The sequence below is a fragment of the Amycolatopsis tucumanensis genome (genome assembly GCF_021654135.1).
GTDB lineage: Bacteria > Actinomycetota > Actinomycetes > Mycobacteriales > Pseudonocardiaceae > Amycolatopsis_E > Amycolatopsis_E tucumanensis.
This window is the reverse complement of record NZ_JAKGSD010000008.1, coordinates 111,233-201,382: the sequence shown is the minus strand read 5'-3', so window position 1 is coordinate 201,382 and position 90,150 is coordinate 111,233. Positions and strand designations below refer to the sequence as shown.

Below are 90,150 nucleotides of genomic sequence, written 5' to 3'. Positions count from 1 at the left end.
GCCGAGCAGGGTTGTCAAGGCGGGAAAGCGTGCCTTGACAACCCTGGTCGGCGACCAAAGATCGGCTGTGGATCGGGGGCGGGGGAGGTCTGGTTGGGTTGGCCGCTCTCGTTGCGTTTCCGGGCGGCGGTTGGCGCGCGGTGTAAACCGATCGGATGACAGCTTGGCCCCTCAGGAACTCCGGAACCTGAAAGTGCGTCTCATTCACGAACTGCCGTTCCACTGGTGAGCGAGGAGGCCGGATGCGCCTGCGCGGTCTCGCGGTGCTCGTCCTCGTCCTGCTCGTCGCCTGTGAGGCTCCCCAGCGGCCCGCCTCGCCGGATCCTCGCTCCGCCGTCGACGAGGCCCTCACAGCCCTCGCCGGGGAAGCCGCCGTCGCGTATCGGGTTCCTGGTGCGACCCTCACCGTCACCAAGGGTGGGCTCGTCGAGGGGCAGGTTCCGGTCCAGGACGACACCGTGCGGGCCCTCCGGGTGGGTGACTCGCTCTACGTCCGCGCCTCCCCGGCCTACTGGCAGCGGCAGGGCATGTCCGCGCCCCGCGCCGAGCGGTTCGGCTCCCAGTGGACCAGGGCGGACCGCGGGGTGCCGTTCGACCCGGGGCGGCTCATGGCGCCCCAAGTCGTGGCCGCCGCGCTGCGGGCCGCCTTGCCCGTGGGCGTGCTGCCCGTCCAAGTGGGCGGCGCGTTGGACCTGGGCGGTCTGCGCGTCACCGCCACCTCGCCCCACCGCGTGCTCAGCTTCCCGCCCGCTTTCCTCGGGCCCATCGCCGGCCAGTTCGGGCCGCACGAGATCGCCCTCGGCGACGTGCACCTGCCCGGCCTGCGCGAACGCCTCGACGAAGGGGTGGCCGAACTCGGGCAGCCCCTCATCGCCGGACCGGTCGTCGCCGCCAGGGTCACCGACCACGAACTCCGCTGCACGGCCGGCGGCGCCTGCACGGACACCGTCCGCGTCGACAACCGCCTGCTCGGCGCGGCCCCCGGGGCGGCCGCGCGCGTCAGCCTCACCTCGGCTGTCACCTCCGACGCCCTCGGCACCCGCACCTGCGCGCGGGAGGTCGTCCTCCCGCTGGACACCGCCGCCGACGTCTCCTGCTCGGTCAAGTTCACGCTGCCCCGGGCCGACGGCGCGACCAGGCTGCAGGCCGCGCCGTCGGTGACCGCCGAACCCGTCGCCCTCGTCGACCCCGGCGCGCTCAACCGAGACATCGCCGCCGAGCTAGGCCCGTAGCAGCGGGATCACCGGCGCGAACTCCTCCATCGCCATCTCGAACACCGTGAAGTACGTGAACCCGTACCGCTCGCGCATCGCCCGGATCTTCGCCGCGATCTGCTCCGGCGTCCCGGCCAGCATCTGCGGCGCGTCCACCAGCCGGGCGGCCGACCAGCCCAGCTCCGACGGCACCCCGGCCAGCCACTCCTCCAGCGCCGGAACCGGGTCGTCGGCCACCACGACGTTCTGGATCAGCATGTTGTGCTGCACCTGCCGATCGCCGGCCCGCTCGCGGAAGAACCCGACCCGGTCGTCCAGCTCCGCGGCGGAAGCCAGGTCGAACGTCCCCAGCGGGTAGCCGCGCGCGTGCTTCAACCCGGCGAACCCGACGATGTCCGCGTGCTCCGCCGCCAGCCGCAGCACCCCGTCGCTGTTGCCCGCGATCAGCAGCGGCGGCGCGTCGTCCAGGCGGTCCCGCAGCACCTCGATCGTCCGGGCCAGGTGCTTGATCCGCTCGGCAGGCGGCGCGAACGGCAGCCCGGCGTCGTCGAACTCGGACTTCATGTGCCCGGACCCGAGCCCGACGTCCAGCCGTCCGGCGGTGAGCAGCGCGGTCGAGGCGACCTCCCGCGCCAGCAGCACCGGGTTGTAGAAGGGCGCGTTGAGCACCATGTGCCCCACCCGCACCCGCTCGGTGGCTTGCGCGGCGGCGACCAGCGCCGGGAACGGCGCGGGCATGCCCAGGTGGTCGGGGATGGTGATGGTGTCGTAGCCCAGCTCCTCGGCGCGACGGCACTTGGCCGCCCAGTCGTCGCGCCCGGTCAGGAACCGCAGGGAAACACCGAAGCGGTAGTCGTTCATGCCCGTGACGCTAGGCAGGAAAAAGCCCTTCCGCCGCCGGTTTCGCCAGCGGCGGAAGGGCCGGGCGAGAACTCAGGCGTTGCCGTCGAACAGGCTGGTGACCGAGCCGTCCTCGAACACCTGCTGGATCGCCTCCGCCAGCAGCGGCGCGATCGACAGGACCGTCAGGTTCGGGAACCGCTTCTCCGGCGCGATCGGCAGCGAGTTCGTGACGATGACCTCGCGCGCCTTGCAGTTGGACAGCCGCTCGGTGGCCGGGTCGGAGAGGATGCCGTGCGTGGTCGCGATGACGACGTCCGCGGCACCCTCGGCGAGCAGCGCATCGGTGGCCTTCACGATCGTGCCGCCGGTGTCGATCATGTCGTCCACCAGGATGCACAGCTTGCCCTCGACCTGGCCGACGACGCGGTTGGCCACCGCCTGGTTCGGCTTGTCGGGGTCACGCGTCTTGTGGATGAACGCGATCGGCCGGTCGCCCAGCTGGGCGGCCCACTTCTCGGCCAGCCGCACGCGGCCGGAGTCCGGCGAGACCACGGCGATGTCGGCGTCGCCGTAGGTCTTCTTGATGTGATCTGCCAGCAGGGTCTGCGCGAACAGGTGGTCCACCGGTCCGTCGAAGAAGCCCTGGATCTGCGCGGTGTGCAGGTCGACCGTCATGATCCGGTCGGCGCCCGCGGTCTTGAACAGGTCGGCGATCAGCCGGGCCGAGATCGGCTCGCGGCCCTTGTGCTTCTTGTCCTGCCGCGCGTACGGGTAGAACGGCATGACCACGGTGATGCGCTTGGCGCTGGCGCGCTTGAGCGCGTCCACCATGATCAGCTGCTCCATCACCCACTCGTTGATGGGCGTGGTGTGGCTCTGGATGACGAAGGCGTCCGTGCCGCGGACCGACTCCTCGAAACGCACGAACAGCTCGCCGTTGGCGAACGTGTGCGCCGTCTGCGGGGTGATCGTCACGTTGAGGTGCTCAGCGACCTCCTCCGCGAGTTCCCGGTGTGCGCGGCCGGAGAAGAGCATCAGGTTCTTCTTCGGCGTGCCGGACTTAGGACTCATCAGACGACTCCCGCTCGGTCTCTTCCTTGTTTTCCTGCGCGGCGAGCGCAGCCTGAGCCGCCTCCGCCGCTGGAGTACCCGGCCTGCGCCGGGGCACCCAGCCTTCAATATTGCGCTGTGGTCCAGTCGACACCGCCAGCGCCCCCGGCGGGACGTTCCGCCTGATCACAGTGCCAGCGCCCGAGTACGCACCGTCACCAACGGTGACCGGCGCGACGAACATGTTGTCCGATCCGGTCTTGACATGGGAACCGATGGTGGTGTGGTGCTTGCGCACGCCGTCGTAGTTGACGAACACGCTGGACGCGCCGATGTTGCTGTACTCGCCGATCGTCGCGTCCCCGACGTAGGTCAGGTGCGGCACCTTGGTGCCGGTGCCGATGTCGGCGTTCTTGGTCTCGACGAACGTGCCGATCTTGCCCTTGTCGCCCAGCTTGGTGCCCGGCCGCAGGTAGGCGAACGGGCCGACGCTCGCGCCCGCGCCGATCTCGGAGTCGTAGCCGTGCGCGCGGACCACCTGGGCGCCGGCGCCGACGGTGACGCCGGTGAGCGTGGTGTCCGGCCCGATCACCGCGCCCTCGCCGACCTTCGTGCCGCCCTTGAGCTGCACGCCCGGCTCGATCACGACGTCACGGGCCAGTTCGACGTCCACGTCCAGCCACACCGACGCCGGGTCGACCACGGTCACCCCGGCGCGCTGCCAGCGCTGCACGAGGCGGCGGTTCAGCTCCGCGCCGATCGCGGCGAGCTGGACGCGGTCGTTGACGCCCTCGGTCAGCCACGGGTCGTCCACGACGAGCGCGCCGACGCCACGGCCGTCGCCGCGGGCGATCGCCAGCACGTCGGTCAGGTACAGCTCGCCCTGTGCGTTGTCGGTGGACAGCCGGGTCAGCGCGTCGGCCAGCACGGCCGCGTCGAACGCGTAGACGCCGGAGTTGATCTCGTCGATCTCCAGCTGCTCCGGCGACGCGTCCTTCTGCTCGACGATCGCGGTGACCGCGCCGGCCGCGTCGCGCACGATCCGGCCGTAACCGGTCGGGTCGGCGACCACGGACGTCAGAACCGTGACCGCGTGGCCGTTCTCGCGGTGCTCGGCCAGCAGCGCGGCCATGGTCTCGGTGTCCAGCAACGGGACATCGCCGTAGCTGACGAGAACTGTGCCCGAAAGTCCTTCCGGCAGAATGGACAAAGCACACGAAACCGCGTCGCCGGTGCCGTTCTGCTTCTCCTGCACCGCGGTCGCGACGGGCCGCCCGAGCGCCTCGCCGACCTTGCCCAGGTGCTCGGTGACGGCCTCCCGGCCGTGCCCGACGACGACGACCAGGTGGTCCGGCGAAAGCCCGGCTGCGGCCCGCACGGCGTGCTCGACCAGCGGCCTCCCGGCCAGCGGGTGCAGCACCTTCGGGGTGTTCGAACGCATCCGGGTGCCCTCGCCCGCGGCGAGGATGACAGTGCTCAGCGGGCCGGTCACGGCACTCCCAACGAATACGGGACGGGTGGTGGCGGGGCCCGATCCTACGTGTCCTGCCTGGCAGCCGGCTGTGGGTCGCCCTCGGAGCCGGGTTCCGCCTCTGCGATAAGGGACTCGCCCGCCGTCGACTGGGCCGTCGCGACCTGGTTCCCGCCGCCGCGTTTCGCCTGGTACATCGCGGCGTCGGCGCGGGCGAGCACCTGGTCGGCCCGCTCCTGCGGGCGCAGCGACACCAGCCCCACCGAAAGGGTTACCCCGTGCGACAGGTGGTGGGGCAGCGAGTCGACCGCGGTGACCGCCCGGCCCAGCGCCTGCTTGGCCGCCGAGACCGGCGCGCCGGGCAGCAGCGCGACGAACTCGTCCCCGCCGTAGCGGGCCACGATGTCGTCACCGCGCAACGCGTCCCGCAGCGTCGAGGCGACCACGCGCAGCACGTCGTCGCCCTCGGCGTGCGAGTGCTGGTCGTTGACGCCCTTGAAGCCGTCCAGGTCGATCAGCGCGACCGCGAGCGGCTGGGCCGTGGTCGACGCGGACAGCGTGCGCAGGTGCTCGTCCAGCGCGCGCCGGTTGGGCAGGCCGGTCAGCGGGTCCTGCAGCGCCTGCTGGCTGATCGCGCCGTGCTGCGCGGACAGCCGCTCGTGCTCGCGGCGCGTGTCCAGGGTCGCCAGCTGCGACTCCCGCATGTGCCACAGCTCGACCTCCAGCGCGGCCGAGTACTCCGCCAGCGCCCGCGACGACTCGCTGTCGGCGTCGCTGTCCAGCCGCGCGATCTCCCGCATCAGGTGCAGGTTCATCGACGGCATCGAGTTGTCCTCGGCGAGGGTTAGCTTCGTGGCGTGCAGCGCCTTCAGCGCGTCGTCGTGCTGGCCTCCCTGCTCCAGGCAGCGGGCCAGCGCGATCGTGACGATCACCTGCTCGTGCGGGTAGCCCGGCTCGATCAGCAACCGCCGCAGCCGGTCGACGTGCGCCGGCTCCGGCGCGGCCAGCGCGAGGGCGGCCGCCAGCACGCCCACCTGGTCGACCGCGGCCACGCCGATCTTCCGCGGGAACAGCGACTCGGCGAACGGGGCCTCGACCGCGACGGCCATCGAGGCGGCCGTGCTGAACTTCGCGGCCGCCTCCTCGTGCCGCGCGACCCGCTCCAGCCGCAGGCCCCAGCCCAGCAGCATCTTGATGCGGTTCATCAGCTGCAGCGTGATCTCGTGCGGACCGGCGGTCTCCCGGATGGCCTGGTGGGCCCTCGCGATGACCTCCTCGGCCGCCTCGTACACACCCAGCTGGTTGAGCACGATCCAGCAGTCCAGCAGCGCGCTGGACTGGGCCTTGGCCCACTCCCGGCGCGACATGTGCATGTCCGGCGTGTTCGAATCGTCCAGGATCGCCAGCGCCCTGGCGATCTCGGTCAGCGCCGCGTCCTCCTGCTTGGCCAGCACCAGGCGGCGGCCGCGCAGGGCGTGGGCGTCGGCGCGGAACAACGCGAGGCCGTGGCGGCGGGTGTGGGCCAGCATCTCGTCGAGCAGCGGCTCGGCTTCGACGGCGAGACCGCGGGTGACGAGCCTGCCCAGCGACGCCGCGCGGAGGAGCTGGGAGACCAGGACCGGCTCACCCCGGCGCTGGGCCTCGTCGAGGAGCTCGTCCATCGTCCGGACGATCTCGAGCTGCTCGCCGTGCTCCGTGTGCTGCACGGCGGCGATCAGTTCCCGGGCGCGCCCGGCCAGCCAGGCATCGGAGAGCTCGGCCAGTGCCGGCCGCCTGGTCTTCGGTCTGCTCTCGCCTTGCAGCGTGGCGCACCCCCTTCGGGCACGTCGGGGTAGGGCACGGCAGCTCCGCCGCCAGGACTCGAACCTGAACTATCAGAACCAAAATCTGAGGTGCTGCCAATTACACCACGGCGGATCGTGCCTGGTCAGGATAGCGACGTCGAAAAACCGCGCCAGTCCTGGGGTTGTGTCCGAGGTTTGAACGGCTCCCCAGGGGGCAAAACCTCCTGTACCGTAACTTACGGAAACGTAGGTTAGGACGACCTTTCTCAGGGTTTGCCCAGGTAGGAAGAAGTGTTGCGCATGACATCCACTCCGGTAATGGAACCACCTCAGACCAAGGGCCCGAAACCGGTCATCGCCGGTCAGCGAGGCGCCGGTGTTCAGTTCTCGGTCTACCTCGGCGTGATACTCCCGCTGGCCGCGCTCATCGCCGCCGTGCCGTTCGCTTGGGGGTGGGGACTGAGCTGGGTGGACGTCGGGCTGTTCATCGCCTTCTACGTCATCAGCGGGCTCGGGATCACCGTCTCGTACCACCGCTACTTCACGCACGGCTCGTTCAAGGCCAAGCCGTGGCTGCGCGTGGTGCTGGCCATCGCAGGCAGCTTCGCGGTGCAGGGCCCGGTCATCACCTGGGTCGCCGACCACCGCCGCCACCACGCCTTCTCCGACCGCGACGGCGACCCGCACTCGCCGTGGGCGTTCGGCACCTCGCCGCTGGCCATCGCCAAGGGCTTCTGGCACGCGCACATGGGCTGGCTGTTCGAGCGGGACACGAGCAACGCCGAGCGGTTCGCCCCGGACCTGCTCAAGGACCCGGCCATCAAGAAGGTCGACGAGCTGTTCTGGCTGTGGACGCTGCTCACGCTGACGCTGCCGGCCCTTCTCGGCGGCCTGATCACCTGGTCGTTCTGGGGCGCGGTCACCGCGTTCTTCTGGGCCGGGCTGGTCCGGGTGTGCGTGCTGCACCACGTGACGTGGTCGGTCAACTCGGTGTGCCACATGATCGGTGAGCGGCCGTTCGCGGCGCGCGACAAGTCGGCCAACTTCTGGCCGCTGGCGATCCTGTCCTTCGGCGAGTCCTGGCACAACCTGCACCACGCCGACCCGACCTCGGCGCGGCACGGTGTCAAGCGCGGCCAGATCGACATCTCGGCCCGCGTGATCTGGGCGTTCGAGAAGCTCGGGTGGGTGCACAACGTGCGCTGGCCCACCCCGCAGCGCCTGGCGCGTCTGTCGTCGGAATAGTCTCTCCGGGTGGCGGGACGACGTCGAGCGAAGCGTGAGGCCACCGGGGTGCGGCCTCCGGGGCCGGTGCCCCGCGTCCGGATGACGGGCGCGGAACGCCGGCAGCAACTGCTCGACGTCGCCCGCAAGCTCTTCGCCGAGAAGGGCTTCGACGGCACCTCCATCGAGGAGATCGCCCACCGGGCGAACGTCTCCAAACCCGTGGTCTACGAGCACTTCGGCGGCAAGGAAGGCATCTACGCCGTCGTCGTCGACCGCGAGACCCAGTCCCTGCTCGACCGGATGGTGTCCACTTTGCACGGTGGGCACCCCAGGGCGATGCTCGAGCAGGCGGCCGGCGCGCTGCTGGCCTACGTCGAGGAGTCGCACGACGGCTTCCGCATCCTCGTCCGCGACTCGCCGGTGGCCAGCGCCTCCGGCACGTTCTCCACGCTGCTCAACGACATCGCGATGCAGGTGGAGCACATCCTGGCGCAGCAGTTCGACGCACGCGGCTACGACGACAAGCTCGCGCCGCTCTACGCCCAGGCGCTGGTCGGGATGGTCGCCCTGACCGGGCAGTGGTGGCTCGACGCCCGCCGCCCCAAGCGCCACGAGGTGGCCGCGCACCTGGTCAACCTGGCCTGGAACGGGCTGTCGCACCTGGAGCACAAGCCCAAACTGCGCCTGGACTGACCGGATTCCCGCTACACTGCGCCACGAGTCGACAGCACGGCGTTGGGGGCGGTGTGGTGAGTGGGGGCCGGCTCCGGCTGAGTGTGCTCGGCCCGCTCCGGGCCTGGCGCGGCGATCAGCCCCTCGATCTGGGCCCGGTCCGGCAGAAAGCCCTGCTCGCCGCGCTCGTGTTGCGCCCGGACGTGGTGGTCGGCGCCGGTGAGCTCCTCGACGATGTGTGGGGCCTCGAACCGCCGGGCACCGGCCGCCGCGTGGTGCCGGTCTACGTCCACCGGTTGCGCAAGTGCCTGCGCGCGAGTGAAGACGAACCCGCGGACGCCGTGATCGCCCGCGACAGCAGCGGCTACCGGTTCGTGGGGGCGGCCGCCGAGGTGGACACCGCGACCCTGGACCGGATCGCGGCCGAGGCCGCGGCCGCCGAGCGTGCCGGTGATCTCGCCGTCGCGGTGCGCGCCGCCGCGGACGCGCTGGACCTGTTCGACGGTGAGCCGCTCACCGGGCTGCCCGGCCCCTTCCTCGACGGGCACCGGCTCCGGCTCACCGAACGCCGCATCGCGCTGCAGCTCGGGAAGGCCGGGTGGCAGCTGCGCCTGGGACGGCACGGCGAGGTGATCGACGAGCTGTCCGCGCTCGCCGGCGTCCACCCGCACCACGAGGAGCTGGCCGCGCTGCTGATGCGCGCGCTGTACGCGGCGGGACGGCGGGCGGACGCGCTGGCCGTGTTCACCGGGCTGCGCCGCCGCCTCGTGGACGACCTCGGCGTGGAGCCGGGCGCCGAACCGCGCCGGGTGCAGCAGGCGGTGCTGCGGGGTGACGACACCGCGCTCGGCGTCACGCGCAAACGCCCGCCCCGCAACGAGTTGCCCGCGGACGGCGGTGAACTCGCCGGGCGTGCGGACGAGCTGGCGCGGCTCGTCGAGCCGGGCGACCCGGAGCTGGTGACCGTCATCGCGGTCGACGGCGTCGCGGGCGCGGGCAAGAGCGCACTCGCCCTCCGCGCCGCCCACGTGTTGCGTCCGGACTTCCCGGACGGCTGCCTGCACCTGGATCTGCACGGGCACACCGAGGGGCACGAGCCGCTGCGCCCGGCGCACGCGCTGGCCCGGCTGCTGCGGGCGATCGGCGTCGACACCGGGCCGGTCGGGCCGGACGTCGACGAGCTGGCCGCGACCTGGCGGTCGGCGACCGCGTCCTCGCGGCTGCTGCTGGTGCTCGACGACGCGAAGAGCGCCGAGCAGGTGCGGCCGTTGCTGCCCTCCGGCGCGGGCAGCGCGGTGCTGGTGACGAGCAGGCAACGGCTGACCGGGTTGCCCGCCGACCGCCGGGTGTCGCTCGACGTGCTCGATGCCGTTGCCGCGGAAGGACTTCTGCGCCGGGTCGTCGGCGCCGAGCGGGTCGGGCGGGAGTCCGGCGCGGTGCGCGAGCTGGTCCGGTTGTGCGGCGGGTTGCCACTGGCGCTGCGGATCGCGGGCGCCCGGCTGCAGAACCGTCCGATGTGGACCGTCGAGCACCTGGTGGACCGGCTCGCCGACGACTCGCGCAGGCTGGGCGAGCTGACCGCGGAGGACCACGGCGTCGAGGCGGCGCTGCGGCTGTCCTACCGCCAGCTCGCGGCCGCCGAGCAGCGCACGTTCCGGGTGCTCGGGCTGGTGCCGACGGTCGAGTTCGACGCGCGGGCGGTGGCCGCGATGCTCGGGCTCCCCGAACCGGTGGCGGGGGATTCGCTGGAACGCCTGGTGGACGCGAGCCTGCTGCTGCAGCCGGCCCCCGGGCGCTACCGGCTGCACGACCTGGTGGCGGTGTTCGCGCGGCGGCTGGGCGCGGACGAGCCCGCGGCCAGGGGCGGGGTGCTGCGGCTGTACGCGGCCGCCGCGCGGATCGCGAGCGACTGGGGCGTCCACGACCCGTCGAGCGGTCCGCCAGTGGACGACGTGCCATTCACCGGCTGGGCGGACGCGGCGGGCTGGCTCGACTCGGCAGGCGGCGAGCTGCCGGACGTCGTCCGCTACGCGGCGGAGTCCGGGGAAGCGGACTACGCGTGCTGGATCGCCGAGGGGCTCGTCGAGTACCTGGTCCGGCAGGGCCGCTACGACGAGTGCCGCGCGGCGCTGGAGATCGCGCTCCCGCTCGCCGAGCAGTGCGCCGACCGGCGGATGCGGTCCGCGGTGCGGTTCGGGTTCGGGGTCGCGGAGGGCATGCAGGGCCGCTACGAGCGGAGCCGCCCGTGGCTGCACGAGGCGCTGCGGATCAGCAGGCAGGCCGGGGACCGCCGGGAGGAGGCCCGCGCGCTCTGCGGCCTCGGCACGCTCGCGGTGGCGTGCGGCGACACCGGCGAGGCGCTCGCCCTGCTGCACGAGGCCCACGAGCTGGGGCGCAGGCTGGACGACCCGTTCCTGTGCGGGATGGCGGTCGCCAACATCGGCCTGACCCACCTGCGGCTCGGCCGGTTCGACGAGGCCCGCGCCTGCCTGGAGCAGGGGGTCGCGTTCGGCGAGAAGATCGGGCGGCCGCGGGCGGTGGCGATGGCGGTGGGCAGCCTGGGGAAGTTCCACCTGGCGGTCGGACGGCACGCGGAAGCAGTGGGCGCGTTGCGCCGGGCCGCGGGGGCCGCCGAGGAGGCCGGGGACATCGCGCTGACCGCCGACTGCCTGTCGATGTGGGGCGCGGCGGAGTCCGGGCTCGGCAACGCGGAGGCGGCGCTGGAGCTGCAGCGGAGGGCTTTCGCGCTGGTCACCGAGCGGACCCGGCCGCAGCTGGAGCTGGAGATCCGCAACCGGCTGGGCGCGAGCCTGCTCGCGGTCGCGGACGTGTCTGGGGCGCGGGAGCAGTTCGAGGTGGTGCTGGCCCGGACCTCGGGTGACCACGTGGAACGGGTGCGGGCGGGTGCGGGTTTGGCGGCGTGTGAGGGGCCGGGTCGTTGATCAGGCGGTTCGAGGTGCTGGCCCGGACCTCGGGTGACCACGTGGAACGGGTGCGGGCGGGTGCGGGGTTGGCGGCGTGTGAGGGGCCGGGCGGTTGATCGGGTGGCGTGGGTGGGCACCTTCTCCCGCGCCGTTGCGCTCCTTGGCGGCGTGTGAGGTGCCGGGCCGTTGATCAGGCGGCGTGGCCGGGCAGGGCCGTCTCCTTCCGCAGTGCGCGCAGGATGTCCAGCTCGCGCTCGATCTCGCGTCGCTTGGCTTCCAGGCGTTCGGCTTGCTCGGCGAGCAGCTCCTCCAGCACGCCGTTGCGCTCCTCGGGCGGGGCCTCCAGGCAGGGGAGCAGTTCGTTGACCGTGGCGCTGGACAGGCCGGCCGCGAACAGGTGCTGGATCAGGACCACCCGCTCGACCATCGAGCTGTCGAAGTCGCGCCACCCGCCGGGCGTGCGTGACGAGCGGATGAGCCCCTGTTCCTCGTAGTACCGCAGCGACCGCGTGCTGACCCCGGTGGCCTCCGCCAGCTCCCCGATGCGCATGAGCCCTCCTCCAGACCGTCCGCCGCTCCCCATTCTTGCAATTGACACCGGTGTGAAGTTTCACGATGTGCGGTGCACAGCCAAACTCCGTGAAAGGAACCTCCGTGCACTGGTTCTACCTCGGCGTCGCCGTTCTCTTCGAGATCGCGGTCGCCATCTCCGCAGGCAAGGCCCAGGGCTTCACCCGGCCCGCCTGGACCGCCGCCACGCTGGTCAGCGGCGGCATCGCCACCTACCTCCTCAGCCTGGCGCTGCTGACCTTCGACGTGGGCGTCGGCTACGCGATCTGGACCTCCGTCGCCGGCGTCGGGATCGTCGTCCTCGGCGTCGTCCTGTTCGGTCAGCGCCTCGACTGGCGCAAGGCGCTCGGCATCGCCGCCGTCATCGCCGGCGTCGTCGGCCTCCAGCTGAGCGGAGCCGCGTGATGGCGCGCCGCACGTCCACCGCGCCCGCCGCCGCCTGGCCCGTCCTCCTGCTCGCCGGCGCCTTCGAAGTCGGCTACGCCCTGTCCGTCGGCGGCAGCCAGGGCTTCACCGTGCTCTCCTGGTCGCTCGTCGCGGTCGTCTTCTTCCTGCTCACGCTCTTCGCGCTGAGCCTCGCCCTGCGCAGCATCGACGTGGGCATCGGCTACGCGGTCTGGGCCGGCATCGGCGCGGCCGGAGCCGCCGTGCTCGGCCCGGTGTTCTTCGACGAGACCCTCACGCCGGCCAAGGCGCTGTGGCTCACGGTGATCATCGCCGGCGTCGTGTGGCTCAAGCTCGCGGACCGCCCTCGGGCCTGATGCGTGTCAGAGCCGTGTCAGCCGGGTGTCAGCGCCGGCCGTGATGGTGGGTCCCAGCAACCGCCACGAAAGGATCCCCGGTGACTCAGACGGTTCCCATCCCGAACGGACTCCCCACCGACCGCGACGCCGGCCCCTTTGACCCGCCCACCGGGTTCACCCGGCTGCGCGAGTCCCGCCCGGTCTGCCCGCTGGTCTTCCCCGACGGCCACGAGGGCTGGCTGGTCACCGGCTACGACGAGGTCCGGCAGGTGCTGGCCGACACCCGGTTCAGCTCCCGCCTGGACCTCGACATCATCCACGTGCCGTACCCGACCCCGGGCATGCCGGAGCAGACCGAGCCGTCCCCGCAGATGCCCGGCCTGTTCATCTCGATGGACCCGCCGGACCACACCCGGCTGCGGCGCAGGCTCACCGGCGCCTTCACCGTCAAGCGCATGAAACAGCTCGAAGAGCACATCAACGACATCGCCGAGCGGCACCTGGACCAGATGGCGCGGCTCACCCCGCCAGTCGACCTGGTCAAGGAGTTCGCGCTGCCGGTGCCGTCGCTGGTGATCTGCGAGCTGCTCGGCGTCCCGTACGAGGACCGGGAGACGTTCCAGCACAACGCGGCGCGGTTCATGGTCAAGGACATCGAGCTGGAGGAGAAGATCGCCGTCGTCGGCGCGCTCACCGGCTACCTGGCCGAACTTGTCACCCGCAAGCGCGCCGAGCCCGGCGAGGACATCCTGTCCGACCTGGCCCGGCAGGACGACCTCAGCATCGAGGAACTGACCGGCATCGCCTTCCTGCTGCTGCTCGCCGGGCACGAGACGACGGCGAACATGCTGGGCCTGGGCACCTTCGCGCTCCTGGAGCACCCCGCGCAGATGGCCGAACTGCGTGCGAACCCGGAGCTGGTGCAGGGCGCCGTCGAGGAACTCCTGCGGTACCTGTCCGTCGCCGACGTCTTCTACCGCTACGCCACCGAGGACGTCGAAGTCGGCGGCGAGACGATCCCCAAGGGGTCGACCGTCGTCGTCTCGCTGCTGTCCGCCAACCGCGACCCCCGCCGCTTCGACGAACCGGACGAGCTGGACGTGCACCGCAACGCCCGCGGGCACATGGCCTTCGGCCACGGCGTCCACCAGTGCCTCGGCCAGCAGCTGGCCCGGCTGGAGATGCGCGCCGGGTTCGCCGGGCTGCTGCGCCGCTTCCCGGACCTCCGGCTCGCCGTCCCGGCGGACGAGGTGCGGCTGCGGACCGACATGAACATCTATGGCGTGCACGAACTGCCCGTCACCTGGTGAACTCGGCGATCAGCTTCCGGTAGGTGTCGAAGGCGGGCTTGGCCGTGTAGTCGTCCCGCAGCAGGCCGAACTGGTGGAACAGGCCGGGGTTCGCGCTGTCCGCGTCCCGCAGCGCGAAGTGGGTGTAGCAGCTCACGCCCGCGTCGGCGGCAGCGCGGACGACGGCCTCCACCACCTCGGCCTGCCGCTCGGCGGAGCGGCCTGGCCCGGTCGGCCAGCCGTGCTCGGTGATGTGCAGCGGGACGTCCCCGAACCGGCCGGCGCGAGGACGTTCTCGCGGTGGTGGCGCAGCAGGCCCGCCACCGCCGCGGGCAGCTCCGCCGCCGCGACCGGCTGGAAGACGTCCGGGAAGAAGTCCAGGCCCACGTAGTCCACCTGACGCACGAACTCGGCGCCGCCCGCCTTCGCGAGGTCCGCGATGAACGACGCGCCCGGCCCGAACAGCGGGGTGGTGTTGAAGCCGACCCGCAGATCGTGCCCGAGTCCGGCCGCCCGCTCCTTGGCCTCGGCGACCCCGGCGACAATCGCGTCGATCACGCGCGGGTAGTAGCCGTCGAGCACCGGGTTGTCCGGCACGTTCGGCTCCTCGGCGATCTGCAGCGTGCCGGTCACCGCGCCGTACTGCTCGACCAGCCGCCGCACGAACGCGCGGTAGCCGTCCACGTCCCCGCTCGCGGACTGGTACTGCGCGACGAGGTCCAGCACGCGGCCGTCGCCGGTGTACTGCGCCGCGTCCGCCGGGGTCAGCGTCTCGTGTGGACCGTCCGAAGTGGAGTCGTCGAACCCGAGGTAGGCGCGGACGAGGAGCGGGCCTCCGCCCCGCAACGCGGTCAGCGCTTCCCGGATCCGCACGGGGTCGTCGGGCGGACCGCCCGCCAGTTCGCCGGAGTCGGTCCCGGTGACACCGCCGGGGTAGATGCCGAAGAGCATGCTCAGTCCTTTCCGGGCCAGGTCAGGGCGCCGCCGCGGATCTCGGCGACGAGGTTCTCCACCCACGCGATCTCCGCGCGGGTCTGGTGGAGCGCGTACTCGGCTTCGATGACGTGCAGACGCGGCACGCCGCTGTCCAGCACCGCGGCCAGCCGCTCCTGGTCGGCGTCGGCGCGTTCGGACAACCGCTGCGCGCGCTCGGTCAGCGCGGCCGCGGCGCCGTCCGGCCCGAGCGCGCCGACGTAGGCGATCGCGCCGAGGAACTCGGGGAACTCCCGCTTCGGCTCGCGGATCCGGCTGTCCAGCCTGCGGACCAGCTCGTCGCGGCCGGCGCCGGTGAGCGCGTAGACGGTCCGTTCCGGCCGGTTGCCGCTGCGTTCGGTGCCCTGCGGCGTGATCCACTCCGCCGCGGCCATCGCCTCCACGACGTCGTACAGCGTGCCCCGGTTGATGGCGCTCGCGCTGCGGGCACGCAGCTCCGTGAACACCTGGTACGGGTGCATCGGCGACTCCAGCAGGAGGCCGAGTACCGCCAGTACCAGCGGGTTCTCCAGTGCGCGACGTGGCATAGTCGAAAACTACCATCAGATTTCGACCATTACAAATCCACCCAAGCTTCCGCGCCCGAACTCCGTCGTTAGGGTCTGGACCAGCCGTGGACGGGAGGGGTATGAGCGACCAGGGAACCGACGAGGGTTACGCCAGGGGCCTGAAGAACCGCCAGATCAGCATGATGGCGATCGGCGGCGCGATCGGAACCGGCCTGTTCCTCGGGGCGGGTGCGGCGATCGAGACGTCCGGGCCCGCGCTGATCGCCTCATACGCCGTCGCGGGCGTGGTCATCTTCCTGATCATGCGCGCGCTCGGCGAGCTGCTGATGTACCGGCCGGTGTCCCGCAGCTTCGTCGACTACGCCGAGGAGTTCGTCGGCCGCTTCGCCGGGTTCGCCACCGGCTGGGTGTACTGGCTGATGTGGGTGGTCACCGCGATGGCCGAGATCACCGCTGCCGGGATCTACGTGCAGTACTGGTTCCCGGACATCCCGCAGTGGGTCACCGCGGCGGTCGTGCTGGGGCTGTTGTTCCTGGCCAACCTGATCTCGGTCAAGGTGTTCGGCGAGTTCGAGTTCTGGTTCTCGATGATCAAGGTCGTGACGATCGTCGGGGCGATCGTGCTCGGCCTCGCGGTCATCGTGTTCGGGATCGGGCCCGCCGGTGAGCACGCGACGTTCGCGCACCTGGTCAGCGACGGCGGGTTCCTGCCGCACGGCGCGGGCAGCGCGCTGCTGGCGCTGCAGAGCGTCATGTTCGCCTACCTCGGCGTCGAGCTGATCGGGCTGACCGCGGGCGAGGCGGAGAACCCGCGGGTCGTGCTGCCGAAGGCGATCAACAGCGTGATGGTGCGGATCGGGGTGTTCTACGTCGGCGCGCTGGTGGTGCTGCTGTCGCTGGTGCCGTGGACCGAGTTCCACGGCGGCGAGAGCCCGTTCGTGCGGGCCTTCGACGCGGTCGGCATCCACGGCGCGGCGGGGATCATCCAGTTCGTCGTGCTGACGGCGGCACTGTCCTCGTGCAACTCGGGCATCTACTCGACCGGCCGGATGCTGCGCACCCTCGCCGTGCACCGGTCGGCGCCCGCCGCGTTCGGCAAGCTGTCGAAGCGGCAGGTGCCCGCGGCGAGCATCACCGCGTCCGCGATCGTCATGGCGGCCGGCATCCTGATCAACGCGGTCGTGCCGGAGAAGGCGTTCGCCTACATCACCAGCGTCGCCACCGTCGGGGTGTTGTGGACGTGGGGCGTGATCGTGGTGTGCCAGCTGGTCTACCGCCGCCGCAGCGACCGCGGCGAGCTGCCCGCGTCGGAGTTCCGCATGCCGGGCGCGCCGTGGACCGGGTACCTGGCGCTGGCGTTCCTCGCGCTGGTCGTGGTGCTGCTCGGGTTCGGCGAGGACACCCGGGTGGCCCTCTACGTCACGCCGATCGTGGCGGTGGTCATCGGGGCGGGCTACCTGCTGAGCAACCGGCCGTCGCGCGTCAAGCAGCGGGCGTGATGCGCAGGAGCTTGTCGTCGTTGCCGTCCGACGTGGTCACGTACAGCGCGCCGTCGGGGCCGCTGCGCACCGCGCGCAGCCGGCCGTAGGTGTCGTCGAATTCGGCGGGCAGGTAGACCTCGGTGACCGCGCCCGCCGGGTCCACCGTGAACATCAGCATCTTCTGGCCCTTGAGCGCGACCACGGCCAGCCTGCCGTCCAGCGCGCCCCACTGCGGCCCGGACACGAACGCCGCGCCGCAGATCGCCTCGGTGATGTCCCCGGAGGTCCACAGTGGCCGGACGGCGTCCGGGAACCGCTGCAGGTCCGTCATCGGCACGTCCTCGTCGTAGGAGTCGACGGTGCCGCCCTGCGACGGGTCCCAGCCGTAGTTGCCGCCGGCGCGGATCAGGTTGATCTCGTCGTCGAACGTCGGCCCGTGCTCGCCCACGAAGACCTGGCCGGTGCCCGGGCGCACCGCCACGCCCTGGATGTTGCGGTGCCCGAAGCTGTAGATCCGCTGCTCGTTCGGGTCGGCCGAGGAGATGAACGGGTTGTCCGGCAGCGGCGCACCCGTGTTCAGGTCGATGCGCAGCACCTTGCCGCCGAGGCTGTGCCGGTCCTGCGACACGTCCGGCCGCGCGGTGTCGCCGGTGCCGATGAGCAGCGCCCCGTCCGCGGCGATCTCCGGGCGGCACCCGGAGTGGCGGCCGCTCTGGTTGACCGGCAGCCCGGTCAGCAGGTCGCGCACCTTCGTCGCGCTGCGCTCGTCCGCCGACAGCGTCCAGGTCACCAGACGGACGTCGACCGCGCGGCCGCCCTCCTGGTGCGTCTGGCAGGTGGTGAACCGGCGGCTGGCGGCGAAGTCCGGGTGCACGACCATCCCCATCAGACCGCCCTCGCCACGCGCCCACACGTCGGAGAAGTCGGCCTGGACCTGGGTGACCGCGGTGCCGCGCACCAGCGCGAGCCGCCCCGGCCGCTGGGTGACGAGCATCGAACCGCCGGGCAGGAAGCCGACGTCCCAGCCGTGCTGCAGCCCGCCGGTCACGACGTCCACCTTCAGCGCGAGGCTCTGCCCGCTGACCGTGGTGGGCGCGGCGACGGTGGCCGGGGTCGACGGCAGGTCCTGTGCGGGCGAAGACGAGCAAGCCGTGACGGCGAGGACGGCGAGCAGTACGGCCCCGATGCGGCGCATGGGGTCATTGTGCCCGGTGTCCGGTGAAGTCCGGGTCTTGATCGCGGGTTTCGGTGCGGTAGATCGTCAGGCCCCGCCGCTGGTAGTTGGCCAGCGCGGCGGGCTGCCCGTCGAGCGTGCAGGTGTGCACCCACACGCGCCTGGTCGGCTCCGCCCCCGGCCAGCGCTCCGGCAGGTCCCACGCCCGCCGCAGCGCCACCGTCAGCAGGTGCCCGCCGATCCCGCGGCCGGTGAACGCGGGCAGCAGCCCGAAGTAGGCCAGTTCCACCTCGCCCGGCTTGGTGCCGTCCAGTTCGGCGTATCCGGCCGGTGTGCCGCGCAGGTACGCCACCCAGGTCTCGTAACCGGGCTGCGCCAGCAGGTCCAGCCACCGCTGCCGGTCCCAGCCGAGCCGGTCCGTCCACTGCCAGTCGCCGCCGACGGTGGTGTAGAGGAAGCGGTTGAACTCCGGGCTCGGCACCTCGGCCCGGCTGATCGCGACCGGCTCGTCCGGCGCGGCGGACGGCCGGATCGCGGCCGGGTCCGTCTGCTCCAGGTACCAGGTGGTGATCTCCATGTCCCGATCGTCCCACCGCGATCTCCTGCTGGAGGAGGAGAACGTGCGGCCGCGATGCCGAGGTGGCCGGGCGGTGGCGTTCCTAGCGTCGGAGACATGTCCATCACCAGGGAATTCCTCCGTGCCCCCGCGCACACCGGCGCGATCGCGGCCAGCTCACGGCGCCTGGCGGCGGCCATGGTCGCGGGGATCGGCGTGGAGCGCGCGGCGCACGTCGTCGAACTCGGGCCCGGCACCGGGGTGTTCACCGAAGCCCTGCTCGCCCGGCTGGGACCCGGCGCGCGGCTGACGGCCGTCGAGGTCAACCCGCGGCTGGCCGGCGCGCTCGCGCGGCGGCACGCGGGCGTCGAGGTGATCACCGGATCGGCCGAGGACCTGGCCCGGCACGTGCGCACCGCCGACATCGTTGTGTCCGGGCTGCCGTGGGCGCTGTTCCCGCGCGCCCGGCAGGAGCGCGTTCTCGACCAGGTCGGCGAGGTCCTCGCGCCGGGCGGGCGGTTCGCGACCTTCGCCTACCTGCACGCCGCGTGGCTGCCCGCCGCCAGGCGGTTCGAAGCCGCGCTCGCCCGGCGGTTCGGGTTCGTCGGCCGCAGCCGGGTGGTGTGGGGCAACCTGCCGCCCGCCTTCGTGCACCGAGCGGTCGTGACGCCGTGATCGACGCCATCGCCACCCTTCCGCCCGCGCTGGTCTACCTGGTCGCGGCGGCGGTGATCGCCGCGGAAACCGCGCTGCTGCCGGGGATCGTGCTGCCGACGTTGTCGACGCTGCTGCTCGTCGGCTTCCTCGCCGGGCAGGGCACCGTCGACCTGTGGCTGGCGATGGCGGTCGTCGCGGCCGCGGCCGTGTTCGGCGACCAGCTGGCCTACCTGGAGGGGCGCAGGCTGGGCCGGCGGATCACGTCGGCCCGCTGGCGCCGGGTCGAGTCGCGCATCGCGCGGTACGGGGTGGTGGCGGTGTTCGCGGCGCGGTTCCTCGCCGGGGCGCGGACGCTGATGCCGCGGGTGGCCGGCGCCGCGGCGGTGCCGTACCCCCGGTTCCTGCTGGTGAGCATGGCCGCGGCGGTGGTGTGGGTGGTGGCCGCGCTGCTGGTGGGCAAGGCGGGCGGGTCGCTCATCGGGTGAGGATGTGCGCGGTCTCGTCGTCGGCGGGCAGGAACGTCTCCAGGCGCAGCTCCGACACCGTCACGTCGACCGCGGTGGCGAACGTGGTGATCGCGGTGAGCAGCCGCATCTCGCCGCGGGAGGTGCGCAGGACCAGCGGCACGGCGAACCCGAGGTGGTCGGCGTCCAGGTTCGGCGGCCCGGGCAGGTAGCCCTCCAGCTCGGCGAGCAGTTCGGCGTGCCGGGGGTGCGGGGCCTTCGCGTGTTCCTGCCGCGGCCGCTCCAGCACGTGGCGGGCCCAGTCGTCGAAGTTCCCGATGCGCGGCGCCATCCCGCGCGGGTGCAGGGCCAGGCGCAGCACGTTGACCGGCGGTTCGAGCAGCTCCGGCGCGGCGCCCTCGGTGAGAATGTCGGCGGCCTTGTTGGTCGCGACCAGGTCGCCGAACCGGTCCACCACGATCGCCGGGTACGGCTCGTGCCCGTCGAGGAGCCGCTCCAGCGCGTCGAGCACCGGGCGCAGCGCCGGATCGGACAGGTCGGTCTCCGGGTAGGTCGGGGCGTACCCGGCGCTGAGCAGGAGCGCGTTGCGTTCGCGCAGCGGCAGTTGCAGCGACTCGGCCACGCGCACGACCATGCCGCGCCCCGGCACCGACCGGCCGCTCTCCATGAAGCTGACGTGCCGCTGGGTGGTGCCCGCGCGGAGGGCGAGTTCGAGCTGGGACAGGCGCCGCCGGGTGCGCCAGTCCTTGAGGGCACTTCCGAAAGCCGTCGTCACCCCGCATGCTTACTACCGGGAGCGCGTCGCCCGCCATTCCCCGCGGGGAATGACCGACTGGAGGTGTCTGGTGCCCGAGCGGTTCACGGACGAAGAGCTGGCCTTCCTCCGGTTCGCGCGGTTCGGCGAGCTGCCGCCGCGCGTGCTGCCCGACGAGCTGGTGGAGGTCGTGGAGACCGAGCAGCCCGACCTGCCGGTGCGGCAGGCGTTCGAGATCGGGCCGGGCGGGCCCGCCTGATCATTCCCCGGCGGGAATTGTCGCCAGCGCGCCCCGGCGAAAGCGTGAGGGCATGCAGATCGGACTTCTCCTGCCCGCCGGGCAGGCCCAGCTCGCGGCCGGCGGCACGGTCGCCGACATCGTGGACATCGCCGTGCGCGCCGAGCGCCTCGGCTTCGACTCGGTCTGGGCGGGCGACTCGCTGTCGCGCGCCCGGGTCGAGCCGCTGACCCTGCTCACCGCCGTCGCGCAGGCCACCGAAACCGTGCGGCTCGGCACCGCGACCCTCATCCCCGCCTACCGCCACCCCGCGCAGGCCGCCCTCACGCTCTCCTCGCTCGACCTCGTCTCCGGCGGTCGGCTGATCCTCGGCGTCGGCGCCGGGTTCCCCGGCCGCAGCGAGCACGAGTTCGACCTGGTCGGCGTGGACTTCAAGACCCGCTTCTCGTACCTCGACGACACCGTGACGCTGTGGAAGCAGCTGTGGACCGGCCACCCGGAGTCCTTCCACGGCAAGGTCCTGCACTACGACTGGCTGCCCGAGGTGCCGCGCCCCGCCCAGCCGGGCGGCCCGCCGGTGTGGCTCGGCGGCATCACGCCGGCCGCGCTGCGCCGCGCCGGGAAGCTGTACGACGGCTGGCTGCCGTACCCGCCCGACCCGGCCGACTACGCGAGCGGCCTGGCCACCATCCGCGAGCAGGGCCGCGACGTCACGCCCGCCCTCTTCGCGACCGTCCACCTCGGCGGGGGCACGGCGGCGCTGGAGGAGTACTGCCAGGCCACCTACCAGGCGCCACTCGACTGGGTGGGAAAGGTCCAGGTGATGATCACCGGCGGCCCGGACGAGGTGATCGCCCAGCTCAGGCGCTTCGCCGAGGCCGGGGCCCGGCACATCCTGCTGCGCATCGCGGCGCTCGACCCGCGGGACATCGACCACCAGCTCGCGGGACTCGCCGAAATTTTGTCGCCCCTGCGACGTACCCTGGAACACGAGAGCCCCTGATCCCTCCGCCAGCCCGGGCAGGGGTGTGCCCGCGTGCTCCAGGGAGATCGTTTTCGTGTCCGACCCGCAGTTGTCCGGCCTGCTCTCCGCCGTCCTGCCCGATCCCGCCCTGCGCGCGGTGATCGAGCGGGCCGGCGCGCCCCTGCTCGAGCTCTCCGGCGCCACGGCCACCCGCCAGCTGGTGGTCGCCGCGCTGGCGTCCGACGCCGGGGCGGGCCGCCCGGTGCTGGCCGTCACCGCCACCGGCCGCGAGGCGGAGGAGCTGACGGCCGCGCTGGCGAGCCTGATCGGCGCCGACGCGGTGGCCGACTTCCCGTCCTGGGAGACGCTGCCGCACGAGCGCCTCTCGCCGCGCGCGGACACCGTCGGCCGCCGCCTGGACGTGCTGCACCGCCTGCACACCGACCGCGCTCCGCGCGTGGTGGTGGCCACGGTCCGCAGCCTGATCCAGCCGATGGCGCCGGGCCTGGGCAGCCTCGCGCCGGTCGAGCTGCGCGTCGGCGAGGAGGAGGAGTTCGAGCCGCTGCTGGAGCGGCTGGTCGAGCTGGCCTACACCCGCGTGGACATGGTCGAGAAGCGCGGCGAGTTCGCCGTCCGCGGCGGCATCCTGGACGTCTTCCCGCCGACGGCCGACCACCCGTACCGCGTCGAGTTCTGGGGCGACGAGGTCAGCGAGGTGCGGGCGTTCGCGGTGTCGGACCAGCGGTCGCTGCCCGGCGAGCTGTCCTCCGTCTACGCCCCGCCGTGCCGGGAGCTGCTGCTCACGCCGGACGTGAAGGCCCGCGCCGGCGAGCTGGCCGAGCAGTACGAGGCCGACGCGCAGCTGGCCGAGATGCTCACCAAGCTGGCGGGCGGCATCCCGGTCGAGGGCATGGAGGCCATCATCCCGGTGCTGTGCGAGGGCGAGCTGGAGCTGCTCACCGACGCGATGCCGGAGGGCACGCACGTCGTGCTGGCCGACCCGGAGAAGATCCGCGCCCGCGCAGCCGACCTGGTGCGCACCGGCCAGGAGTTCCTCGAGGCGTCGTGGATGTCCGCCGCAGGCGGGGGTCAGGCGCCGATCGACCTGGGGGCGTCGGCGTACCGCAACCTGGAAGAGGTCGCCAAGCACGCCGGCGAGACCGGCCGGGCGTGGTGGACGCTGTCGCAGCTGACCAGCGAGGACGCGGACGTCATCCGGATCGGCGTGGAGGCCTCGCCCGCCTACCGCGGCGACCTGGAGCGCGCGGTCACCGACCTGCGGGCGCACCTGGCCGCGGACGGCACCGCGGTGCTCGTGGTGGCCGGGCACGGCACCGCGGCCCGCGCCGTCGAGCAGCTGTCCACCGCCGGAATCTCCGCGACGCACGCGGCGGACGGCCTCCTCGACCAGCCCGCGCCGGGCTTCGTGACGGTCGCCTGCGGTGGCCTCGCCGAGGGGTTCGTCGCGCCCGAGCTGCGGCTGGTCGTGCTCACCGAGGCCGACCTGACCGGCCGCGGCGCCACCGCCGGCTCGGCGACGCGCGACCTGGGCACGAAGATGCCGTCGCGCCGCCGCAACGCGGTCGACCCGCTGGCCCTCAAGCCCGGCGACTACGTGGTGCACGACCAGCACGGCATCGGCCGGTTCGTGGAGATGGTGCAGCGCACCGTCGGCGGCGCCACCCGCGAGTACCTGGTGCTGGAGTACGCCTCGTCCAAGCGCGGCCACCCCGGCGACCGGCTGTACGTGCCGAGCGACCAGCTCGACGAGGTGTCCCGCTACGTCGGCGGCGAGCTGCCCACGCTGAACAAGCTGGGCGGCTCGGACTGGAAGAACACCAAGGCCAAGGCACGCAAGGCGGTCAAGGAGATCGCGGCCGAGCTGGTGCAGCTCTACGCCGCCCGCCAGGCCTCGCCCGGGCACGCGTTCGGCCAGGACACGCCGTGGCAGCGGGAGCTGGAGGACGCGTTCCCGTTCACCGAGACCAACGACCAGCTCGCCGCGATCGACGAGGTCAAGGCGGACATGGAGCGCGGTGTCCCGATGGACCGCGTCATCTGCGGTGACGTCGGCTACGGCAAGACCGAGATCGCCGTGCGCGCGGCGTTCAAGGCGGTGCAGGACGGCAAGCAGGTCGCGGTGCTGGTGCCGACCACCCTGCTGGCCCAGCAGCACCTGAACACGTTCGCCGGCCGGATGGCGTCGTTCCCGGTGACCATCAAGGGACTGTCCCGGTTCACCGACAAGATCGAGGCGGAGGCGACGCTGGCCGGCCTCGCCGACGGCACGGTCGACATCGTGATCGGCACGCACCGCCTGCTGCAGACCGGCATCCGGTACAAGGACCTGGGCCTGGTCATCGTCGACGAGGAGCAGCGGTTCGGCGTCGAGCACAAGGAGCACATCAAGGCGCTGCGCACGCACGTCGACGTGCTGACCATGTCGGCAACGCCGATCCCGCGCACGCTGGAGATGTCGCTGGCCGGCATCCGCGAGATGTCCACGATCCTGACCCCGCCGGAGGACCGGCACCCGATCCTGACCTACGTCGGCGCGTACGACGACAAGCAGGTCGCCGCCGCCATCCGCCGTGAGCTGCTGCGCGACGGCCAGGTCTTCTACGTGCACAACCGGGTGTCCTCGATCGAGAAGGCGGCGCGCCGGATCCGCGAGCTGGTGCCCGAGGCGCGGGTGGTCACCGCGCACGGCCAGATGAACGAGGAGAAGCTCGAGAAGATCATCCAGGGCTTCTGGGAGCGCGAGTACGACGTGCTGGTCTGCACCACGATCGTGGAGACCGGCCTGGACATCTCGAACGCGAACACGCTGATCGTCGAGCGCGGCGACCTGCTCGGGCTGGCACAGCTGCACCAGCTGCGCGGCCGCGTCGGGCGCGGGCGGGAGCGCGGCTACGCGTACTTCCTGTACCCGCCGGAGAGCCCGCTCACCGAGACCGCGCACGACCGGCTCGCGACGATCGCGCAGAACACCGAGCTGGGCGCGGGCATGGCGGTCGCGATGAAGGACCTGGAGATCCGCGGCGCCGGGAACATCCTCGGCGCCGAGCAGTCCGGGCACATCGCGGGCGTCGGGTTCGACCTGTACGTGCGGCTGGTCGGCGAGGCGGTCGACGTGTTCCGCCGCAGCGCCGGCGAGGCGCCCGCCGAGGAGGAGGAGCTGCGCGAGGTCCGCGTCGACCTGCCGGTGGACGCGCACATCCCGCACGACTACGTCCCCGGCGAGCGGCTGCGCCTGGAGGCCTACCGCAAGATCGCGGCCGCGGTGGACGACGACGAGCTGCGCGCGGTCGAGGAGGAGCTGATCGACCGCTACGGCCAGCCGCCCGCTCCGGTGCAGCGGCTGCTCGCGGTGGCGCGGTTCCGGCACGTGTGCCGCTCCGCGGGCGTCACCGAGGTTTCCGCACAGGGCAACAACATCCGCTTCGCGCCGCTGGAGCTGATGGACTCGCAGATGGTCCGGTTGAAGCGGCTGTACCCGAAGGCGAACTACAAGGCCGCGATGCGGATGGTGACGGTGCCCAAGCCGACCGAAGGCCCGGCGGGCGGGCGGATGGGCGCGCCCGCGCTGCGTGACGAAGCCTTGCTGGACTGGTGCACCAAGCTCCTGATCAACTTGACCAAGAAGCCCGCCCCCGTCGGTTAGGAGACGCCGTGGTCACGCGGAACGAAGAGAAGAGCCGCTACGAGATCTTCGTCGAGGACAAGCTGGGCGGGTTCGCCGAGTACCGCGAGCGCGGCGACAACGTGATCTTCACGCACACTGAGATCGACGACGCGTTCTCCGGCCAGGGCCTCGGCTCGAAGCTCGCCAAGGCGGCCATCGAGGACGCGGTGCAGCGCGGCAAGACGATCGTGCCGCTGTGCCCGTTCATCGCGGCGTACCTGCGCAAGCACCCCGAGCACGACGCGCACGTGCGCTGGCCGCAGGGGCAGTGAAGTTCGCTCGTCCGGGTCCGGTATGAGAGGGTACGCGGTGTGATGCGGATCATGGGTCGCTCCCGGTCGCTGCTCGCCGCGCTCGTCGCCTGCCTGCTGCTCGCCGGGTGCGGGTCCGGGCCGAGCCAGGTGGGCTCCGCCGTGATCTTCAGCGACCGCGAGATCACCGTGGACCAGGTGCAGGACCTGCTGGACAAGGCCGTGCGCGAGCACCCGGCCGCGCAGCAGCTGTCCCAGCAGCACAAGCTGGACCTGCTCGGCCGCGAGATCGTGCGCCAGCTGGTGGTCCACGACGTCCTCACGCGCGCCGCCCAGCGGGAGGGGCTGGCCGTCGACCCGCGGCTGCTCGACCAGTTCCTCGCCGCCGACCCGCTCGCCGACCCGGTCGACACCGCGGGCGCGGATCCGTCGCAGCTGGCGCAGCAGATCGCCAACCGGGTGCGCGACCACCGCGAGGTGATCACCGACAGCCTGCTGCTGCAGGCGCTGGGTCAGAAGTACCTCGACCGCATGTCGGTCACGTTCGACTACACGTCGGTGTCCTCCGACATCGGCGGCGACCAGCCGCTGGACCGGCGGGAGCGCGCGATCGCCAAGGCCGAGGAGATGGCGAAGAGCCCGACGGCCGCCGCCGAGGTCATCCGCGCCGACGCGGCCGCGGGGGAGCGCACGAGCACCGGCGAGGCGGTGCCCGCCGCGCAGGCCCCGGACCTCGCCACGCTGGTCCTGTTCGGGGTGCCGCCGGGCACGGTGGTCGCGTTCCAGCCGAGCCAGGAGCAGGCGGTGTGGATCGTCGCGATCGTGCGGGAGCGGAACCTGAACGCGCCGTCCTCGGGCGAGCAGGTCGCGCAGCCGTCGGCGGCGCAGCTCGCGGCCATCGGGCAGCGGCTGCTCCAGCCGTACGTCGAGGAGGCCGGCGTTCGCATCAACCCGCGCTACGGCGTGTGGGATCCTGTGGCCATGAACCTCGCCCCGAGCAGCGCCGAGACCACCGGCGCCGTCGTGCCGGTGAAGGGTGCCGCACAGCCGTGACGGTCGTGCTCCTGCCCTACCCGGACGCCGGGATCCCGCCGGCCGCCGTGCCGTTCCTGCGTGGCGCGCACGCCGTGTACGCGTCCGGGATCGACGGTGAGCTGGCCGATCTGCTGGGCGCGAAGCCCGCGCCGGACGACCTGGCCGCGGAGCCCGGTCCGGTGGTGCTGTTCGCCGCGGACGCGGCGGATCCCGCGGTGGAGGCTCTGGTGCGGGCCGGTTCGCGGGTGATCACCCAGCCGTCCGGCGCGGGCCTGGTCGAGGCCGCGAAGGTGATGGACCGGCTGCGCTCCCCGGGCGGTTGCCCGTGGGACGCCGAGCAGACCCACGACTCGCTGCGGCAGTACCTGGTCGAGGAGACCTACGAGCTGCTGGACGCGATCGAGCAGGGCGACCGCGCCGCGCTGCGCGAGGAGCTGGGCGACGTGCTGCTCCAGGTGCTCTTCCACGCGCGTGTCGCCGCCGAGGACGCCGAGGACCCGTTCGACGTGGACGCGGTGGCGTCCGCGCTGGTCGCCAAGCTGGTCGGGCGGCACCCGCACGTGTTCACCGACGCCGAGCGCGTGCACACCGCCGCGCACCAGCAGGTGCGCTGGGAGGAGCTGAAGCAGGCCGAGAAGCGTCGCAAGTCCAGTGTGGACGGTGTGGCGCTCGGCCAGCCGGCGGTCGCGCTGGCGGGGAAGCTGGGGCAGCGCACCGGCCGCGCCGGCCTGCCCGCGGACCTGTTCCCCGGTGGCGACTCGTCCGCCGAGCAGCTGTTCCGGCTGGCCGCCTCCGCGCGGCGGTCCGGGGTCGACCCGGAGGGCGAGCTGCGGGCGGTGGCGAAGCGGTTCGCGGCTGACGTGCGGGCGGCCGAGAAGTCGGCCAGGGCGGCCGGCCTGGACCCGGCGGCCATGGACGCCGACGCGTGGCGCGCCCACTGGCCTCAGGCGAACAGCGACTCGCCCCAGTAGCCGGTCCCGGTCACCCCGGGCGGAACCGCGAACAACGCCGAGCCGGTGTGTTCGAGGTACTCCATCATCGAGTCCTTCGCCGACAACGCCTTCTGCATCGGCACGAACTGGGTGCGCGGGTCGCGGTTGAAGCAGATGAAGAACAGGCCCGCTTCGAGGTGCCCGACGCCGTCGGACCCGTCGACGAAGTTGTAGCCGCGGCGCAGGATCCGCGCGCCGTTGAGGTTTTCCGCCGATGCCAGCCGGATGTGGGCGTCCGTGGCGATCAGCGGTTCGCCGTCCGCGCCGCCGACGTGCAGGTCCACCGGGTCGAACTCGGCGGTCTGCCCGAGCGGCGCGCCGGTGCCCTTCGCGCGGCCGACGATCCGCTCCTGCTCGTCCAGCGACGTCCGGTCCCACGTCTCGATGTGCATCCGGATCCGCCGCGCGACCAGGTAGCTGCCGCCGGCCATCCAGTCCGGGCCGTCGCCCGGCGCGACCCACACGTGCTGCGCCAGCGCGGCCGGGTCCTCGGCCTTGAGGTTGTTCGTGCCGTCCTTGAAGCCGAAGAGGTTCCGCGGCGTCACCTGCGACGTCGACGTCGAGGCGCTGCGCCCGAACCCGAGCTGCGACCACCGCACCTCGGTGGTGCCGAACCCGATCCGCACCAGGTTGCGCACGGCGTGCACCGCGACCTGCGGGTCGTTCGCGCAGGCTTGGATGCAGAGGTCACCGCCGCTGCGGGCCGGGTCCAGGTTGTCCTTGGGGAACGCGGGCAGGTCGGCCAGCGCGGCCGGCCGCTTGCCCGCGAGCCCGAAGCGGTCGTCGAACAGCGACGACCCGAACCCGATCGTCAACGTCAGCGCGGCCGCGGGCAGGTCGAGCGCCTCACCGGTGTCGTCCGGCGGCGCGGCGCCCGCGCCGCCCACCGCGCCACCCGGGACCACTTCCTGCCCGGCGGTCATCCGGCGTGCGGCGTCGGTCCACTTGCGCAGCAACGAAACCAGCTTCGCCCGGTCCTTCGTCGTCACGTCGAGCGCGGCGAAGTGCAGGTGTTCCTGCGCCGGCGTGACGATCCCGGCCTGGTGCTCGCCGTGGAACGGCACGACCTCCGGCGCGGCCTGCGCGTCCGGCGCGGAGAGCGCGTGGTCGATCCCGGCGCCGGCTGCCGCGCCGGCCCCGGCGAGAGCGACGCCGGCGCCCGCGATCCCCAGCAGCCGGCGGCGGGACACCTGCGTCATCGCGCGACGACCTCCGCCGTCCTGCTCAGCGGCTCGCTCAGGGCGTCCACGGCCGAGGCGAACTCGCGGATCTGGTCCTGGGACAGTTCGGTGTAGTACTTGAACCCGTCGCCGGCGCGCTGCGCGTCGAGCAGGGTCTGCACGTTCTTGAACTGGGCGTCCACTTCGGACACCAGCGCCGGGTCGCGTTCCTGCAGCACCGGCCGCAGGGCCTGGATCGCGGCCTCGGAGCCGTCCAGGTTGGCCTGGAAGTCCCACAGGTCGGTGTGCGAGAAGGTCTCCTCCTCGCCGGTGATCTTGCCGGTGGCGACCTCGTCCATCAGCTCCTTGGCGCCGTTGGCCAGGTCGAGCGGCGTGAGCTGGATGGCCTTGGCCTGCGTCACCAGCGTGGTCACGTCGGCGACGAGCTTGTCGGCGACCTGCGCGCTGTCGGCCTGCAGCCCGGTGACCCACAGGTCCTTCTCCAGCCGGTGGAAGCCGGTGAACTGCTGGCCTTCTTCGAGGTCGGCCTCGCGCACGTCGATCGCCGGGTCGAGGTCGCCGAACTTCTCCGCGACCGGCTCGATGCGCTCGTAGTAGACGCGGGTCGGCGCGTAACGGGCCTTGGCGTCGTCGACGTTGCCGGACTTGACGGCGTCGGCGAACTTCTGGGTTTCGGTCAACAGCGCGTCGCTCTGGCCGGCCACGTAGGTGGCGTAGCTCTTGGTGGCGTCCCCCAGCCTGGTGTTCGCGTCGGCCTGGCGCGTGGCGCCACCGGTGACCGTGAACGCGCCGCGGATGCCGTCGCCGGTCATGCCCGGTTTGCACGCGGTCTGGTACGCGCCGGCGTCGGGCACCTCGACGGTCAGTTTCCGGGTCAGACCGGGTGCGATGTTCTCGACCTCGCCCATGATCCGGTCGCCCTCGGCGTAGAGGTAGAACTCGGTGACCTTGGTGCCCTTGTTGGTCACCTCGAACGTCACGTTGCCCGCGTTCGCGGTCGTCGCCGACACGGTGCACGCGGTGTCGGTGGCGTCGACGGTGATCGGGCCGCCCGCCGCGGTGTTCTGTTCACCGCCGGAGCAGGCGGACAGCACGAGCAGCGCGCCGAATCCCGCGGCGGCGAGTGGGGTCTTGCGCAAGGTCACTCCTTGGAACCGGCCACCGCGGGGGTGGTCCTGTCTGCGGGCCGCCGCAGGAACAGCGGCAGCACGATCACGACGTAGGCGATCCAGGCGATGGCCTGGAGCACGGTCGTCTGCTGCGAGTAGTTGAAGACGCCCTTGAGCAGCGCCCCGTACCACGAGGTCTCCGGGATGGCGGTGGACGCGTCGAAGGCGAGGGTGTGCAGGCCGGGCAGGAAACCGGCTTCCTGCAGGTCGTGCAGGCCGTAGCCGAGGACACCGGCGGCGACGAACACCAGCAGGACGCCGGTGATCGTGAAGAACCTGCCGAGGTCGAAGCGGATGGCGCCGCGGTAGAGGCCGTAGGCGATCGCGACGGCGATGGCGATGCCGACGGCGAACCCGATCAGCGGCTGGGTGGTGCCGCCCTGCGCGGTCTGCACGGCGGCGTAGAAGAAGACCGCGGTCTCCAGCCCTTCCCGTCCGACGGCGAGGAAGGACAGGAGCAGGACCGCGAGCGGTCCGATCGCGAGTGCCTCGTCCATCTTGCCGCGCAGCTCGGCGGTGATGCTCTTCGACGCCTTGCGCATCCAGAAGATCATGGCGGTGACGAACCCGACGGCCACGATCGACAGGCTGCCGCCCAGCAGTTCCTGTTGCTCGAACGACAACTGGGCGGTGGTGAAGGTCAGGATCGCGCCGACGCCGACCGAGAGGAGCACTGCCGCGGCGATGCCCGGCCAGACCCAGCGCAGCGCCGAGCGCCTGCCGGTCTTCACGAGGAAGGCGACGAGGATGCTCACGACGAGGGCGGCCTCCAGGCCTTCCCGGAGGCCGATGAGCAGGCTCGAGAACAACACGGGTGGCCTCCCTGGGCGCATCGGACGGAATAGGTTTAGGTAAGGCTCACCTGAATGTCCATCCCGATCTTGTTCGCCTGAACGGAGTAACCTCGCAAATCCGACTGTGCGCAGCGTGTTTGCGCAGGTAGGACACATGGGAACGGGTCGATAACGAAGTTGTGTGATCCGCCCGGCAAGGCGACTGGATAACCTGTCCGGGTGGCAGAACCCACTCAGCCGGGGGACGCCCGGATCCGGCGGTTTTCGCTCCGCGTCCTCATCGGGGCCGCGGTGGCCGGGACCGGGCTGGTGCTCATCCTGACCATCGGCGTGACCCGGCCCGGCGGGGACCCGCAGCCGGTCCAGCCCGCGGTGGCCGCGCGGACGTCGGAGCCGCCGGTGGGTGCGACGGCGCCGCCCCTCGCCCGGCTCGCCCCGGAGGACCGCCCGCGGGAGTCGGACCTGAGGGCGCTGGACACGTGGTCGAACGAGGTCGCCGCGGCGACGAAGCTGCCGGCGCGCCTGCTGGCCGGTTACGGCCGGGCGGAGATGTGGATGCGCGCGGAGTGGTCCGGATGCCACCTGTCGTGGGCGACGCTCGCCGCGATCGGCCAGGCGGAGGCGGTCGGCACCGGCCCGCTCCCGGTGCCGGACGAGATCTGGAAGCAGTGGTCGGCCCGCGCGTCGGGCGACGGAAAGCAGCCGGACCCGAAGGACGTCGACGACGCGGCGCTGACGGTGGCGAGGTCCCTGTGCTCGACGGGCGCCGACCTGGCCACCCCGCAGGGCTGGTGGGCCGCGATCACCGGCAGCCCCACCCTGGCCGCCGAGGCGCAGCTGATCTTCGACACCGCCACCACACTCGCCAAGGCAGCACCGCGCTAGCGGCGCGCAGTGCACACAACCCGAGCTGGGTGGTCATCCCGTCGCCTGAAACCGCAACGATCACTTTGAGCCAGGCCCGCAACCCAGGCCGCCAGCGCGCAGCCGACAACGCAACCTTGCGGGCCTGGCTCAAAGTGATACACCCAACCGGAAGGCGACGGGATGACCACCCAGCGACCACCCACCCGAGGCGAGGGGCGCGCCCTCGGCCATCCCGGAGCCTGCCCGTCCGGCGAGGACATCCCTTGATCTTTAGAGCCGCACCGACCCCGGCGACGCGCCCAGCCGGAAGATCAACCCTCCTGAAGACGAACCCGCGCATTCACCTCGGACAACGCGTCCTGGTACTCCGGCACCGGGTTCATCGCCCAGGCCATGCGCAGCTGTCCCAGAGCTTCGACCAGCCGTCCCAACCTCTGGAGCGTGCGTCCCAGCACGAAGCGGGCGTAGTGATCGGACGGGTCGAGCTCGAGGACCCGCGTCAGCGCCTGCTCGGCGCGGTTGAGCTGGGCGGAGTGGAAGTAGGCGCGCCCGGCCAGCAGCTGGACGCTCGGCTTGTCCGGTTCGCTTTCCAGCACCGGCTGCAGCGCCTTCAGCGCGTCCAGTGGACGCCGCTTCTCGACGAGATCCTCCGCCTCGCGAAACGCGTGCAGCGGGTGGCGGCCTGCTGTTCCCCGCGGGGTCTCTGAGTCTTCCATCTTCTGATCGACGTTACCCCCGGAAAGCGCGTTTCGGCAGGGGCGATCAGGGTGGCTCGGGGCGGCATGATGCACTAACCGGTCATGAGCGAAGAACCGCGGTATCTCGGACTCTCGCCCTACCTGTACTACACCGATGCCACGGAGGCGCTCGACTGGCTGGTGCGCGTCTTCGGCTTCACCGAGAAGGTCCGCTACGTGGACGCGTCCGGCCAGGTCTTCCAGGCCGTGGTCGCCGCGGGTGACGCCGAGATCGTGCTCGCCGGGGTCGGCGCCGACTACTGGGAGGCGAAGGGCGTCGACCGCCCGGTCGGGCAGCTCAACGTCGTGTACGTGCCCGACGCCGACGCGCAGCACGAGTACGTCTGCGCGGCGCTCGGGGAGGGCTGCGACGTGCCGCCGCCGCAGGACCAGCCGTACGGGGCGCGGGTGTTCACGGTGCTGGATTGCGGGGGCAACAGCTGGACGTTCTGGCAGCAGATTTCGGACACCGCCGATCTGCCCTCCGGGTGGCAGGAGGTCAGGGCCGGCGAGTGACGCGTGCCTCCACCGGGTGAACGGCGATGGCGGCTACGCTGGTCGCGTCTTCGCTGGACAAACCGATGAGGAGCAGTTGTGGCGGTCATTGAGCAGGTAGGCGCGCGCGAGATCCTGGATTCGCGTGGCAACCCGACCGTTGAGGTGGAGGTGGCTCTCGACGACGGCACGCTGGCGCGGGCCGCTGTCCCGTCGGGCGCGTCCACCGGCGAACACGAGGCCGTCGAGCTGCGCGACGGTGACCCCAAGCGCTACAACGGCAAGGGTGTCGAGCGCGCGGTCGCCGCGGTGCTCGACGAGATCGGCCCCGAGCTGGCCGGTGTGGACGCCGTCGACCAGCGGATCGTGGACCAGAAGCTGGTCGACCTGGACGGCACCCCGGACAAGTCGCGGCTGGGCGCGAACGCGCTGCTGGGTGTTTCGCTCGCCGTCGCGAAGGCCGCCGCGGAGTCGGCCGAGCTGGAGCTGTTCCGCTACCTGGGCGGCCCGAACGCGCACGTGCTGCCGGTGCCGATGATGAACATCCTCAACGGTGGCGCGCACGCCGACACCGACGTGGACATCCAGGAGTTCATGATCGCCCCGATCGGCGCGGAGTCCTTCCGCGAGGCGCTGCGCTGGGGCACCGAGGTGTACCACTCGCTCAAGTCGGTGCTGAAGGGCCGCGGCCTGGCCACCGGTCTCGGCGACGAGGGCGGGTTCGCGCCGAGCCTGTCCAGCAACCGCGAGGCGCTGGACCTGATCACCACGGCCATCGAGAAGGCCGGGTACGCCCCGGGCCGGGACATCGCGCTGGCGCTGGACGTCGCCGCCACCGAGTTCTTCTCCGCGGGCTCCTACACGTTCGAGGGCAGCAAGCGGACGGCCGAGCAGCTGGGCGCCTACTACCAGGAGCTGGTGGACGCCTACCCGCTCGTGTCGATCGAGGACCCGCTGTCCGAGGACGACTGGGACGGCTGGGTCGCGCTGACCCAGCAGATCGGCGACCGCGTCCAGCTGGTCGGCGACGACCTGTTCGTCACCAACCCGGACCGCCTCGAGGACGGCATCAACCGCGGCGCCGCGAACGCGCTGCTGGTGAAGGTGAACCAGATCGGCACGCTGTCGGAGACGCTCGACGCGATCGCGCTGGCCACGTCCAGCGGCTACAAGTCGATGATGAGCCACCGCTCCGGCGAGACCGAGGACACCACGATCGCCGACCTCGCGGTCGCGACCGGGGTGGGCCAGATCAAGACCGGCGCCCCGGCGCGCAGCGAGCGCGTCGCGAAGTACAACCAGCTGCTGCGCATCGAGGAGACCCTCGGCGACGCCGCCCGGTACGCCGGCGAGCTGGCGTTCCCGCGGTTCTCGGCGGAGAGCTGACCGGCGTAGATGACGCAACGCGGATCCCAGCGCGTGAGGCGCCCCCGGCGCACGGAGGGCTCGTCGGCCCGCCGTGCGGAGGGGGCGCCCGCGCGCCGTCCGCAGCTCGCCCGGCGGGTGGCCGCCGGGAAGGCGCGCCTGCGCCGGAGCCAGGGCAAGCCCGGCGCCGGCGCGGCGCGGGTGCTGGGGATGTCTACCACGCGGCGGGCCGCCGTGCTCGCGATCGTGGTGTGCGCGCTGGCCTTCACGGTCGCCGTGCCGCTGCGCACGTACCTCGCGCAGCGCGCCGAGGTGGCCGAGCAGGAGCAGCGGCAGGCGCAGCTGCAGCACGACGTGCAGCTGCTGGAGCAGCGCAAGGCCGCGGTGTCGGACCCGGCGCAGGTCGAGGCGGAGGCGCGGCGGCGGCTGCGGTACGTCATGCCGGGGGAGACGCCCTACATCGTGCAGTTGCCCGGTGAGGGCGCGGTTCCGCCTGCCGGGCAGGCGCCGGACCCGGTGGCTTCCGGGGATGCCGCCTGGTATCAGCAGCTGTGGAGCACCGTCGGCGGCTGACTGCGCGATGGCTGCGACAATGGGTCCGTGAGCAAGACGGACCTGCCCTCGTTCGAACCGGTCACCGAGGCTGACCGGATCATCATCTCCGAGCAGCTCGGCCGGCCCGCGCGTGCGTTGCGGGCGGTGGCCGCGCGCTGCCCGAGCGGGCACCCGTCCGTCGTGCAGACCAACCCGCGGCTGGAGAACGGCACCCCGTTCCCGACGCTGTACTACCTGACCTGCCCGCGGCTGACGTCGCTGGTGGGCAGGCTGGAGGCGTCCGGGATCATGAAGGAGATGACCGACCGGCTCGCGGAGGACGCCGAGCTCGCCGCGGCGTACCAGCGGGCCCACGAGTCGTACCTCGCCCAGCGGGACGCGCTGGAGCCGCTCGGGCACGAGGTCACGGCGGGCGGCATGCCGGGGCGGGTCAAGTGCCTGCACGTGCACCTCGCGCACAGCCTGGCGATGGGCCCGGGGATCAACCCGTTCGGCGACGAGACGCTGGAGCTGCTCAAGGCGGACTGGCCCAGCGGCGACTGCGCGAAGTAGCTTCTGGGCGCTGGGCGCTGGGCGCTGGGCGCTGGGCGCTGGGCGCGACTGAGCCGCCGAGAGCGCGGTGCCTAGCAGGGCGCTGGGGGTGCTGCGCCCCGCTTGACGCTGAGCCCACCGACGCTGGCCGCTCTGGCTGCCCGCGGTCGGTGCTGGGTACCCCGCGACTGAGCTACCGGGAGCGCGGTGCCCCGCAGGGCTCTGCCGGTGCTGCGCCCGGCTGGACGCTGAGCCCACCAGCGTTGGCCGCCCTGCTTGCCGGCGGTGGTTGCTGGGTGCGCCCGCGACCGAGTGGCCGGGAGCGTGGTGTCTCGCGGGGCGCTGCGCCCCTGCTGGATGCTGAGCCCGCTGGCGCTACGCCCGCTGGGCGTCGAGTCCGCCAGCGTGACGCTGATGGGCGTCGAGCCCGCTGGCGCTACGCCCCGCCGGGCGTCGAGTCTGTCGGCGGTACGCCCCCGCTGGATGTCGAGCCCGCCAGCGTGACGCCCCGCCGGGTGTCGAGACCGTCGGCGCTACGCCCCGCTAGGCGTCGAGCCCGCCGACGCTACGCCCGCCGCCGAGTCCACCGGCACTCGCCGCTCTGCTTGCCGGCGCTGGGCGCTGCCGGCTGAGCACGCCTCCGTTGAACGGTCCTTTCAACCGGCGCCACCCCACCACTGCACCGTTCGGCCGCAAGCAATCCGCCAATTCGCCGCACAACCCAACCACGCGAAACCCCACGACATTCCCACTCGCCCACCCACCGATGGCCACTTGGTGCCACAAAAACCCGCACCCGCCGCACAAAAACCCCTACCAACGTCGGAACTTCCGGCTAACACTTCTGGCCGGTTCCGACGATCACCTTCTCGGTAACACGGACTTCACATCCCGCGGTTCAGCATCGGATGTGTCGCCGCTCGGGGAGGGATGAGGATGTGCGCCGGACTCGTGTGAGGGCTGCCCGCCGCAAGGCGCGAAGAATCGGCCTGGCCCACAAGACCACGCTCGCCGCGATGGGCGGCGTGCTCGCCGTCATCCCGGCCGGCCTGGCCGGCGGCGCCACCGAGACCTGGACGGCCACCACCCCGGTCGACCAGAACCGCGCGATCGGCCCGATCCAGGGCGCGCCGCCGGAGATCCTGCGCGTCAGCGTCAACGGTGAGCTGCCGAAACCGCCGGAACCGGTCCCGGCGGAGGAACTGCCCACCGGCCCCCTCGGCATTCCCGGCACCGCCCTCAAGGCCTACCGCAACGCCGCCGACGTCATGACCCTCGAGCGCCCGGAGTGCCACATCGACTGGGCGTTGATCGCGAGCATCGGCCGCATCGAGTCCAACCACGCGCGCGGCGGGTACGTCGACGCGAACGGCACCACCCGCGAGCCCATCCTCGGCCCGCAGCTCAACGGCGTCGGCCCGGTGGCCGCGATCCCGGACAGCGACGGCGGCCGCTGGGACCGCGACACGGTGTGGGACCGCGCCGTCGGCCCCACCCAGTTCATCCCGACCACCTGGAACTTCTACGGCGCCGACGGCAACCACGACGGCGTCGCCGACCCGAACAACATCTACGACGCCACCCTGGCCACCGCGCGCTACCTGTGCTCCGGCGGTCTGGACCTCGCCGACCCGGCCCAGCTGCGCGCCGCCATCTACCGCTACAACAACTCCGACGCCTACGTCGAAACGGTGATCCGCTGGGCCGAGGCCTACCGCAGCGGTGTCGCCCTGCTGCCGGACAGCGACGTGCCGGTCGGCGCGCCGTCCGCGACAGCCGTCCCGACCCCGCCCCCGGTCACCCCGCCGCCGACGATCCTCGCCGCGCCACCGCCGAGCACCCTGCCGTCGCCGTCCGGGCGCACCGACCTGGGCACCACCACCACGACCACGGGCCGCACCACGACGACGACCACCACCACGACCACGACGACCACGACGACCCCGCCCCCGGAAACCACGCCGACCTGCGAAAGCACCACGCCGCCGAGCCCGACGACGACCACCACGGCGCCGCCCACGTCGGAGACGCTGCCGCCGTGCGCGCCACCCGAGACGGGCGCGGAGACCTCGACCACGGGTTCGACGACCGGGCCGACCCCGTAGGGTGGGCGCATGCCCCGTGTTGCCGCGATCGACTGTGGAACGAACTCCATCCGTCTGCTGGTGGCCGAGCTGACCGAGCGTCACGACGGCACCTTCGACCTGCGTGACCTGCATCGGGAGATGCGGATCGTGCGGCTCGGGCAGGGCGTGGACGCGACCGGACGGCTGGCGCCCGAGGCGCTGGAGCGCACGCGCGCCGCGCTGAAGGACTACACCATCGCCGCGCGGCGCAAGGGCGTGGAGAAGGTCCGCATGGTCGCCACCTCGGCGACGCGCGACGCGAGCAACCGCGACGAGTTCTTCGCGATGACGCGCGAGGTCCTCGGCGTGGAGGCCGAGGTGATCTCCGGCGACGAGGAGGCCCGCCTGTCGTTCATGGGCGCGGTCGGCGAGCAGGACCCGGACGACGGGCCGTTCCTGGTGGTCGACGTCGGCGGCGGCTCGACCGAGCTGGTCCTCGGCGAGTGGGACGGCAAGCGCGCCACGGTCACCGCGGCGAAGTCGGTCGACATCGGCTGCGTGCGGATCACCGAGCGCGGGCTGAAATCGGACCCGCCGACGTCCAACGAGATCGTGGCCGCGCGCGAGTTCGCCACCGGCGTGCTCGCCGAGGCGTTCGACGTCGTGGACGTGTCGAAGGCCCGCACCTGGATCGGCGTCGCGGGCACGGTGACCACGCTGTCCGCGGTGGCCCAGGACCTGCCCGAGTACGACTCGGAGCGGACGCACCTGTCGCGCCTGACCCCGGCCGACATCACGCGCGTGTCGGGGCACCTGCTGGAGGCCGACCACGACGCGCGCGCCGCGAACCCGGTGATCCACCCCGGCCGGGTCGACGTCATCGGCGGCGGCGGGCTGATCGTGCAGATCCTCGCCGAGGAGATCGGGCGCCGCGGCGGGCCGGCCGAACTGGTGGTCAGCGAGCACGACATCCTCGACGGGATCGCGCTCTCGCTCGCCTGAGCGGTGCGGCTCCCGCACCCGACGAAGGTAGGGTTTTCGTACCGGATCGGGCGATCCGGAAGGTAGGTTCCTCCTCACCCTGATGAGGAGGAGTTCCTTGAGACGAACCAGGTTGCTCATCGCGGCGCTCGCGGTCCCGCTGATCGGCGGGGCCGTCGTTCTTCCCAGCGCGAGCGCACAACCCGCCGCGCTGTCCGGGCCCGCCACGGAGTTCACCGTGCTGGCCTCCGGCGAACAGAGCGTCGCCGCCGCCGAGCAGGCCATCCGCGAGGCCGGCGGAACCGTGGTGCGGACCAACACGGCGGTCGGCCTGATCACGGCCACCGCCCCGGCGAACGGCTTCGTGCAACGCGTGTCGGCCGACGACGCGGTCTACGGCGCGGCGAAGGCGACGGCCATCGGCCAGGCCCCCACCGGCAAGGTCGCGCCGAAGCGGTCCGACGTGGAGAAGGAAGGCCGCCAGGCGCCCAAGAGCAGCGGTGCGACGACCGGCGCCACCGGCACCGACCCGCTGGACGACCAGCTGTGGGGCCTCAAGTCGGTGCGCTCGGACATGTCGCGCACCGTGCAGCCGGGTGACAAGCGCGTCAAGGTGGGTGTGATCGACACCGGTGTGGACGGCACGCACCCCGACATCGCCCCCAACTTCGACCGCGGCGCGTCCCGCAACTTCACCCGCGACATCCCGACCGACCCGACCGGCGCGGTCGTGGACGGGCCGTGCGAGTTCCGCGGCTGTGTTGACCCCGCCGACCACGACGACAACGGGCACGGCACCCACGTCGCAGGCACGATCGCCGCGGCCGCGGACGGGTTCGGCATCTCCGGGGTCGCCCCGAACGTGACGCTGGTGAACCTGCGCGCGGGCCAGGACTCCGGGTTCTTCTTCCTCCAGCCGGTCGTCGACGCGATCACCTACGCCGGTGACGCGGGCGTCGACGTCGTCAACATGAGCTTCTACGTCGACCCGTGGCTCTACAACTGCGCCTCGAACCCGGCGGACTCGGCCGAGCAGCAGCTGGAGCAGCGCACCGTCACCGAGGCCATGACGCGGGCGATGAACTACGCCTACCGCAAGGGCGTCACCGAGGTCGCAGCGCTGGGCAACCAGCACACCGACCTTGGCGCGCCGCAGCCGGACACGACGAGCCCGGACTACCCGGCGTCGTCGGCCCACCCGCGCACGATCGACAACGCGACCTGCCTGTCGCTGCCGGTCGAGGGCCCGCACACCATCGGGGTCTCCGCGTTCGGCCCGTCCGGTGCGAAGGCGGACTACTCGAACTACGGCCTGGAGCAGATCTCGGTGTCCGCGCCGGGCGGATTCTTCCGCGACGGGTTCGGCACGGACTGGTACCGCACCAACGAGAACATGATCCTGTCCGCGTACCCGCGCAACGTCGGTGTCGCCGAAGGCACGATCGACGCGGACGGCAACGTGACCCCCGACGGTGCGGCCGCGGGCGTGCAGAAGGCGGTCACGAAGGACGGCCGGGCGGCGTACTACCAGTTCCTGCAGGGCACGTCGATGGCCGCCCCGCACGCGAGCGGCGTGGCGGCGCTGATCGTGTCCGAGTACGGCCGGGCGGGCCGCGGCGGGATCACGATGAGCCCGGACACGGTGCAGCGGATCATCGAGGGCACGGCGGCGCCGATCGCGTGCCCGGTCCCCGCGACGGTCGACTACCTGGACGAGGGTCGCGATGACTCGTTCACCGCGACCTGCCAGGGCAGCCCGTCGTTCAACGGTTTCTACGGCCACGGAGCGGTGGACGCCTACGCCGCGGTGACCAGGGGAGCCGCATACCTGCGCGGCTGAGGTGGTGGCGGAAGGGCCGCTCCCGCGCGTGCGGGGGCGGCCCTTCTCACGCTGAGCGGATGTGCGTGTACTGCCACCAGCCGAGGGCGGCGCCGACAGCGAGACCGGCTATGGGAGCCGCAGCCGTGGAGATGCTCACCCAGCCGACGGCGACGGCCAGCACCGCCGCGAGCAGCGCGATCGTCGCCAGAGCCGAGCCGACGCGCAGGCGGCGGCGCATCGAGGCGAGCACCGCCGGGTCCGGCTCCTCCGCCACGGCGGCCGGATTCCCCGCCTGCCGGGAACCAACTGCTCCGAGTGGAGCAAATCGCCACCGTGGTGGCGTTTGTCGAACAGCCGCAGCCGGGGTCCCGCTCTTCCCCGGAACCCCGCGAGTCCCACGCTCCTGCGCGTGAGTTCCACGTTCCCGTGCGCGAGTCCCACCGTCCGGCCGTGCCGCCCCACACACCGAGCGGGGCGGCATGCGCCGTCAGCGGTTGCTGCTCGACCGCACGAACTCGGCCAGGTCCTTCGACTGCTGGACCCGTGACGGCTCGTGCACGTACATCATGTGCCCGGCCGGGTAGTAGGCCGATTCGATGTTGCCGCGCAGGTTCTCCGGGATCTGCAGGTGCGCCAGCACGTGCTCGGCGGCGTAGTAGGGCGTCGCGCCGTCGTAGTAGCCCAGGGCCACGTGCACCTTCAGGTGCGGGTTCGCCCGCATCGCCGCGCTCAGCGCCTCCACCGCCGACACCGCGCGGCCCTCGAACTCCGAGTACGACCAGTTCCGCACCACGTCCATCGACAGGACCTCGTACGGCAGGTCGTTCTCGTAGCCCAGCTCGGACCGGACGTAGTGGTTGAAACCGGCCGAATACGCCCCGATGATCCGCGACACCGACGCGTCGTCGCTCATCAGTTCGCGTCCGCCGTCCGGCTCCCACGTCGTGAAGCGGCCGTCCATCCGGCCCGTGGTCAGCCCGCGCTCCCGCAGCAGCTCGGTGAAGAACCGCACGTGCTCGATCCGCAGGTTGACCCGGTCCACATAGGACTCGTCGAGCCCGGTCAGCGACGCCAGCTTCCGCACCGCCGCGGCCTTCTCCTCCGGCGTCAGCCGCGAACCGCGCGACAGCGCCCACGGCAGCTCGCGCGCGGCGAAGTCCTCGGCCTCGGCCAGCACGTCCGCCAGCTTCCGCTTGCCGTGCTTGCCGTGGTAGTGCGCGATCGCCGCGTACGTCGGCACGAACAGCGGGTACGGCTGGTCGTTGCCCTCGGTGAACCGGATCGTGCCGAAGTCCAGCACGCTCGAGATGAGCATCAGGCCGTTGAGGTAGAACCCGTGCCGCTCCTGCAGGTGCCCGGCCAGCGCCGCCGCCCGCAGCGTGCCGTAGGACTCGCCGGCCAGGTACTTCGGCGACAGCCACCGGCCGTTGCGTGACGTCCACAGCCGGATGATCTCCGCCACCGACTCCACATCGGCGGTGAACCCGTGGTAGTCCTTGACGCTTTCGCCCTTCTTCGGCCGCGAGTAGCCGGTGGACACCGGGTCGATGAACACCAGGTCGCTGTGCGCCAGCAGGGTTTCCGGGTTGTCCAGCACGCGGTACGGCGGCGGCTCGGGCGAGTCGACGTCGCCGGACACCACCCGCCGCGGCCCCAGCACGCCCATGTGCAGCCACACGCTCGCCGAGCCGGGGCCGCCGTTGAAGGCGAACGTCACCGGCCGCGAACCCGGCTCCGCGCCGTCGAGCGTGTAGGAGGTGAGGAACACCTCGGCCTTGGCGGTGTGGCCGTCGAACTTGCCGTCGGTGTGCACTTCCTTGCGCAGCACGACTCGTCCGGTTTGCGCGGTGTACGCGAGTTTGCGCCGCTTGACGGTGAGCGTGTGCTGCGTGGTGACGAGGTCGTCGCTCGGTTCGGGCGCGGCCTCGGTCTTCGTCTCCTCTTCGGGGGTTTCCGGCATGATCGCCAACCTAGCGGAGCACACTGACGATGTGACCCGACGAAAGCCCCGCACCCTCGCCGAACTGGACACGGCGGTCAGCGAGTGCCGCCGCTGCCCGCGTCTCGTCGAGTGGCGCGAGGAGGTCGCCGCGACCAAGCGGGCCGCCTTCGCCGACTGGACGTACTGGGGCCGCCCGGTGCCCGGGTTCGGGCCCGCGGACGCGTCGCTGGCCATCGTCGGGCTCGCCCCGGCCGCGCACGGGGCCAACCGCACCGGCCGCATGTTCACCGGCGACCGCTCGGGCGACTTCCTCTACCGGACGCTTTACGACATCGGGCTGGCGTCGCAGCCGACGTCCACCCACATCGGCGACGGCCTGGAGCTGCGGGGTGTCCGCATCACCGCGCCGGTCAAGTGCGCGCCGCCTGCCAACAAGCCGCTGCCCTCGGAGCGGGACAACTGCCGCCCGTGGCTGGTGCGGGAGTTCGAGCTGTTACTTCCGACACTCCGCGCGGTGGTCGTGCTCGGCGCGTTCGGCTGGCAGGCGCTGCTGCCGGTGCTGGCGCAGACCTGGACGGTGCCGAAACCGGCGCCGAAGTTCGGCCACGGCGCTCACTTCGTCCTGTCCGGGACCCCCGATCTTCACCTTTTTGGGTCATTTCACGTCTCGCAGCAGAACACTTTCACCGGACGCCTCACCCCGGCCATGCTGCGCGACGTGCTGAGCCGTGCGGCGGGCGTGGCCGGGCTCCTCTGAATCGTTTCGCGCAGGTCCGCGACCCTGGTCACAGGTGGGGAGGGTCTACGAGCGCCCAGCCGGTGGGAGTGGGAAGATGTGCCTATGGCCGCAGCGAAGTCGGAACCGACTCGGATCCTCATTCTGGGTGGCGGTTACGTCGGGCTCTACACCGCGTTGGGACTCCAGAAGAAGCTCCGCGCCAACGAAGCCTCCGTGACGATCGTCGACCCTCAGCCGCACATGACCTATCAGCCGTTCCTGCCGGAAGCGGCGGCTGGGGCCATCGAACCGCGCCACGTCGTGGTGCCGCTGCGGCGCGTGCTCAAGCGTTGCCACGTCCTGACGGCGCGGGTCAACAAGATCGAGCACGAGCGCAAGACCGTCACGGTGGAGGCCGCCGACGGGCACATCGAGCAGCTGAACTACGACGTGCTCGTGGTCGCGCTCGGCGCCGTGCCGCGGCTGCTGCCGATCCCCGGTCTGGCCGAAGAGGGCATCGGCATCAAGACCATCGGTGAGGCCATCTACCTGCGCAACCACGTGCTGACCAAGCTCGACGAGGCGGCCAGCACGCTGGACCCCGAGCTGCGCAAGCGCCTGCTCACCTTCACCGTCGTCGGCGGCGGGTTCGCGGGTATCGAGGCGCTGGCCGAGCTCGAGGACATGACCCGGTTCGCGACGCGGTACTACGAGAACATCCAGCCGGAGGACATCCGCTGGGTGCTCGTCGAGGCCGCGGGCCGGATCCTGCCCGAGGTCCGCGAGACGCTCGGCGTGTGGACGGTCGAGCAGCTGGAGAAGCGCGGCATCGAGGTCTACCTGTCGACCGCGGCGAAGTCGTTCGAGAACGGCCGGGTGGTCCTCTCGGACGGCACCGAGTTCGACAGCGACACGATCATCTGGACCGCCGGTGTGAAGGCCAACCCGGTGCTGGCCAACTCGGACCTGCCGATCGACAAGCGCGGCCGGGTCGAGGCGACCGCCGCGCTGCAGGTCGTCGGCCACCCGGACGTCTGGACCGCGGGCGACAACGCCGCGGTGCCGGACCTGTCGCGCACCGAGAGCGACCCGACGGCCACCTGCCCGCCGAACGCGCAGCACGCGGTCCGGCAGGCGCGGCACCTGGCGAAGAACATCATCAAGACGCTGCGCGGCGGCCAGCCGGTGGACTACTTCCACAAGAACCTGGGCGCGGTGGCCGGCCTCGGCCTGCACAAGGGCGTCGCGGACGCGCTGAACCTGAAGATCAAGGGCTTCCCGGCCTGGCTCTTCCACCGCGGCTACCACCTCAAGGCGATGCCCACGTTCAACCGCAAGGTGCGCATCCTGCTGGACTGGATGCTGGGCGGCCTGTTCCGGCGTGAGGTCGTGTCGCTGGGGCAGATCAACAACCCGAAGGAAGAGTTCACGCGGGCTTCGAAGTCCTGACCTGCGCTGGGGCTGCGGGGGCCGTTCGCCTAGGCTGACGGTGCCCCCGTAGCCCAACCGGCAGAGGCAGTCGACTTAAAATCGATTCAGTGCGGGTTCGAACCCCGTCGGGGGCACTGGATCGCAGGTCAGGGCGTTGGGGCTGAGGATCGTGAGATCAGCAGCTCCAGCCGGCTGAGCGCGTGATGAGTGGGCTCCAACGCTGGAGGCCCACGTTCGAGAAGATCGGGGGCTGTCGACCTGCACCTCGATCGAAGCACCGCACGAATCCGCGAGATCGAAACCACCCAAGGCGCGCAAGCGTTCGCGGAAAGCGCGGGCGTCCCGGGGAGGCAACTGCGCGGCGGCGGTCAGCAGTGTTCGGCGAAGTTCGTCGGGGTCGGGGCAGCACTCCGGGATTTCGCAGCGCCGGTCGAGGTCCCACGCCCAGTGAGGCCGCCGCGCGAAGGTGCGCTCCCAGGTCAGCAGCGCTCGGGCGACGTCGATGTGACGGGTGCGTTCGAGGCGAGCCATCCGGGCCTGCCCGCCCGCGGAGATGCCTGGGACGACCGCTTCGTGTGGCCGACGCCGACGGGGAGCGTCAGCGCGGACCTGGCTCGGCGACCTACGCGCCATCGCCCTTTCGGAAGATCGACATCCCGGGATCGTACCTCAGGCGCCGAAACGCTCCCTGCGCAGCGAATACGGCGGCCGTGTCGTCCGCCAGCACCACCGGCCCCGGGCTCCGCACCAGACCTGCGCGGTGGTGGGCAGAGGTGATTTCGCCACGTGGGTCCGGAGTCGCACGTTCTCCAGCATTGCCGGGGCGGATAGTGTTTTCCGGTGGACGAGATCGACTGGCAGCCCGTGCTCCAGGCGGGCGGGCGCGTGCTCGGTCTCGACTGCCAGGGGCGGTGGGTGCTCGGTGACGGGTGGGGGCGCGTCCAGCCGTTGGACTGGCTCGTGCCCCTGCTGCCGATGCTCGAGCTCCACTACGCCGAGGTCGAACGCGCGACCGCCGGGGTGCCTGCTGACCCGCCGTGGGAGGAACTGCTGCGTCTCGCGCTGACCAGTGGCAGCGACTACTGGTCCGCCCGTGCCCTGGACTGGCTCGAAGGCGGTCATCCGGTCTCCGCGTTGCTGGGCGTCCTCGACGAGGTCGGCAGAACCGGCGCGACGCAGCGGATACGGCACCGCGCACGGCGACTCTGGAAGGACGCGAACCAGGGCCTGGAGTCCTCTTCGGCCGAATAAGCACCGTGCTGCGGGTCATCACCGTGCTTGGCCCGCAATCTTGCTGTCCGCCCGGCGGGCGCAGCGTCTGTGGAGGCAATAAGATCGTCTGGCGTCGATGTCGATGTGGCCGAGCGCGGTGTGCGTTTCCGGCAACCGCTGACTGTTGCCGGAGGTAAACCGTGCTCCGCCGGATCGGGCTGCTTGTGCTGGCGGCTCTCCTGTTCGTCCCCGGGGTCGCGTCCGCCGAGGAGGAGTTGCGTCCCGACCTCGGCATGGCGCCGCTCAGCGACGTGAAGGTCACGACGAGCCCGGCAGGCCAGCAGCAGCTCCGGTTCTCGGCGACGATCGTGAACGTGGGGCGGGGGCCGTTCGAGGTCGCGGCGTCCCGCGTGTCCGTGGACGCGCCGTTCCGGGTCGTGCAGCGGGTCTCGCGGGCGGATGGCTCGCGGGCGGACGTGGGCGTTCCGGCCGGGCTCGTGTACGGCGGCGACGGGCACGACCACTGGCACATCCGCGACCTCGAGACCTACCAGCTCGTGCGGCTGGACGGCGGCGTGGTGAGCGTGGCCGCGAAGGCCGGGTTCTGCTTCTACGACACGAACTCCTACCGGCGCTCCCTGCCCGGCGCCCCGCGGTCCAAAGTGTACTCGGAAAGCGGTTGCGGGGACCGCGGTTCGCTCACGGTGACGATGGGGCTGTCCGTCGGGTGGGCGGACCGGTACGCGTCGACGCTGCCGGACCAGTTCGTGGACATCACCGGCCTCCCCGACGGCCACTACCGGCTCATCGCCACGGCCGACGCGCAGGGGCACTTCACCGAGGCGGACCGCACCAACAACGCGACGTGGGTGGACCTCTCGCTGACCAGCCGGAAGGGCCGGCCGTCGGTGCGCGTCCTCGCGCACGGCCCGACCGCCTGAACGGCTCCGGTCTCAGACGCCGAACCGCCCGCGGGCTTCGGCCGCCTCGTCGCCGGTCAACCAGCTGATCGCGAATTCCCGTCCGTAGCAGTCGAAGGTGCCGGAGGACAGTTCGGCCACGGCGTCCTCGGTGTACATCCAGCCGCCGTCGGTGTGGAGCCATTCGCCGTCGGTGAGCACCTCGGCGAACCAGTCGAGCCTCTCGACGCCCGCCGACCAGGTGCGGCGCCACCAAGGCCCGCGCGCCTCGTACCAGACCTGCGTGAGCAACAGCAGGTAGCCCGCCGTCCGGCCCTCCGAGTCGAGCAACCGCGCGACGCGGTCGCGGTAGGGAACCAGCCGATGATCGATGACAGCCGGCGAGTTGGCAATGTGGGTCCGCAGTCGCACCCGACCAGTATGCGGTGGGGGAGGACGTTTTCCGGCCTGGTTTTCGGACGTTGGCTTTCCGGTACCGGCGCCGCCTCCGTGGGAGTGGCCGACGACGGCCACTCGAACCACCGGCTGGTCGACTTCCTCGAGCGGGGCGGTCACGTGGTTCGGCGACTCCACGCCAGCGCGGCGTGCAATTCGGTGAGGGCGGTGCGTACTTCGGCCGCCGAACGGAGAGATCGGGGGTGGTGCGGTCGGATGAAGCCGATGTCCGTTTCCACGGGTGGGCCTGTGCTCGTGATGATCCAGATCGTCCACGCCTCAGCCACGGGTTGGGCCACCACGTATCGGCGGAGTTCGAACCCCACCACGTCGCGCCACGGCTTCGTGCAGGTCCGCGTCAGCGTGCAGTACCGGACGCCCTCCGCGCCCACGTGCACGCCGACCCGGCTCAACCGGAAACCCAGCACGCTCCAGCCGGCGAAGAAGACCATCGCCGCTACCGCGCCGGGCATCGACCCGACCTCACTGCCGCCGAAGAGGAGGACGCCGCCGACCAGCGTTGTCAACCCCGGTCCGATCCACACGAACACCCCGTAGACGACCCTCCAGGGGTGCGGGCAAACCCGCCGCCAGCCCGTCATCTCCGGATTGTCAACCCGGCGCCGCCCGTTGTCGAGTTTCAGCCGTCTGCTGACAGCACCTCGCGCAGTTTCTCCAGCACCGCGGGGTCCTCGATGGTCGACGGCACCGCCTCGTCGCGGCCTTCGGCTATCGCTCGCATCGACTTGCGCAGGATCTTGCCCGATCGCGTCTTCGGCAGCGCATCCACGACCGTCACCGAGCGGAACGCCGCCACCGCGCCGATGTCCCGACGCACCGCGGCCACCAGCTCCTCCTCCAGGCCCTCCGCGGACGCGCCCGCCTTCAGCACGACGAAACCCCGCGGCAGCTGGCCCTTCAACGAATCCGCCACCCCGACCACGGCGCACTCCGCCACCGCCGGATGCGCCGCCAGCACGGCTTCCATCGCGCCCGTCGACAGCCGGTGACCTGCCACGTTGATCACGTCGTCGGTCCGGCCCATCACGAACAGGTAGCCGTCCTGGTCGACGAAACCACCGTCGCCGGTCAGGTAGTACCCGGGATACCGCGACAGGTACGACGACACGTACCGCGAGTCGTCGTTCCACAAACCCAGCAGCGTGCCCGGCGGCAGCGGCAACCGGACGCACACCGCGCCCTCCGCGCCGCGCGGCAACTCCTCGCCGGACTCCGCCAGAATCCGCACGTCGTAACCGGGCATCGGCACGCTCGGCGAGCCCGGCTTCAACTGCAAGGGCTCCAGCCCGCGCGGGTTGGCCGCGATCGCCCACCCCGTCTCGGTCTGCCACCAGTGGTCCACCACCGGCACCCCGAGCCGCGCCGTCGCCCAGTGGTACGTCTCGGGATCCAGCCGCTCGCCCGCCAGGAACAACGTCCGCAGCGTCGGCATGTCCCGCAGCAACTCACCCGACGGATCCACCTTCTTGATCGCCCGCACCGCCGTCGGCGCGGTGAACAGCGCCTTCACCCCGTACGACGAGACCACCCGCCAGAACGCGCCGGCGTCGGGCGTGCCGACCGGTTTTCCTTCGTACAGCACGGTCGTCGCGCCCACCAGCAGCGGTCCGTAGACGATGTAGGAGTGCCCGACGACCCACCCGACGTCGGACGCGGTCCACCACACGTCGCCCGGCCCGATGTCGTAGATGTTCGCCATCGACCAGGCCAGCGCGACCGCGTGCCCGCCGTTGTCCCGCACCACGCCCTTCGGCTTGCCCGTCGTGCCGGACGTGTACAGCACGTACAACGGATCCGTCGCGGCAACCTCCACACAGGACACTGGCGAAGCGTTCGCCACCAGACCGGCCCAGTCGTGCTCGCCCGGCCGCAGCGCAGCCTGCACCTGTTCCCGCTGGAAGACCACCACCTGGGGCGACTCGCCGGACAGCGCGATCGCCTCGTCGACGATCGGCTTGTACTCGATCACCCGCGTCGGCTCGATGCCGCACGAACCGCACACCACCACCTTCGGCCGCGCGTCGGCGATCCGCACGGCCAGCTCCTTCGGCGCGAACCCGCCGAACACCACCGAGTGCACCGCACCCAGCCGCGCGCACGCCAGCATCGCGATCACCGCCTGCGGGATCATCGGCAGGTACAGCACCACCCGGTCGCCGCGCTCGACGCCCAGCCCGCGCAGCGCTCCGGCGAACCGGGATACCTCGTCCAGCAACTCCGTATAGGTGAAGCGGGCCGACGAACCGGTGACCGGCGAGTCGTAGATCAGGGCGACGCAATCACCGTACCCGGCGGCGACGTGCCGGTCCAGCGCGTTGTAGCAGGTGTTCAGCCTGCCGCCGGGGAACCACCGGTACCAGGGCGGGCGCTCGGCGTCCAGCGCGCGATCGGGCTGCCGCGTCCAGCTGATCGCCGATGCGGCGGAGGTCCAGAAACCCTCCGGATCACGCAGACTTTCCTCGTAGACGCCGGCGTACCCGCCCATGCCCCGTCCTCTCAGTCCAGTTCGGACAACTCTTCGTCGGTCAGCAACCGCGACCGGATCAGGAACCGCACACCCTCCGGGGCCTCCAGCGAAAACCCGCTGCCCCGGCCGGGAACCACGTCGATCGTCAGGTGCGTGTGCCGCCAGTACTCGAACTGCGCGGCCGACATCCACACCGGGATCGGGGCCGGCACCCCGGCGACCGCGAGGTCGCCGAGGTGCACGTCGGATCCGCCGGTGCGGAACTCCCCGGCCGGGTAGCACATCGGCGCGCTGCCGTCACAGCACCCACCGGACTGGTGGAACATCAGCGGACCGTGCTGTCCGGTCAGCCGTCGCAGCAGGTCCGCGGCGGCGTCGGTGAGATCCACCCGGCTCATGATCAGAAGAACCCCTGCGCGTTCGGCGAGTACGACACCAGCAGGTTCTTCGTCTGCTGGTAGTGGTCGAGCATCATCTTGTGGGTCTCCCGCCCGATGCCGGACTGCTTGTAGCCGCCGAACGCCGCGTGCGCCGGGTAGGCGTGGTAGCAGTTCGTCCACACGCGACCGGCCTGGATCTCGCGGCCGGCGCGGAACGCGGTGTTGCCGTCGCGCGACCAGACACCCGCGCCCAGCCCGTACAGCGTGTCGTTGGCGATCTTGATGGCGTCGTCGTAGTCGTCGAACTTCGTGACCGACACGACCGGGCCGAAGATCTCCTCCTGGAAGATCCGCATCTTGTTGTCACCGGCGAACACGGTCGGCTGGATGTAGTAGCCGCCGGCCAGCTCGCCGCCGAGGTCGGCCTTGCCGCCACCGGTGAGGACCTCCGCGCCCTCCTGCTTGCCGATGTCGATGTAGGACAGGATCTTCTCGAACTGGTCGTTCGAGGCCTGCGCGCCGATCATCGTGTCGGTGTCCAGCGGGTGGCCCTGCTTGATCTTCTCGACGCGCGCCACGCCGTCGGCGAGGAACCGGTCGTAGATGGACGACTGGATCAGCGCGCGCGACGGGCAGGTGCAGACTTCGCCCTGGTTGAGGGCGAACATCGCGAAGCCCTCCTGGGCCTTGTCGTAGAACGCGTCCTGCTCGGCCGCGACGTCGGCGAAGAAGATGTTCGGGCTCTTGCCGCCCAGCTCCAGCGTGACGGGGATGATGTTCTCGCTGGCGTACTGCATGATCAGGCGGCCGGTGGTGGTCTCACCGGTGAAGGCGACCTTGCGGATGCCCTTGTGCTGGGCCAGCGGCTTGCCGGCCTCGACGCCGAACCCGTTGACGACGTTGATCACGCCGGCCGGGACGACGTCCGCGATCAGGCTCAGCAGCACGTGGATCGACGCCGGGGTCTGCTCGGCGGGTTTGAGGACCACGCAGTTGCCCGCCGCGAGCGCGGGCGCGAGCTTCCAGGTGGCCATCAGGATCGGGAAGTTCCACGGGATGATCTGGGCGACCACGCCGAGCGGCTCGTGGAAGTGGTAGGCCACGGTGTCCGCGTCGACCTGGGAGATGCCGCCCTCCTGGGCGCGGATGGCGCCGGCGAAGTAGCGGAAGTGGTCGATCGCCAGCGGGATGTCGGCGGCCAGGGTCTCCCGGACCGGCTTGCCGTTCTCCCACGACTCGGCGACCGCGAGCTTCTCGAGGTTGGCTTCCATCCGGTCGGCGATCTTGAGCAGCACGGCGGCGCGCTCGGCGGGGGAGGTGCGACCCCACGCGGCGGCGGCGCCGGTGGCGGCGGCGACCGCGCGGTCGACGTCCTCGGCCGTGCCGCGCGCGACCTCGGTGAAGGTCTTGCCGGTGACCGGCGTCGGGTTCTCGAAGTAGTCGCCCTTCGCCGGCGGGACGTATTCGCCGCCGATGAAGTGGTCGTACCGCGGTTCGAACGCGACGACGCTGCCGGTTTCGCCCGGCGCGGCGTACTTCGTCATGAGCCTGCCTCCTGGATCGGTGTTCGGTGCGAACGGCTTCGGCGCACCGGGCGCCAAGCTAGGGAAGGCGACGTTGCAGCGTCGTTGCAACGGTTGCCGAACGCGGCAGGCGCCCGGCATGCTTTCGGTGCCCGTTCCGTCGACGACGCCGGAGTGCTCAATGGACGCCGAAACCGTGACCGACGCCCCGACGGCGCTGCACCTGGCGTCGGACCCGCTGGCGCAGTTCGAGGTGCTGCAACAGGTTCGCGAAGCAACTCTGAGTGGTGACCGCGCGCAGTTTTCACCCCGTCCGGTGATTTCCGAGTCCTGGCAACGCTCACTCGCCGCGCACATCGATCCGGACGATTTCCGTCCGCCGATCGTCTACGCGCCGGACGAGGTGGCCGACGTCCGCGACGCCCACCCGTTGCACGCCGTTCTGCCGACGTTGCGCGAACTGCTGGGCAGCATCGCCGACGAGTCGCGGCACGTCATGATCGTCACCGATGCCGAGGGCACGATCCTGTGGCGGGAGGGGCCCGCCAACCTGTGCAGCCAGGCGGACCCGGTCGGGCTGTGCGAGGGGACCGGCTGGTCCGAGCGGGCGATCGGCACCAACGCGATGGGCACCGCGCTCGCCGTGGACGCCCCGGTGCAGATCTACTCTGCCGAGCACCTGGTGAAGACCTACCACGGCTGGACCTGCGCGGCCGCCCCGATCCACGACCCGGACACCGGCGACCTGCTCGGCGCGATCGACGTCAGCGGGCTGCTGGACACGCTGCACCCGGCGACGGTTTCGCTGGTCAACGCCACCGCGCAGCTCGCCGAGAGCCACCTGCGGCGGCGGATGGAGTGGCTGGACGGCCAGTTGCTGACGAAGAACATGCCGCACCTCGCGCGGCTGCGTGGCGAACCGGGCGCGTTGCTCACCCCGACCGGGCGGGTGATCGCGGCCGACCGGCTGGGGCGGCTGCCGAAGCGGGTCGCGGTGGACGCCGACCGGGTGCTGCTCGACGACGGCCGGGAGGCGCACGTCGAGCCGCTGCCGGAGGGGTACCTGCTGCGGCTCCGGACGACCACGGCCACCCGGCGGCCGACGCTCGAACTGTCGTTCCTCGGCGACAACCCGGCCGCGGTGATGAACGGCCGCGCGCTGCCGCTCACCCTGCGCCGCGCGGAGATCCTCGCGCTGCTCGCGCTGCACCCCGCCGGGTTGACCGCCGAGCAGCTGGCGTTGCAGCTCTACGGCGACGACGGCAACCCGACGACCGTGCGGGCGGAGATCCACCGGTTGCGCGGGCAGCTCGGCGGCGACGTCATGCGGGCCAAGCCCTACCAGCTTCGTGCCGAGGTGGAGGCTGATTTCCTGCGTGCGCGGCGGGCGTTGAACACCGGTGACGTCGCCGCGGCCGTCGCGGCCTGCCCGGCGCCGTTGCTGAACCGGTCGGACGCGCCCGCGATCCGAGCCGAGCGGGAGCAGCTGGTCGCCGCCGTGCGCACCGCGGTGCTCGGCCACGCCGATCCGGACGTGCTGTGGACCTTCGCACAGAGCGAGACCGGCCGGGACGACGTCGAGGTGTTCGAGCACCTCACCCGCCGCCTGCCCGCCGACGACCCCAGGCGGGCCGTGGCGTCGGCCCGCCTGGAGTGGCTACTCGGCGAGGACTAGCCGACGAACTTCTCCTCGGCGACCTGCCGCGCGTGCAGCACGTCGCCGATGAAGAAGTCGTACAGCAGCGCGCCGACGACGGCGCCGACGAGCGGCCCGGCGATCGGCACCCACAGGTAGGGGTCCATCGCCGTGTCGCCCCAGCCGGCGAAGAACGCGAACAGCCGCGGCCCGAAGTCGCGTGCCGGGTTGATCGCGTAGCCGGCGTTCGCGCCGTAGGACAGCCCGATCGCGGCGACCGTGAACCCGATCAGCAGCGGCCCCATCTTCGGGGAGACCGCCTTGTTGCGGGCGTCGATCAGGGCGAGCACCACCACGAGCAGCACGGCCGTGCCGACGACCTGGTCCAGCAGCGGGCCGAACCAGCTGGTGAAGTACGGCGCCGGGACGGTCGCGAAGATCGAGAACGTCGCCTCGCTCTTCGGCGTCCCGGCCGCGGTGTCGAACGCGCTGATCGCCGGGTGGTAGACGGCGTACACGAGCGCGGCACCGGTGAACGCGCCGGCCAGTTGCGCGCCGCAGTAGCCGGGCACCTTGCGCCACGGGAACCGCCGCCGCACGGCCATCGCGAGCGTCACGGCGGGGTTGAGGTGCGCCCCGCTGACGCCACCGGCCACGTAGACCGCGAAGGCCACGGCGAAGGCCCAGCCCCACACGATCAGCAGCCAGTCGCCGGTGCCCTGGAAGATCGTGGTGGCCCCGGCGGTGCGCCCGGAGCCGGGCAGGCCCGCGACGGCCATCGCCACGCAGGCGTCGCCGAGCGCGATGAGCAGGAACGTGCCGAAGAACTCGGCGAGCAGGTCGCCGCGGCCGCCGGTCAACCGGCTCAGGCCGGCGGGCCGGCGCAGGGGTGCCACATCGGTCACTGGGTCCTCCTTGACGCAGTACGGATGCCGGACAGGTTGCGAAGCCGCGGGTTGCACCGACGTTGCGCCGGCCGCAGTTCGCTCGGGTGGCCGGCTCGCTGGGTGGTGGCCAACACGCTGGCGGGGGTGGCCGCCCGCCGCACCTGCCGCAGCCTGCCGCGCCTGTCGGGGGCGGACCGCCCGCCGCCCGGAGCGGCGAGCCCGCCACCGGGAGGGATCGACACGGCCGCCGGTGCGGCTGTTGCCGCCTTCGGGGGGCGGCTCGCCGCCGGGTGGCCGGCTCCTCGCGGGCGCGGGGAACGCTGAGCCGGGGGTGGCCCGCTCGCCGGCGCAGCCATCGCCGCGTGGAGTGGGCGACTTGCCGCTCGGCGTGGCGATCGTCGGGAGTGGGGGGCTTGCCGCTTGGCGTGGCGATCGTCGCGTGGAGTGGGGGGCTTGCCGCTTGGCGTGGCCATCGCCGCGTGGAGTGGGGGACGTGCCGCTCGGCGTGGCCATCGCCGCGTGGAGTGGGGGACGTGCCGCTCGGCGCGGCGATCGCCGCGTGGAGTGGGGGACGTGCCGCTCGGCGTGGCCATCGCCGCCTGGAGTGGGCGGGTCCTCGCCGGTGCGCGGAGCCCTGCGCTCGGTGCCGCCATTGCCGCCCGGGCCGGGCGACTCGCCGCCCGCAGCGGCGAGCCCGCCGCCGAGAGCAGCCGCCACGGTGCCGGGTGTGCCCGCCGCCGGGTGGCGGGGTGCGGTTCCTCCGAGTGGGGTTCGTCGAGCCGAGTGGGGGTTCGCCGAGCCGGGTCGCCGCTCACCTCGGCCCGTGACGTGCAACGTTGATGCAACGTGACGCCGCTTACGGTCCGGCCCGTGACTACTCCGAGCCAGGTGGACCTCGACCCGGGCCGGGACTACCCGCTCGCGGCGCGGCGCCCCGAACTGCTGAAGACCCCGACCGGAAAACGCCTCGACGAGCTCACCATGGCGGCCGTGCTCGCCGGTGAGGTCGCGCCGGAGGACCTGCGCATCGCGCCGGAGACCCTGCGCCTGCAGGCCCAGATCGCCGAGCGTGTCGGCCGCCCGCAGCTCGCCCAGAACTTCCGCCGCGCGGCGGAGCTGACCGCGCTGCCCGACGAGCTGGTGCTGTCGATCTACAACTCGCTCCGGCCGCGCGCCTCCACCAAGGCAAAGCTCGGCGAGATCGCCGACGAGCTGGAGTCCAAGTACTCCGCGACGCTGTGCGCGCAGCTCGTCCGCGAGGCCGCCGACGTCTACGAACGACGCGACATCCTGGCACGGGAGGACGGCCGATGACGGGCGCACGACGGTCGAAGCGGACCGAGGCTCTGGAGCAGCGGCCGGTCAACCTCGACGGGTTCGTCGAGGAGTGGCCCGAGGTCGGCATGGTCGCGATGGACAGCCCGTACGACCCCGAACCGGGCGTGCGCGTCGAGGACGGCGTGATCGTCGAGATGGACGGCAAGCCACGGGCCGAGTTCGACTTCCTCGACCAGTTCATCGCCGACCACGCGATCGACGTCGAGGCCACCGAGCACGCGATGGCCGTGCCCGCAGTGGAGATCGCGCACCTGCTGGTCGACCCGCGCGCCACCCGGCAGGACGTGCTCGCCCTGACCCGCGGGCTCACCCCGGCGAAGCTGCTCGAAGTCGTCAAGACCATGAACGTGGTCGAGATGATGATGGCGCTGCAGAAGATGCGCGCCCGCCGCACGCCGGCGAACCAGGCGCACGCGACCAGCGCGCGGGACAACCCGGTGCAGGTCGCCGCCGACGCCGCGGAAGCCTCGCTGCGCGGCTTCCGGGAGCTGGAGACCACGCTCGGCGTCGTCCGGTACGCGCCGCTGGTGGCGATCGCGCTGCAGGTCGGCGCCCAGGCCGGCACGCCGGGCGTGCTGACCCAGTGCGCGCTGGAGGAGGCCACCGAGCTGGAGCTGGGCATGCGCGGGATCACCGCGTACGCCGAGACGATCTCGGTGTACGGCACCGAGCCGGTGTTCTGCGACGGCGACGACACCCCGTGGTCCAAGGCGTTCCTCGCCTCGGCCTACGCCTCGCGCGGCATCAAGATGCGGTTCACCTCGGGTACCGGGTCGGAGGTGCAGATGGGCAACGCCGAGGGCAAGTCCATGCTGTACCTGGAGATCCGCTGCATCCTGGTGACCAAGGGCGCCGGGGTGCAGGGCCTGCAGAACGGCTCGATCAGCTGCATCGGCGTGCCCGGCGCGGTGCCGGCCGGGATCCGCGCGGTGCTCGCGGAGAACCTGATCGCGAGCATGGTCGACCTGGAGTGCGCATCCGGCAACGACCAGTCGTTCTCGCACTCGGACATGCGCCGCGTCGCCCGGCTGCTGCCGCAGCTGCTGCCCGGCACCGACTTCGTCTGCTCGGGCTACTCGTCGACGCCGAACTACGACAACATGTTCGCGGGGTCCAATGTGGACGCCGAGGACTACGACGACTGGAACGTGCTGCAGCGCGACCTCCAGGTCGACGGCGGCCTGCGGCACGTGCCGGAGGCGGAGATCCTCGCCGCCCGCAACCGCGCCGCCCGCGCCCTGCAGGGCGTGTTCGCCCAGCTGGACCTGCCACCGATCACCGACAAGGAGGTCGAGGCAGTCACCTACGCGCACGGCAGCAAGGACCTGCCGCTGCGGGACGTGCTGGAGGACCTGAAGGCGGCGCAGTCGGTGATGGACCGCGGCGTGACCGGGGTGGACATCGTGAAGGCCCTGGACGGCGCCGGCTTCACCGACATGGCCGAGTCGCTGCTGGCGGTGTTGCGACAGCGCGTGTCCGGGGACCTGCTGCACACCTCGGCCATCCTGACACCCGAGCTGGAGACGTTGTCCGCGATCAACGACGTCAACGACTACGCCGGCCCGGGCAGCGGCTACCGGCCGACCGGGGCGCGCTGGGAAGAGATGAAGCGTCTGCGCCACGTGGTGAGCGCGCAGAACCCGGAGCAGGAAGTCGTCTGAGGAGGAGTGCCATGACGGACACCAGTGTGGGCAGCCGGCGCACGCTCACCCTCGACGAGCGCGGGCCTGCCGGGCCGGGCACGCGCAGCGACGAGGTAGTGATCGGGTTGTCGCCCGCGTTCGGCGACTTCTTCACCAAGACCATCGTGGACATCCCGCACGCCGAGGTGCTGCGCGAGCTGCTCGCCGGCATCGAGGAGCAGGGGGTGCACGCGCGGGTCATCCGGTTCCGCGGCGGCTCGGACCTCGCGGTGATCGCGCACGCGGCGGCGAAGCTGTCCGGGTCGGGCATCGCGGTCGGCGTGCTGTCCCGCGGGACCACCATGATCCACCAGAAGGACCTGGTGCGACTGTCCAACTTGGAGCTGTTTCCGCAGGCGCCACTGATGGACCTGGAGACCTTCCGCAAGGTCGGCCGCAACGCCGCCCGCTACGCGAAGGGCGAGTCACCGGAGCCGGTGCCCGCGCGCAACGACTTCATGGCCCGCCCGCGCTGGCAGGCGAAGGCGGCGCTGCTGCACATCAAGGAGACCGAGTTCGTGGTGCCCGGCGCCGGACCCGTCGAGCTGGACGTGCGGATCCAGCTGGCCGACGCGGGCTGATCGCCATGGCGCTCGTGGTTGGCGTCGACATCGGGAACTCGACCACGGAGGCCTGCGTCGCCGAGATCGGGCCGGGCGGGCGCGTGACGTACCTGTCCGGCGCGCTCACGCCGACGTCCGGGGTGAAGGGCACGACCGACAACGTGCCCGGGGTCGTCGAGGTCGTGCGGCGAGCCCTGTCGTCCGCCGGGCGGCCGGTGCGCGAGCTGAGCGCGGTGCTGGTCAACGAGGCCACGCCGGTGATCAGCGGGCTGGCGATGGAGACGATCACCGAGACGATCGTGACCGAGTCGACGATGATCGGGCACAACCCGGACACGCCCGGCGGTGCGGGACTCGGCGTCGGCGAGACCGTCGCGTTCGGATCGCTGCCGGACTGCGCACCGGGCTCGAAGGTGATCTGCGTGGTCGGGTCCGGAGTGGACTTCGAGGACGCGGCGGCGGGCATCAACAAGGCCGTCGCGCGTGGCGTCGAGGTCACCGGCGCGATCGTGCACGCCGACGACGCGACGTTGATCGCGAACCGGTTGTCCGCGCCGATCCCGGTGGTCGACGAGGTCACGCTGGTGGAGAAGGTGCCGCTCGGCATGCCTGCCGCGGTCGAGGTGGCCGAGCCGGGTCGGACGATCCGGACCCTGTCGAACTCCTACGGCATCGCGACCGTCTTCGACCTCGACGCCGAGCAGACGCGGATGATCGCGCCGGTCGCGCGGGCGCTGGTCGGCAACCGGTCCGCGGTCGTCGTGCGCACGCCGAGCGGGGACGTGACCGGCCGGCGCATCCCGGCCGGGAGCCTGACGTTGATCGGTGAGCAGGTCAAGCGGTCCGTGGAGATCGACGCGGGCGCCGCGGAGATCATGGCGACGTTGCGGCGGGTCCGGCCGCTGACCGACGCCACCGGCGAGGCGGGCACGCACGTCGGCGGCATGCTCGCGCGGGTCCGCGACACGATGTCCGAGCTGACCGGCACCGCGGTCGGCGCGGTGCGGATCCAGGACGTGCTGGCCGTCGACACGTTCGTGCCGCAGGAGGTGACCGGCGCGCTGGCCGGGGAGTTCGCGCTGGAAAACGCCGTCGCGCTGGCCGCGATGGTGCGCACCAGCCGCGGCCCGATGCGGCTGCTCGCCGAGAAGTTGCGTGAGGCGCTGGGTGTCGAGGTGCTGATCGGCGGGGTCGAGGCCGACATGGCGGTGCTCGGCGCGCTGACCACGCCGGGCACCGGGCGGCCGGTCGCGATCCTCGATCTCGGCGGCGGGTCCACCGACGCCGCGGTGGCCGGGGACGGGGTGGTGCGCTCGGTGCACCTGGCCGGGGCAGGCGACCTGGTGACGAAGCTGATCGACTCCGAGCTCGGCCTGGACAACCGCGAGCTGGCCGAGGACATCAAGAAGTACCCGCTGGCCAAGGCCGAGAGCTTCTTCCACGTGCGGATGGAGGACGGCACCGCGCGGTTCTTCGACGAACCGCTGCCCGCGGAGGCGTTCGCGCGGGTGGTCGTGTTGTCCGACGCTGGGATGCGACCGGTGCCGACGCGGCACAACCTGGAGAAGATCCGCCAGGTGCGGCGCTCGGCGAAGCACAAGGTGTTCGTGGTCAACGCGTTGCGCGCGCTGGAGCAGGTCGCGCCGGGCGGCAACCTGCGGCAGATCGGGTTCGTCGTGGTGCTCGGCGGGTCCGCATTGGACTTCGAGATCCCGGACATGATCGCGGAAGCGGTGGCCGGGATGGGGATCGTGTGCGGCACGGGCAACGTGCGCGGCAGCGAGGGGCCGCGCAATGCGGTGGCGACCGGGCTGGTCGCGAGCCACGCGCTGGACGTTTCGCTGGAAACGGCGGGCTGATGCAGGGGCCGGCGGTGGTGGTGCGGTGCCTGGACGTGACTTCGCCCGCGCTGCGCGAGATCCGTGCCGGGATGGAGGAGGAGGGCGTGCCGCTGGTGGTCGAGGAGGTGTCCGAAGGGGACGCTGTTGATCTCGGTTATGCAGCTGCTCGACTGTCCTCTTTGGATGTGGGGATCGGCGTCGCGGACGAGGTGTGCGTCCACCACGCCAAACGCCCGGCCGGTTCCCCCGCGCTGACCGGGTCGCTGTCCAGCGCGCGGGTGCTCGGACACAACGCGGCCCGCATGGTCGTCGGGATTCCGCTCAAGTGAAGGAGAAAACGTGGCACCACGTCTCGCACTGGCCGATGCCCAGCCGGTTCTCGAAGCCGCGCTGGCGAAGGCCGAGGAGATCGGGCAGCCGATGAACGTGGCCGTCGTCGACGACGGTGGGCACCTGATCGCGTTCGCCCGGCAGGACGGCGCGATCCTGGGCAGCATCGACATCGCGATCCGCAAGGCGCGCACGGCCGCGCTGCTGAAGATGACGACGGCTCAGCTGGGCGAGGCGGCGGCGCCCGGCGCGCCCTTGTACGGGATCGAGGTGACCAACGGCGGGCTGGTCATCTTCGGCGGCGGGATCCCGCTGGTGCGGGGCCGGGAGGTGGTCGGGGCCGTCGGGGTCAGTGCGGGCTCGGTCGAGCAGGACACCGAGGTGGCCGAGGCGGGCGTGGCGGCCTTGCCGAAGCGGGGGCGCCGCTGACAGAGTCCGGGGCATGACGGTATGGCCGATCCTGCACTACGACGACACGTCGGCGGCGCTGCGGTTCCTCGTCGACGTCCTGGGGTTCACGGAGGAGGTCGCCGCCCGGGACGACGACGGTGACGTGGTGCACGCCGAGGTGAGCTGGCCCGGCGGCGGGCGGCTGGTGTTCGGCGGGACGAAACACGTGGAGAGCGTGCACGGGCGGATGCGCGCGGGCAGCAACGCGGTGTACGTCGTGACGGACGACGTGGCGGGCGTGTACGAGCGGGCGCGGGCGGCGGGTGCTTCGGTCCTGGAGCCGCCGCAGCACGCCCGGTTCGGTTCCGGGGCCGAGTCGCTGATCTGCACGATCGAGGATCCGGAGGGCAACCTCTGGACCTTCGGCACGTACCGGTGAGCCGGGAGATCCGCTCGCTGGAGGACGTGCTGCGGCTGCTGGACGGGATGGTGGCGCCGGGCGTCCGCGGCGGTGGGTCGGACGGTTTCCACGCGGACCGGGATGTGCCGTTCGGCGCGGACAAGCCGGACGAGAACCTGGTGGCCTGGATCGAGGGCGGCCTGATCGAGCCGGGGCGCGCGCTGGACGTGGGCTGCGGAGCGGGGCGCAATGCCCGGTACCTGGCCGCGCAGGGCTTCGACGTGGACGCGGTCGACATATCGCCAACCGCGATCGAATGGGCGGTTGGGGAGCCCGGTGTGCGGTTCCACTGCGGGAGCATCTTCGAGGTGTCCCTCCGCGGGGCGTACGACCTGGTCTACGACTCCGGGTGCTTCCACCACCTGCCGCCGCACCGCCGGCTGAGCTACGTGGACATGCTGCGGCGGTCGCTGGCGCCTGGCGGCTATTTCGGCCTGGTCAGCTTCGGCGACGGCGGTGCCGCGTTGTCCGACTCGGAGGTGTACGAGCAGGGCAGCACGGGCGGCGGGCTGGCGTATTCGGCGGCGGACCTGCGCGAGATCTTCGGCGAGCTGGACGTGGTCGAGCAGCGGGACATGGCGGAGCAGCCGGAGGACTCGGAGCTGTTCGGGAAGTCCGGCCTGCGGACGGCGCTCTTCCGCGCCCGGGGGCGGCGGGCGCGGGAGGACCGCGCCACGGTGCTGCGCGGGCTGCTGACGATCTACGACCAGCGCCACGACCTGGTCGACGCGCTGTGGGAGGCGACGGACCCGCAGGCGGCGGTGCAGGAGGTTCTCGGCGTCAGCGAGCTACAGGCGCGGGCGATCCTGGACCTGCAGCTGCGCCGCCTGACGTCGTGGCAGCGGGACTTGCTGCGCGAGGACTTGGCGCGGCTGGAGGAGTAGTCAGCACTCGCTCTTCGGGAGGTAGCCCTGCTCGCAGGCGTACTCGCGCTGCAGGTCGCCCGAGGTCTTGCCGCGGCCTGGACCGCCGGGGTCGAGGTAGCCCTGGTACTCGGGGCACTTCGGGTTGAACCGGCCCGCCTTGACAGCCCGCTGGCCGCAGCCGGGTCCGCTGTCCGCACGCGGTGAGCGCCTGGTCGTCGTGTGGGTGGACGAATTCGGCGGTGGTGCCACCGGGGTCGGCGAGGGCGGCGGGGTCGCCACCCGCGGCGAAGTGGTGGACGGCGCGGACATGGACGTCGACGGCGGTGCGGACGTGGCCGGCGGCGCGGCAGGCTTCTCGCCGCAGGCACTCGCGGCGAGGACCACAGCTGCCACCAACCCGGCGACGCGCGCTTTCACACCTGTGAATCGCAACCACCGCGGCCGCCGTTAAGCGAGAGACCATCGCAATTTGAAGACCTGCGGTATCTCATGCTGTGGGCTGAACGGCCACAACGTCGCGTCCATTCAGGTGATTCCAACGCCGATCAGTGACATCGGGAGCCGATGGCGCGATCTCCACTCGCGGTAACACCGTGGCCGCTTGTGGACGCTGGCGAGTAGGGGGCAAAGGGGCTTCCCCGCGCGCAGATCCTCTGGCATTCTGTAGGGCTCGTCGGGGGACGGCGGGCCCTGGAGCCAAGTGCTACCCAGGCCGTAAGCCCGTCTTCGCGAGGGAGATGCAGCGGAATGACCGCGCAGGTGGATACCCGCCGACTGACCGTTGTCGCAAACAAGGTCGGCGAGTGGCGGAAGAGGCTGATCGACCTAAGTCACCGCAATACGTTGCTCTACTTCCGAGACACGAAAACCGCGACCCTCGATTTGAGTCAGGCCGATGCCGAGGCGCTCGCCGCGCTCGAATCCGGCGCCAAGGTGAGGCTGCGTGCGCTCGTGCCCGATGAGGAACTGCATCGGGATGCTTGTCAACGAGCGCGGAACCTGAGCCGCAAGATACGCATCTTCGATGAGGAACAGGGCATCGATGTCGGGCGGGTTGCCTTCGGGCTGGTGCGGGCCTCGGCTCGTCGGAACGGGCAGGGCAGTGTTCCGGCGCTTCGAGCTCCCTTGCTCCTCCGGCCACTCGTGTTGACTTCAAGGACCGCGGCCGACAGTGATTTCACGCTTGCCTTGACCGATGAGGCCGAACTGAACCCCGTCCTGATCCACGCGCTGGATGAGCACTACGGCCTGGAGGTCGAAGGACTCGAGGACGTCCTCGAGTCGGCTGCTGACGGGACCACCGGCGTGGAGCTCGCTGAGAGGCTGCACGCGCGATTAGCCGATGCTGCCGCTGCTCACGGCATTGAGTTCACGTTCGAACGCGCGGTGGTCGTCGGTACCTTCAACTACGTCAAACTTCCGATGGTCGAAGATCTCGCGAACGCCACCGAACTGCTGACCTCGCATGACCTCGTCGCCGCACTTGCCGGGTTCGAGCCGGCGAAGCAAGCGCTGATCGCCGACGCCGGAGAGTTCCACACGCCGGGCGTCGACGAGCTCGATCCCGCTGACGAGTACCTCGTCCAGGACGCCGATTCGTCACAGCACCGCGCGATCATGACCGCACTGGGCGGGCAGCACCTCCTGGTGGAAGGTCCGCCTGGCACTGGCAAGAGCCAGACCATCGCGAACATCATCGCCGGTGCGGCGGCGACAGGGAAGAAGGTGCTGTTCGTAGCGGAGAAGCGGGCCGCCATCGAAGCGGTGCTCAACAGGCTCGCCGACGTCGGGCTGGATGGTCTCGTCTTCGACCTGCACCAGCAGAACGCTTCGAAACGGGAGATCGCGCAGCAACTCGCGCAGAGCCTCGACCGCGTCGCCAAAGAACCGCCCGTCGACACCGAGGAGCTGCATGAACGCCTCGTGGCGTCCCGGCAGCGTCTCCTCGACCACTCCCGTGAGCTGCACCTGCGCCGGGACCCGTGGAACATCAGCGCATACGAGGTCCGCTCCGAATTGCTGGACACACCGGACAACGGCGTGCCTGGTGTGTTCCGCGGCGCCCGCCTGCAGGCGCTGAACGCGGCCACGGTGCGCGAAGTCGAACGAAGGTTGAAGGACTTCGTCGAACTCGATGGTTTGCGGATCCTGCGCGGAGACACCCCCTGGGCAAACGCGGACGTCCGAACCGAGGACGATGTGCGCAAGATCCTGGTCGAGCTCGATCAACTCGCCGACGGGACGTTGCGGCGCGGCCAGGACGGGATGCACCGCCTGCTTCGGCAAACAGGGCTGGCCGCTCCCCAGGACATCGAGAGCTGGGAGCACGTCCTCCGGCTGCTCGACGACGTCTCGAAGAGCGTCGAGGCCTTCGGGCCGGAAATCTTCGGGGCACACCTCGATGCGTTCCACTGTGCTACCGGTGATCGGAAAGTCCGCGATCGGTACGCGCCGCACCTGACCCTGTCCTGGAAGCAACGTCGCGCGCTGGTGAAGCAACTCAGGTCGATGTCCCGCCACGGGCTGGTGAAGCGCCCGGCGTTGCACAGCGCGGTCACCCAGGTCCTCGAGCAGCGCGGCCGCTGGCATCGTCTGGGCGGACAGCACACTGTGCCCGCGCAGGTGGTCGGACTCGACGAAGTCATGCGCGATTATCAAACTCTGCGGACACAGCTGGCAGCGGTCGCGGCTTCCGCTCGACGCCCTGATCTGACTCCCGGTCCGGCGCACGAAGTCGAGCACAAGCTCGATGAGCTACGCGGCGACGGCCAGATGCTGTTCCGGATGCCGGCGTTGAACGCGCACCTGCAATTCTTCCGGCAACTGGCGCTCGATGACCTGTTGGCTCAGATCGCCCAGCGGAACATGACCGCCGAGCAGGCGTGGCAGACCTTCCGACGTGCTTGGCTGAAGTCTCTGGATGACGAGTTCAAGATCCAGTCAAGGGAGCTCGGGCAGTTCGTCCCCGATCGTCAGGACCGAGCCGCCGATGATTTCCGCGCGGCGGACACACGTCACCGGGCGCAGGCCGCTCGTCGGGTGCGGCGGCAGGTCGCGCGCATGGCGAGGCAGGCCGGTGACGCGTATCCGGAGCAGGCACGCGTGCTACGGCAACAGGCGAGCCGGAAGAGCCGGCACATGCCCACCCGCAAACTCGTCCAGCAGGCGTCGGATGTGCTGCTGTCTCTCCGGCCGTGCTGGGCGATGTCGCCGCTGGTCGTGAGCCGGATGCTTCCGGCCGAGCGGCTCTTCGACCTGGTCGTGTTCGACGAGGCGAGCCAAATCCAGCCGCACGACGCGATCACGGCCATCATGCGCGGTGAGCAGTTGGTGGTCGCCGGTGACGAGAAGCAGTTGCCGCCATCCACCTACTTCGAGCGGATCCTCGCCAGCGAGGACGGGGATGATGACGAGGACGACCTCGGTGACTACGAATCTATCCTGACCGCGTTGCGATCCGTCATCCCGACGACCCAGATGCTGAGGTGGCACTACCGGAGTGCTGACGAGCGCTTGATTTCCTTCTCCAACCGCGAGATCTACCGGGATGCGCTGGTGACCTTCCCTGGCCCGGCGAAGGACAATCCCGTCACACTGGAATTGGTGAACGGCGAGGCATCGCCAGGTCAGGACGGCTCTGCGCCTGCCGAGGTGGACCGGGTCGTCGAGCTGATCATGAACCACGCGCGGACGCGGCCTCACGAAAGCCTCGGTGTGATCACACCTGGTGAAAAGCACCAGGCCCGAATCGAACGCCGGCTGGCGCAAGCTCGTCGTGAGAACCCTGAGCTGGAGGAGTTCTTCTCAGAAGAGGTGGAACTCACCCGCCGGTTCTTTGTCAAGAACCTGGAGAGCGTTCAGGGCGACGAGCGCGACGCGATCATCCTCAGCCTGGGCGTGGCGCGCAGCGCTTCGGGGCGGATCAACCGGACGAGCTTCGGTTTGCTGAACCGGAAGGGCAGCGAGCGCCGGGTGAACGTAGCTGTTACGCGGGCGAAGAACCGGATGACCGTGGTCGCCTCATTCTCGTCCGCCGACCTCGACCCTTCGCCCGACGTCACGGGAACCGAACTTCTGCGCCGCTATCTGGACTTCGCTGAGCGGCTCGGGCGGATTGAACAGGTGGGTTCGCTGGGCAATCGGCCGCTGAACGGCTTTGAGCGCTCCATCCACGACGCCTTGATCGAACGTGGCGTGCCGGTCTATCCGCAATGGGGATTCTCGGATTACTGGATCGATTTCGCGCTGGGGCATCGCGACCATCCCGGACGTATGGTGCTTGCTGTCGAAGCCGACGGTGATCGATACCATCGCGCTCCGTCAGCTCGGGACCGGGACCGTCTGCGGCAGGCGCACCTGGAAAAACTCGGCTGGCGCTTCCACAGGTTGTGGTCGTCGGCTTGGTTCGCCGATCCCGCCAAAGAGACTGAGCGAATCATCGCGGCCTGGCAGCAAGCGATGGATGAAGCCGACGCGCCGGTGGAGGAGGAGCCCGTCCCGGACGACGACATCCAGCTCGCCGAGGAGGTTTCGGTCACGCGGGGTCCACGGCCCCGCGTCATTCCGGGGCTGTCGATCCAGCAGTACACGGAACGTCAGCTCGTCGACGTGTGCCGGTGGCTGATGACCGATCGCCTGCATCTCAGCCGTGACGAGCGGTTGACCCAGGCGATGACCGAGCTGGGTTTCCAGCGCCGCGGCCCGCGGATCGTTGAACGACTCACTGCCGCGATCGATGTCGCACAGAGGCTGGCTGACCAGGAGGAGAACTGAGATGGTTCCGTTGGACCCGCGGACGCTCGATCGTCTGGCGAAGATCATCGTCGATATCGGCGGTCCTTATGAACGCAAGGGTTATGAACTCGAGGAGCTGCTGCGGAACGCGCAGTGGGAGGACGTGCCTGATTACGATGGCTCGCCGCGAGTGCCGTGGCTCCGGGAACAACTGGAGAAGCGGCGCGAGAACCTGGCCGAGATCGAACGTCTCCTGTGCCGGCTTTGTGACCCCGTCGAGTATGACGATGGTGAGGTCAGCGCGAATGAGTTCCGTGAGGTTGTCAACGCGAGACTCGAACCGGAAGGTCTTGTCGTCACGCTGGTTGGCGGTCGGCCGGTCGTCGGGCAGGCGGGCTCGGACGGATCTGCACCGACCTTCGCCGAACCACCGGATCTTCGCGGCAGGCTGGAGAAGCTGATCAGTGACCCGGCGACTGTGGAGGTGCTGATGGGCAGGGTCGAGGAGACCCGAATCTGCTTCTCGAACGGCGCCTACCGGATGGCGACGATCGGCATCGGAACGTTCATCGAAGGGTTGCTGCTCTCGGTCCTCCTCGAGCGTGACGATGACCTGCGGACGAACGGTTTTCCGGACGTACGTCAGCGGATCCCTGCGGAAAAGCGCTCGGGAAAGCGCGTTTCTGCGGACTTCGCGTCCATGGAACTGCTGATCGACACCGCGTTCGTCAAGGACTGGGTGCAGCTCGACGCCACGACATTCGCGCACACCGTGCGTGACTTCAGAAACTTCATCCACCCGCGCAAGGAGCTGGCCGAGCAGCCGCGGTTCGACGGAGATACGGTCATGCTCTGCTGGGGTCCCGTCCAGGCGCTGCTCAACGACCTGGAGCACAGCCTGCCTCCGGTGTGAGCCGCGTGCAGCGACATCGCCCCGCTACTCCGGCTTCGTGCCGAGCAAGTGGTGCGCCTCCAGCGTGATTTGCATCTTCAGCCGCTCCTGGGGGTCGCCCAGGCGGGCTCCGAACAACTCCGTCAGCTGCGCCACTCGGTACCGCACCGTTTGCGGGTGGATGTCCAGCAACCGGGCGATCTCCAGGGTGGCTCCGTTGCACTTGAGCCACGCCAGGAGCGTCTCGGCCAGCCGTAGCTGCTGCTTCGCCGTCAGGGATGCGAACGGGGCCAGCACCCGGGCCGACAACTCGTCCAGCAGGAAACGTTCCTGCAGCAACCACAGCGTCGTCAGGTGGTCCGCCGCATGCACCACCTGCGCGGCCGGGATCACGCCACCTCTCATCAACTCCAGCGTGCGTCGCGCCCAGTGGAGGGACGTTGCGGCGTCCGAGAGCCGTACGCGGGGGCCCACGGCTGCCCGCCAGTGGGGCATTTCCGGCAGGTCCCGGGACGGGTCCGGCGTGATCAGGCACGGCTCGGCGCCTTCCAGGTCCAGCAACACGTCGTCGCCGAGGGTGGGAGCGAACTGCTCCTCCGTCAGCGGCTCCAGCGCGACCACGGTGACCCACTCGGGCAACCTCCACTGCGCTGCCTCCGCCATCGACGCCACCGCCGCGGGCGATGACGGTGGCGTCGCAAGGATCAGCTCCAGCAGCCGGCGCCGCCGCCGCTCCAGCGTGCCCGTCGCACGTGCCTGTGCCAGCGTGTAACCCTCCACGGAGTACGACGAAATCTCGTCCACGTAAGCGAAGATCGCTTCCGCGCTCACGCACAGCATCGGCACCGGCAACCGCATCGACTGGCCGAAGTTCGACACGTACCGCCAAGCCGCCTGGCCGCCAGCGCGGTACGCCGCCTGCAACGAGTTCAGGCTCCCGCCGTCGTGGTAGACGCGCTTGCCGACCTCGTGGAACAACTTGCCCCAGCGGTCCGGTGTGGACCGCGTGTCCTCGATGCTGTCCAGGCAGCTCACCACCGCCTGTTCGATGGCCCGCACGATCACCTCGCCGAACTGCCCCTCCAGCGGCTTGGCGTACTCGGGCACCGCGTGCTGGATCTCGTCGAGGATCCTCGTCGCCAGCCGGTCCGCGTGCGGGCGGAACCGCCGGGCGAGCTCCGCGGGCAGCGAGAGCCACAGTCGCCGTGCCTGACCGGTCGCCATGTCCCGAATCAACGCACATCCGCCCACACCACGCAACGCTCGCCCGCCGACACTGTCACGCCTGAACGCACCCGCCGCGGAAAATGTGTCACCGGCAAGCGAAAAACCTCGTCACCCCTGTTCCCGCGCGGACGCCGTTGTTAGCTTGGCGCTCCGGCCAGGTTGGGAGGAGGTGGATGGCAGGACTCGCGTCACGGTGCTTCCGGCACGCGCCCTGGGTGATCGCGTTGTGGTTGCTCGCCCTCGCCGGTCTCGTCCTGGCCGCGCAACACGCCGGCGCCGCGTACCGGGACACGGTCGCGTTGCCTGCCGCGGACAGCACCCGCGCCGCCGAGCTGTTGCCCAAGGGCGACATCGAACGCGTGGTCGTCACCGCCCCGGGCACGATCGACGCGGCCAGGGACCGGATCGAACCGCTGCTCCGCGATCTGTCCGATTTGGACCGCGTCGTCCAGGTGGTTTCCCCCTACGGAGCACCGGAACTGGTGTCGGCCGACCGGCGCACCGCGGTGATCCTCGTCAGCTTCGACGCCCCCGCCGACCGACTCGGACCCGAACTGGCCCGCGAACTCATCGAAACCGTACGAACGGACGACCTGACCGTCGGCGTCTCGGGACAACTCGCCGCGATGACGGTCGGCGCGCCCAACCTCGGCAACGCCGGCATCGGCCTGCTCGCGGCCGCGATCGTCCTGCTGATCACGTTCGGCTCGCTCACCTGCGTGGTGCTGCCGGTCGTCACCGCGGCGGTGTCGGTCGGGTCCGCGCTGGCCGTGGTCGTGCTGCTGTCACACGTGCTGACCGTGCCGAAGATCAGCACCGAGATCGCCGCGCTGCTCGGCCTCGGCGTCGGCGTGGACTACGCGTTGTTCGTGCTCACCCGCTACCGGCAGGGGCTGCGCGAAGGCCTGCCACCGAGAGCGGCGCTGGAACGCGCGGCCGACACCTCGGGCCGCAGCGTGGTCTTCGCCGGGGTCACGGTGTGCGTGTCGCTGGCCGGGATGTTCACCGTCGGCATGGCGTTCCTGGACGGCATCGCCATCACGTCCGCGGTGTCGGTCGGCCTCACCATGCTCGCGGCGCTCACGCTGCTCCCGGCGCTGCTGCGGCTCACCGGCATGCGGAAGCTGCCCCGGCATTCCGCGCCCGGCCGCGGCTGGGCCGGGCTGGCACGCTCGGTCACCCGTCGGCCTGCGCCCTACGCGATCGCCGCGGTGCTGGTCATCGCGGTGCTGGCGGCGCCGGCGCCGGCGCTGGGACTGCGGCTGGGCATGCCCGGGGCAGGCCACGATCCGCCCGGCAGCCCGACGAAGGTCGCCGACGAGCTGCTCGCCGAGGGTTTCGGCCCCGGCGCGAACGGCCAGCTGGTCCTCGTCGCCGAGCGGCCCGATCCGGTGGCCGCCGAGGCCCTCCGCGAGATCGTCGCCACCAGAGCGGACGTCTCGCCGGGACCGGTCCTCACGGTCACGCCCCGCACCGGCCCGGACGACCCGGCCACCGCGGAACTCGTGGGATGGCTGCGGGAGGTCGCGGGTCCCGGCTGGCACGTCGGTGGCGCGGTCGCCGTGCAGACCGACTTCTCCGCCGCGGTGACCAGCAGGTTGCCGCTCTTCCTCGCCGCCGTCGTGGCGATCTCGGTGTTGCTGCTGGCACTGGTGTTCCGCAGCGTGCTGATCCCGCTGACCGCGGCGGTGATGAACCTGCTCACCGCGGGCGCGACGATCGGCGTCGTGGTGGCGGTGTTCGGCGGCCCGATCGAGCCGTACCTGCCGGTGTTCCTGTTCGCGGGCCTGTTCGGGCTGTCGATGGACTACGAGGTCTTCCTGATCTCCCGCATCCAGGAGGAATGGCGCCGCACCGGGCACACGCGCACCGCGATCGTCGACGGGCTCGTCTCGACCGGGCGCACCATCACCGCGGCCGCGTTGATCATGGCGCTGGTGTTCGCGGCGTTCGCGTTCGTGGACAGCCGGGTCGTGCGCGAGGCGGGTGTCGGGCTCACCGTCGCGGTGCTGCTGGACGCGGTCGTGATCCGCTGCCTGCTCGTGCCCGCGGTCATGGTCCGGCTCGGCGCGGCGAACTGGTGGCCATCGCGCCGTCGTGAGCATCCGGTCGCGCCGATCCCTGACGCACGTGACAAAGCCGGGTGGATCCATTGAACGCCAAGGGTTTGATCGTTAGCGTCGGCCCGATGAAACACCGCGTGACCGCCGTCGTTCTCGCGTTGCTGGGGACCGTCCTCCCGGGAGTGTCCACCGCGGCCGGGGGTTTCGGCACGCAGTTCCTGGACATCCACGCGGCCGACGGGGTCGCGCTCGGTTCGATGGTGCTGGAGCCGTCGACCCCGGGGCCGCACCCGCTGGCCGTCCTCATCGGAGCGTGGGGCGGCGGCCGGACGCAGAACATCATTCCGGCGCGGGACCTGGCGAACCGCGGCTACGTGGTGGTTTCCTACGGTGCACGGGGTTTCGGCGAGTCGACCGGTGAGGTCGAGGTCGCCGGGCCGGAGGACATCAGCGACGTCACGACGGTGATCGACTGGGCGCTGCGCAACACCGACGCGGATCCGTCCCGCATCGGCGTCGGCGGCGTCTCCTACGGCGCCGGGATCGCGTTGATCGCCTCCGGTTTCGACCCGCGGATCCGGGCCGTGGCCTCGCTGAGCGGGTGGGCCGACCTGGTCGCCTCGCTGAGCACGAACGACACCCGGCACGGTCTCGCCGGCCTGGTGCTCTACCTGTCGGGCAAGGCCAACGGCACGCTCAGCGCGGAAACCGACGCCATGCTCCGGACCTACCTGGAACCACGCATCTCCGACGCCGACTCGGCGGCCGTGATCGAGTGGTCCCGGCCCCGCTCGCCGGCGACGTACCTGGACCGCATCAACGCGAACCGGCCTGCGGTGCTGGCCATCCAGACGTGGAGCGAGACGATGTTCCCGCCGGGCCAGATGGCCGAGTTCTTCCAGCGCCTGACCGGGCCGAAGCGCGCCGAGTTCGTGCCCGGCGACCATGCGGCCACCGAGTCCGGCGGCCTGCTCGGACTGCCCAGCGACACGTGGACCTCGGTCTACCGCTGGTTCGACGCCCACGTGGCGGGCACCGACACCTCGATCGCAGGCGAACCGCCGGTCGTCACCCGCGCCCGCCCCGGCATGCAGCAACCGGCGTACCACTCCACTTGGGACGAGATGCTGGGCGAGCCGGAGCGCGCCTACCTCGGCGCGGACACCTTGCAGGACCAGCCCGCCGCGTGGAGCCGCAGTGTGACGGCGAACCGCGACACCGTCGCCGACGGCGGCGTGCCGCTCGCGACCTACAGCCTGGAGGCGATGACCGGCAACCCGCCGAACATCTTCCTGCCCCAGGTCGACCCGGGCAGCGGCGCGGTGTGGAGCCAGGCGCCCACGCGCGAACCGGTCGAGATCCGCGGCTCGATGCACGCACACCTGACCGTGATTCCGCCCGCCGCGACCGGCACCGCTGTCGCCTACGTCTACGACGTCGACCCGTTCGGCATGGGCAGCCTGATCAGCTACTTGCCCTACAGCTGGAAGACCGCGACGCCGGGGCAGCCGCTGCCTGCCGACTTCGTGTTCACCCCCACCGCCTACACCGTCGCCGCGGGGCACCACCTCGCGCTCGTCATCGACTCCAAGGACCCGCTGTTCCTGGACTGGAACTCCGGCGGCGGGCGGCTTGGTTTCGCCTCCACCACCGCCGATCCGGCCTGGCTCGACGTACCTGTGCAACCCGGGAGGGCTTGAGTGACCACCACTATCCGCGAGGAGTTCACCGCGCTGCGCGCCGGCGGCCTCAACTGGGACGTCCTGCCGTTGCGCCTGTTCGCCAAGGGCAACGCGAAGTTCTGGAACCCCGCCGACATCGACTTCGGCCAGGACGCGCGGGACTGGGCGGCGCTGTCGGACGCGCAGCGGTTCGCCGCGACGATGCTGTGCGCGCAGTTCGCCGGCGGCGAGGAGGCCGTCACGCACGACATCCAGCCGTTCCTGTCCGCGATGGCCGCGGAAGGCCGGTTCGCCGACGAGATGTACCTGACCCAGTTCTGCTTCGAGGAGGCCAAGCACACCCAGGTCTTCCGGTTGTGGCTGGACGCCGTCGGAGTCACCGGGAACCTGCACGAGCACGTCGAGGACAACCCTGGCTACCGGGCAATCTTCTACGACGCCCTGCCCACGGCACTGGAGCGGCTCAAGCACGATCCCAGCCCGGCGAACCAGATCCGCGCCTCGGTGGTCTACAACCACGTCGTCGAGGGCGTGCTCGCGCTGACCGGGTACTTCGTGTGGAACCGGGCCTGCCGCGCGCACGGCATCCTGCCCGGGATGCAGGAGCTGATCCGCCGTATCGGCGACGACGAACGGCGGCACATGGCGTGGGGCACGTTCACCTGCCGCCGCCACGTCGCGGCCGACGACGCGAACTGGCAGGTCGTGCAGGACGAGATGCAGGCGCTGCTGCCGCACGCCATCGCGCAGATCGAGTGGACCACGAAGAAGCTCGACGGCGACCCGTTCGACCTGCGGCTGGACGGTGTCATGGAGTACGCCGCCGACCACGCGATGCGCCGCCTCAAAGCGATCGAGTCGGCACGCGGGATGCCGGTGCACCAGATCGACCTGGACTACAGCCCGGAGCAGCTGGAAGAGGACTTCCACGACGAAGACGCGGCGCGGTGAGCGGCCGTGAACCCGGGCCGCACGCTGCTGGTCGTCGCGCTCGGCGCGTTCGTGACGACCCTGGACAACACGATCGTCGCCGCCGGGGTGCCCTCGATCGGGCACGACCTCTCGTTGGACCTCGCGACGCTGCAGTGGGTCAGCATCGGCTACATGCTGCCGTTCGCGGGCCTGCTGCTGGTCGCCGGGACGTTGGTGGACCGGTGGGGGCAGCGGGGCACGCTGGGCGGCGGGCTCGTCGCGTTCGGGCTCGGGGCGGTGGCCGGCGGCTTCGCGACCACCGGTGCGCTGCTGATCGCGGCACGCGTGGTGCAGGGCCTGGCCGCCGCGTTCCTGGTGCCCGCCCTGCTCAGCCTGCTGCGCACCAACCTGGACAGCAGGCAGCGGGCCGTCGGCGCGACGCTCTGGACGGCGTGCCTCGCGGTGGCGCTCGCGCTCGGCCCGACGCTGGGCGGGCTGCTGTCCGAGTACCTCGGCTGGAGCTGGATCTTCTTCAGCAACGTGCCGTTCGTGCTGGTCATGCTCGTGTTGCTGCCGGCGACCGCGGGCACCGGACGGGTGCGGGACGCGCGGCGGCCCGCTCTCGGCGCGATGGTGCTGGTGACGGCTGGGCTCGTGCTGGTCGCGGCCGCGATGGTCGGACTCGGCGACGACGCCCGGCTGGCCGAGGCGGCGCCGCTGCTGGGCGGGCTGGCCCTGATCGCCTGGTTCGCGGTGCGGGAACGCCGCGCGCGGGAGCCGCTCGTGCCGCGCGATCTGGTGCGGGAACGGGTGTTCACCGGGGCGCTGGCCGTGCAACTGCTGTGGGGACTCGGGGTGTCCGGGATCTTCTTCTTCACCCCGTTGCTGCACCAGGACTCGCTGGGCCTGAGCCCGGTGGGCGCGGGCCTGCCGCTGGTGCTGGTCGCGGTCGCCATCATGGCGGTGACCCCGGCGGTGCCGCGGATCATGGCGCGGCTCGGTCCACATCGGACGGTCTGTGCCGGGCTGCTGGTGGTGGCGCTCGGTCTGCTCGCCGTGGCCGTGATCAACCACATCCCCGAGGTGCCGCCGCGGATACCCGGCCTGCTCCTGATCGGCGCCGGCTCGGCGCTGACCACGCCGCTGACTTCGTACTTCCTGGAAATCATCGACGAACGGCACGCGGGCACCGCATCGGGACTGCTGACGGCGTCCCGTGAGCTGTCCAGCGCCATGGGTGTCGCGCTGATCGGCGCGGTACTCACGGCGGTGCGCGCCGCCCGGTTGGACGAGGGCGCGCTGGGCGGGCCCGCGCTCGCCACCGGTTACACCGCCGGGCTCATCGTCGCGGCGGCTTTGGAAATAGCCGGTGCGGTGCTCGCCCTGTGGGTGTTCCGCGCGCCCGCCCGCAAAGTTCTGCCTGTCGTGACAACGGAGTCGGCCGGATCCTCGTCCCGCGGTGAGTAAGCCGGACACGATCGATTGACACCCCATTCAGCCCGAAAATAACCTCCGGCGCACGGATTTTTCGGGCACGGAATTCCCCGAGGGACTCGATGACTGAGAACTCTTCGTTCGCGACCATGCTCGGACACTGGGCCCGCGTGCAGGGCGACGAGATCGCCGTGACGTTCCTGGACTACCGCACCAGCGCGGACGGCAACGCGATTTCCCTGACCTGGCGCGAACTCGACGACCGCGTGAGCGCGGTGGCGGAGCGCGCCCGCGAGCTGGCCCTGCCGGGCGACCGCGCGGCCGTGCTGGTGAACCAGTCCGCCGACTACGTGGTGGCGTTCCTCGCGGCGATCCGCGCCGGCCTGGTCGCCGTCCCGTTGTTCGCGCCGTCCCTGCCCGGGCACGGCGACCGGCTCACCGCGGTGCTCGACGACTGCTCGCCGGCGCTCGTGCTGACCACCGACGACGAGCGCGACGACGTCAAGGGACTGGTGACCGGACCGGAAATCCTGGTGTTGGACGCGGTTCCGGCCGAGCCGGGCAGGCGGGAGTGGCCGGCGCCGGACCCGGACGACCTCGCCTACCTGCAGTACACCTCGGGTTCGACGCGCAGCCCGGCGGGCGTCATGCTGACGCACCGCAACGTGGTCACCAACGCGCAGCAGGCGTTGCGGGCCTACGGCGCGCGGCGCGGCGCCACGTCGACGGTGAGCTGGCTGCCGCTGTTCCACGACATGGGCCTGATCCTCGGCACCGGCGCGCCCGTGGTCGGCGGCCTGACCTCGGTGCTGATGGACCCGCTGGCGTTCCTGGAGCGGCCGGAGCGGTGGCTGCGCGCGTTGTCGGCGAGCCCGGGCGCGATCAGCGCCGCGCCGAACTTCGCCTACGCCTACAGCGCGTCCCGGGTGTCCGAGCGGGAGAAGAGCTACCTGGAGCTGAGCCGGGTGGTGTCGCTGATCAACGGCAGCGAACCGGTTCTGCCGTCGACGATCGCGAAGTTCCAGGACGCGTTCGCCGAGTGCGGGCTGCGGCCCGAGGTGCACCGCGCGTCCTACGGCCTCGCGGAGGCGACCGTGCTGGTGTCGGTGACCGACGCCGGATCGCCGTCGCGGCAGGTCACCTTCGACCGGGACCGGCTCGCGGCCGGCACCGCGACACCCGCCTCCGGCGGCGCCACCACGACCCTGGTGTCCTGCGGGCGGCCGGTGGACCAGCGGATCCGGATCGTCGACCCGGACGGGGTCCCGGTCCCGGACGGCACGGTGGGCGAGATCTGGGTCAGTGGCCCGAACATCGGCCGGGGCTACTGGAACCGTCCGGACGCCACCTTCGGCCGCCGCGTGCCCGGCGAACCCGGCGACTGGCTGGCGACCGGTGACCTCGGGGTCCTGTTCGAGGGCGAGCTGTTCATGACGGGCCGGATGAAGGACCTGATCATCGTCGATGGCCGCAACCACTACCCGCAGGACGTCGAGCAGACCGTCGAGGCGCACCCGGTGGTCCGGCCGCACTCCGCCGCCGCCTTCTCGGTGCCGGGCGAGGACGGCGAAGCGGCGGTGGTCGTGCTGGAACGCGCTCGCGACACCGAGGCGGACTACGGCGAAGTGGCGGCCTGGCTGCGGTCCGAGGTGTCCGCGGTGCACGGCCTGCGGTTGCGCGACGTCGTGTTCACCGAACCCGGCGAGGTGCCGAGAACGTCGAGCGGCAAGATCAGCCGGGCGCTGACCCGGCAGCGCTACCTCGACGGCTCGCTCGACGCGCGGCGGCTCGCATGACCGGCCTGCGGGCCTGGCTGGTGGACCGGGTGGCCACCACGCTGGGCGTTCCCGCCGTCGAGGTCGACCCGGCGAAGCCGTTACAGGAGACCGGGTTGTCCTCCCGCGACGCGATGGCGCTGACCGGCGACCTCGGCCGGTTCCTCGGCCGGTCGCTGCCCGCGACCCTGGTCTGGGAGCACCCGACGATCAACGACCTCGTCGCCGCACTGTCCGATGTGGAGCGCGAGACGACGGCGCAGTGGACCCCGGATCCGGGCGAGCCGGTCGCGGTCGTCGGGATCGGGTGCCGCCTGCCCGGCGGCATCACCTCACCCGACGGGTTCTGGCGGTTCCTCGAGTCCGGCGGCGACGGGATCGGCGACCTGCCCGAGGGCCGCTGGGAGTCCTTCGCCGACGCCGCCGAGCTGGCCGCGCTGCCGCGCCGGGGCGGCTTCCTCGACGACGCGCTGCGGTTCGACGCCGCCTTCTTCGGCATCACCCCGCGTGAGGCCGAGGCGATGGACCCGCAGCAACGGCTGCTGCTCGAAGTCGCCTGGGAGGCGCTGGAGCACGCGGGCATCCCGCCGTCCTCGCTGCGCGGCACGCGCACCGGCGTGTTCGTCGGGCTGTCGGCCGCCGAGTACGGCTACCTGACGATGACCGACGTGTCCGCGATCGACGCGTGGTCCGGCACCGGCGCCGCCGCGAGCATCGCCGCGAACCGGCTGTCCTACCTGCTCGACCTGCGCGGCCCGAGCCTCACGATCGACACCGCGTGCTCGTCCTCGCTGGTCGCCGTCCACCAGGCGGTGCAGAGTCTGCAGCGCGGCGAGATCGGCACCGCGCTGGTCGGCGGCGTGAACCTGCTGCTCACCCCGGGGATCACCGCGAACTTCACCGAGGCCGGGGTGCTCGCCGCGGACGGCCGGTGCAAACCGTTCGACGCGCACGCCGACGGGATCGCCCGTGGCGAAGGCTGCGGGGTCGTCGTGCTGAAGCCGCTGCGCGCGGCGCGCCGCGACGGCGACCGGGTGCTGGCGGTGATCCGCGGCAGCGCGGTCAACTCCGACGGCCGCTCCAACGGCATCACCGCGCCCAACCCGGAGGCGCAGGCGGCGCTGCTGCGGGACGCCTACGCGGCGGCCGGGCTGGATCCGTCCGTCGTGGACTACGTCGAGGCGCACGGCACCGGGACGCTGCTCGGCGACCCGATCGAAGCCGGGGCGCTCAAGCGGGTGCTGGGCCGCGACGCGGACCGGCCGCTGCTCCTCGGCTCGGTGAAGAGCAACCTCGGCCACCTCGAGGGCGCGGCCGGCATCACCGGCCTCATCAAGACCGTGCTCGCGTTGTCCCGGCGGCGGGTGCCGCCGAGCCTGCACTACCGCGAGCCGAACCCGCACATCGACTTCGACGGCCTGCGGGTGGTCACCGAGCCGGCGCCCTGGCCGCGGTACTCCGGTGTGGCCAGGGCGGGCGTGTCGGCGTTCGGGTTCGGCGGCACCAACGCGCACGTCGTGCTGGAGGAGTGGCCGGCGAACCCGCGGTTCGCGGACGACGGCGGGCCGCACGTGTTCGCCGTGTCCGACCGGTCCGCCGACGGGCTGCGGGATCGGGCTGCCGAGCTGGCCCGCTGGGTCGAGTCGTCCGACGTGCCGATGAGCGCGGTGGCCTCGACGCTGGCCCACGGCCGCGACAACCTGCCGGTGCGCGCCGCCGTCGTCGCCTCCACCCGGGAGGAGCTGGCAGCCGCGCTCCGGGACGTGACGCCGGCGCAGGGCGGCCTCGACGGGGTCGTCTTCGTGTTCTCCGGCTACGGCTCGCAGTGGACCGGCATGGGGCGGCGGCTGCTGGAGACCGAACCCGCGTTCGCCGCCGAGGTGGACCGGCTCGACCCGGTGTTCCGCGCCGAGGCCGGGTTCTCGCTGCGGGAGGTGCTGGCCGGCGAACCGCCGGACCTGGCCGCGACGCAGCTGGCGCTGTTCGGGATGCAGGTCGCCCTCGCCGGGTTGTGGCGGGCGCACGGCGTGACTCCCGCCGCGGTGCTCGGGCAGTCCATGGGCGAGGTCGCCGCCGCCGTGGTCGCCGGGGCGCTGGACGTCGCCGACGGTCTGCGGGTGATGACGACGCGGGCGCGGCTGCTGGGGGAGATCGACTCGGCGGGCACGGGCGCGATGGCCGTGGTCGAGGCGCCGGCCGCGGAGATCGCCGAGTTCGCCGGGGTCGAGGTCGCGGTGTACGCGTCGGCGTCGCAGTGCACGGTCACCGGCGACGCCGAAGCGGTCGCGTCGCTGGTGTCGCATGTGGAGGGTCAGGGCCGGTTCGCGAAGCTGCTGCCGGTGAGCGGGGCCGGGCACTCACCCGCAGTCGACGCGATCCTGGACCGGTTCCGCGCCGGGCTCGCGATCGAGCCGGGCAGCCCGGAGGTGCCCTGCTACACCAGCGTCCTCGACGACCCGCGGGACAAGCCGCTGTTCGACGTGGACTACTGGGCGGCGAACCTGCGCCGCCCGGTGCGGTTCGCGCAGGCACTGGCGGCGGCGGTGGAGGACGGCCACGGCACGTTCGTGGAGATCGCCCCGCACCCGGTGGCACTCGCGGCGGTCGAGCAGGCCGGGGCGACCGGGTTGCCGACGACGAACCGCAAGACCGACGAGCAGCTCGCGTTCCTGACCAGCCTCGCCCGCCTGCACGTGCTCGGCCACCCCGCCGTGTTGACCACGCGGGAGCCGAAACAACCGGTCGCCGACCTGCCCGGCGCGGTGTGGCGGCACGAGCGGTTCTGGGCTCACCGGCGGGCGCGTGCGGCCGGTCACCCGCTGCTGGGCACGCACGCCGAGGTGCCGGGCAGCAGCCAGCGCGTGTGGCGCGGGGAGATCGGCACGGACCGGCACCCGTGGCTCGCCGACCACGCGGCCTTCGGCACGCCGATCTTCCCGGCGACCGGGTTCGTCGAGCTGGCGCTGTCCGCGGCCGGACCACGCGTCACCGACGTCGAGCTGCGTCAGATCCTGCCGCTCGGCCCCGAGCAGGAGGTCACGACGTCGCTGGCGGAGGGCGTGATCAGCGTGCACACCAAGTCGGGCGACTGGGTCTGCCACGCCACGGCCCGGGTCGGCGAGGAGGTGCCGCTGGAGCCGCTCGGCCCGGTCGACGGCGAGCCGGTCGACCTCTACGCGGCGCTGGACGCGATGGGCATGAGCTACGGGCCGGCGTTTCGGCTGCTGCGCGACGTCACCGCGATCGCGGGACGTGCGTCGGCGGCCGTCGACCTGCCGAAGCCGGCCGGGCACGTGCTGCACCCCGCCCTGGCCGACGCCTGCCTGCACGCCCTGGCCGCCGCGACCGGTCCGGCGCTGCGTGAGGCCGACGGGCTGTTCCTGCCGATGTCGATCGGCGCGGTCACGGTCGCCGGTGACCCGCGGTCCGGGGTGCGGGTCGACGCCGTCGTGGACTCGCTGTCCGGCGACGACCTGCGTGGCACGGTGCAGCTCGTCGCCGCCGACGGCGCGGTGCTGGCCGAGTTCCGCGACGTGCACGCCCGCCGGTTCCGTCGGTCCGCGCTGCCGGTTCCGTTGTCCGGCAAGCTGTTCGAGGCGACCTGGACGCGGGCCGGCCTGCCCGGCGCGGCCGAGGAGGACCGGACCTGGGTTCTGCTGCACCACGGCGAGCCGGGCCTGCGGTTCGGCGACGACCGCGTGGTCGTGGTCCCGCCGGACGACCCGCAGGCCCTGCGTGCCGCGTTGGCGACCCGGCCGGACGGCGTGGTGTGGTTCGCCCGAGAGGCGGACGGCCCGGAGCTCGTGCACGAGGTCACGCGGGTGGTCGCGGAGCTGGCCGAATCGCCCGCCCGGCTGTGGCTGGTAACCGGTTCGGCGGCCGCGGTCGACCCCGGCGAGGCGGGCCGCCCGGACCTGGCGTGCCTGCGGGCGCTGGTGCGGGTGCTCGCGTTCGAGCACCCCGAGCTGCACGCGAGCCTGGTCGACGTCGACCCGGAGTCGCTCGACCAGCTGCCCGCCGAGCTGCGCGCGGACGGCCCGGACGACGAGATCGCCTGGCGCCGCGGCGTCCGGCACACCCGGGAGCTGACCCGGCCCCGGCTCGGGACGGCCGAGCGGCCGGTGGTGCGCGACGGCGCCTACGTGATCACCGGCGGGCTCGGCGGGCTGGGCCTGGTCGCGGCGCGCTGGCTGGCCGAGAGGGGCGCGACGCGGATCGTCCTGTCGTCCCGGAGCGTGCGTGCGGTCGACGTGCCCGGCGCGGTCGTGGTGGCGGGGGACATCGCCGAACCCGGGGTCGCCGAGCGGCTCGTCGAGGCGGCGACCAGCGGTGGGATGCCGCTGCGCGGTGTCCTGCACGCGGCCGGAGTGCTCGCCGACGGCGCGGCCGTGTCGCTGACCCCGGGGCAGCTGGCGACGGCGTGGCGGCCGAAGGCGACGGGCGCCTGGCGCCTGCACGAGGCCACGCTCGGCCACGACCTGGACTGGTGGCTGGTCTACTCCTCGGCGGCCGCGTTGTTCGGCTCGCCCGGCCAGACCGCCTACGCGATGGCCAACGCCTACGCCGACGCGCTCGTGGAGTGGCGCCGCGCCCACGGCCTGCCCGCCGCGACGATCAACTGGGGCGCGTGGGGCGAGGCGGGCGCCGTGGTCGGCACGACGAACCCGGTGCTCGAACCGCTCGGCACCGCCGAGGCGCTGGAAGCGCTGGAGGCCGTCCTGGCCCGCGACCGGGCGGCCACCGGCGTGGCCCGGCTCGACGCGGACGCTGTGCTCGAACTGTTCCCGCGCCTCGCCGACCGGCCGTTCTTCGACCTGCTCGTGCCGCGGCGCACGGCGGCGTCGGCGTGGCCGGGCATGGCGGCGCTGGAACCGGCGACCGCGCACGCGGCCATCGCCGACCACCTGACGTCGCTGGTCGCCGGACTGATGGGCTTCGCGCCGGAACAGGTCGACCGGCACGTGCCGCTCACCCAGCTCGGCCTGGACTCGCTGCTCGCGATGCGGGCGCGCGGCGCGGTCGAGCGGGACTTCGGCCTCCCGCTGCCGGTGCCGATGCTGCTGCGCGGCGCGAGCCTCGCCGAGCTGGCGGCGCACCTCGCGGAGCAGGCCGGGTTCGACGCCGGTACCAGTGCGGTCACCGAGGTCGTCGTCGGGCCGCGCGATCCCGCCGAGCGCTGGGTCGCCCGGCACTGGCACGACGTGCTCGGCCGCTTCTCCGGGGTGCACGAGGACTTCCCCGGCGATCCGGCCGAGCTGCGCGCGGCGATGTCGGCCGAACTGGCGGACCTGCCCACGAACCTGTTCGACCGGCCGACGATCGCCGCGATGGCCGACCTGCTGCGCGACCGGATCGAGGGCTCCGGGCCGGTGCGCTGCCTGCGTGCGGGCACCGGGACCCCGGTGTTCCTGTTCCACCCGGCAGGCGGACCGGCGAGTGTCTACACGCGACTGGTGCGTGACCTGCCTGGCGAGTTCCCGGTGTACGGGTTCGAGCGGCTGGACGACCTGGACACCGTCGAGGCGAAGGCGGCCCGCTACCTGGAGATGATCCGCGAGATCCAGCCGCGCGGGCCGTACCGGCTCGGCGGGTGGTCGTTCGGCGGCTGCCTCGCCTACGAGTGCGCGCGGCAGCTGGACGAGCCGGTGGAGCTGGTGTTCCTGATCGACACCATCCTCCCGCTGCCTGCCGACGCGCCGGCCGAGGACCTGCTGCTGGACCGGTTCGACCGGTTCGCCACGCACATCGAGCAGACCTACGGCGTCGCGCTGGACATCCCGCGCGACGAACTGGCCCGGCTCGGCGAGGGTGACCAGATCGGGCTCGTGATGCGGCAGCTGGCGGAGAAGGTGCCCGGGCTGGGCGAGGGCGTGCTGCACCACCAGTACACGTCCTATGTGGACGCCCGGGTTGCGGAGCGGTACGCGCCGCAGCGGTACGACGGACCGGTGGTGCTGCTCCGCGCGCAGGAGCCGCATCCGCTGACCACCGCGCTCGACCCGCGCTACCTGCGTGCCGACGAGGCGCTGGGCTGGGACGAGTTCTGCCCGGACCTGGAGATCGTGCGGGTGCCCGGCGACCACGTGTCGATGATCGACCCTCCGCACGTGTCCGTCATCGCGGCCGCGCTCGGCGACCGGATCACACGGAAGTGAGGACCGCAGTGGACGTCCCGTTCGCCCCGACGACCGCCTACCGGATCGCCGACCTGGCCGCCCGTCAGGACGAGGCAGTGCGCATCGCCGAGAAGCGCGCGATCGACCGGCAGCACGCGAAGGGCAAGCTGACCGCCCGCGAGCGCATCGACCTGCTCGTCGACGACGGGTCGTTCGTCGAGCTGGACCAGTTCGCGCGGCACCGCTGCACCGAGTTCGGCATGGACGGCAACCGCCCCTACGGCGACGGCGTGGTCACCGGCCATGCCACTGTGGACGGTCGTCCGGTGTGCCTGTTCTCGCAGGACTTCAGCGTGTTCGGCGGCAGCATGGGGGAGGTCTTCGGCGAGAAGGTCCTCAAGGTGATGGACCTGGCGATGTCGATCGGCTGCCCGGTCATCGGCATCAACGACTCCGGCGGCGCGCGCATCCAGGAAGGCGTGGTGTCGCTGGCCTACTACGCCGAGCTGGGGCGGCGCAACGCGCACGCGTCCGGGGTGATCCCGCAGATCTCCGTGATCATGGGCCCGTGCGCGGGCGGCGCGGTGTACTCGCCCGCGATCACCGACTTCACCGTGATGGTCGAGGACACCTCGCACATGTTCGTCACCGGACCGGACGTCGTGCACGCCGTGACCGGCGAGCGGGTCACCGCCCAGCAGCTCGGCGGCGCCGCGGTCAACAGCGAGATCTCCGGCAACGCCCACCACCGCGCGACCGACGAGCGGGACGCGATCGACTGGGTGCAGACCCTGCTCGGCTACCTGCCGCTGAACAACCTGGACGCCGCGCCGGAGTACGCGGATGAAACGTCCCGCGAGATCACCCCGGCGGACCTCGAACTGGACCGGATCGTCCCGGACTCGCTCAACCAGGCCTATGACATGACCGAGGTGATCCGGCGCCTGGTCGACGACGGCGAGTTCACCGAGATCCACGGAGCGTTCGCGCCCAACATGATCTGCGCGTTCGGCCGCGTCGAGGGCCGCTCGGTCGGGATAGTGGCGAACCAGCCGCTCCGGCAGGCGGGGGTGATCGACATCGACGCCTCCGAGAAGGCCGCCCGGTTCGTGCGGTTCTGCGACGCGTTCGGCATCCCGATCGTCACCCTGGCCGACGTGCCCGGCTACCTGCCCGGCACCGAGCAGGAACGGCAGGGCATCATCCGGCGCGGCGCGAAGCTGATCTACGCCTACTCCGAGGCGACCGTGCCGAAGGTGACCGTGGTGACCCGCAAGGCCTACGGCGGCGGGTACGCGGTGATGGGTTCCAAGCACCTCGGGGCGGACGTCAACCTGGCCTGGCCCACCGCCGAGATCGCGGTGATGGGCGCCGAGGGCGCGGTCGAGGTGCTGCACCGGCACGAGCTCGCTCGGTTGTCCACAGAGGACCGGGTGGTGGCTGTCCGGCGGCTGACCGAGGAGTACCGCAAGCACCACGCGAGCCCGTACCTGGCCGCGGAGCGCGGATACGTGGACATGGTCGTGCCGCCGTCGCAGACCCGGCTCCAGGTGGCTCGCGCGCTGCGCACGCTCCGCACGAAACGGCAGACGCTGCCGGCGAAGAAGCACGGCAACATCCCGCTGTGAAACCACCCGAGGAGAACCGATGAGAACCGACCGGGCCGGGCGCCGCCGTCGCCGCTGGGCCTTGCTGGTGTTACCCGTCGTCGCCGTGATCGCCGGTGCCGCCCTGGCCGCGCCGGTGTCGGCCGCCACGGTCAGCGCCGACGATGGAGCGAAAGTGGTCAAGGAGACCTGGATCGACGACCGCACGGTCGACCTGGAGATCGACTCGCCCGCGCTGGGCGAGACCGGCATGGTGCGGCTGATCGTGCCGGTGAAGTGGCGCGCCGAACCCGCCCGGACCTGGCCGACGTTGTGGCTGCTGCACGGGTGCTGCGAACCGGCGGAATACCAGTCCTGGGACCGGTTCACCGACGTGAAGGCGTTCACCGCGGACAAGGACGCGATCGTCGTCATGCCCTCCGACGGCGAGGCAGGCATGTACACGAAGTGGTGGAACTTCGGGCTGAAGTCCACACCGGACTGGGACCGGTTCCACACTGAGGAGGTCCGCCAGATCGTCGAGCGCGGCTACCGCGGCGGCACGAAACGCGCGGTGGCCGGGGTGTCCATCGGCGGCTACGGCGCGCTCGCGTACGCGTTCCTGCACAAGGGGATGTTCGGCGCGGCCGCCTCCTACAGCGGGATCCCCAACACGTTGTTCCCCGGCACGCCCGAGGTGATCCAGGGCATCCTGATCCGCGCCGGGCACTACAACTTCTTCGACCTGTGGGGCGACGAGAAGGCGAGCTGGCCGATCTGGTGGTCCCGCAACCCGTACGACCACATCGACGACCTGCGCGGCACCGCGCTCTACATCTCGTGCGGCGATGGCCGGACCGGCCCGCTGGATCCGCCGGGGCAGTCCGATCCGCTGGAACCGGCGGCGCTGCTCACGTCCAAGAGCTTCACCGAAAAGCTGAAGCGAATGGGCGTTCCGGCCACTGTGGACTACTACGGCGCAGGCACCCACAGCTGGCCGTACTGGGAACGGGCACTGCACAACTCGTGGCCGGTGCTCGCTCCGGCTCTTGGTCTGTGAAGGAGAAAATGTGAAGAACCGCAATTTCCGCCGACGGCTGCTGGCCGCGCTGGTGGGTTTCGTGCTGCTCGCGGGCGGCGCGGTGGCCATGTCGGCGCCGTCCGCGGTGGCGGCTCCAGTTCTGCCGGGCCCGTTCGACGACTCGTTCTACACCCCGCCGTCGCCGCTCCCGGCGGGCAACGCCGGTGACGTGATCCGCTGGCGGCCCGCGGTGCCGCTGATGAACGCGGCGAACGCGGACGCCTGGGAGGTCATGTACCTGTCGACGAACGCGCTGGGCGCGCGCAACGCGGTGACCGGCACGGTGCTGGTGCCGAAGGGCGTGGACCCGGCGAAGGCGCCGATCGTCGGGTTCGCCGTCGGGACGCAGGGCCCGGCGTTCAAGTGCACCCCGTCGAAAGCCATCGAGCGCGGCACGCTCTACGACCAGCCCGCCATCAACGACTCGCTGGCCAGCGGCTACGCGGTCGCGGTCACCGACTACGAGGGCTACTCGCCGAACACGGTGCCGACCTACATCACCGGGCAGTCCATGGGCCCCGCGGTGATCGACTCCGTGCGCGCGGCGCAGCGGCTTTCGCAGGCCGGGCTGTCCGACGACGCCAAGGTGATCTTCCAGGGCTACTCGCAGGGCGGCGGGGGCGCGCTGTGGGCGGCGGAGAAGCAGCCGGCGTACGCGCCGGAGATGAACCTGGTGGGCGTGGTGGCCGGCGGGGTGCCCGCGGACCTGACCGACGTCGCGAAGGGCCTGGACGGCTACCTGGGCTTCGGCTTCCTGGCGTTCGCCGCGGTCGGCCTGGACACCGCGTACCCGGAGCTCGACCTGGACTCCTACCTCAACGACACGGGACGGCAGCAGATCGCCGAGGCCAAGCAGAACGCGTGCGTGGTGGAGCTGCTGACCAACTACGCGTTCAAGAAGATCTCCGACTACACGACGTCGAACCCGCTGGAAACCCCGGCGTGGCAGGCGCGCCTGGCGGAGAACAAGCTCGGGGCGGCGCCGCCGCGGGTCCCGGTGTTCCAGTACCACGCCGCGACGGACGAAATCGTGAACACGCCCCAGGCGGACGCGCTGCACAAGCATTATTGCGCGGCGGGCGTGACGGAGCAGTGGAACACCTACGTGTCCGACCACTTGAGCGGCATCTTCGCCGGCAACGCCGACGCCCACCGGTGGATCGTGGACCGGTTCGCCGGCAAGGAGGCCCCGACAAACTGCTGACGGCGGCTGGCGGTCTCTTAGCTTCGAGGAGGCTGCTGCTGGCGGTCCTTGGCTTTGACTCCACAGGTTTGCCCCGCCAAACGTGAGGGTTGGGCGGCCCGGCTTCCCACCGGACCGCCCAACCCTCACACTCGTTTGCCGCCCAGTGCCGCCGATGAAGGGCCCATTCATGCGGATACGACTGGCCCACTCGCCCGGCCCACTCGCTCGGCCTGGTCGCTCGGCCTACTCGCTCGGCCTGGTCGCCCGGCCTACGCCCAGCCCACTCGCCCGGCCCATTCCCGGCCTACTCGCCCGGCCCGGTCGCCCGGCCCACTCGCTCGGCCCGGTCGCCCCGCGCCGGGCTCTGCCGCGCGGACTTCACTCACCTCCCGGCCCGTGTCGCGCCGATGAACGGTCCATTCATCACTTCGCGAGTGGTCCATTCACGCGGCCCAGATGACCCACCCCGGGATGCGATTCCCCGTCCCAGCCCTCGGCGGCGCGTGAACGGTCCATTCATCGCTTCGCGACTGGCCCACTCGCGCGGCCCGGGCGCCCCGCCGCAGCCTGGCGCCCCGCCGCAGGCTCCGCCGCCCAGTCCGCACGCACCTCGCTGCCGGTGCCGCCGATGAACGGTCCATTCATCCCACATGACTGGTCCATTCACGCGGCCCAGGCGACCCACCTCGGGTTGAGATTCCCCGTCCCGCCCCTCGGCTGCGCATGAATGGTCCATTCATCGCAGCGCGACTGGCCCACTCGCGCCAGCACGAAGTGTCCACCCGCGCCACCGCCGGACATCTCAGGCGCAACCACCGGGCATCTCAGCGCAACCGCCGGGCATTTCAGCGCAGGTGCCGCTCGAAGAACCGTCCCGTGCTCTCCAGTTCGAAGCGCGGCACGTCGGCGTGCCGGCCGGGGTTGGCGTGCAGGCTCTTCTCCTCCGATGCGAACGCGTCGAACAGCGCCAAGCCCGCCTCGCGCGGGATGAGTTCGTCGTCCCACTGGAGCAGGAACTCGATCGGGATCCGCACCCGCCGCGCGGCCTCCACCAGCAGATCTCCGGCGAGCCCGAACACCGCCGCGGCTATCCGCCGGTCCGCGGCGGCCAACGGGATCCCGGTCGCACTGCCCATCGACACACCCCAGAACCCGACCGGCCCGACCCCCGGCAGCGCGTCCAGCACCCGCTGCCACTCGGGCACAGCCTGCGTCGCCCGGGAGACGTTGTCCCGCGCGATCTCGTCGAGGACCGGCTCGCCCGCCGCCATCCGCTGCCGGATCAGCGCGCGGATCCGCTCGTCCTGCTCGGTGCGTGGCCGGTCACCGTGCCCCGGCGCGTCAATGGCCACGACCGACAAACCGCAGGCCCGCACGAAGTGGTGGGCTCGTGCCACCATGCCCGGGGCCTTCTTGTGCTGCCCGCCGCCGTGTGCCAGGAGCACCAGCGGACCGCCGACGGCGCCGACCGGTGACCAGAACACACCGGTGACGTCGCCGAGCGAGAACGAACGTTCCGAGACGCCGTCAGCAGCCGTCTCCGAGATGAAGCGCATGAGTGATGCCTTTCGGGAGGAGAACCCAACCGGATACCGCGAAAATGGGTCTCACCTCCTCAGGCCGTCACGAACGCCGCGACGTTACCCATCCGCTCGCCTGTGATCAACATGGTTTTCCGGTTTTTCCAGTGCCCGTGTGCCAAGGTGGCCTCATGAAGGTGTTCGTCACCGGAGGCACCGGCGCGATCGGTGGGCACACTGTTCCCGCGTTGGTCCGATCGGGTCACGAGGTCACCGCGTTGTCCCGGAGCGCAGAAAAGGACGCCGTGCTCGAACGGCAGGGCGCGACGCCCGTGCGGGCGGACCTGTTCGACCGCGCGGCACTGGCGGAGGCGATGGCCGGGCAGGATGCCGTGATCAACCTGGCCACCGCGATCCCGCCGACGTCCAAGTTCCTGGTGCCGGGGGCGTGGCGGGCCAACGAGCGGATCCGGACAGTCGGCTCGGCGACGGTCGTGGACGCGGCGCTGGACGCCGGCGTCGGGCGGGTCGTGCAGGAGTCGGTCAGCATGTTGTACCGGGACCGGGGCGCCGAGTGGGTCGACGAGGACTCCCCGGTCGACCACTTCCCGATGACCCGCGGCAACTACGCGGCCGAAGCCAACGCGAGCCGCTTCACCGCGGCCGGGGGCGCCGGCGTCGTGCTGCGGTTCGGCTGGTTCTACGGCCCCGGCGCGGCACATGCCGAGGAGATGCTGGCCGCGGCACGGCGGCACATCGGCATGATGCTGGGTCCGCCGGAGGGCTACCTCTCGCCGATCCACCTGGCCGACGCGGCCTCCGCGGTGGTCGAGGCGCTGGCGGCGCCGTCCGGCACGTACAACGTCGTGGACGACGAGCCGCTGACGAAGCGCGCGTTCACCGAGGCACTGGCACGCGCCGCCGGAGCACGGCTGTGGGTACGCGGCCCGGGCCGGGCGGCGCTGCTCCTCGGCGAGCGGCTGACCTCGCTGACTCGCTCACTGAGGGTGAGCAACGCCCGCTTCCGCACGGCGACCGGCTGGGCGCCGCGATACCCGAGCGCGCGGGAGGGCTGGCTCGCGACGGCTGCGGCGCTGTCCCGCTGAGGGCAAGGTGCCCTTCCGAGGGGAGGGACGCGGCTTGGACTGCGCGATTGGATGCCGCGGTAGCCGAGTGCGCGGGAGGGCTCGCTCGCGACGGCTGCGGCGCTGTCCCGCTGAGGGCAGGGTGCCCTTCGAGGGGAGGAGCGCGGCTTGGACTCCGCGACTGCATGCCGCGGTAGCCGAGTGCGCGGGATGGCTCGCTCGCGACGGCTGCGGCGCCCCTGCCTTGACGCCCACAAGAAGGGGTTCACAGGCCGGCGAGCCCCGGTCTGAGCGAACTTCATGCCGACCGGGCCGCGCCGTCCTGGTGAGCGCGCCGAAAAATCACCGCCGCCAAAACCCCCTCCTCGGGTGAGGCCGAACGGACGCCCGCCCCGGGCGCCGGCCCTCGCGCCCCGGACGCCCGCCCCGGGCGCCAGGCACGCCGCCCCGGGCGCCCGGCCCCACGCCCCGGGGCGCCAGCCCTCACGCCCCGGGGGCGCCAGGCATCACCGCCCCGGGGCGCCAGGCACGCCGCCCGCGGCGCCAGGCATCACCGCCCGCGGCGTCAGGCATCACCGCCCGCGGCGTCAGGCATCACCGCCCGCGGCGTCAGGCATCACCGCCCCGGGGCGTCAGGCATCACCGCCCGCGGCGCCAGGCATCACCGTCCCGGGCGGCCGGCCCGCCTCACGGCTCCGGTTCGTCGTGCCGGTGGTGCCGCCCGCTGGGCGACAGGTGGTGCCGCCACCGCGCCGGCCGGTCGGTCTCGTGCCGGTTGCCCGATCTCGAGCCGTTGCCCAGCACGTCCGAGGCGGCCACCCACCGCTGCGCGCCGTCTTCGTCGGTCATCGGCACGCGCAGGCCGTCCTCGCCTGCCCGGCACTCCCCGGACACGACACCCACGCGCACGGTCACCTTGTCCGGCCCGTCGTCGTCGCGGTCGAGGTACATCAGCCGTTCGCCGACCGGGAAGGCGTCCGCTTGCAGTTCGTGGTCGTGGGACGTCGTCGTCATCCGGTGCTCCCCTCGCATTGTCAATTCCAACAGCGGGTACCGCCGGGGTCCGGAGCGGATTCCTCGTCCGCCGTCTGCCTGCCTCCTGGCGACGGCGGAACCCGATGCTAACCGGCGATTGTCCGGAACACGACCCTTCGTCCTTCAGAAATCGTTCGAGCGCACCGGGTCGCGACCGTCGACGATGGCCCGCGCGAGGTCCGCGACCCGCTGGTTGTGGTCGCGCGCGTACCGCCGCAGGCCCTCGAACGCCGTGTCCACACCGATCTTGTGCCGTTCCGCCAGCATGCCCTTGGCCTGCTCGATCACGACCCGGCTGTCCAGCGCGGTCTGCAGGTGCCGCAACCGCACGCCGAGCTGGTGCAGATCCCGTTGGTGGGCCAGGCGAAGCGCGGCCGCGTGCGCCAGGCGCGGCCCAGCGGGGTGGGTATTTCCGCCGACGTCGAACAGGCACAGCGCGCCGAAGACCTCACCGTCGGCGTCGATCGGCAACGTGTGTACCGAGGAGTAACCGGCTTCCTTGCAGGCCGGGGAAAACCGCGGCCACGGGCCGTCGCCCGATGATCCACTGTGGAGGCATTCCGGGGCAGGCCCCTCGCCGAGTTCGAGCTGGAGGCGCACCAGATCACGCGCGGCCCCGGTGCCGGCGGCGATTTCCACCGGCTCGGCCGGGAACGACACCAGCACCCCGGCGTCGC

At 71.5% G+C, this 90,150-nt stretch carries 77 protein-coding genes and 2 tRNA genes (1 of these 79 running past the window's edge); 50 read left to right on the top strand and 29 right to left on the bottom strand.

Going from position 1 to position 90,150, the window contains the following annotated elements:
• The first annotated feature begins 242 nt into the window (after positions 1-242).
• Positions 243-1,232 carry a hypothetical protein gene (locus L2C96_RS11720; RefSeq protein ID WP_237336153.1) on the top strand — a complete coding sequence of 330 codons (990 nt, stop codon included), beginning with the start codon at positions 243-245 and terminating at the stop codon, positions 1,230-1,232.
• Here L2C96_RS11720 and L2C96_RS11715 read toward each other — a convergent pair.
• From L2C96_RS11715 to L2C96_RS11695, 5 genes are all read right to left on the bottom strand, one after another.
• Entirely contained in the window at positions 1,221-2,075 is an 855-nt protein-coding gene (locus L2C96_RS11715) for a TIGR03621 family F420-dependent LLM class oxidoreductase (RefSeq protein WP_237336152.1), read from the bottom strand. The two genes, L2C96_RS11720 and L2C96_RS11715, sit on opposite strands and share 12 nt — an antisense overlap.
• A gap of 72 nt (positions 2,076-2,147) precedes the next feature.
• Positions 2,148-3,128 (bottom strand): ribose-phosphate diphosphokinase, encoded by a 981-nt coding sequence (locus L2C96_RS11710; RefSeq protein ID WP_027936077.1) that lies wholly within the window; start codon positions 3,126-3,128, stop codon positions 2,148-2,150.
• Entirely contained in the window at positions 3,118-4,599 is a 1,482-nt protein-coding gene (glmU, locus tag L2C96_RS11705; protein WP_237336151.1) for a bifunctional UDP-N-acetylglucosamine diphosphorylase/glucosamine-1-phosphate N-acetyltransferase GlmU, read from the bottom strand. Before glmU ends, L2C96_RS11710 begins: the two co-directional genes overlap by 11 nt.
• Positions 4,600-4,643: 44 nt before the next feature.
• Complete coding sequence (locus L2C96_RS11700; protein WP_237336150.1) at positions 4,644-6,284, bottom strand: GGDEF domain-containing protein; 1,641 nt, start codon at positions 6,282-6,284, stop codon at positions 4,644-4,646.
• Between the two features lie 139 nt (positions 6,285-6,423).
• Positions 6,424-6,495: transfer RNA gene (locus tag L2C96_RS11695), tRNA-Gln, on the bottom strand.
• Positions 6,496-6,680: 185 nt separating this feature from the next.
• Between L2C96_RS11695 and L2C96_RS11690 the strand changes: the two genes are divergently transcribed.
• From L2C96_RS11690 to L2C96_RS11680, 3 genes are all read left to right on the top strand, one after another.
• On the top strand, positions 6,681-7,607 hold the full coding sequence (locus L2C96_RS11690) for an acyl-CoA desaturase (protein ID WP_237336149.1): 927 nt from the start codon (positions 6,681-6,683) through the stop codon (positions 7,605-7,607).
• A gap of 81 nt (positions 7,608-7,688) precedes the next feature.
• Complete coding sequence (locus L2C96_RS11685; RefSeq protein WP_020419421.1) at positions 7,689-8,282, top strand: TetR/AcrR family transcriptional regulator; 594 nt, start codon at positions 7,689-7,691, stop codon at positions 8,280-8,282.
• A gap of 56 nt (positions 8,283-8,338) precedes the next feature.
• On the top strand, positions 8,339-11,203 hold the full coding sequence (locus L2C96_RS11680) for an AfsR/SARP family transcriptional regulator (protein WP_237336148.1): 2,865 nt from the start codon (positions 8,339-8,341) through the stop codon (positions 11,201-11,203).
• Positions 11,204-11,375: 172 nt separating this feature from the next.
• On the opposite strand, the gene L2C96_RS11675 is transcribed toward L2C96_RS11680, so the two are convergent.
• Positions 11,376-11,735, bottom strand: coding sequence for a MerR family transcriptional regulator (locus L2C96_RS11675; RefSeq protein WP_237336147.1), 360 nt, complete (start codon positions 11,733-11,735; stop codon positions 11,376-11,378).
• A gap of 104 nt (positions 11,736-11,839) precedes the next feature.
• Between L2C96_RS11675 and L2C96_RS11670 the strand changes: the two genes are divergently transcribed.
• The 3 genes from L2C96_RS11670 (at position 11,840) to L2C96_RS11660 (ending at position 13,808) form a co-directional block, all read left to right on the top strand.
• A complete protein-coding gene (locus tag L2C96_RS11670; protein ID WP_237336146.1) occupies positions 11,840-12,160 on the top strand; it encodes a DMT family transporter in 321 nt (106 codons plus the stop codon).
• Positions 12,160-12,516 (top strand): DMT family transporter, encoded by a 357-nt coding sequence (locus tag L2C96_RS11665; RefSeq protein ID WP_237336145.1) that lies wholly within the window; start codon positions 12,160-12,162, stop codon positions 12,514-12,516. Before L2C96_RS11670 ends, L2C96_RS11665 begins: the two co-directional genes overlap by 1 nt.
• Positions 12,517-12,596: 80 nt before the next feature.
• The gene (locus tag L2C96_RS11660; RefSeq protein ID WP_237336144.1) at positions 12,597-13,808 is read left to right on the top strand and encodes a cytochrome P450; all 1,212 of its coding nucleotides are present in this window, start codon (positions 12,597-12,599) and stop codon (positions 13,806-13,808) included.
• Here the strand turns inward: L2C96_RS11660 and L2C96_RS11655 are convergent.
• Genes L2C96_RS11655 through L2C96_RS11645 form a run of 3 tightly spaced genes read right to left on the bottom strand, consistent with a single transcriptional unit; the run spans position 13,798 to position 15,307 of the window.
• Entirely contained in the window at positions 13,798-13,944 is a 147-nt protein-coding gene (locus L2C96_RS11655; protein WP_237336143.1) for a hypothetical protein, read from the bottom strand. The genes L2C96_RS11660 and L2C96_RS11655 overlap by 11 nt on opposite strands.
• Positions 13,941-14,738, bottom strand: coding sequence for a hypothetical protein (locus L2C96_RS11650; RefSeq protein WP_237336142.1), 798 nt, complete (start codon positions 14,736-14,738; stop codon positions 13,941-13,943). The genes L2C96_RS11655 and L2C96_RS11650 overlap by 4 nt, the downstream gene beginning before the upstream one ends.
• A 2-nt stretch (positions 14,739-14,740) precedes the next feature.
• Positions 14,741-15,307, bottom strand: a complete 567-nt coding sequence (locus L2C96_RS11645; RefSeq protein WP_237336141.1) for a PadR family transcriptional regulator — start codon at positions 15,305-15,307, stop codon at positions 14,741-14,743.
• Positions 15,308-15,408: 101 nt separating this feature from the next.
• Here L2C96_RS11645 and L2C96_RS11640 point away from each other — a divergent pair, with 101 nt between their 5' ends.
• Positions 15,409-16,788 carry an amino acid permease gene (locus L2C96_RS11640; protein ID WP_020419413.1) on the top strand — a complete coding sequence of 460 codons (1,380 nt, stop codon included), beginning with the start codon at positions 15,409-15,411 and terminating at the stop codon, positions 16,786-16,788.
• Here the strand turns inward: L2C96_RS11640 and L2C96_RS11635 are convergent.
• Both L2C96_RS11635 and L2C96_RS11630 read right to left on the bottom strand, forming a co-directional pair.
• The gene (locus L2C96_RS11635) at positions 16,772-17,965 is read right to left on the bottom strand and encodes a PQQ-dependent sugar dehydrogenase (protein ID WP_237336140.1); all 1,194 of its coding nucleotides are present in this window, start codon (positions 17,963-17,965) and stop codon (positions 16,772-16,774) included. The two genes, L2C96_RS11640 and L2C96_RS11635, sit on opposite strands and share 17 nt — an antisense overlap.
• A 4-nt stretch (positions 17,966-17,969) precedes the next feature.
• Positions 17,970-18,521 carry a GNAT family N-acetyltransferase gene (locus L2C96_RS11630; protein ID WP_237336139.1) on the bottom strand — a complete coding sequence of 184 codons (552 nt, stop codon included), beginning with the start codon at positions 18,519-18,521 and terminating at the stop codon, positions 17,970-17,972.
• Positions 18,522-18,617: 96 nt separating this feature from the next.
• Between L2C96_RS11630 and L2C96_RS11625 the strand changes: the two genes are divergently transcribed.
• Both L2C96_RS11625 and L2C96_RS11620 read left to right on the top strand, forming a co-directional pair.
• On the top strand, positions 18,618-19,175 hold the full coding sequence (locus tag L2C96_RS11625; RefSeq protein ID WP_237336138.1) for a class I SAM-dependent methyltransferase: 558 nt from the start codon (positions 18,618-18,620) through the stop codon (positions 19,173-19,175).
• Complete coding sequence (locus L2C96_RS11620; protein WP_020419409.1) at positions 19,172-19,642, top strand: DedA family protein; 471 nt, start codon at positions 19,172-19,174, stop codon at positions 19,640-19,642. Before L2C96_RS11625 ends, L2C96_RS11620 begins: the two co-directional genes overlap by 4 nt.
• On the opposite strand, the gene L2C96_RS11615 is transcribed toward L2C96_RS11620, so the two are convergent.
• Positions 19,632-20,396 carry a helix-turn-helix transcriptional regulator gene (locus L2C96_RS11615; RefSeq protein WP_237336137.1) on the bottom strand — a complete coding sequence of 255 codons (765 nt, stop codon included), beginning with the start codon at positions 20,394-20,396 and terminating at the stop codon, positions 19,632-19,634. The genes L2C96_RS11620 and L2C96_RS11615 overlap by 11 nt on opposite strands.
• Positions 20,397-20,466: 70 nt before the next feature.
• On the opposite strand from L2C96_RS11615, the gene L2C96_RS11610 reads away from it, so the two are divergent.
• The 6 genes from L2C96_RS11610 to L2C96_RS11585 are packed head-to-tail and all read left to right on the top strand — an operon-like array spanning position 20,467 to position 27,519.
• On the top strand, positions 20,467-20,634 hold the full coding sequence (locus tag L2C96_RS11610) for a hypothetical protein (protein WP_020419407.1): 168 nt from the start codon (positions 20,467-20,469) through the stop codon (positions 20,632-20,634).
• A gap of 52 nt (positions 20,635-20,686) precedes the next feature.
• On the top strand, positions 20,687-21,616 hold the full coding sequence (locus tag L2C96_RS11605) for an LLM class flavin-dependent oxidoreductase (RefSeq protein WP_237336136.1): 930 nt from the start codon (positions 20,687-20,689) through the stop codon (positions 21,614-21,616).
• A gap of 55 nt (positions 21,617-21,671) precedes the next feature.
• The gene (gene mfd, locus L2C96_RS11600; protein ID WP_372491199.1) at positions 21,672-25,241 is read left to right on the top strand and encodes a transcription-repair coupling factor; all 3,570 of its coding nucleotides are present in this window, start codon (positions 21,672-21,674) and stop codon (positions 25,239-25,241) included.
• Between the two features lie 8 nt (positions 25,242-25,249).
• Positions 25,250-25,534: a GNAT family N-acetyltransferase gene (locus L2C96_RS11595; RefSeq protein WP_237336135.1), complete on the top strand. Its 285-nt coding sequence runs from the start codon at positions 25,250-25,252 to the stop codon at positions 25,532-25,534.
• Positions 25,535-25,585: 51 nt separating this feature from the next.
• A complete protein-coding gene (locus L2C96_RS11590; protein WP_237336134.1) occupies positions 25,586-26,566 on the top strand; it encodes a hypothetical protein in 981 nt (326 codons plus the stop codon).
• Complete coding sequence (locus L2C96_RS11585) at positions 26,563-27,519, top strand: nucleoside triphosphate pyrophosphohydrolase (protein WP_237336133.1); 957 nt, start codon at positions 26,563-26,565, stop codon at positions 27,517-27,519. The genes L2C96_RS11590 and L2C96_RS11585 overlap by 4 nt, the downstream gene beginning before the upstream one ends.
• Here L2C96_RS11585 and efeB read toward each other — a convergent pair.
• Genes efeB through efeU form a run of 3 tightly spaced genes read right to left on the bottom strand, consistent with a single transcriptional unit; the run spans position 27,492 to position 30,702 of the window.
• On the bottom strand, positions 27,492-28,739 hold the full coding sequence (efeB, locus tag L2C96_RS11580) for an iron uptake transporter deferrochelatase/peroxidase subunit (protein ID WP_237336132.1): 1,248 nt from the start codon (positions 28,737-28,739) through the stop codon (positions 27,492-27,494). The two genes, L2C96_RS11585 and efeB, sit on opposite strands and share 28 nt — an antisense overlap.
• The gene (gene efeO, locus L2C96_RS11575; protein WP_020419400.1) at positions 28,736-29,866 is read right to left on the bottom strand and encodes an iron uptake system protein EfeO; all 1,131 of its coding nucleotides are present in this window, start codon (positions 29,864-29,866) and stop codon (positions 28,736-28,738) included. The genes efeB and efeO overlap by 4 nt, the downstream gene beginning before the upstream one ends.
• Entirely contained in the window at positions 29,863-30,702 is an 840-nt protein-coding gene (gene efeU, locus L2C96_RS11570) for an iron uptake transporter permease EfeU (protein WP_020419399.1), read from the bottom strand. Before efeU ends, efeO begins: the two co-directional genes overlap by 4 nt.
• Positions 30,703-30,903: 201 nt before the next feature.
• Here efeU and L2C96_RS11565 point away from each other — a divergent pair, with 201 nt between their 5' ends.
• A complete protein-coding gene (locus L2C96_RS11565) occupies positions 30,904-31,569 on the top strand; it encodes a hypothetical protein (RefSeq protein WP_020419398.1) in 666 nt (221 codons plus the stop codon).
• Positions 31,570-31,862: 293 nt separating this feature from the next.
• Here L2C96_RS11565 and L2C96_RS11560 read toward each other — a convergent pair whose 3' ends face one another.
• Complete coding sequence (locus tag L2C96_RS11560) at positions 31,863-32,267, bottom strand: tetratricopeptide repeat protein (RefSeq protein WP_020419397.1); 405 nt, start codon at positions 32,265-32,267, stop codon at positions 31,863-31,865.
• An 84-nt stretch (positions 32,268-32,351) separates the two neighbouring features.
• Between L2C96_RS11560 and L2C96_RS11555 the strand changes: the two genes are divergently transcribed.
• The 7 genes from L2C96_RS11555 to L2C96_RS11525 all read left to right on the top strand — a co-directional run bounded on the left by L2C96_RS11555 (position 32,352) and on the right by L2C96_RS11525 (position 40,121).
• Positions 32,352-32,804, top strand: a complete 453-nt coding sequence (locus L2C96_RS11555) for a VOC family protein (RefSeq protein WP_020419396.1) — start codon at positions 32,352-32,354, stop codon at positions 32,802-32,804.
• Positions 32,805-32,882: 78 nt separating this feature from the next.
• Positions 32,883-34,169, top strand: coding sequence for a phosphopyruvate hydratase (eno, locus tag L2C96_RS11550; RefSeq protein WP_020419395.1), 1,287 nt, complete (start codon positions 32,883-32,885; stop codon positions 34,167-34,169).
• 33 nt (positions 34,170-34,202) lie between these two features.
• Positions 34,203-34,721, top strand: a complete 519-nt coding sequence (locus L2C96_RS11545) for an FtsB family cell division protein (protein WP_020419394.1) — start codon at positions 34,203-34,205, stop codon at positions 34,719-34,721.
• Positions 34,722-34,748: 27 nt separating this feature from the next.
• The gene (locus L2C96_RS11540) at positions 34,749-35,255 is read left to right on the top strand and encodes a DUF501 domain-containing protein (RefSeq protein ID WP_020419393.1); all 507 of its coding nucleotides are present in this window, start codon (positions 34,749-34,751) and stop codon (positions 35,253-35,255) included.
• 932 nt (positions 35,256-36,187) lie between these two features.
• Positions 36,188-37,339 carry a lytic transglycosylase domain-containing protein gene (locus L2C96_RS11535; protein ID WP_237336131.1) on the top strand — a complete coding sequence of 384 codons (1,152 nt, stop codon included), beginning with the start codon at positions 36,188-36,190 and terminating at the stop codon, positions 37,337-37,339.
• A 9-nt stretch (positions 37,340-37,348) separates the two neighbouring features.
• Complete coding sequence (locus tag L2C96_RS11530; protein WP_237336130.1) at positions 37,349-38,302, top strand: Ppx/GppA phosphatase family protein; 954 nt, start codon at positions 37,349-37,351, stop codon at positions 38,300-38,302.
• Between the two features lie 97 nt (positions 38,303-38,399).
• Positions 38,400-40,121, top strand: coding sequence for a S8 family serine peptidase (locus L2C96_RS11525; protein WP_425550240.1), 1,722 nt, complete (start codon positions 38,400-38,402; stop codon positions 40,119-40,121).
• A gap of 46 nt (positions 40,122-40,167) precedes the next feature.
• On the opposite strand, the gene L2C96_RS11520 is transcribed toward L2C96_RS11525, so the two are convergent.
• Positions 40,168-40,377: a hypothetical protein gene (locus L2C96_RS11520; protein ID WP_237336128.1), complete on the bottom strand. Its 210-nt coding sequence runs from the start codon at positions 40,375-40,377 to the stop codon at positions 40,168-40,170.
• 213 nt (positions 40,378-40,590) lie between these two features.
• Positions 40,591-42,063: a S10 family peptidase gene (locus L2C96_RS11515; RefSeq protein ID WP_020419387.1), complete on the bottom strand. Its 1,473-nt coding sequence runs from the start codon at positions 42,061-42,063 to the stop codon at positions 40,591-40,593.
• Between L2C96_RS11515 and L2C96_RS11510 the strand changes: the two genes are divergently transcribed.
• From L2C96_RS11510 to L2C96_RS11490, 5 genes are all read left to right on the top strand, one after another.
• Positions 42,062-42,802 carry a uracil-DNA glycosylase gene (locus tag L2C96_RS11510; protein WP_020419386.1) on the top strand — a complete coding sequence of 247 codons (741 nt, stop codon included), beginning with the start codon at positions 42,062-42,064 and terminating at the stop codon, positions 42,800-42,802. The genes L2C96_RS11515 and L2C96_RS11510 overlap by 2 nt on opposite strands.
• A gap of 84 nt (positions 42,803-42,886) precedes the next feature.
• On the top strand, positions 42,887-44,212 hold the full coding sequence (locus L2C96_RS11505) for an NAD(P)/FAD-dependent oxidoreductase (protein WP_020419385.1): 1,326 nt from the start codon (positions 42,887-42,889) through the stop codon (positions 44,210-44,212).
• 42 nt (positions 44,213-44,254) lie between these two features.
• A tRNA-Leu gene (locus L2C96_RS11500) sits at positions 44,255-44,328 on the top strand.
• 706 nt (positions 44,329-45,034) lie between these two features.
• A complete protein-coding gene (locus tag L2C96_RS11495; RefSeq protein ID WP_237336127.1) occupies positions 45,035-45,445 on the top strand; it encodes a hypothetical protein in 411 nt (136 codons plus the stop codon).
• 161 nt (positions 45,446-45,606) lie between these two features.
• On the top strand, positions 45,607-46,347 hold the full coding sequence (locus L2C96_RS11490; protein WP_237336126.1) for a lysyl oxidase family protein: 741 nt from the start codon (positions 45,607-45,609) through the stop codon (positions 46,345-46,347).
• A 12-nt stretch (positions 46,348-46,359) separates the two neighbouring features.
• On the opposite strand, the gene L2C96_RS11485 is transcribed toward L2C96_RS11490, so the two are convergent.
• The 5 genes from L2C96_RS11485 to adh all read right to left on the bottom strand — a co-directional run bounded on the left by L2C96_RS11485 (position 46,360) and on the right by adh (position 51,173).
• Positions 46,360-46,737: a hypothetical protein gene (locus tag L2C96_RS11485; RefSeq protein WP_237336125.1), complete on the bottom strand. Its 378-nt coding sequence runs from the start codon at positions 46,735-46,737 to the stop codon at positions 46,360-46,362.
• A 140-nt stretch (positions 46,738-46,877) separates the two neighbouring features.
• Positions 46,878-47,363: a hypothetical protein gene (locus L2C96_RS11480; protein ID WP_237336124.1), complete on the bottom strand. Its 486-nt coding sequence runs from the start codon at positions 47,361-47,363 to the stop codon at positions 46,878-46,880.
• Between the two features lie 38 nt (positions 47,364-47,401).
• On the bottom strand, positions 47,402-49,267 hold the full coding sequence (locus tag L2C96_RS11475) for a propionyl-CoA synthetase (protein WP_237336123.1): 1,866 nt from the start codon (positions 49,265-49,267) through the stop codon (positions 47,402-47,404).
• Between the two features lie 11 nt (positions 49,268-49,278).
• Positions 49,279-49,647, bottom strand: a complete 369-nt coding sequence (locus L2C96_RS11470) for a DUF779 domain-containing protein (RefSeq protein WP_027936068.1) — start codon at positions 49,645-49,647, stop codon at positions 49,279-49,281.
• A gap of 2 nt (positions 49,648-49,649) precedes the next feature.
• Complete coding sequence (gene adh, locus L2C96_RS11465) at positions 49,650-51,173, bottom strand: aldehyde dehydrogenase (protein ID WP_237336122.1); 1,524 nt, start codon at positions 51,171-51,173, stop codon at positions 49,650-49,652.
• A 160-nt stretch (positions 51,174-51,333) separates the two neighbouring features.
• Here adh and L2C96_RS11460 point away from each other — a divergent pair, with 160 nt between their 5' ends.
• Positions 51,334-52,827: a GAF domain-containing protein gene (locus L2C96_RS11460; protein ID WP_237336121.1), complete on the top strand. Its 1,494-nt coding sequence runs from the start codon at positions 51,334-51,336 to the stop codon at positions 52,825-52,827.
• Here the strand turns inward: L2C96_RS11460 and L2C96_RS11455 are convergent.
• Positions 52,824-53,693 carry an MIP/aquaporin family protein gene (locus L2C96_RS11455; protein ID WP_237336120.1) on the bottom strand — a complete coding sequence of 290 codons (870 nt, stop codon included), beginning with the start codon at positions 53,691-53,693 and terminating at the stop codon, positions 52,824-52,826. The two genes, L2C96_RS11460 and L2C96_RS11455, sit on opposite strands and share 4 nt — an antisense overlap.
• An 852-nt stretch (positions 53,694-54,545) precedes the next feature.
• Between L2C96_RS11455 and L2C96_RS11450 the strand changes: the two genes are divergently transcribed.
• The 8 genes from L2C96_RS11450 to L2C96_RS11415 are packed head-to-tail and all read left to right on the top strand — an operon-like array spanning position 54,546 to position 61,163.
• Complete coding sequence (locus L2C96_RS11450) at positions 54,546-54,989, top strand: diol dehydratase small subunit (protein ID WP_235716175.1); 444 nt, start codon at positions 54,546-54,548, stop codon at positions 54,987-54,989.
• Positions 54,986-56,674 (top strand): propanediol/glycerol family dehydratase large subunit, encoded by a 1,689-nt coding sequence (locus L2C96_RS11445; protein WP_020419374.1) that lies wholly within the window; start codon positions 54,986-54,988, stop codon positions 56,672-56,674. The genes L2C96_RS11450 and L2C96_RS11445 overlap by 4 nt, the downstream gene beginning before the upstream one ends.
• 11 nt (positions 56,675-56,685) lie before the next feature.
• On the top strand, positions 56,686-57,276 hold the full coding sequence (locus L2C96_RS11440) for a propanediol/glycerol family dehydratase medium subunit (protein ID WP_020419373.1): 591 nt from the start codon (positions 56,686-56,688) through the stop codon (positions 57,274-57,276).
• A gap of 5 nt (positions 57,277-57,281) precedes the next feature.
• Positions 57,282-59,117, top strand: coding sequence for a diol dehydratase reactivase subunit alpha (locus L2C96_RS11435; protein ID WP_020419372.1), 1,836 nt, complete (start codon positions 57,282-57,284; stop codon positions 59,115-59,117).
• Entirely contained in the window at positions 59,117-59,428 is a 312-nt protein-coding gene (locus tag L2C96_RS11430; protein ID WP_020419371.1) for a glycerol dehydratase reactivase beta/small subunit family protein, read from the top strand. Before L2C96_RS11435 ends, L2C96_RS11430 begins: the two co-directional genes overlap by 1 nt.
• 10 nt (positions 59,429-59,438) lie before the next feature.
• A complete protein-coding gene (locus L2C96_RS11425) occupies positions 59,439-59,858 on the top strand; it encodes a GlcG/HbpS family heme-binding protein (protein ID WP_020419370.1) in 420 nt (139 codons plus the stop codon).
• A gap of 13 nt (positions 59,859-59,871) precedes the next feature.
• On the top strand, positions 59,872-60,258 hold the full coding sequence (locus L2C96_RS11420) for a VOC family protein (protein WP_020419369.1): 387 nt from the start codon (positions 59,872-59,874) through the stop codon (positions 60,256-60,258).
• Positions 60,255-61,163, top strand: coding sequence for a class I SAM-dependent methyltransferase (locus L2C96_RS11415; protein WP_237336119.1), 909 nt, complete (start codon positions 60,255-60,257; stop codon positions 61,161-61,163). Before L2C96_RS11420 ends, L2C96_RS11415 begins: the two co-directional genes overlap by 4 nt.
• Here L2C96_RS11415 and L2C96_RS11410 read toward each other — a convergent pair whose 3' ends face one another.
• Positions 61,164-61,529: a hypothetical protein gene (locus tag L2C96_RS11410; protein WP_237336118.1), complete on the bottom strand. Its 366-nt coding sequence runs from the start codon at positions 61,527-61,529 to the stop codon at positions 61,164-61,166. It lies immediately after the preceding gene.
• A 363-nt stretch (positions 61,530-61,892) separates the two neighbouring features.
• Between L2C96_RS11410 and L2C96_RS11405 the strand changes: the two genes are divergently transcribed.
• On the top strand, positions 61,893-65,918 hold the full coding sequence (locus L2C96_RS11405; protein WP_237336117.1) for a PDDEXK-like endonuclease domain-containing protein: 4,026 nt from the start codon (positions 61,893-61,895) through the stop codon (positions 65,916-65,918).
• A gap of 1 nt (position 65,919) precedes the next feature.
• A complete protein-coding gene (locus L2C96_RS11400; protein WP_020419365.1) occupies positions 65,920-66,792 on the top strand; it encodes a hypothetical protein in 873 nt (290 codons plus the stop codon).
• A 24-nt stretch (positions 66,793-66,816) separates the two neighbouring features.
• Here L2C96_RS11400 and L2C96_RS11395 read toward each other — a convergent pair whose 3' ends face one another.
• A complete protein-coding gene (locus L2C96_RS11395) occupies positions 66,817-67,995 on the bottom strand; it encodes a PucR family transcriptional regulator (RefSeq protein WP_237336116.1) in 1,179 nt (392 codons plus the stop codon).
• 176 nt (positions 67,996-68,171) lie between these two features.
• On the opposite strand from L2C96_RS11395, the gene L2C96_RS11390 reads away from it, so the two are divergent.
• The 9 genes from L2C96_RS11390 to L2C96_RS11350 all read left to right on the top strand — a co-directional run bounded on the left by L2C96_RS11390 (position 68,172) and on the right by L2C96_RS11350 (position 85,851).
• Complete coding sequence (locus tag L2C96_RS11390; protein ID WP_237336115.1) at positions 68,172-70,154, top strand: MMPL family transporter; 1,983 nt, start codon at positions 68,172-68,174, stop codon at positions 70,152-70,154.
• 32 nt (positions 70,155-70,186) lie between these two features.
• Complete coding sequence (locus L2C96_RS11385) at positions 70,187-71,761, top strand: CocE/NonD family hydrolase (protein WP_237336114.1); 1,575 nt, start codon at positions 70,187-70,189, stop codon at positions 71,759-71,761.
• Positions 71,762-72,694 (top strand): R2-like ligand-binding oxidase, encoded by a 933-nt coding sequence (locus L2C96_RS11380; protein WP_237336113.1) that lies wholly within the window; start codon positions 71,762-71,764, stop codon positions 72,692-72,694.
• Positions 72,695-72,700: 6 nt separating this feature from the next.
• The gene (locus L2C96_RS11375) at positions 72,701-74,122 is read left to right on the top strand and encodes an MFS transporter (RefSeq protein WP_237336112.1); all 1,422 of its coding nucleotides are present in this window, start codon (positions 72,701-72,703) and stop codon (positions 74,120-74,122) included.
• 89 nt (positions 74,123-74,211) lie between these two features.
• On the top strand, positions 74,212-75,885 hold the full coding sequence (locus L2C96_RS11370) for a fatty acyl-AMP ligase (protein WP_237336111.1): 1,674 nt from the start codon (positions 74,212-74,214) through the stop codon (positions 75,883-75,885).
• Positions 75,882-82,019, top strand: a complete 6,138-nt coding sequence (locus L2C96_RS11365; protein WP_237336110.1) for a type I polyketide synthase — start codon at positions 75,882-75,884, stop codon at positions 82,017-82,019. The genes L2C96_RS11370 and L2C96_RS11365 overlap by 4 nt, the downstream gene beginning before the upstream one ends.
• Complete coding sequence (locus tag L2C96_RS11360) at positions 82,016-83,608, top strand: acyl-CoA carboxylase subunit beta (RefSeq protein WP_237336109.1); 1,593 nt, start codon at positions 82,016-82,018, stop codon at positions 83,606-83,608. The genes L2C96_RS11365 and L2C96_RS11360 overlap by 4 nt, the downstream gene beginning before the upstream one ends.
• A 19-nt stretch (positions 83,609-83,627) precedes the next feature.
• Positions 83,628-84,626 (top strand): alpha/beta hydrolase, encoded by a 999-nt coding sequence (locus L2C96_RS11355; RefSeq protein WP_237336108.1) that lies wholly within the window; start codon positions 83,628-83,630, stop codon positions 84,624-84,626.
• A 10-nt stretch (positions 84,627-84,636) separates the two neighbouring features.
• The gene (locus L2C96_RS11350; RefSeq protein WP_237336107.1) at positions 84,637-85,851 is read left to right on the top strand and encodes a lipase family protein; all 1,215 of its coding nucleotides are present in this window, start codon (positions 84,637-84,639) and stop codon (positions 85,849-85,851) included.
• A gap of 827 nt (positions 85,852-86,678) precedes the next feature.
• On the opposite strand, the gene L2C96_RS11345 is transcribed toward L2C96_RS11350, so the two are convergent.
• A complete protein-coding gene (locus tag L2C96_RS11345; protein ID WP_237336106.1) occupies positions 86,679-87,389 on the bottom strand; it encodes an alpha/beta hydrolase family protein in 711 nt (236 codons plus the stop codon).
• A 155-nt stretch (positions 87,390-87,544) separates the two neighbouring features.
• Between L2C96_RS11345 and L2C96_RS11340 the strand changes: the two genes are divergently transcribed.
• Positions 87,545-88,459 carry an NAD-dependent epimerase/dehydratase family protein gene (locus tag L2C96_RS11340; RefSeq protein WP_237336105.1) on the top strand — a complete coding sequence of 305 codons (915 nt, stop codon included), beginning with the start codon at positions 87,545-87,547 and terminating at the stop codon, positions 88,457-88,459.
• Between the two features lie 666 nt (positions 88,460-89,125).
• Here the strand turns inward: L2C96_RS11340 and L2C96_RS11335 are convergent.
• Entirely contained in the window at positions 89,126-89,452 is a 327-nt protein-coding gene (locus tag L2C96_RS11335) for a hypothetical protein (protein WP_020421512.1), read from the bottom strand.
• A gap of 144 nt (positions 89,453-89,596) precedes the next feature.
• Positions 89,597-90,150, bottom strand: partial view of an ANTAR domain-containing protein gene (locus tag L2C96_RS11330; protein WP_020421511.1) — the 3' portion only. 118 nt of this gene lie beyond the right edge of the window; the window shows 554 of its 672 coding nt (coding positions 119-672); its start codon lies off the right edge, out of view; its stop codon occupies positions 89,597-89,599.

What these genes read in the sequence shown, in the direction of transcription:
- L2C96_RS11690 (WP_237336149.1), top strand. Translation starts at nt 6,681, where the DNA reads ATGGAACCACCTCAGACCAAGGGCCCGAAACCGGTCATCGCCGGTCAG.
- L2C96_RS11560 (WP_020419397.1), bottom strand. Translation starts at nt 32,267, where the DNA reads ATGGAAGACTCAGAGACCCCGCGGGGAACAGCAGGCCGCCACCCGCTG.
- L2C96_RS11530 (WP_237336130.1), top strand. Translation starts at nt 37,349, where the DNA reads ATGCCCCGTGTTGCCGCGATCGACTGTGGAACGAACTCCATCCGTCTG.
- L2C96_RS11645 (WP_237336141.1), bottom strand. Translation starts at nt 15,307, where the DNA reads ATGCCACGTCGCGCACTGGAGAACCCGCTGGTACTGGCGGTACTCGGC.
- L2C96_RS11390 (WP_237336115.1), top strand. Translation starts at nt 68,172, where the DNA reads ATGGCAGGACTCGCGTCACGGTGCTTCCGGCACGCGCCCTGGGTGATC.
- L2C96_RS11400 (WP_020419365.1), top strand. Translation starts at nt 65,920, where the DNA reads ATGGTTCCGTTGGACCCGCGGACGCTCGATCGTCTGGCGAAGATCATC.
- L2C96_RS11720 (WP_237336153.1), top strand. Translation starts at nt 243, where the DNA reads ATGCGCCTGCGCGGTCTCGCGGTGCTCGTCCTCGTCCTGCTCGTCGCC.
- efeB (WP_237336132.1), bottom strand. Translation starts at nt 28,739, where the DNA reads ATGACGCAGGTGTCCCGCCGCCGGCTGCTGGGGATCGCGGGCGCCGGC.
- L2C96_RS11445 (WP_020419374.1), top strand. Translation starts at nt 54,986, where the DNA reads ATGACGGGCGCACGACGGTCGAAGCGGACCGAGGCTCTGGAGCAGCGG.
- L2C96_RS11395 (WP_237336116.1), bottom strand. Translation starts at nt 67,995, where the DNA reads ATGGCGACCGGTCAGGCACGGCGACTGTGGCTCTCGCTGCCCGCGGAG.
- L2C96_RS11335 (WP_020421512.1), bottom strand. Translation starts at nt 89,452, where the DNA reads ATGACGACGACGTCCCACGACCACGAACTGCAAGCGGACGCCTTCCCG.
- L2C96_RS11555 (WP_020419396.1), top strand. Translation starts at nt 32,352, where the DNA reads ATGAGCGAAGAACCGCGGTATCTCGGACTCTCGCCCTACCTGTACTAC.
- L2C96_RS11665 (WP_237336145.1), top strand. Translation starts at nt 12,160, where the DNA reads ATGGCGCGCCGCACGTCCACCGCGCCCGCCGCCGCCTGGCCCGTCCTC.
- L2C96_RS11475 (WP_237336123.1), bottom strand. Translation starts at nt 49,267, where the DNA reads ATGGGCGGGTACGCCGGCGTCTACGAGGAAAGTCTGCGTGATCCGGAG.
- L2C96_RS11405 (WP_237336117.1), top strand. Translation starts at nt 61,893, where the DNA reads ATGACCGCGCAGGTGGATACCCGCCGACTGACCGTTGTCGCAAACAAG.
- L2C96_RS11625 (WP_237336138.1), top strand. Translation starts at nt 18,618, where the DNA reads ATGTCCATCACCAGGGAATTCCTCCGTGCCCCCGCGCACACCGGCGCG.
- L2C96_RS11435 (WP_020419372.1), top strand. Translation starts at nt 57,282, where the DNA reads ATGGCGCTCGTGGTTGGCGTCGACATCGGGAACTCGACCACGGAGGCC.
- L2C96_RS11370 (WP_237336111.1), top strand. Translation starts at nt 74,212, where the DNA reads ATGACTGAGAACTCTTCGTTCGCGACCATGCTCGGACACTGGGCCCGC.
- L2C96_RS11420 (WP_020419369.1), top strand. Translation starts at nt 59,872, where the DNA reads ATGACGGTATGGCCGATCCTGCACTACGACGACACGTCGGCGGCGCTG.
- L2C96_RS11640 (WP_020419413.1), top strand. Translation starts at nt 15,409, where the DNA reads ATGAGCGACCAGGGAACCGACGAGGGTTACGCCAGGGGCCTGAAGAAC.
- L2C96_RS11440 (WP_020419373.1), top strand. Translation starts at nt 56,686, where the DNA reads ATGACGGACACCAGTGTGGGCAGCCGGCGCACGCTCACCCTCGACGAG.
- adh (WP_237336122.1), bottom strand. Translation starts at nt 51,173, where the DNA reads ATGACGAAGTACGCCGCGCCGGGCGAAACCGGCAGCGTCGTCGCGTTC.
- L2C96_RS11635 (WP_237336140.1), bottom strand. Translation starts at nt 17,965, where the DNA reads ATGCGCCGCATCGGGGCCGTACTGCTCGCCGTCCTCGCCGTCACGGCT.
- L2C96_RS11470 (WP_027936068.1), bottom strand. Translation starts at nt 49,647, where the DNA reads ATGAGCCGGGTGGATCTCACCGACGCCGCCGCGGACCTGCTGCGACGG.
- L2C96_RS11710 (WP_027936077.1), bottom strand. Translation starts at nt 3,128, where the DNA reads ATGAGTCCTAAGTCCGGCACGCCGAAGAAGAACCTGATGCTCTTCTCC.
- L2C96_RS11605 (WP_237336136.1), top strand. Translation starts at nt 20,687, where the DNA reads ATGCAGATCGGACTTCTCCTGCCCGCCGGGCAGGCCCAGCTCGCGGCC.
- L2C96_RS11650 (WP_237336142.1), bottom strand. Translation starts at nt 14,738, where the DNA reads ATGCTCTTCGGCATCTACCCCGGCGGTGTCACCGGGACCGACTCCGGC.
- L2C96_RS11345 (WP_237336106.1), bottom strand. Translation starts at nt 87,389, where the DNA reads ATGCGCTTCATCTCGGAGACGGCTGCTGACGGCGTCTCGGAACGTTCG.
- L2C96_RS11430 (WP_020419371.1), top strand. Translation starts at nt 59,117, where the DNA reads ATGCAGGGGCCGGCGGTGGTGGTGCGGTGCCTGGACGTGACTTCGCCC.
- L2C96_RS11480 (WP_237336124.1), bottom strand. Translation starts at nt 47,363, where the DNA reads ATGACGGGCTGGCGGCGGGTTTGCCCGCACCCCTGGAGGGTCGTCTAC.
- L2C96_RS11590 (WP_237336134.1), top strand. Translation starts at nt 25,586, where the DNA reads ATGGGTCGCTCCCGGTCGCTGCTCGCCGCGCTCGTCGCCTGCCTGCTG.
- L2C96_RS11355 (WP_237336108.1), top strand. Translation starts at nt 83,628, where the DNA reads ATGAGAACCGACCGGGCCGGGCGCCGCCGTCGCCGCTGGGCCTTGCTG.
- L2C96_RS11505 (WP_020419385.1), top strand. Translation starts at nt 42,887, where the DNA reads ATGGCCGCAGCGAAGTCGGAACCGACTCGGATCCTCATTCTGGGTGGC.
- L2C96_RS11365 (WP_237336110.1), top strand. Translation starts at nt 75,882, where the DNA reads ATGACCGGCCTGCGGGCCTGGCTGGTGGACCGGGTGGCCACCACGCTG.
- L2C96_RS11715 (WP_237336152.1), bottom strand. Translation starts at nt 2,075, where the DNA reads ATGAACGACTACCGCTTCGGTGTTTCCCTGCGGTTCCTGACCGGGCGC.
- L2C96_RS11630 (WP_237336139.1), bottom strand. Translation starts at nt 18,521, where the DNA reads ATGGAGATCACCACCTGGTACCTGGAGCAGACGGACCCGGCCGCGATC.
- L2C96_RS11460 (WP_237336121.1), top strand. Translation starts at nt 51,334, where the DNA reads ATGGACGCCGAAACCGTGACCGACGCCCCGACGGCGCTGCACCTGGCG.
- L2C96_RS11340 (WP_237336105.1), top strand. Translation starts at nt 87,545, where the DNA reads ATGAAGGTGTTCGTCACCGGAGGCACCGGCGCGATCGGTGGGCACACT.
- L2C96_RS11510 (WP_020419386.1), top strand. Translation starts at nt 42,062, where the DNA reads ATGATCGCCAACCTAGCGGAGCACACTGACGATGTGACCCGACGAAAG.
- L2C96_RS11515 (WP_020419387.1), bottom strand. Translation starts at nt 42,063, where the DNA reads ATGCCGGAAACCCCCGAAGAGGAGACGAAGACCGAGGCCGCGCCCGAA.
- L2C96_RS11675 (WP_237336147.1), bottom strand. Translation starts at nt 11,735, where the DNA reads ATGCGCATCGGGGAGCTGGCGGAGGCCACCGGGGTCAGCACGCGGTCG.
- L2C96_RS11385 (WP_237336114.1), top strand. Translation starts at nt 70,187, where the DNA reads ATGAAACACCGCGTGACCGCCGTCGTTCTCGCGTTGCTGGGGACCGTC.
- L2C96_RS11685 (WP_020419421.1), top strand. Translation starts at nt 7,689, where the DNA reads ATGACGGGCGCGGAACGCCGGCAGCAACTGCTCGACGTCGCCCGCAAG.